General features: G+C 71.1%; 94 protein-coding genes, 1 tRNA gene and 1 pseudogene (1 of these 96 running past the window's edge). 53 read left to right on the plus strand and 43 right to left on the minus strand.

Annotation, left to right across the window (positions count from 1 at the left end; all coding sequences use genetic code 11):
- The 5 genes and pseudogenes from ABWV20_RS16435 to ABWV20_RS16455 form a co-directional block, all read left to right on the plus strand.
- Nucleotides 1-483 (plus strand): annotated as a pseudogene (locus ABWV20_RS16435) (hypothetical protein); the annotation flags it as partial.
- Nucleotides 480-854 carry a WhiB family transcriptional regulator gene (locus tag ABWV20_RS16440; protein WP_353357016.1) on the plus strand — a complete coding sequence of 125 codons (375 nt, stop codon included), beginning with the start codon at nt 480-482 and terminating at the stop codon, nt 852-854. The pseudogene ABWV20_RS16435 and the gene ABWV20_RS16440, both read left to right, overlap by 4 nt.
- Entirely contained in the window at nt 851-2,434 is a 1,584-nt protein-coding gene (locus tag ABWV20_RS16445; protein WP_353357018.1) for a replication initiator, read from the plus strand. Before ABWV20_RS16440 ends, ABWV20_RS16445 begins: the two co-directional genes overlap by 4 nt.
- A 27-nt stretch (nt 2,435-2,461) precedes the next feature.
- A complete protein-coding gene (locus ABWV20_RS16450) occupies nt 2,462-2,659 on the plus strand; it encodes a helix-turn-helix domain-containing protein (RefSeq protein ID WP_353357020.1) in 198 nt (65 codons plus the stop codon).
- 173 nt (nt 2,660-2,832) lie between these two features.
- The gene (locus tag ABWV20_RS16455) at nt 2,833-3,729 is read left to right on the plus strand and encodes a tyrosine-type recombinase/integrase (RefSeq protein ID WP_353357022.1); all 897 of its coding nucleotides are present in this window, start codon (nt 2,833-2,835) and stop codon (nt 3,727-3,729) included.
- 152 nt (nt 3,730-3,881) lie between these two features.
- On the opposite strand, the gene ABWV20_RS16460 is transcribed toward ABWV20_RS16455, so the two are convergent.
- From ABWV20_RS16460 to ABWV20_RS16475, 4 genes are all read right to left on the minus strand, one after another.
- Nucleotides 3,882-3,958, minus strand: a tRNA-Thr gene (locus ABWV20_RS16460).
- Nucleotides 3,959-4,104: 146 nt separating this feature from the next.
- A complete protein-coding gene (locus tag ABWV20_RS16465; RefSeq protein WP_353357024.1) occupies nt 4,105-5,754 on the minus strand; it encodes an alpha/beta hydrolase in 1,650 nt (549 codons plus the stop codon).
- On the minus strand, nt 5,748-7,484 hold the full coding sequence (locus ABWV20_RS16470; RefSeq protein WP_353357026.1) for an alpha/beta hydrolase: 1,737 nt from the start codon (nt 7,482-7,484) through the stop codon (nt 5,748-5,750). Before ABWV20_RS16470 ends, ABWV20_RS16465 begins: the two co-directional genes overlap by 7 nt.
- Complete coding sequence (locus ABWV20_RS16475) at nt 7,478-9,034, minus strand: alpha/beta hydrolase (protein ID WP_353357028.1); 1,557 nt, start codon at nt 9,032-9,034, stop codon at nt 7,478-7,480. The genes ABWV20_RS16470 and ABWV20_RS16475 overlap by 7 nt, the downstream gene beginning before the upstream one ends.
- 176 nt (nt 9,035-9,210) lie before the next feature.
- Between ABWV20_RS16475 and tmk the strand changes: the two genes are divergently transcribed.
- Entirely contained in the window at nt 9,211-9,837 is a 627-nt protein-coding gene (gene tmk / locus ABWV20_RS16480; protein WP_353357030.1) for a dTMP kinase, read from the plus strand.
- Complete coding sequence (locus ABWV20_RS16485) at nt 9,834-10,985, plus strand: DNA polymerase III subunit delta' (protein ID WP_353357032.1); 1,152 nt, start codon at nt 9,834-9,836, stop codon at nt 10,983-10,985. The genes tmk and ABWV20_RS16485 overlap by 4 nt, the downstream gene beginning before the upstream one ends.
- Nucleotides 10,986-11,173: 188 nt before the next feature.
- Here ABWV20_RS16485 and ABWV20_RS16490 read toward each other — a convergent pair whose 3' ends face one another.
- From ABWV20_RS16490 to ABWV20_RS16500, 3 genes are all read right to left on the minus strand, one after another.
- A complete protein-coding gene (locus ABWV20_RS16490) occupies nt 11,174-12,208 on the minus strand; it encodes an aspartate-semialdehyde dehydrogenase (RefSeq protein WP_353357034.1) in 1,035 nt (344 codons plus the stop codon).
- A 65-nt stretch (nt 12,209-12,273) separates the two neighbouring features.
- On the minus strand, nt 12,274-13,065 hold the full coding sequence (locus tag ABWV20_RS16495) for a MerR family transcriptional regulator (RefSeq protein ID WP_353357036.1): 792 nt from the start codon (nt 13,063-13,065) through the stop codon (nt 12,274-12,276).
- Between the two features lie 104 nt (nt 13,066-13,169).
- Complete coding sequence (locus ABWV20_RS16500) at nt 13,170-14,504, minus strand: phosphoribosyltransferase family protein (RefSeq protein WP_353357038.1); 1,335 nt, start codon at nt 14,502-14,504, stop codon at nt 13,170-13,172.
- A gap of 262 nt (nt 14,505-14,766) precedes the next feature.
- Between ABWV20_RS16500 and ABWV20_RS16505 the strand changes: the two genes are divergently transcribed.
- The 5 genes from ABWV20_RS16505 to ABWV20_RS16525 all read left to right on the plus strand — a co-directional run bounded on the left by ABWV20_RS16505 (nt 14,767) and on the right by ABWV20_RS16525 (nt 19,091).
- On the plus strand, nt 14,767-16,104 hold the full coding sequence (locus ABWV20_RS16505) for an NAD(P)/FAD-dependent oxidoreductase (protein ID WP_353357040.1): 1,338 nt from the start codon (nt 14,767-14,769) through the stop codon (nt 16,102-16,104).
- Nucleotides 16,105-16,268: 164 nt separating this feature from the next.
- Nucleotides 16,269-17,072, plus strand: a complete 804-nt coding sequence (locus tag ABWV20_RS16510) for a DUF4397 domain-containing protein (RefSeq protein WP_353357042.1) — start codon at nt 16,269-16,271, stop codon at nt 17,070-17,072.
- Nucleotides 17,073-17,112: 40 nt separating this feature from the next.
- Nucleotides 17,113-17,790, plus strand: coding sequence for a class F sortase (locus ABWV20_RS16515; RefSeq protein ID WP_353357044.1), 678 nt, complete (start codon nt 17,113-17,115; stop codon nt 17,788-17,790).
- 23 nt (nt 17,791-17,813) lie between these two features.
- Nucleotides 17,814-18,395, plus strand: coding sequence for an RNA polymerase sigma factor (locus ABWV20_RS16520; protein WP_353357046.1), 582 nt, complete (start codon nt 17,814-17,816; stop codon nt 18,393-18,395).
- A gap of 279 nt (nt 18,396-18,674) precedes the next feature.
- Entirely contained in the window at nt 18,675-19,091 is a 417-nt protein-coding gene (locus ABWV20_RS16525) for an anti-sigma factor domain-containing protein (protein ID WP_502901806.1), read from the plus strand.
- A 107-nt stretch (nt 19,092-19,198) separates the two neighbouring features.
- Here the strand turns inward: ABWV20_RS16525 and ABWV20_RS16530 are convergent, their stop codons facing one another.
- A complete protein-coding gene (locus ABWV20_RS16530; protein WP_353357050.1) occupies nt 19,199-22,609 on the minus strand; it encodes a M28 family peptidase in 3,411 nt (1,136 codons plus the stop codon).
- A gap of 90 nt (nt 22,610-22,699) precedes the next feature.
- Here ABWV20_RS16530 and ABWV20_RS16535 point away from each other — a divergent pair, with 90 nt between their 5' ends.
- A complete protein-coding gene (locus tag ABWV20_RS16535; RefSeq protein ID WP_353357052.1) occupies nt 22,700-23,659 on the plus strand; it encodes a LysR family transcriptional regulator in 960 nt (319 codons plus the stop codon).
- Nucleotides 23,660-23,677: 18 nt separating this feature from the next.
- Complete coding sequence (ddaH, locus tag ABWV20_RS16540) at nt 23,678-24,448, plus strand: dimethylargininase (protein WP_353357054.1); 771 nt, start codon at nt 23,678-23,680, stop codon at nt 24,446-24,448.
- A gap of 305 nt (nt 24,449-24,753) precedes the next feature.
- Here the strand turns inward: ddaH and ABWV20_RS16545 are convergent, their stop codons facing one another.
- Entirely contained in the window at nt 24,754-26,127 is a 1,374-nt protein-coding gene (locus tag ABWV20_RS16545) for a serine hydrolase domain-containing protein (RefSeq protein WP_353357056.1), read from the minus strand.
- A 191-nt stretch (nt 26,128-26,318) separates the two neighbouring features.
- On the opposite strand from ABWV20_RS16545, the gene ABWV20_RS16550 reads away from it, so the two are divergent.
- A complete protein-coding gene (locus ABWV20_RS16550) occupies nt 26,319-28,523 on the plus strand; it encodes an NADP-dependent isocitrate dehydrogenase (RefSeq protein ID WP_353357058.1) in 2,205 nt (734 codons plus the stop codon).
- Nucleotides 28,524-28,663: 140 nt separating this feature from the next.
- On the opposite strand, the gene ABWV20_RS16555 is transcribed toward ABWV20_RS16550, so the two are convergent.
- The 4 genes from ABWV20_RS16555 to topA form a co-directional block, all read right to left on the minus strand.
- Nucleotides 28,664-30,319 carry an AMP-binding protein gene (locus ABWV20_RS16555; protein WP_353357060.1) on the minus strand — a complete coding sequence of 552 codons (1,656 nt, stop codon included), beginning with the start codon at nt 30,317-30,319 and terminating at the stop codon, nt 28,664-28,666.
- Between the two features lie 49 nt (nt 30,320-30,368).
- A complete protein-coding gene (locus tag ABWV20_RS16560) occupies nt 30,369-30,836 on the minus strand; it encodes an SCP2 sterol-binding domain-containing protein (RefSeq protein ID WP_353357062.1) in 468 nt (155 codons plus the stop codon).
- Between the two features lie 80 nt (nt 30,837-30,916).
- Nucleotides 30,917-31,726 (minus strand): PIG-L family deacetylase, encoded by an 810-nt coding sequence (locus ABWV20_RS16565; protein WP_353357064.1) that lies wholly within the window; start codon nt 31,724-31,726, stop codon nt 30,917-30,919.
- 77 nt (nt 31,727-31,803) lie between these two features.
- Nucleotides 31,804-34,587, minus strand: a complete 2,784-nt coding sequence (gene topA / locus ABWV20_RS16570; protein ID WP_353357066.1) for a type I DNA topoisomerase — start codon at nt 34,585-34,587, stop codon at nt 31,804-31,806.
- Between the two features lie 243 nt (nt 34,588-34,830).
- Between topA and ABWV20_RS16575 the strand changes: the two genes are divergently transcribed.
- The 13 genes from ABWV20_RS16575 to soxR all read left to right on the plus strand — a co-directional run bounded on the left by ABWV20_RS16575 (nt 34,831) and on the right by soxR (nt 50,284).
- Nucleotides 34,831-35,622, plus strand: a complete 792-nt coding sequence (locus ABWV20_RS16575) for a dioxygenase family protein (RefSeq protein WP_353357068.1) — start codon at nt 34,831-34,833, stop codon at nt 35,620-35,622.
- Nucleotides 35,623-35,991: 369 nt separating this feature from the next.
- On the plus strand, nt 35,992-37,263 hold the full coding sequence (locus ABWV20_RS16580) for a toxic anion resistance protein (protein WP_353357070.1): 1,272 nt from the start codon (nt 35,992-35,994) through the stop codon (nt 37,261-37,263).
- A 53-nt stretch (nt 37,264-37,316) separates the two neighbouring features.
- Nucleotides 37,317-37,940, plus strand: a complete 624-nt coding sequence (locus ABWV20_RS16585; protein ID WP_353357072.1) for a hypothetical protein — start codon at nt 37,317-37,319, stop codon at nt 37,938-37,940.
- 29 nt (nt 37,941-37,969) lie between these two features.
- Nucleotides 37,970-39,649 (plus strand): AAA family ATPase, encoded by a 1,680-nt coding sequence (locus tag ABWV20_RS16590; RefSeq protein WP_353357074.1) that lies wholly within the window; start codon nt 37,970-37,972, stop codon nt 39,647-39,649.
- Nucleotides 39,646-41,016: a GlnX family signal transduction membrane protein gene (locus tag ABWV20_RS16595; protein WP_353357076.1), complete on the plus strand. Its 1,371-nt coding sequence runs from the start codon at nt 39,646-39,648 to the stop codon at nt 41,014-41,016. The genes ABWV20_RS16590 and ABWV20_RS16595 overlap by 4 nt, the downstream gene beginning before the upstream one ends.
- A complete protein-coding gene (locus ABWV20_RS16600) occupies nt 41,013-42,041 on the plus strand; it encodes a glutamate ABC transporter substrate-binding protein (protein WP_353357078.1) in 1,029 nt (342 codons plus the stop codon). Before ABWV20_RS16595 ends, ABWV20_RS16600 begins: the two co-directional genes overlap by 4 nt.
- Nucleotides 42,042-42,157: 116 nt before the next feature.
- Nucleotides 42,158-43,309, plus strand: coding sequence for a hypothetical protein (locus ABWV20_RS16605; RefSeq protein WP_353357080.1), 1,152 nt, complete (start codon nt 42,158-42,160; stop codon nt 43,307-43,309).
- A 29-nt stretch (nt 43,310-43,338) separates the two neighbouring features.
- Complete coding sequence (locus ABWV20_RS16610; protein WP_353357422.1) at nt 43,339-45,732, plus strand: serine/threonine-protein kinase; 2,394 nt, start codon at nt 43,339-43,341, stop codon at nt 45,730-45,732.
- Nucleotides 45,729-47,015 (plus strand): PP2C family protein-serine/threonine phosphatase, encoded by a 1,287-nt coding sequence (locus ABWV20_RS16615; protein WP_353357082.1) that lies wholly within the window; start codon nt 45,729-45,731, stop codon nt 47,013-47,015. Before ABWV20_RS16610 ends, ABWV20_RS16615 begins: the two co-directional genes overlap by 4 nt.
- On the plus strand, nt 47,008-48,294 hold the full coding sequence (locus ABWV20_RS16620; RefSeq protein ID WP_353357084.1) for a VWA domain-containing protein: 1,287 nt from the start codon (nt 47,008-47,010) through the stop codon (nt 48,292-48,294). The genes ABWV20_RS16615 and ABWV20_RS16620 overlap by 8 nt, the downstream gene beginning before the upstream one ends.
- Nucleotides 48,291-49,139 carry a double zinc ribbon and FHA domain-containing protein gene (locus tag ABWV20_RS16625; protein WP_353357086.1) on the plus strand — a complete coding sequence of 283 codons (849 nt, stop codon included), beginning with the start codon at nt 48,291-48,293 and terminating at the stop codon, nt 49,137-49,139. Before ABWV20_RS16620 ends, ABWV20_RS16625 begins: the two co-directional genes overlap by 4 nt.
- Nucleotides 49,140-49,284: 145 nt before the next feature.
- Nucleotides 49,285-49,848, plus strand: a complete 564-nt coding sequence (locus ABWV20_RS16630; protein ID WP_353357088.1) for an AAA family ATPase — start codon at nt 49,285-49,287, stop codon at nt 49,846-49,848.
- Nucleotide 49,849: 1 nt separating this feature from the next.
- Nucleotides 49,850-50,284, plus strand: a complete 435-nt coding sequence (gene soxR / locus ABWV20_RS16635; RefSeq protein WP_353357090.1) for a redox-sensitive transcriptional activator SoxR — start codon at nt 49,850-49,852, stop codon at nt 50,282-50,284.
- 111 nt (nt 50,285-50,395) lie between these two features.
- On the opposite strand, the gene ABWV20_RS16640 is transcribed toward soxR, so the two are convergent.
- The 8 genes from ABWV20_RS16640 to ABWV20_RS16675 all read right to left on the minus strand — a co-directional run bounded on the left by ABWV20_RS16640 (nt 50,396) and on the right by ABWV20_RS16675 (nt 62,352).
- Nucleotides 50,396-51,400: a CorA family divalent cation transporter gene (locus ABWV20_RS16640; protein WP_353357092.1), complete on the minus strand. Its 1,005-nt coding sequence runs from the start codon at nt 51,398-51,400 to the stop codon at nt 50,396-50,398.
- A 64-nt stretch (nt 51,401-51,464) separates the two neighbouring features.
- The gene (locus tag ABWV20_RS16645) at nt 51,465-54,527 is read right to left on the minus strand and encodes a glycine--tRNA ligase (RefSeq protein ID WP_353357094.1); all 3,063 of its coding nucleotides are present in this window, start codon (nt 54,525-54,527) and stop codon (nt 51,465-51,467) included.
- Between the two features lie 167 nt (nt 54,528-54,694).
- Nucleotides 54,695-55,633, minus strand: a complete 939-nt coding sequence (locus ABWV20_RS16650; protein ID WP_353357096.1) for a hypothetical protein — start codon at nt 55,631-55,633, stop codon at nt 54,695-54,697.
- A gap of 165 nt (nt 55,634-55,798) precedes the next feature.
- Nucleotides 55,799-57,826 carry an ABC transporter ATP-binding protein gene (locus ABWV20_RS16655; protein WP_353357098.1) on the minus strand — a complete coding sequence of 676 codons (2,028 nt, stop codon included), beginning with the start codon at nt 57,824-57,826 and terminating at the stop codon, nt 55,799-55,801.
- Complete coding sequence (locus ABWV20_RS16660; protein WP_353357100.1) at nt 57,826-59,556, minus strand: ABC transporter ATP-binding protein; 1,731 nt, start codon at nt 59,554-59,556, stop codon at nt 57,826-57,828. The genes ABWV20_RS16655 and ABWV20_RS16660 overlap by 1 nt, the downstream gene beginning before the upstream one ends.
- 67 nt (nt 59,557-59,623) lie before the next feature.
- Nucleotides 59,624-60,265 (minus strand): TetR/AcrR family transcriptional regulator, encoded by a 642-nt coding sequence (locus tag ABWV20_RS16665; RefSeq protein WP_353357102.1) that lies wholly within the window; start codon nt 60,263-60,265, stop codon nt 59,624-59,626.
- Nucleotides 60,266-60,419: 154 nt separating this feature from the next.
- A complete protein-coding gene (locus ABWV20_RS16670) occupies nt 60,420-61,940 on the minus strand; it encodes a DUF7059 domain-containing protein (protein ID WP_353357104.1) in 1,521 nt (506 codons plus the stop codon).
- Nucleotides 61,941-61,968: 28 nt separating this feature from the next.
- Nucleotides 61,969-62,352, minus strand: a complete 384-nt coding sequence (locus tag ABWV20_RS16675) for an STAS domain-containing protein (protein ID WP_353357106.1) — start codon at nt 62,350-62,352, stop codon at nt 61,969-61,971.
- Nucleotides 62,353-62,473: 121 nt separating this feature from the next.
- Between ABWV20_RS16675 and ABWV20_RS16680 the strand changes: the two genes are divergently transcribed.
- From ABWV20_RS16680 to ABWV20_RS16715, 8 genes are all read left to right on the plus strand, one after another.
- On the plus strand, nt 62,474-64,852 hold the full coding sequence (locus ABWV20_RS16680) for a DEAD/DEAH box helicase (protein WP_353357108.1): 2,379 nt from the start codon (nt 62,474-62,476) through the stop codon (nt 64,850-64,852).
- A gap of 139 nt (nt 64,853-64,991) precedes the next feature.
- Nucleotides 64,992-67,997 (plus strand): S8 family peptidase, encoded by a 3,006-nt coding sequence (locus ABWV20_RS16685; protein ID WP_353357110.1) that lies wholly within the window; start codon nt 64,992-64,994, stop codon nt 67,995-67,997.
- Nucleotides 67,998-68,173: 176 nt separating this feature from the next.
- Nucleotides 68,174-68,413 (plus strand): hypothetical protein, encoded by a 240-nt coding sequence (locus ABWV20_RS16690; protein WP_353357112.1) that lies wholly within the window; start codon nt 68,174-68,176, stop codon nt 68,411-68,413.
- A gap of 350 nt (nt 68,414-68,763) precedes the next feature.
- Nucleotides 68,764-69,819 carry a sulfate ABC transporter substrate-binding protein gene (locus tag ABWV20_RS16695; RefSeq protein ID WP_353357114.1) on the plus strand — a complete coding sequence of 352 codons (1,056 nt, stop codon included), beginning with the start codon at nt 68,764-68,766 and terminating at the stop codon, nt 69,817-69,819.
- A gap of 7 nt (nt 69,820-69,826) precedes the next feature.
- Complete coding sequence (cysT, locus tag ABWV20_RS16700) at nt 69,827-70,726, plus strand: sulfate ABC transporter permease subunit CysT (protein WP_353357116.1); 900 nt, start codon at nt 69,827-69,829, stop codon at nt 70,724-70,726.
- Complete coding sequence (gene cysW / locus ABWV20_RS16705; protein ID WP_353357118.1) at nt 70,723-71,529, plus strand: sulfate ABC transporter permease subunit CysW; 807 nt, start codon at nt 70,723-70,725, stop codon at nt 71,527-71,529. The genes cysT and cysW overlap by 4 nt, the downstream gene beginning before the upstream one ends.
- A complete protein-coding gene (locus ABWV20_RS16710) occupies nt 71,526-72,536 on the plus strand; it encodes a sulfate/molybdate ABC transporter ATP-binding protein (protein ID WP_353357120.1) in 1,011 nt (336 codons plus the stop codon). Before cysW ends, ABWV20_RS16710 begins: the two co-directional genes overlap by 4 nt.
- A 194-nt stretch (nt 72,537-72,730) precedes the next feature.
- Entirely contained in the window at nt 72,731-73,195 is a 465-nt protein-coding gene (locus ABWV20_RS16715; protein WP_353357122.1) for an RrF2 family transcriptional regulator, read from the plus strand.
- Nucleotides 73,196-73,264: 69 nt separating this feature from the next.
- Here the strand turns inward: ABWV20_RS16715 and ABWV20_RS16720 are convergent, their stop codons facing one another.
- From ABWV20_RS16720 to ABWV20_RS16755, 8 genes are all read right to left on the minus strand, one after another.
- A complete protein-coding gene (locus tag ABWV20_RS16720; RefSeq protein WP_353357124.1) occupies nt 73,265-73,639 on the minus strand; it encodes an Rv3654c family TadE-like protein in 375 nt (124 codons plus the stop codon).
- A complete protein-coding gene (locus tag ABWV20_RS16725) occupies nt 73,636-73,995 on the minus strand; it encodes a TadE family type IV pilus minor pilin (RefSeq protein WP_353357126.1) in 360 nt (119 codons plus the stop codon). The genes ABWV20_RS16720 and ABWV20_RS16725 overlap by 4 nt, the downstream gene beginning before the upstream one ends.
- Complete coding sequence (locus ABWV20_RS16730; protein WP_353357128.1) at nt 73,995-74,159, minus strand: DUF4244 domain-containing protein; 165 nt, start codon at nt 74,157-74,159, stop codon at nt 73,995-73,997. The genes ABWV20_RS16725 and ABWV20_RS16730 overlap by 1 nt, the downstream gene beginning before the upstream one ends.
- A gap of 82 nt (nt 74,160-74,241) precedes the next feature.
- Nucleotides 74,242-74,856, minus strand: a complete 615-nt coding sequence (locus ABWV20_RS16735) for a type II secretion system F family protein (protein WP_353357130.1) — start codon at nt 74,854-74,856, stop codon at nt 74,242-74,244.
- On the minus strand, nt 74,853-75,767 hold the full coding sequence (locus ABWV20_RS16740; RefSeq protein WP_353357132.1) for a type II secretion system F family protein: 915 nt from the start codon (nt 75,765-75,767) through the stop codon (nt 74,853-74,855). The genes ABWV20_RS16735 and ABWV20_RS16740 overlap by 4 nt, the downstream gene beginning before the upstream one ends.
- Nucleotides 75,764-76,930, minus strand: a complete 1,167-nt coding sequence (locus ABWV20_RS16745; RefSeq protein WP_502901804.1) for a TadA family conjugal transfer-associated ATPase — start codon at nt 76,928-76,930, stop codon at nt 75,764-75,766. The genes ABWV20_RS16740 and ABWV20_RS16745 overlap by 4 nt, the downstream gene beginning before the upstream one ends.
- Nucleotides 76,927-77,898: a CpaE-like family protein gene (locus ABWV20_RS16750; RefSeq protein WP_353357136.1), complete on the minus strand. Its 972-nt coding sequence runs from the start codon at nt 77,896-77,898 to the stop codon at nt 76,927-76,929. Before ABWV20_RS16750 ends, ABWV20_RS16745 begins: the two co-directional genes overlap by 4 nt.
- 605 nt (nt 77,899-78,503) lie before the next feature.
- Complete coding sequence (locus ABWV20_RS16755; protein WP_353357138.1) at nt 78,504-79,388, minus strand: Fic family protein; 885 nt, start codon at nt 79,386-79,388, stop codon at nt 78,504-78,506.
- A 93-nt stretch (nt 79,389-79,481) separates the two neighbouring features.
- On the opposite strand from ABWV20_RS16755, the gene ABWV20_RS16760 reads away from it, so the two are divergent.
- The 3 genes from ABWV20_RS16760 (at nt 79,482) to acs (ending at nt 84,007) form a co-directional block, all read left to right on the plus strand.
- On the plus strand, nt 79,482-80,450 hold the full coding sequence (locus ABWV20_RS16760; protein ID WP_353357140.1) for a hypothetical protein: 969 nt from the start codon (nt 79,482-79,484) through the stop codon (nt 80,448-80,450).
- A gap of 208 nt (nt 80,451-80,658) precedes the next feature.
- Nucleotides 80,659-81,789: a tryptophan--tRNA ligase gene (gene trpS, locus ABWV20_RS16765; RefSeq protein ID WP_353357142.1), complete on the plus strand. Its 1,131-nt coding sequence runs from the start codon at nt 80,659-80,661 to the stop codon at nt 81,787-81,789.
- A gap of 241 nt (nt 81,790-82,030) precedes the next feature.
- Nucleotides 82,031-84,007 (plus strand): acetate--CoA ligase, encoded by a 1,977-nt coding sequence (gene acs / locus ABWV20_RS16770; protein ID WP_353357144.1) that lies wholly within the window; start codon nt 82,031-82,033, stop codon nt 84,005-84,007.
- A gap of 164 nt (nt 84,008-84,171) precedes the next feature.
- Here the strand turns inward: acs and ABWV20_RS16775 are convergent, their stop codons facing one another.
- Complete coding sequence (locus tag ABWV20_RS16775) at nt 84,172-85,518, minus strand: HNH endonuclease signature motif containing protein (protein ID WP_353357146.1); 1,347 nt, start codon at nt 85,516-85,518, stop codon at nt 84,172-84,174.
- 132 nt (nt 85,519-85,650) lie between these two features.
- Here ABWV20_RS16775 and ABWV20_RS16780 point away from each other — a divergent pair, with 132 nt between their 5' ends.
- From ABWV20_RS16780 to ABWV20_RS16800, 5 genes are all read left to right on the plus strand, one after another.
- A complete protein-coding gene (locus tag ABWV20_RS16780; RefSeq protein ID WP_353357148.1) occupies nt 85,651-86,025 on the plus strand; it encodes an META domain-containing protein in 375 nt (124 codons plus the stop codon).
- A 68-nt stretch (nt 86,026-86,093) separates the two neighbouring features.
- A complete protein-coding gene (locus ABWV20_RS16785) occupies nt 86,094-87,401 on the plus strand; it encodes a hemolysin family protein (RefSeq protein ID WP_353357150.1) in 1,308 nt (435 codons plus the stop codon).
- Nucleotides 87,402-87,579: 178 nt separating this feature from the next.
- Complete coding sequence (locus ABWV20_RS16790) at nt 87,580-88,026, plus strand: hypothetical protein (RefSeq protein ID WP_353357152.1); 447 nt, start codon at nt 87,580-87,582, stop codon at nt 88,024-88,026.
- A 55-nt stretch (nt 88,027-88,081) separates the two neighbouring features.
- Nucleotides 88,082-88,627: an NADPH-dependent FMN reductase gene (locus tag ABWV20_RS16795; RefSeq protein WP_353357154.1), complete on the plus strand. Its 546-nt coding sequence runs from the start codon at nt 88,082-88,084 to the stop codon at nt 88,625-88,627.
- A 103-nt stretch (nt 88,628-88,730) separates the two neighbouring features.
- Entirely contained in the window at nt 88,731-89,516 is a 786-nt protein-coding gene (locus ABWV20_RS16800) for an NYN domain-containing protein (RefSeq protein ID WP_353357156.1), read from the plus strand.
- Between the two features lie 69 nt (nt 89,517-89,585).
- Here ABWV20_RS16800 and ABWV20_RS16805 read toward each other — a convergent pair whose 3' ends face one another.
- Nucleotides 89,586-89,867, minus strand: coding sequence for a hypothetical protein (locus tag ABWV20_RS16805; RefSeq protein ID WP_353357158.1), 282 nt, complete (start codon nt 89,865-89,867; stop codon nt 89,586-89,588).
- Nucleotides 89,868-90,091: 224 nt separating this feature from the next.
- Between ABWV20_RS16805 and ABWV20_RS16810 the strand changes: the two genes are divergently transcribed.
- The 7 genes from ABWV20_RS16810 (at nt 90,092) to ABWV20_RS16840 (ending at nt 99,249) form a co-directional block, all read left to right on the plus strand.
- A complete protein-coding gene (locus ABWV20_RS16810) occupies nt 90,092-91,168 on the plus strand; it encodes a trypsin-like peptidase domain-containing protein (protein ID WP_353357160.1) in 1,077 nt (358 codons plus the stop codon).
- A gap of 1 nt (nt 91,169) precedes the next feature.
- On the plus strand, nt 91,170-92,300 hold the full coding sequence (locus ABWV20_RS16815; protein WP_353357162.1) for a hypothetical protein: 1,131 nt from the start codon (nt 91,170-91,172) through the stop codon (nt 92,298-92,300).
- Nucleotides 92,300-95,383 carry an AAA family ATPase gene (locus tag ABWV20_RS16820; protein ID WP_353357164.1) on the plus strand — a complete coding sequence of 1,028 codons (3,084 nt, stop codon included), beginning with the start codon at nt 92,300-92,302 and terminating at the stop codon, nt 95,381-95,383. The genes ABWV20_RS16815 and ABWV20_RS16820 overlap by 1 nt, the downstream gene beginning before the upstream one ends.
- Nucleotides 95,380-95,880: a hypothetical protein gene (locus ABWV20_RS16825; protein WP_353357166.1), complete on the plus strand. Its 501-nt coding sequence runs from the start codon at nt 95,380-95,382 to the stop codon at nt 95,878-95,880. Before ABWV20_RS16820 ends, ABWV20_RS16825 begins: the two co-directional genes overlap by 4 nt.
- Nucleotides 95,881-96,046: 166 nt before the next feature.
- Nucleotides 96,047-96,505 (plus strand): hypothetical protein, encoded by a 459-nt coding sequence (locus ABWV20_RS16830; RefSeq protein WP_353357168.1) that lies wholly within the window; start codon nt 96,047-96,049, stop codon nt 96,503-96,505.
- Nucleotides 96,506-97,741: a cupin domain-containing protein gene (locus ABWV20_RS16835; protein ID WP_353357170.1), complete on the plus strand. Its 1,236-nt coding sequence runs from the start codon at nt 96,506-96,508 to the stop codon at nt 97,739-97,741. It begins immediately after the preceding gene.
- A gap of 77 nt (nt 97,742-97,818) precedes the next feature.
- The gene (locus tag ABWV20_RS16840; RefSeq protein ID WP_353357172.1) at nt 97,819-99,249 is read left to right on the plus strand and encodes a hypothetical protein; all 1,431 of its coding nucleotides are present in this window, start codon (nt 97,819-97,821) and stop codon (nt 99,247-99,249) included.
- 6 nt (nt 99,250-99,255) lie between these two features.
- Here the strand turns inward: ABWV20_RS16840 and ABWV20_RS16845 are convergent, their stop codons facing one another.
- From ABWV20_RS16845 to ABWV20_RS16885, 9 genes are all read right to left on the minus strand, one after another.
- Complete coding sequence (locus ABWV20_RS16845) at nt 99,256-100,176, minus strand: type II secretion system F family protein (RefSeq protein WP_353357174.1); 921 nt, start codon at nt 100,174-100,176, stop codon at nt 99,256-99,258.
- A 1-nt stretch (nt 100,177) separates the two neighbouring features.
- Nucleotides 100,178-102,100, minus strand: a complete 1,923-nt coding sequence (locus ABWV20_RS16850; protein ID WP_353357424.1) for a type II secretion system F family protein — start codon at nt 102,098-102,100, stop codon at nt 100,178-100,180.
- 29 nt (nt 102,101-102,129) lie between these two features.
- Nucleotides 102,130-103,518, minus strand: coding sequence for a TadA family conjugal transfer-associated ATPase (locus ABWV20_RS16855; protein WP_353357176.1), 1,389 nt, complete (start codon nt 103,516-103,518; stop codon nt 102,130-102,132).
- On the minus strand, nt 103,515-104,681 hold the full coding sequence (locus ABWV20_RS16860) for a CpaE/TadZ family protein (protein WP_353357178.1): 1,167 nt from the start codon (nt 104,679-104,681) through the stop codon (nt 103,515-103,517). Before ABWV20_RS16860 ends, ABWV20_RS16855 begins: the two co-directional genes overlap by 4 nt.
- The gene (gene cpaB / locus ABWV20_RS16865) at nt 104,678-105,460 is read right to left on the minus strand and encodes a Flp pilus assembly protein CpaB (RefSeq protein ID WP_353357180.1); all 783 of its coding nucleotides are present in this window, start codon (nt 105,458-105,460) and stop codon (nt 104,678-104,680) included. The genes ABWV20_RS16860 and cpaB overlap by 4 nt, the downstream gene beginning before the upstream one ends.
- 45 nt (nt 105,461-105,505) lie before the next feature.
- Complete coding sequence (locus tag ABWV20_RS16870; protein WP_353357182.1) at nt 105,506-106,768, minus strand: pilus assembly protein TadG-related protein; 1,263 nt, start codon at nt 106,766-106,768, stop codon at nt 105,506-105,508.
- On the minus strand, nt 106,765-107,172 hold the full coding sequence (locus tag ABWV20_RS16875; RefSeq protein WP_353357184.1) for a TadE/TadG family type IV pilus assembly protein: 408 nt from the start codon (nt 107,170-107,172) through the stop codon (nt 106,765-106,767). The genes ABWV20_RS16870 and ABWV20_RS16875 overlap by 4 nt, the downstream gene beginning before the upstream one ends.
- A 43-nt stretch (nt 107,173-107,215) precedes the next feature.
- Nucleotides 107,216-107,380 (minus strand): Flp family type IVb pilin, encoded by a 165-nt coding sequence (locus ABWV20_RS16880; RefSeq protein WP_353357186.1) that lies wholly within the window; start codon nt 107,378-107,380, stop codon nt 107,216-107,218.
- Between the two features lie 71 nt (nt 107,381-107,451).
- Nucleotides 107,452-107,619: a Flp family type IVb pilin gene (locus ABWV20_RS16885; RefSeq protein ID WP_353357188.1), complete on the minus strand. Its 168-nt coding sequence runs from the start codon at nt 107,617-107,619 to the stop codon at nt 107,452-107,454.
- A 223-nt stretch (nt 107,620-107,842) separates the two neighbouring features.
- Between ABWV20_RS16885 and ABWV20_RS16890 the strand changes: the two genes are divergently transcribed.
- A complete protein-coding gene (locus tag ABWV20_RS16890; protein WP_353357190.1) occupies nt 107,843-109,285 on the plus strand; it encodes a hypothetical protein in 1,443 nt (480 codons plus the stop codon).
- Here the strand turns inward: ABWV20_RS16890 and ABWV20_RS16895 are convergent.
- The 3 genes from ABWV20_RS16895 to ABWV20_RS16905 all read right to left on the minus strand — a co-directional run bounded on the left by ABWV20_RS16895 (nt 109,275) and on the right by ABWV20_RS16905 (nt 114,017).
- A complete protein-coding gene (locus ABWV20_RS16895) occupies nt 109,275-110,369 on the minus strand; it encodes an acyltransferase family protein (protein ID WP_353357192.1) in 1,095 nt (364 codons plus the stop codon). The genes ABWV20_RS16890 and ABWV20_RS16895 overlap by 11 nt on opposite strands.
- Before the next feature lie 16 nt (nt 110,370-110,385).
- Nucleotides 110,386-112,419 carry a hypothetical protein gene (locus ABWV20_RS16900; protein ID WP_353357194.1) on the minus strand — a complete coding sequence of 678 codons (2,034 nt, stop codon included), beginning with the start codon at nt 112,417-112,419 and terminating at the stop codon, nt 110,386-110,388.
- Nucleotides 112,420-112,577: 158 nt separating this feature from the next.
- On the minus strand, nt 112,578-114,017 hold the full coding sequence (locus ABWV20_RS16905) for a hypothetical protein (protein WP_353357196.1): 1,440 nt from the start codon (nt 114,015-114,017) through the stop codon (nt 112,578-112,580).
- A gap of 313 nt (nt 114,018-114,330) precedes the next feature.
- On the opposite strand from ABWV20_RS16905, the gene nhaA reads away from it, so the two are divergent.
- Nucleotides 114,331-115,343 carry the 5' portion of a Na+/H+ antiporter NhaA gene (nhaA, locus tag ABWV20_RS16910; protein WP_353357198.1) on the plus strand. Its footprint extends 322 nt past the window's final position, so only the first 1,013 of its 1,335 coding nucleotides appear in the window; the start codon lies at nt 114,331-114,333; the stop codon falls past the right edge of the window.

Below are 115,343 nucleotides of genomic sequence, written 5' to 3' on the forward strand. Positions count from 1 at the left end.
ACCGGAAACGATGCGGCATCAAACCCGTGCCGGTTCAGGCTCCGCCTCAAGGACGCCTACGAGACCGAGATGGTCCTCGGCGACGGCCGGGCCCGGACCGCGCCCTGCCACCGGATCCCCACCAGCCACCCGGGCACCGGGTACGCGATCACCGAGGACGGGCACACCACCAAGGTCCGCGCCCACTACGCCACCGACGACCTCCTCCACGCCGTCACCCGCGCCTACCCCACCCCACACCGGCACGGCATCCCCGACCTGGCCCCCACCCCCAACCCGTTCACCCGACCCGGACACGCACCCGGACAGGCACCCGGACACGGCGCCCCGACCCCGCCGCGACCGGCGGACAGTGACCCCGGGCAGCCGGACAGCCCGCCGTACACCCCGCCGGCCATGAGGGCCTCGGCTCGTGGCCCCCGGAAGCCCCGGGCGCCCCGCCGGCCCCGCACCACGGGCACTGGCGGCGGAGACGCCGCATGACCGGCGACACCGTCACCGCCCGGGTGGACGGACAGTGGCAGGCCGGGGCTGCCTGTCGGGACCGGCTCGACCTGCCGTGGACCAGCGACGCCGTGGACGTGTCCGCGTGGGACGCGGACTCCATGCGTTCGGTGTGCAAGTCATGCCCAGTGCGGCTGGCGTGTGAGGCGGCGGCCCTCGCCCTCGGCGTGGTCGGGGGTTGGTGGGCCGGGTCGGATCGTGACCCGGACGCCCAAGAGCCGGCGCCGCCGTCGTGGGTGCCGGTCCGGGTCGGCCGGAAGGGCCGGGTGCTCGACGACGTCGCCCAGGGCGTCCTGCCCCTCGACGACCTCGAGGACGTCCTGTCCGGTCGGCTGGGTGGTGTGGCGTGACCGGTCCGGGTGCGACGCGTGACGCATCCTCGCTGTCCTCGACGGGCTTCGGCTCGTTTCCGGGGTTCGGTGAGGGTGCGCCGCTCGATGTGCCCGGCCTCGACCAGCCGCACATCGCCCGAGCCCTCGTCGGCAGGCTCCGCGACGGGTCGTGGCACGCGTTCGCCGAGACCGCGGCGTCGGTCGGGTACTGCTCCCAGCCGGTCCGGCTCATCGGCCACTCCGAGACCTACGACTGGAACACCGGGGAGCTGGTGTCGTCGTTCCGGTCGCAGGACACCCCGCTTGGGGTGCTGTACCGGCGCTGCGGGAACCGCAGGGCGCACGTCTGCCCGTCCTGCTCCCGGGTCTACGCCCGGGACACGTTCGAGCTGATCCGGGCCGGGGTCGCCGGCGGCAAGACCGTCCCTGAGACGGTGGCGGACAACCCGCTGCTGTTCGTGACCCTCACCGCGCCGTCGTTCGGGCTCGTGCACGGCACCCGCCACGGTGGCCGCGCCTGCCGACCCCGCAGGAAGGATGACCGGACCCGCTGCCCGCACGGACGGCCGACGTGGTGCCATGCCACCCACGACGAGGGCGACGAGGCGACCGGGCAGCCGCTCTGCGTCGAGTGCTACGACTACACCTCCCACGTGCTGTGGCAGTGGTGGGCTCCCGAGCTGTGGCGCCGGTTCACCATCGACGTCCGCCGCCGCCTCGCCCGCCTCCTCGGGGTCAAGGAGCACCGGCTCCCTGCGGTGGCGTCGCTGCAGTACGCCAAGGTCGCCGAACCCCAGCACCGCGGCGTCATGCACTTCCACGCCCTGGTCCGCCTCGACGGCCCCGCCAAGGACGGCGTCGGCTCCCCCGCCCCGGCATGCGTCGACGTCGACCACCTGACCGCGGTCCTCCGCGCCGCTGCGGCGCACGTCGAGTACCTCGCCCCTCCCGCGTACCCGGACGACCCGGGACACGTGCTCCGGTTCGGGGCCCAGGTCGACGCCCGCGCGGTGCACACCGGGAACCGGGTCGACGACCCGGCCGGGCCGGTCACCCCCGCCCAGGTCGCCGGGTACCTCGCGAAGTACGCCACCAAGGACGCGAGCAACGCCACCGGCGACACCCGCTGCGACACGGCACATCTGCGGGCGATCCGGGAGGCCTGCCGGACCCTGCACGGGCACGCCCGCGACCGGGCCGAGGAGGCCAGAGCGACCGGTCAGGCCTGCGAGAATGCCGAGCCGGACCCGTACCTCCTGCTCGGGAAGTGGACCCACATGCTCGGGTTCCGCGGCCACTTCTCCACCAAGTCCCGCCGCTACAGCATCACCCTGGGCGCCCTGCGGCGGGCGCGGCACCGATGGCAGATCCGCGCCGCCCAAGCGCAGCGCACCAGCCAGCCGCTCGACGTGGCCGACCTCGAGGCGCAGCTGCTGGCCGAGGACGAGGACGAGACCACCCTCGTCGTCGGCTCCTGGACCTACGACGGCACCGGCTGGGCCACCCCCGGCGACGCCGCCCTCGCAAACGCCGCCGCCGCCCGCGCCCGCGAGTACGACCAATGGCGGGCTGATCAGAGGCAAGGCCAGGGGAAGTGACAGGACAGACGATGGGGAGGACTTGTGATGGATCAGAGGGTGGAGTTTCCGCGGTTGCTGACCGTGGCCGACGTGGCCGCGATCTTGCATGTGCCGGTGTCGACAGTTCACCACTGGGCTCAGCGGGGAGACGGCCCGCCGTCGTTCAAGGTGGGCAAGCACCGGCGCTTTGACGCCGAGGTCGTCGCTCGGTGGCTCGATGACGTGAAGGCGGGTGCGGCGTGATCGAGCGCCGTGTCTCTCCGGCCGGGAAGGTCACGTGGCGGGTGCGGTACCGAACGCCGGATGCTCGGCAGCGGTCCCGGTCGTTTGCCCGGAAACGGGATGCGGAGGCGTTCGAGGACGAGGTTCGAGGTCGGCTGAGGGCCGGGGACTTCGTCGACCCGCAGCGGGGCCGGGTGACGCTGTCTGTCATGTGGTCCGAGTACCAGCGGGCGGGGATGACGCACCTTCGGGCGACGACGGCGCAGAACTACCGCCAGGCGTTCCGGCATGTCGAGGCGGCGTTTGGCCGGTGGCCGGTGGCGAAGATCGAGCACGCGGACGTGGCGGCGTGGGTGACCGCGCTGTCGACCGTCAAGGGGCCCGAGACGGTGCGGTACGCACATCGGGTGTTCTGCCTCGTCCTGGACTACGGGATGCGGACTCGGCGGCTGACGAACAATGCAGCTCGTGGCGTGCGGCTGCCGCGCCGGCCTCCGGCCCGGGAGCGGATCCTGACCATGGCTGAGGTCGAGGCGCTGGCCGATCGCATGGGGTCCGAGGGTGACTTGGTCCGGGTGCTGGCCTTCCTCGGCCTGCGGTGGTCTGAGGCGGTGGCCCTCCGCGTCTCTGACGTCGACCTGGACCGGCGCAGGGTCCGGGTGATCGAGCGGGCCACCGAGGCCGGTGGGCGTATGGACGTGTCCGCGCCGAAGACTCGGGCCGCTGTGCGTGAGATCGGCATTCCGGGGTTCCTCGTCGAGGTCCTGACCGGCCGGGTCGAGGGCAAGCCGCGGGATGCGTTGGTGTTCCCGTCGCCTGAGGGCGGCTACCTCCGCAATGGCAACTGGCGGACCCGGTCGGGCTTCAACGCGGCCGTCGCGGCGTTGGGGCTCGACGTCACACCGCACGACCTGCGCCGCTCATTCGGCAGCCTGGCCAGGGCAGCGGGTGCCGATCTTCGGTTCATCCAGAAGGCGATGGGTCATGAGTCGATCACGACGACGGCCCGCATCTACGCCCACCTCTACGACAACGAGCTCGACGTCGTCGCCCAGGCGCTCGGCACGCTGCGAGAGGACGGCCAGAAGTGACGCGCTGTGACCTGATGTGCCCAAAGTGTGCCCATTCGTGCCCAGCGGAGGCCTCTCCGCGGCTGGTGGTCGCGCTGGTCGTGGCCTTCAGGTTGTGGCTGCGCAGGCCTCTGAGCAGCAGAAACGCCCCCCGGTGGGCCGGAGGGCGTTGGTGGAGCCGCCTGTCGGAATCGAACCGACGACCTATTCATTACGAGTGAATCGCTCTGGCCGACTGAGCTAAGGCGGCATGTGCCGGAGCACGGTTGATGAGTATACGCATGGCCGCGGCGGGTCACGAAATCGGTCGATCGCCTCATCGGGAGATCCGGTTCAGGCCATTTCGGGAACCCACGGGTTGCCGAGCTGACCTCAACCGGGAGCGGACCCGGCACGTCAGTCGGCCGGGCACTCGAGTCCGTCACGGGGCGCCCGGGCGCGGGCGAGATAGTCCTCGACAACACGGTCGACGCACGCGTTGCCCATCGCGTAGGCGCCGTGCGCGGCGGCGTCGACCGTGACGAACCGCGACCCGACGAGCATGTCGGCGACGTACTCGGAGTCCGCGATGGGCGTGACCGGGTCATGCTCGTTGCCGACGACGAGGACGGGCGTGGCCGGCTCGGCGCCCAGGAGAAGGTTGCTCCGCAGCTCGCCCTTCCAGCCGGCGCACTCCGAGGGCAACGGCGGCTGGATCCGGCCGAAGAGCGGGTGCTCCTCGAGGACGGCACGGCTCGGGACGAGCTCCGCCCAGGTCCGGACCGGCCAGTCCGCACAGGTCACGGGGAGATGGCTCTTGCCGTAGGTGGAACCGGGGTAGCTGCCGTCGACGTCGCGGCCGACGGCGACCATGGCGAACCAGGCGAGCTCTGTGCCGTCGCCGTCGTCGATGGCGGCCTCGAGTGCGTCGACCAGGTAGGGCCACGAGGTGCGGTCGAGCAGTCCTTCGCCGATGGCGGTGACCGCCCACCCTTCGGTGACCTGGGGCAGTGACGGGAAGTCCGTGGGCAGCGGCACGGACTCGAGGGAGTCGAGCAGCTCGATGACTGCTGCGCTCGCCTTGTCGACGTCCTCGCCGAGAACGCAGTGGTCGCCGCACTCCTCGACGAAGTCGGCGAAGAGCGCGTCGAACTCGGCGCCCCAGTGCCGGGCGTTGGCGTCGACGTCGCGCTGCGTGACCGAGGGGGTGTCGAGGGCGTCGGGCGACACGGCCGAGTCGAGGACCATCAGCCCGACGCGGGAGGTGAACTGGTCGGCGTAGATCGCCCCGATGAGGGTGCCGTAGCTGACGCCGTAGTAGTTGAGCCGCTCGTCGCCGACGACCTCGCGCAGGATGTCGAGGTCGGCGGCGACCGCTTCGCTGCCCATGTTGGCGGCGAGCGCGCCACCCCGCTGCAGGCACTCCTCGGCCCGGGCGGCCGCGGCCTCGGCGAGGAGGTCGCGGCCTTCGGTCGTCGGAGGTGTGGGGTCCGCGGCGTACATCGCGTCCAGCTCCTCGTCGGTCAGGCAGTCGAAGCCGCTGGAGTCGCCGATGCCGCGCGGGTCGAAGCCGACGACGTTCCATGCGTCGCGCAGGTCGTCGCCGAAGAGGTCCGGCTCCTGCACGAAGTCGGTGCCCGACCCGCCGGGCCCGCCCGGGTTGACGAAGAGCGTCCCCCGGGGCCGGCTCGAGTAGGCGGGGAGGCGGCGTAGCGCGATGGCGATCGTGGCGCCGGACGGCTGCGCGTGGTCGATCGGCACGGTGACGCGCGCGCAGTCGAGGTCACGGTCGTCCGGGCACTGCGCCCAGCGGATCTCCTGCGTGTAGAAGCGCTCGAGCGAGGGCGGGTTGGGCTCGGGTGCGGAGGTGAAGCGGATCTCCCGCTCTGCCGCGGCGCTTCCCGTCGGCGTGGCCGACGCAGCGGGCGTCACCGCCGATGCCGTATGCCGCTGGGTCGGCACCGTGGTCGAGGCCCCACCGGGGTCGCCGGGCTTCATCGTCGCGAAGGTGACGAGGAGGACGAGGGAGCCGACGACCGCGGCCCCGCGGCGGAGCGCGGTCAGCACGCCCGGTCGGAGGAGGGCACGGTCCCCGTGATGAGGTAGCCGTCCACGATGGAGTCCACGCACGAGTTGCCAGCGTAGTAAGTCCCGTGGCCGTCGTGGTCGCTGGTCACGAGAACCGCGGAAGCGAGATCCGCGGCGAGCTGCTTGGTCCCGCCGATCGGGGTGGCGGGGTCGCGGAGGTTCCCGATGACGAGCACGGGTGCGGCGCCCCGGCCGAGGGTGCCACCCGAGGGCCGGCGGGGCTCGCCCGGCCAGGCCCCGCAGTTGTCGTAGAGCAGGCCGGCGAGCCGGGACCACAAGGGGTGCTCCGCGCGTCTCCGCCGCTGCGCGGCAGCCAGGGCGTCGTTGTCGCTCCTGGGCCAGTCGGCGCAGCGGACCGGGATCATCGCGTGCAGGTAGGACGAGTCGTCGTACTCCCCCGACGCGCTCCGGCCGACGATGTTCATCGCGTAGGCGAGCAGGACGTCGCCCTTGCCGGCGAAGGCTTCTGCGAGACCCTTGTTGAGGATCGGCCAGGACTGCTCGGAGTAGAGGCACATGAAGATCGCGAAGCCGAGCCAGCCCTCGCCGATCGAGTCGATGTCGCCGCGGGACGTCTTCAGGGGCTGCCGCTCCACCTCGTCGAGCAGGTCGACGACCCGGTCGCGCGCCCCGGCCGCGTCCGTCCCGAGGGCGCAGTCGTCGCGCTCGACGCACCATTCGATGAACGCGTCGATCGACGCCTCGAAGCCCTGGATGTCGTAGCCGAGCTTCTGCTCGTCGGTCTGGTTCGGTGAGACGGCCGAGTCGAGGACGAACCGCCCGACCCGCTCCGGGAAGAGGTCCGCGTAGAGGGCGCCGAGGACGGTGCCGTAGGAGACGCCGAAGTAGTTGAGCCGCTCGTCGCCGACGAGCGCCCGCATGACGTCCATGTCCCGGGCCACCTCGGTGGTGCCCATGTGCAGGGCCCTATCGCCGCCGTTGCGCGCGCACCGCTCGGTGACCGCCTCGGTGTCGCGGAGCAGCTTGGCCCGCTCGGCCGCGTCGTCCGGGGTCGGGTCGTTCTCGAAGAGGAGGTCCATGTCGTCGTCGGAGAGGCAGGCGACGGCGTCGGACTGCCCGATCCCGCGGGGGTCGAAGCCGACGATGTCGTAGGACTCGCGCAGCTGCTTGCTGAAGACGAAGCTCGAGAACTGGGCGTACTCGAGCCCCGACCCGCCGGGTCCCCCGGGGTTGATGACGAGGGTGCCGACCTTCTTCTCGGGCGTGAGCGCCGGCACCTTGCGCAGGGCGAGCTCGAAGGTGTCGCCGCCCGGCTCGGCGTAGTCCACGGGCACGTCGATGCGCGCGCACTGGTGGGCGGGGCTGCCGTCGCACGGCTGCCAGTCGACCCGCTGCGTGTAGAAGGCCGCGAGGGCTTCGGGGTGGTCGGCGGTCGCGCTCCGCGTCGGGGCCGGTGTCGCGCCCGTCGGGGTGGGCGAGGTGGGCGACGCGGTTGCGGTGGCCGTGGGAGCCGGTGCGGCTGCCGGCGGGAGGGGCCGGCTCGCCCGCCAGCCGAGCAGCCCGACCGCGGCGACGAGTGCCAGCGCGACGACGACCGCGACGACGGCCCGGCCGCCCCTCATCCTCCGCGACCCCGCGCCCGGGGGACGCGGCGGCTGAGCGGCAGCGAGCCCAGCGGCATACGGCTGCGGGGGTGACGCCTCGGCGTCGGGGAGGTCCTCAGGGCGGCGGGGATCGTCGCTCAGCACGTCAACCCGTCCTGCGGGACGGTTCCCTTGACGTAGTAGGCGTCGATGGCGTCGTCGATGCAGGTGCTGCCCCGGGTGTAGGCGGTGTGGCCGTCGCCGTCGAGGGAGACGAGGACGGCGTTGGACAGCTGGTCACGCAGCTGCTTGGACCACTCGTAGATCGTCGCCGGGTCGCGGGTCGTGCCGACGACGACGATGGGGTTGCTGCCCTCGGCGCTGATCCGGTGCGGTGCCTCGCCGCCCTTGACCGGCCAGACGCCGCAGGCGAGCGAGCCCCAGGCGAGGAACGGGCCCCACGTCGGTGCGACCTCGGCGAACTGCTTCTCGTAGCTCTCGTAGGTCGACAGGTCGGGGCTGTCGGGGCGGTCGAGGCAGTTGACCGCCCAGATCGCTTCCATCATGTTGCCCGAGTAGCCGCCGCCGGGTGCGCGGTCGGCGTAGGTGTTGGCGAGCGCCATGAGCGAGGCGCCGTTGCCTGCGCGGGCCTCCCGGATGGCGTCGGTGAGGATGCCCCACGCGCCCTGGTCGTACATCGCGACGGCGAGCCCGAGGGACCCCCACGCCTCCGTGAGCTCCGGCACGGCCGGGTCGCCGCTCGGGATCGGGTTGCGGTCGAGCGCGGCGAGGAAGTCCCGGATCCAGCGCATGCCCTCGTCGACCGAGCGGCCCAGCGGGCAGTCGCCCTCGCTGACGCAGTCCTCGACATAGGCCCGGGTGGCCAGCTCGAAGCCGCGCGCCTGCCCCTCCGCCAGCTGGGCGCTCGTCAGGTCGGGCGGCACGACGCCGTCGAGGACGAACCGGCCGACCCGCGCGGGGAAGAGGTCGGCGTAGGTCGCGCCGAGGAAGGTGCCGTAGGACTTGCCGAGGTAGTTCAGGTGGTCGTCGCCGAGTGCGGCGCGCAGGACGTCCATGTCCTTCGCGGCGTCCGCGGTGGAGACGTGGGCGACCAGCTCGGGGTTGTTGCGTTGGCAGCCCTCGGCCAGCGTGGTGGCCGCCTCGAGGAGCCTCCGTTCCTCGGCGTCGTCGTCCGGGGTCGGGTCCGTCCCGAGGAACTCGTCGAGGTGGTCGTCGTCCAGGCAGTCGATCGGCGCCGACCTGCCGACGCCCCGCGGGTCGAAGCCGACGACGTCGAAGGAGGTGCGCACCGCGGGGCCGACGATCTGGTCGGCCGCCGTCGCATAGTCGACCCCCGAGGCACCGGGGCCGCCGGGGTTGACCACGAGCGAGCCGAGTCGCCTGCCCTGGTTGCGGGCGGGGACGCGGAGCACCTTGATCGCGATGTCGCCGTCGCCGGGCCGGGCGTAGTCGATGGGCACCGTGAGGTCGGCGCACTGGAACTCGTCACACCGCGTCCAGTCGAGCGACTGGTCGTAATAGGCCTGGAGGGCGGGGGCCGGAGCCGCGGTCCCCGCCTTCGCCGGCCCGGTCACCGGGACCCCTTCGGGCTGGGGTGTCGTGCACGCCGCCACCGTCACGAGCGCGGCCACGGCAGCCGTGAGGCGCAGGGCCGTCCGTCGAGCGCGTGAAGGGGCGGAGGGGCGCGACGTCATGCCCGAAACCGTAACCTGCCCGGCTGGGATCGACGGTGTCCGTATGCCGCTGGGCTCGCTCCCTGGGATGCCAGCCCGGCCGCTCCTCCCGCCCGACCGCGGGTGTCGCCCCGGTCGCATAGGCTCGCCTCGTGACCCGGAGCCCCGACGCGCCACCGCTGCCTCGTGCAGGTGGGGTGAGCACCGCCCCGGGCGTGTTCGTGTGCTTCGAGGGAGGCGACGGGGCGGGCAAGTCGACGCAGGTCCGGCTGCTCGCCGAGGCTCTGGAGCGGGCGGGCCGGGAGGTCCTGGTCACGCGGCAGCCGGGCGGCACCCCGCTCGGTGCGCGCATCCGCGAGCTCGTGCTGCACGGCGACCACGTGTCGCCGCGCGCCGAGGCGCTGCTCTTCGCCGCCGACAAGGCGCACCACGTCGACGAGCTGATCCGGCCGGGCCTGGCGCAGGGGCGCGTCGTCATCACGGACCGCTACACCGACAGCTCCATCGCCTACCAGGGGGCGGGGCGGGACCTCGGCGCCGACGAGATCCGGCAGCTGCAGCACTGGGCGGTCGGCGGCCTCTTCCCTGACCTGACCGTGCTCCTGGACGTGCGCCCGGACGTGGGCCGCAGCCGGCGGGGCGATGTCCACGACCGCCTCGAGTCGGAGGCCGACGAGTTCCACGCCGCCGTCCGCCAGGGTTTCCTCGACCTCGCGGCCCGCGAGCCGGAGCGCTACCTGGTCCTCGACGCGGGCGGGGCACCCGACGAGATCCACGCCCGCGTGCTCGCGCGGCTCGACGTGGTGCTGGGTGGGCGGCCATGACCGTCTGGCGTGACCTCGTCGGCCAGGACCCGACGGTCGAGGTGCTCTCGCGAGCCGTGCACGCGGAGGGGTCGATGACCCACGCGTGGCTGTTCACCGGGCCCCCCGGGTCGGGCCGGTCCACCGCTGCTCGTGCGTTCGCCGCAGCGCTGCAGTGCCCTCGGGGCGGCTGCGGGGAGTGCCGTGAGTGCCGCACGGCGCTCGACGGGTCCCACGCCGACGTCAAGGTCGTGGCCACCGAGGGCCTGTCGATCCAGGTGCGGGACACCCGGGACCTGGTGCAGGAGTCGGCGCTGCGACCGTCGGTCGGTCGGTGGCGGGTCATCATCATCGAGGATGCCGACAGACTCACCGAGCGCGCCGCGGACGCGCTGCTCAAGGCGTTGGAGGAGCCGACGCCGCGGACCGTCTGGATGCTCTGCGCCCCGAGCCTCGAGGACGTCACCATCACGATCCGTTCCCGCTCCCGGCACGTCCGGCTCCGGACGCCTCCGGTCCACGCGGTGGCCGAGCTGCTCGAGCGGCGCGACGGGGTGGATGCCCCGATGGCGCTCCACGCGGCCCGCGCGGCCCAGTCGCACATCGGCCTGGCGCGGCGGCTGGCCCGCGACGAGGGCGCCCGGATCCGCCGGCGCGACGTGATCTCGATGGCCACCAGGATCGTCAGCGTGGGCGACGCCGTCGACGCGGCGGCCGACCTCGCGCAGATCGCCGACGAGGAGTCCGCCGCCAGCACGGCCGAGCGCGACGCCGCCGAGCGGTCCAGGCTTCTGGAGACGCTCGGCGCGGACCCGACGGCCCGGACCCAGCCCCCGCACATCCGCGCCCAGCTCGCCGCGCTCGAGAAGGAGCAGAGGACCCGGGCGACCCGGCACGCGCGGGACATGGTCGACCGCTCGCTCGTCGACCTCATGTCGGTCTACCGGGACGCGCTCGTCCTCCGGCTCGGCTCCACCGTCGACCTCATCAACCCCGATGCCATGGACAAGGTCCGCGGGCTGGCCGCGGTCTTCTCCGCGGAGCAGCTGCTCGGCTGCCTCGACGCGATCACCGAGGCGCGCGACCGCATCAACGCGAACGTCCCACCGCTGCTCGCGCTCGAGGCCATGGCACTCCAGCTCCGGGTCCCCCGCGATCTGAGTCGCTGAGCAGCCCGCGCCCCGACAACTGCGCACTTCTCGCTCAGGTGCGCGATCCCCGCACGAGTACGCGCTGCAGCATGCACCGCTCCGCCGAGCCCGCACCGCAGACACAACTGCGCACTTCTCGGCCGGAGCCGGCGCCGCGCCTCCGGCAGGTGCGAGCCGGTGCCCGCCCAGCGGCCCACGGCCGGGCGTCAGCGGCGCTTGAGCAGCTCCTCGGCGATCTGGACCGCGTTGAGGGCGGCGCCCTTGCGGAGGTTGTCGCCGACGACGAACAGGACCAGCCCCTTGCCCTCCGGAGCCGCCTGGTCGGCGCGGACCCGGCCGACGAAGACCTCGTCGCGGCCGGCCGCCTCGAGCGGGTTGGGGACGTCGGTGACGATGACACCCGGGGCGTTCGTGAGCAGGTCGAGCGCCTCGTCCGGCGTGATGTCGCCGCTGAACTCGGCGTGGATCGCGAGGCTGTGCCCGGTGAAGACCGGCACCCGCACGCAGGTGCCGCTCACCCGCAGGTCGGGGATGTGCAGGATCTTGCGCGACTCGTTGCGCAGCTTCTGCTCCTCGTCGGTCTCCAGGGAGCCGTCGTCGACGAGCGAGCCGGCGAGGGGCACGACGTTGAAGCCGACGGGCACGGCGTAGACCTGGGCCTCCGGCACGTCCACCGCGCGCCCGTCGATGGCCAGGCCCGTCGGGTCGCCCGCGGCGTAGCCGCCGCGCAGCTGGCGGTCGAGCTCCTGGACGCCCTTGCCCCCGGAGCCGCTCACGGCCTGGTAGCTCGACACGTGCAGCCGCACGAGGCCGGCCTTCTCGTGGAGCGGCTTGAGCGCGGGCATGGCGGCCATCGTCGTGCAGTTAGGGTTCGCGACGATGCCCTTGGGGATGTCGTCGAGGTCGTCGGCGTTGACCTCGGAGACGACGAGCGGGACGTCGGGGTCCTTGCGCCACGCGCTCGAGTTGTCGATGACGGTCGCGCCGGCCGCGGCCACCTTGGGCGCCAGCTCGCGCGAGGCGGCGCCGCCGTTGGAGAAGAGGGCGATGTCGATGCCGGAGAAGTCGGCGGTCGCCGAGTCCTCGACGATGACGTCAGCACCCTTGAAGGGCAGCGTCGTGCCGGCTGACCGCGCCGACGCGAAGAACCGCACGTCGTCGAGCGGGAAGTCGCGCTCCTCGAGGAGGGTGCGCATGACCCCGCCGACCTGGCCCGTTGCTCCGAAGACACCAACTCGCATGCGCCAAGGCTACGCGCCGCTGCGCGGCGCTCCGGCGGCTCGTCCATCTGGTGACCGTTCCCGGGTCACCGGGTGTGCCGGTCCGCGTTGGCGTGGATCGCGTCCCGGACGTACTGGGCGAGCCCCTCCTCGAGGTCCTCGTAGGTCTTCCGGAACCGCGGGTCCGAGACGTACATGTCGCCGAGCGCCCGGTGGAAGCCGTGCGTCAGCTCGTAGAAGCGCTCGTGGATGTGCAGGCGCGCCTGCTCGGCGGCGTCCATCGCCTCGGCGGAGTCGGCCGGCAGCCCGCGTCGCTTGGCGTCGACGAACGCCGTGGTGACGGCCTCCATCTCCGCCTTGACCGGGTGCCAGTCGTCCGTGCTGTAGCGCTTGGTCCGTTCGGCGGACTGTTTCCACGCGTCGGTGTCGCCCCAGCGCTCTTCCGCCTCGGCCTGGCGCTCGTCCGTGAACTCGTCGCCGAAGAGCTCCTTGAGCTCCTCCGGGGTGGCTGGTCGGTCGGTCATCTCTCTCTCCAGTGCTCGGTCGATGGCCGTGACAAGCTCGCTCAGCTCGTCCAGCCGGTTCAGGACCGCCTCTCGCTGGCGTCGCAGGTGCGTCGCCGCGTCCTCGCCGCCGGTCAGCAGGGACCCGATCTCGTCGAGCGGCAGCTCGAGCCGCCGGTAGACGACGATCTGCTGCAGCCGGGTGAGGTCGGCGTCGGTGTAGAGCCGGTAGCCCGCCCGCGAGCGCTCGCTCGGGGTGAGCAGGCCGATCTCGTCATAGTGGTGCAGGGTGCGCACCGTCACCCCGAGGAGGTCGGCCACCTGTCCCACCGTCCACGTCGTCATCTCGTGCTGCCTTCGTCCCGTGGTGGTCATGTCGTCGAGCGTGGGGCCTGACGTCGGGTGAGGGTCAAGTGCCTTCCCGGCCGTATGCCGCTGGGCTCGTCCCAGCCGGACGCTCGCTCTCGGCCCTCCCGATGTCACGCCGGTGCGTCCTCGTCGCGGTGGAGCAGGTGACGGACGAACCAGTCCCGGGCCCGGGCCGCGGCCTCGGCGAGGGCGCCGGGCTCCTCGAAGAGGTGGGTGGCGCCCTCGACGAGGACGAGCCGGTTCTCGCACTGGGTCAGCAGGGCCTGGGCCTGCCGGTTGAGGCCGATGACGACGTCGTCCCGCCCGCCGACGATGAGCAGGGTCGGGGCGCGGACCGATCCGAGCCTCGCCGCGGCGAGGTCCGGCCGTCCCCCGCGGGACACCACCGCCGCGACCGGTGAGCCGGGCTCGGCGGCAGCCCACAGGGCCGCGCCGGCTCCCGTGCTCGCGCCGAAGTAGCCGTAGCGGAGGGAGGCCGTGTCGGGTCGCTCGGAGAGCCAGCGGGTGGCGGCGGTCAGGCGACCGGCCAGCAGCTCGATGTCGAAGACGTTGCCCCGGTCGAGCTCCTCCTCGGGTGTCAGCAGGTCGATGAGCAGGGTGCCGAGCCCGGCGTCCTCGAGGACCTCGGCGACGTACCGGTTGCGCGGGCTGTGGCGACTGCTCCCGCTGCCGTGGGCGAAGACGACGACGCCGGTCGCCCCGGCCGGGACGTCGAGGTGGCCCTCGATGGAGGCCGCACCGACCGGAATGACGACGTCCTCGTCGGCGTCGGCCGTCGATGGTGCCACGGTGGCCGGCTCGCGGCGGCGCGCCTGCTCGAGGAGGGCGGCGACGTCGTCGTCGGTCGTGGGGGTGAAGTCGCGGTAGTGAGCGCCCACGGCATAGAAGGACGTCGGGGCGGACACGTGGACGACCTGGTCCGCCACGCCACCGGTCGACATCTCGTGGACCGACTCTGCCGCTGCGACCGGCACGGCCAGCACGACCCGGGCCGCGCCCAGGTGACGGGCGACCCGGCAGGCGACACGAGCGGTGGCACCCGTCGCGATGCCGTCATCGACGACGATCGCCACCTTGCCAGTCAGGTCGAGCCGGGGCCTGCCCCCGCGGAAGCGGGCGACCCGGGCCTCGAGCACGGCGCGCTCCCGGCGCTCGACCGCGTCGACCTCCGCGGGGCTGATCCTCCCGCGCTCGACCAACGCCGTGTTGAGGAAGCGCACGCCGTCCTCCCCGATGGCCCCCATGGCGAGCTCCGGCTGGAACGGAACCCCCAGCTTGCGGACGACGATGACATCGAGCGGCAGGCACAGCGCCTTGGCGACCTCGGCGGCGACGGGGACGCCGCCACGGGGCAGCCCGAGGACGACCGCGTCCTGACCGCGCAGCGACTCCAGCCGCTGGGCGAGCTGGGCACCGGCATCGACCCGGTCGGTGAACTCGATCATGACGGCCTCCTTGCCTGCCCCGTGCGACGGGCGTCGCTGCGTCGACGTCTCTCTCCTCCCAGCATCGACCCCTTCGCGTCCGAGTGCGAGGGCGAGGGTCTGCGCGGGCAGGCCCCCGGGGTCCGTGACCGATCGAGCGGTTGCCGGTCGGCTGCGACGGGTACGGCGCAGGCATGGCATCGCGCTCCCGCTCCGTGGCCGTCACCGCAGCGACGTCCTGCTCCGCCGCCCCCCGCTCCGGGACAGGGCGAGCGTGAGCGCCGTGGACACCGAGGTCGTGGTCGTCGGAGCCGGGCTGGCGGGGCTGCGCTGCGCGCTGCGCCTGAGCGAGCTCGGCCACGAGGTGATCGTGCTCGAGGCGGAGGACGAGGTCGGCGGTCGGGTCCGCACCGACGTGGTCGACGGGTTCCGCTGCGACCGTGGCTTCCAGGTCCTCAACCCGGCCTACCCGGCCGTCCGAAGGTGGGTCGACCTCGCGGCTCTCGACCTGCACAGCTTCCGCGCCGGGGTCCTCGTGCGCACCACCGACCGGCTCGTCACCCTGGCCGACCCGGTGCGAGAGCCGGGCCTCCTCCCGGCGACGCTCCGCAGCGGTCTGGTCGGCCCCCTCGAGCTGGCTGCCCTGGCGCGGTGGACGGCGCGGGTGCTCGTCGACCCGCAGGCGGTCCTGCGGGGTCCCGACACCGACCTGACCGACTCGCTCGACGCCGTCGGCGCCCGCGGACCGATCCGTCGCCAGGTCCTCGAGCCCTTCCTCGCCGGGGTCCTGGCCGACAGCCACGGAACGTCCTCGGCAGCCTTCACGAAGCTGCTCGTGCGGATGTTCGCCCTCGGCCGACCGGGGCTGCCGGCTGCGGGCATGACGGCGCTCCCCCGGCAGCTGGCCCAGTCGCTCGGAGACCGGGTCCGCCTCGGCGACCGGGTCCTCGAGGTCACGACCGGCGACGGCGCCGGCGCTGTCACCGGGGCTGTCGCCGGAGCTGTCACCGGGGCTGTCACCGGGGCTGTCACCGGCGCTGTCACGGTCCGGTCCGACGCCGGCACCACCCGCGCCCGGGCCGTCGTCGTGGCCACCGACCCGGTCACCGCCGGGACGCTGACCCCGATCCCGGCCCCGGAGACCAAGGGCCTGGTGACCTGGTGGTTCGAGGCGCCCGAGGCTCCGGTGCACGAGGCGCTGCTCGCAATCGATGGTCGGGAGCGGTCGGCCGGCTTCCGGACGAGTCCCGGGCCGGTCTGGAACACCGCCGTCGTCAGCAACGCGGCGCCCACGTATGCCCCGCCCGGGCGGCACCTCGTCCAGGCCACCACCCTCCTCGACCGACCGGACGGGGACGCCCCTGAGGACGCGGTCCTGAGCCACGTGGGCGAGATCCTCGGCTGCGACACGCAGCGCTGGGAGGTCGTCACCCGGCACCGGATCGAGTCCGCCCTGCCCGCCGTGCCGCCGCCGCTCCGGCTCCACTCCGAGGTCTCGCTCGGCAACGGGCTGTTCGTCTGCGGCGACCACCGCGACACCGCCTCGATCCAGGGCGCCCTCGTCTCCGGGAACCGCACCGCTGAGGCCGTGGCCCGCCATCTCGGAACGGCACGTCGGTAGCGGGGCCGAGCCCGGCGGCATACGGCTGATTAGAAATGTTTGAAGAATCTTTGTCCAAGGTGCATCCAACCTTGGGACTGCGGCGGAAGTAGGGGCAAGGACGGTCACGACGAACCCGTCCTCTCCGAGAAACACCGCCCATGCCGTCCCGGAAGGACACCACCATGAAGATCCTGCGCACCTCCGCCGTCATCACCCTGGCCCTCGCCCCCGCCGCGTTCGCCGTACCGGCCTTCGCCGCCGAAGAGGCGTCCGTGTCGATCCTGCACGGCGTCCCGGGAGCAACCGTCGACGTCTACGCCAACGGGGACGCGTTGCTCACCGACTTCGAGCCGGGCACCCTGACCGACCCGGTGATGCTCCCGGCCGGCGAGTACGACCTCAAGGTCACCGCGGCCGGAGCCGGCGCGGACGGCGACGCCGTCATCGAGGCCAACGACGTCGCCGTGCCCGCCGGCGCCAACATCACCGTCGTCGCGCACCTCGACGAGTCCGGCGATCCGGTCCTGACGCCGTTCGTCAACGACACCTCCGCCATCGACGCCGGCGAGGCCCGGATCACCGTCCGCCACACCGCCGCCGCGCCCGCCGTCGACGTCCGCGCGAACGGCGACGTCGCCTTCGAGGGCCTGACCAACCCCGACGAGGTCAAGACGGACCTGCCGGCCGGCACCATCTCGGCCGACGTCGTCCTCGCCGGCACCGACACCGTGGCCATCGGCCCCGCCGACGTCGAGCTGAAGGAAGGGACGAACACCATCGTCTACGCCTGGGGCAGCGCGAACAGCGACAACCTCGACCTCGCCGTACAGACCGTCAGCGGCATGCACTCCTCCCCGAAGGGCGTGCCCGCCGGCGGTGGCACGAGCACCGACGACGCCGGGCGCTACGCCCTGATCGCGGCCTCCGCCGCCCTCGCCGGTGGCGTCGTCCTGATGACGCGTCGTCGGGCCACCTCGCGCGCCTGAGATGACCGCGTCCCGCTCGAGAGGAAGGGTGGCGGCCGCGATGGCCGCCGCCCTCCTCGCGGGAACCGCCGTCACATGGGCGACCCACCCTGCCGACGAGTGGTCGCAGCCTTCCGGGAGGTCCGCGCCGGTGACGGGCTCGCCGCTGCTCGCCCCCGACGACCCAGCTCCGACGTCGCGTCCCGCCCCGCCACCGTCCGGCGGGCGGTCCCAGCCCCTCGTGCAGACGCCGGCGCGGGACGCCCGGCTCGGCGCCGCTCAGGCCCGGGCACTGACCGCGCCGACCCGCTTCGCGATCGAGGAGCTGGGGATCTCGATGCCGGTGCGGCCCGTGGGCGTCGCCACGGACGGGCAGATGGCGCTGCCACCGAGCCCGGCCGTGATGGGGTGGTACCAGCACGGCCCGCGACCCGGGGACCAGGCCGGCGCCACCGTCCTCGCCGCCCACCGGGACCTGCCGGAGTTCGGCACCGGGCCCGCGGCCCGGCTCGAAGGGCTGGAGCGGGGCGACGTCGTCACCGTCCGCTCCGGCAGCACGGTCAGGCGCTACCGCGTCACCCAGGTCACCCGGCTCGAGAAGCAGTCGCTCGACCTGGCGGCCCTCTTCGCCAGGTCCGGGCCGGCTCGCCTTCACGTCGTCACGTGCAGCGGCCGGTTCGATCCCCGGAGCCGCACCTACGAGGAGAACCTCGTCGTCGTCGGGGTGCCGCTCGGATGATCACCGCTGGATATGGTGACGTCGTGCACGTGCACGACGAGACCGGAGCCCAGACCGGAGGCGAGACCGGCCCGCTGGCCAGGGCTCTCGTCGGCGGCTCCACCGACGCGCTCGCCGAGATCTACCGCCGGTGGTCGAGCCTCGTGCACACGATCGTCCTGCGGTCACTCGGCGACGCAGCCGACGCGGAGGACGTCACCCAGCAGGTCTTCGTCTCCGCGTGGAACAGCCGGCACACCTTCCGGCCCGAGCAGGGCAGCATCCAGGCCTGGCTCGTCGGGATCACCCGGCACCGGGTCGCCGACCTGCGCACACAGCGCTACCGCAACCACCGCAACCTGCAAGCGGTCGCGCTCGAGTCGGCGGCGACCCCGACGGTCACCGACGACGCCGAGTGGGCCCAGCGACTGCTCCTCGTCCGCGAGCTCGAGATGATGGGAGACCCCCGGGCCGCGGTGATCCGGATGGCCTTCCTCGAGGACCGCTCCCACGACGACATCGCCGAGACCCTCGGCCTGCCGCTCGGCACGGTCAAGAGCCACATCCGGCGAGGGCTGCTGCACCTACGACAGAGACTCCAGGAGGTGGAACGTGTCTCACCCTGATGACGAGATCCTCGCCGACGCCGCTCTCGGGGTCGACGAGCTGGCACCCGAGGCACGTCAGCACCTCGAGCGCTGCAGCACGTGTGCGAGCGCCGTCGCCGAGCTCCGCCGCACGAGGGTCCTGCTGGCACAGGGCTCGACCGCTGTCCCTTCGCCCGCTGCGTGGCAGTCACCACCGTCCCGTGTCTGGCAGCAGGTCGCCGCGGCGACAGCCGGGACGCCTTCGGGCGAGGTGACCCGCGTCGACTTCACGACGACCCGGCAACGCCGCACGTGGCCGTGGGCGGCCGGCATGGCCGCAGCCGGTCTCGCCCTCGGCCTCCTCACCGGGCGAGCGCTGTGGAACGAGCCCCTGCGTCGACCACCACGGTCGCCCAGGCCGAGCTGGACACCCTCGACACGAGGGAGCGACTCGGTGAGGCAGCCGTGGTGCGCACCGACTCCGGCATCGACCTCCGAGTGGCCACCACGACCACCCTGGATCCCGGCGACGGCTACCTCGAGGTCTGGCTGATCAACCGCGACGGCAAGCGGATGGTGTCCGTCGGGGTCCTCGACGCCGGCGCCGGCACCTTCCCGATCAGCCAGAGCCTGCTCGACCAGGGCTACCTCGTCGTCGACATCTCCCGGGAGCCCTTCGACGAGGAGCCCGAGCACTCGGGCGACAGTCTCGTCCGCGGCACGCTGCCCGCCTGAGCCGCGGCTGCGAGCGCAACCCGGCCCAGCGGCATACGACCGGCTGGTGGTGGGACGCCAGCGCGCCGCCGGGCGGGGCCCGGCGGCGCGCCGACGGAGGTGACGGGTCAGCCGCTGAGGCCGGTGGTGAAGCTGCCGGACCCCGAGTACGCCTTCACGGCGAGTCGGTAGTAGCCGGCGGTGTTGGAGTAGGACAGCGTCTCGTCGGGCCCCGACGAGGTGGCGCTCGCGACGATCGACCACGACGAGCCGTTCCACTTCTGCAGGTAGAGGTCGAAGTCGACGCCGGTCGGCCCGTCGAGACAGGCGGTCATCAGCCCGGCCGTCGAGTCGTAGACGTACGGCAGGTAGGTGGTAGCGCCCGATGACACCGTGCCGCTCTGGACGACGTCGTAGCCACTGCAGCCGGACCCCGTCGACGTGACGGTGAGCCCATAGCTGGCCGAGTGCGACGTTCCGCCTCCTGTCCCCGTGACGGACACGTTGGTGGTGCCTGCCGAGGTGCTCGACGACGCGGTGATCGTCATGGTCGAGCTGCCACCTGCCGTGACCGTCGCCGGGGAGAACGAGGCCGTCACCCCGGCCGGCAGGCCGGAGGCGCTCAGCGTGACGCTGACCGCGGACCCCGAGGTCACGGCGGTGCGGACCGTTGCCGTGGTGGACGAGCCCGCCGCGACCGAGCCGGTGGTCGGCGACACCGACACCGAGAAGTCATCGCCAGGCTGGGTGTCCGTGCCCACAGCCTGGGTCCAGGCGGTGTGGGCGATGCCGTCCGCGGCGCGGTTCAGCCCCGTCGTGTTGACGTTGCTCGGGTACGTGTCGCACGACGAGTGGTAGCACGAGTCGTAGGCCGCCCCCGCGGTCCCGCCCCACTTGACCGCCTGGGCGCTCGTCTTGCGGGCACTGGCACCCATGGCGTAGCCCGACGTCGGGATGCCGTAGGCCTCGAAGGAGTAGTCATCGGAGCGACCAGCGCCCTCGGTGTTCTCCTCCGGTGCGAGACCGAGCCCGTCCCAGTAGGCCTTCATCGGCGCCGCCGCGGCAGACGTCAGGTGGTTGATGAAGTAGCCGCCGTTCGTGGAGGCCACCATGTCGAAGTTGTAGTACGCCTTGATCTGGCTGCGCTGGGTCGCGGTCAGGTTGCGGGCGTAGAACTCCGAGCCGTTGAGCCCCTGCTCCTCGTCGGTCCACCAGGCGAACCGCAGGTGACCGGCCATCGTCGGGTTCCGCTGGGCGATCGCCAGGGCGGTCTCGAGGATCGCCGCCGAGCCGGAGGCGTTGTCATTCATGCCCGCACCGGCGGACACGCTGTCGAGGTGCGCGCCGAAGAGGTAGGTGTTGCCGGGGTCGCCGCCGGGCCAGTCGGCGATGATGGTGTCGGACGGGTAGGTGCACGTCGTGCAGCGCTGCAGGGTCACGGTGAAGCCCGCGGCCGTCAGCTTGTCCTTCACGTAGGTGACCGACGCGGTGTAGCCCGCAGAGCCGGCGCGGCGGTTGCCGCCGTTGCTCGTTGCGATCGACTGGAGCGCGGACAGGTGGGCCTTGACCTTCTCGACGTCGACGTCGGGGACCGTCGGCGTGGGGGTGCCGCCGGTGACCGTGAGCGTGTAGGTAACGGTGCGGTCGATCGCTGCGCCGTCACCGAGCACCGTGACGGTGTAGGTGCCCGCTGGCGTGGACGACGCCGTGGAGATCGACATGGTCGCGCTCGCGCCGGAGGTGACGGTCGTCGGGGAGAAGGCGGCCGTCGCACCGGTGGGCAGGCCGGTCGCGGAGAAGGTCACCGACTGGGCCGAGCCGGACGTCGTCGTCGTCCCGACGGTTGCGGTGGCGCTCGACCCGGGCGCGACGCTGCCCGAGGTCGGCGAGAGGGTCATCGCGAAGTCCTGCGAGCTGGCCGTGCACGTCGGCTCGCTGCTCTGCGGCCCGACGGCGACCGCCAGCCACGCGCTCTTGACCGTGTTGAACTCGGTGCAGGACCCCGGGTAGAGGTCCTTGGCCGCCTGCAGCGTCGCGACTCGCGCCTTCGCGTGGGTCCACGGGGAGGTCTTGCGCTGGAGCCCGTTGAGGAAGATGTTCGTCGCCTTCTGGATGCCGATCCCGGTGACCGAGCTGGGACCGCCGGCGCAGATCGGGCTGGACGGCTTGCCGCCTCCCGGGTTGCTGCCCTCAGCGAGGAGGTAGAACCAGTGGTTCTGGGGTCCGGCAGCCGCGTGGACCTCGGTGTTGGGGATGTCGGACGAGTAGCAGCTCGGGTCGCCGAGGGCCGCCGGGTCGTACATGTTGCGGATCGGCCCCTGACCGACGAGGTCGACCTCCTCGCCGACGAGGTAGTCCCCCGGGTCGCTCGCGTTGTTCGCGTAGAACTCGGTGGCAGCGCCGAGGACGTCTCCGGTCGACTCGTTGAGCCCGCCCGCCTCGTTGCCGGACCCCCCGCTGCCCCCGGAGAACTGGAAGACCCCGTGGCCGAACTCGTGGGCCACGACGTCCATCGGGGTGGCCTGCTTGGTGCCCGCCTGGTTGTGGCCGAAGTTCGCGTACGAGCCGTTCCAGTAGGCGTTGACGTCGGCGAGCCCGACCCGCGCCGGGTAGTTGCCTCCTGAGCCGTTGACACCGTTGCGGCCCGCCCAGGCAGCGAGCATGAGCTCCTCCTGCTCGCCCCCGTACTGGGCGTCGACGCAGGCGGTCGGCAGGTCCGTGCCCGACCCGTTGCCCCAGACGTTGTCCGCGTCGGTGTAGGTGGTGCCGCTCTGGTTCTGGCACTTGAGGCCCGGCGCCGAGGTGCTCGTCATGGAGTAGGACGAGCCGGAGCCGGTGGTCGTGATCGAGACGGTGCCGTTGTGGTGGCCGTGCCCGGTCGCCTCACGGACGAGGTCCTCGGCCGAGATCACCTTGCCCGTGCGCGCGTCCACGTGGACCTCGAGCACGGCGGGCATTCCCGTGGCGCGCTCACCCTCCACCCGGACGTGCCAGGCCAACCGCGGCGCCCTGCCGTCCGCCATGTAGATGACGAGGTCCGGACCATCGACGTGGTCCACGGTGTCGACCAGGGCCCTGGCGGCGTCCGCTCCCCGGCTGGCGCCGACGGTCGGGCGGATCGACGCGACCGCAGGCACGCGGTCGGTCGCTCGCGTGATGTCGCGGACCGCCCCGGTCTCGTCGGCCGTCACGATGGCGTCCGCCCCGATCACGGGCAGGCCCTTCCAGCTGCGCTGGTAGAGGACGTAGTAGCGGCCGCCGGGTCCGGCACTGGCGGCCTGTCGGATGAAGGCTTCGTCGGCGGACGCGGCGACGGCACCCAGGCTGCGGCGGATCGCCGCGTCGGCGGCGGCGATCGCCTTGTCCTTCGACGGGGTCCCGGCGAGTGCGGAGCTGACCGTGGCCGGGGGCGGGCTCGCGGCCTGAGCCGGCGCTGCCGCGGTGGCCATCGGTGCCTGCAGGGCGAACGGCGTGGCGAGCCCGGCGAGGGAACCGAGTGCCACGAGCCGCCCGAGCCGGCGAGGTATTGGTCTCGTCATTGAGATCAACCTTTCCGTGAGTAGGGTGCTCACGAGGGTCGCGGTCCCTTCGAGATGCCGGTAATCCCACTTGGCCATAACCTCGGCGTTGTGGAGCTCGACGTACGCCATCTGCGCGTGCTGCTGACCGTCGCTGACGCCGGGAGCGTCAGCTCGGCCGCCGCCCGGCTCGGCGTCTCCCAACCGTCGCTCAGTGCGCAGCTCACTCGCATCGAGCAGGCCCTCGGCGGAGCGCTGTTCGCGCGGAGCCGCGAGGGCGTCCGACCCACCCCGGTCGGCGACCTCGTCATCGACCGGGCTCGCGAGATCGTCGACGGACTCGACGGCCTGCTGCGGGAGGCGCGGCGCCAGACCTCCGAGGCCGGCCCGCTGCGGGTGGGCTGCAACACCTCGCGCTACTTCTCCGCCTTCCTGCTCGAGCTCGACCAGCTCGGGTTCACCCGGGACGTCCGTCCCTGCGTCGACACCTCGAGTGCCGTCATCACCGAGTACCTCCTCTGCGGCGAGGTCGACGTGGCGTTCGCCGGGGTCCATGTGGGCTTCGACGACGTCTGCCCCGCTGGTCTGCGACAGGCCGTCGTCGTCCGGCACGAGCCGTTCTTCGTCGCCCTCGCCGCTTCCCATCCGCTGGCCGGCGCGGGCGAGGTCAACCTCTCGGAGCTCGGGGAGGACGAGTGGCTCCTGCCACCGGGCAAACCTGACGGGACCTACGCCGCCCTCATGGAGGCCTTCCGTGCAGCCGCCATCGCGCCCGCCTCACCGCTCGGCCGGCAGAGCCTGCCCGACTTCTGGCCCTACATCGCCGCCGGGCGCGCGGTCGCTCTCGCCATGCCGAGCGACGTGCCCCCGGAGGGCGTGGTGCTCCGCCCCCTGGCACGGCACCCCGTCGTCGGCACGCGCGTGGTGCGCTGGAACCCGGCCCGGGTCACCGAGGGTGAGGCCGAGGTGTGTGTCCGGGCAGCACAGTCGACCTTCCTCCGCGAGCTCGAGGAGACCGCGATGCTCCAGCCGTGGTGGGAGCGGTTCCCCCAGCACCGGCCCACGGTCTGACCCCGTAGGCTCACGCGGGTGCACCGTCGCCTCGCCCTGGTCCGCCGGCCCTCGCCGCGTCTCGCCGACGGCATCGTCACCCACATCGCGCGCTCGCCGTTCGTCGACCCCGACCTCGCGTTGCGCCAGTGGGAGGAGTACTGCGCCGCCCTCCGGCGCCGCGGTTGGGACCTCGTCGAGGCCCCGCCCGTCGACGACTGCCCGGACGGGGTGTTCATCGAGGACCAGGTCGTCGTCTTCGGCGACCTCGCCGTGCTGTGCCGGTCCGGCTCCCCGGAGCGTCGGGCCGAGCAGGTCGGGCTGCGCGAGACGCTCGAGCAGGTGGGATACCGCTGCATCGAGATCGAGGAGCCGGGCACGCTCGACGGCGGCGATGTGCTCAAGTGGGGCCGCACCGTCTGGGTCGGTTCAGGTGGGCGGTCCAACGACGAGGGGATCGCCCAGCTCGCGCAGGCCCTGTCGGGCTTCGCCGTCACCGTGTCGCCGGTTCCCGTGACCCGGGCCCTGCACCTCAAGTCGGCGGTCACGGCCCTTCCCTCGGGCACGATCATCGGCCACGAGCCGACGGTCGACGACCCGGCGCAGTGGGCCGACTTCCTGCCCGTGCCCGAGGAGGCCGGAGCGCACGTCGTGCTCCTCGGCGGCATGTCGGTGCTCATGTCGGCCGCGGCCCCGCGCACCGCGCACCTGCTGCAGGGCCGGGGGCACGACGTCGTCCCGGTCGACATCTCGGAGTTCGAGAAGCTCGAGGGTTGCGTCACCTGTCTCTCGGTTCGCCTGCGAGGCTGACCCGCTCCCGCGACCCCTCACTCGAGTGGCCCCCGTGTGCACAGGCTCGCCGGGCTCCCGGTGTGGATCATGGGGCCACTCGAGCGGGGTCCGGTTCGGACGCGCCCACACCGACCCGCTCGCGCGCCCGCTGACCGCGCGCCCGGCGCGGAGCCGGCCCCGCGGCATACGACTCCAGCCGTATGCCGCTCAGCTCGCTTCCCCTTGCGGCGCCCCACGGGCACGTGGCTGGGGACACCGGCGACGCACCCGTCGGTGCCGTGGTGGAACGGCTCCTCCCCGTCAGCCTCCCTGAGCTGCGCCGGTCACGCCCAGCCCGCGTCGGCGACGCCGCCCGGCACATCCGCCTCCGGGTCGTACGGGGTCCGGGTCAGCCGGAACGACTGGAGGTCGAGGTGGGAGACCGTCCCGTCGGGCCGGCGGATCACCCGGAGCGGCTCGCCGAGGTGGTAGCCGTCCAGGCCACGCCACTCGTCGGGCGCCACCCGCTCGAAGCGCGATCCGCGCCCCTGGCCGGGCTCACCGAGGACGAGGTGCTCGCCGACGCCCGTGGCCATCGTCACCGTCGGGCCCCAGTGCCACAGGCCGACGAGGTCGAGCACACCCACGTCACCCGCGGCGTGCCACGGCTCGGGCTGCTTCGGCTCCCGCTCCCGGAACTCGGTGAGCAGGACGCCCACCTGCGGCCCGAACGGTCCGCCGGTGGAGTTGGTGAAGGACACCAGGCCGTCACCGGACTTGACGTCGACCCGCAGGCCGGCGAGGAAGCCGGGCATCGAGCCACCGTGCCCGATGGCCCGGCGGCCCTCGACGTTCCAGACCTGCCAGCCCAGGCCGTGGGCCACCGTCCACGGCTGTCCCGGGTTGTCGCCGACGACGTGCGGCTCGGCCATCTCGCTCAGGGTGTCCGGGTCGAGCACGTCCCCCGTGTCCCCCGCTGCGAAGACGGCCCACTTCGCGAGGTCCTCGACGGTGGTCCACAGCTGACCGGCCGGAGCCATCGCGCCGGCATCGTGCTCGGGCTCGGGCAGCAGCACGTCGGCGAAGGGATGGACGGCCCAGCCCGGAGCAGCCCTGCCCTCGGGTCGCGTCGTCGTCCGCCGCATCTCCAGCGGCTCGAGCAGCTCTCGGCGCACGACGTCGAACCAGCTCTCACCGTGCGCCCGGGCCAGCAGCTCCCCGAGCGCCGCATAGCCGACGTTGGAGTAGTGGAACCGACGACCCGGGCGAAACCGCTGCACGACAGGCGAGTCGGCCAGCTCGGCCCACGGCCCGCCCGGGGTGCGCTCCCACCACGGGCCGTTGGTCTCGGCCTGGACCCCGCCCGCGTGGGACAGCAGCTGCGCGACCGTCGCACCGCCGAGGCGGGACCCGGGGACGTGGGCCTCGAGGCGGTCCTCCAGGTCCAGTCGACCTGCGTCGCGCAGCCGCAGCACCGCCACCGCGACGAAGGTCTTGGTGATCGAGCCCATCCGGTACTGGGTGTCGAGGTCGGCGGGCTCGCCGGTCGCCCGGCCGTCGAGGGTCCCGAGGGCCTTCGCCCAGACGATCCCGCCATCGCGCACGATGCCCGCGGCGACGGACGGCAGCCGCGAGTCCCGCTGGAGGGCCGCGAGGAGACGGTCGAGGTGGCGACCCGTCGCGGGGTCGAGAAGGCCGGTCCGGGCGTCGCTGGTCACCCCCACCACCCTAGTGAGGCAACGACCGACCGGGGGCGAGCCCAGCGGCATACGGCGTCCCCTCACACCCGAGCGACCCTGTGGCGTGGCGCACGGCACCCCGGCAGGATGGGAGGGCGTCTCCACGCCGGCGACGCATCCGATATCTTGATATCAAGATTTTTATCGGAACCCCTCGGAATGGAGCACAGGTGACGGACTCGAAGATCATCTACACGTACACCGACGAGGCCCCCGCGCTCGCCACGGCGTCGCTGCTGCCGATCGTGCAGGCGTTCGCGTCGAAGGCCGGGGTCGCCGTGGAGACCCGCGACATCTCGCTCGCCGGCCGCATCCTCGCCTCGTTCGGCCTCGCCGACGACGCCCTCGGCGAGCTCGGCGCGCTGGCCAAGCGCCCCGAGGCCAACATCGTCAAGCTGCCCAACGTCTCCGCCTCGATCCCCCAGCTCAAGGCCGCGGTCAAGGAGCTGCAAGACCAGGGCTTCGCCGTCCCCGACTACCCCGACAACCCCACGACCGACGAGGAGAGGGCGGCCCGGGCTGCCTACGACAAGGTCAAGGGCTCGGCCGTCAACCCGGTCCTGCGGGAGGGCAACTCCGACCGCCGTGCCCCCGCGTCGGTCAAGAGCTACGCGCGCAAGCACCCCCACTCGATGGGCGCCTGGAGCTCGGACAGCAGGACGAACGTCGCCACCATGGACGCGAACGACTTCGCCCACAACGAGAAGTCGGTCGTCCTGCCGAAGGACGACACCCTGCGCATCGAGCACGTCGCCGGTGACGGCACGACGACAGTCCTCAAGGAGTCGCTTCCGGTCCTCGCCGGGGAGGTGGTCGACGCGACGTTCATGAGCGCCGCCGCGCTTCGCGAGTTCATCACCGCCCAGATCCAGCGCGCCAAGGACGAGGGCGTCCTCTTCTCGGTCCACCTCAAGGCGACGATGATGAAGGTCTCCGACCCGATCATCTTCGGGCACGCCGTCCGCGCCTTCTTCCCCGACGTCTTCGAGACGTATGCCGCTGAGCTCGCTTCCGTGGGCGCCTCCCCCAACGACGGGCTGGGTGCCGTCCTCACATCGCTCGAGAGCCTGCCCGAGGACAAGCGCGCCGAGATCGAGGCCGCGATCGCGAAGGGCTTCGAGCAGGGACCTGCGATCGCGATGGTCAACTCGGACAAGGGGATCAGCAACCTGCACGTCCCCAGCGATGTCATCGTCGACGCCTCGATGCCGGCCATGATCCGCACCTCGGGGCACATGTGGAACGCCGCCGGCGACGAGCAGGACACGCTGGCCGTCCTGCCCGACAGCTCCTACTCGGGGATCTACCAGGTCGTCATCGACGACTGCCGGGCCAACGGCGCCTTCGACCCGGCGACGATGGGGTCGGTCTCGAACGTCGGCCTGATGGCCCAGGCGGCCGAGGAGTACGGCAGCCACGACAAGACGTTCGAGATCGCCGCCGACGGTGTCGTCCGCGTCGTCGACAGCTCGGGCGCGGCCCTGCTCGAGCACCCCGTGGCCGCCGGTGACATCTGGCGGGCCTGCCAGACCAAGGACGTGCCGATCCGCGACTGGGTCAAGCTCGCCGTCACGAGGGCACGGGCCACCGGGGTCCCCGCCGTGTTCTGGCTGGACGAGGGCCGCGCACACGACGCCAACCTCATCGCCAAGGTCAACGAGTACCTCGGCGACCACGACACGGAGGGTCTCGACATCCGGATCCTCAAGCCCACAGAGGCGATCGCCTTCTCCCTCGAGCGGATTCGTCGGGGCGAGGACACGATCTCCGTGACCGGCAACGTCCTGCGCGACTACCTCACCGACCTGTTCCCCATCCTCGAGCTGGGCACCTCGGCGAAGATGCTCTCGGTCGTGCCGCTCATCAACGGTGGCGGCCTGTTCGAGACCGGCGCCGGCGGATCTGCGCCCAAGCACGTCCAGCAGCTGGTCAAGGAGAACTACCTGCGTTGGGACAGCCTGGGTGAGTTCCTCGCCCTCGCAGTGTCGTTCGAGCACCTGGCCGGCGTGACGGGCAACGCCAAGGCCCAGGTCCTCGCGGACACCCTCGACCGGGCGACCGGGAAGGTGCTCGACGAGAACAAGTCCCCGGCGCGCCGGGTCGGCCAGATCGACAACCGCGGCAGCCACTTCTGGCTCGCGGTGTACTGGGCCCAGGAGCTCGCGTCCCAGACCGAGGACGCCGAGCTGGCGAGCGCCTTCACGGACGTCGCGGCCCAGCTCGCCGAGAAGGCGGAGGCCATCGACGCCGAGCTGATCGCCGTCCAGGGGCAGCCGGCCGACATCGGCGGCTACTACCGGCCCGACGCGGAGAAGGTCGCCGCGGTGATGCGCCCGTCGACGTCGTTCAACGACATCCTCGCCGCCCTGGGCTGAGCAGCCGGCATCACCTGCTCGAGTGGCCCCGCCATCCACCTGTGGATCGCGGGGCCACTCGAGCTTGTGCTGCACGCGGGCTGCCGAGCCCTCGGCTCCTGGCGGCCGGAGGCCTCGGCGGCTCCTGCCGGCCGCCGCGGTCACTGGTCGGGGTGGGTCTCCCGGAGCTCACGGACGAGGATCTTCCCGGTGGCGTCGCGCGGAAGGTGGTCGACGACGACCACCTCGCGGGGCAGCGCGTGCCTCGCGACCCGGGCCCTCACGCGCTCGACGACCTCTTCGGGAGTGAGGGACAGTCCGGGGCGGCAGACGACGTAGGCGACGAGGCGCTGCCCGAACTCCCGGTCCGCCACCCCGAAGACGGCTGCCTCACGGAGCTCTGGAAGCTCGGCCAGCGCGGACTCCAGCTCACGCGGGTAGACGTTCTCGCCACCGGAGACGACGAGGTCGTCCTCGCGGCCGAGGACCTGGAGGCGGCCGTCGACCCACCGCCCGAGGTCTCCGGTCGGGACCATGCCTCCGGACGCCGGCGGCCGGGTCCCGTCGGAGTAGCCGTCGAAGAGCAGGTCGTTGTCGACGAGGATCCGACCGACCGCCCCGTCGGGGACGTCCGTCGCTGTCGGCGCCTCGCCCTCGACGATGGCAATCCTCGTGCCGCGTGGGGGCCGACCCGCGCAGTCCGGGTCCACGGCGAGCTCCGCCGGGGTCGCGACGGAGACCCAGGAGACCTCCGTGGAGCCGTAGAGGTTGTAGAGGACCGGGCCGTAGTCGGTCATGAACCGCTGGGCGAGGCCGGACGGCAGCCGCGAGCCGCTCACCGCGACGATCCGCAGCCGGTCCCCGCCGAGGCGCCCCGGTCGCGCGCCCCCGGCCTCCGGCCCCGAAGCCGGGTGGGCGGTAGAGAGGTCGGCGTCGGGCAGCTCGACGAGCCGCTGCAGCATGACCGGCACGGCGATCATCGCGTCGCACCGGTTGCGCCTCAGCGCGCCGCGAGCCGCCTCGGGGTCGAAGCGCCGCTGGAGCACCATGGTCGACCGCAGGGCGAGGCACAGCTGGACGCCGGCGAGCCCCCACGTGTGGAAGATGGGCGCCGACAACAGCACCGTGCCGCCAACCCCGACGGGGATCCGGTCGAGGATCGACGCCAGCGCCGAAAAGCCCCGCGGGTGCGGCCGGCGCGCCCCTCTGGGAGTGCCGGTCGTGCCGGAGGTGAGCACGATGGTGCGGCCGTGCCGGTGCGGCGGGGACACGCCGGGGTCGGCGTGCGTCAGCGACCGGGCCCGGGCGACCAGCTCGCCCTCCAGAACCAACGGGCAGCCGGCGCCGCGCGCGGTCTCGGTGAGGTCAGCGTCGTGCACGAGCAGCGACAGCCCGTGCTGCCGCGCGACCGCACCCGCCTGGGACGGGGACAGCCCGGTGTTGAGCAGGACGACGTCCAGGCCGAGCGAGGAGGCGCCGATCATCACCTCGAGGAGCGCGAGGTGGTTGCGGCACAGCACGCCGACCCGCACTGAGCCGGGGTGCCAGTCCTCGGCAGCGGTGCCGCCCAGCATGCCGCGCAGCACCGCAGCCGTGCGATCCGACCCTTCCAGGAGCTGGGCGAACGTCACCGCGCCACGGTGCTCGTCGATGACGGCGACCCGGTGGGGCGAGCGGGCTGCCGCCTGCCGCGCCTCGCCGGCCAGCCCGTAGCCCCACTGGTGCAGGGAGGCCAGCTGGCGGGCGACGCGATCGGGCCGTCCCGGCAGGAGCACGCCCCGGCGCGCGAGTGTCGCGAGCTGCTCGATGAGGTTCATGCTGGTCGCTCCGGGTCACCCGCCGGGCACGCCGCCGCCCCCGGCGGGATCAGGACTGGGGGGTGTCGAAGAAGCTGCCGAAGCTGGCCGCCAGGCTGAGGTCGCCCTTGGCCTTGATCTTGCCGGTCATGAACATCATGACCGGGTTGCCCTTCTTGGTGATCAGCTTGGTGAAGGGCTCGGGGCCCATCGTCAGGCTGAGCGTCGGGTCGCCCTCGTGGCCAGGGACCGAGGTGCACTGGCCGTCAGCGATCCGGATCGTCCAGTCGTCCGAGCCTCCGTCGGCGCGCTCCGTGATGCTCCAGTGCGCCGTCATCGCGACGCCGGCCGCCTTGTCGGCGCGGAACAGCTCTGGCATCGCCCGGAAGACGGCGGCGACGACGTCGCTGCGGGTCTCGCTCGTGAGCAGCGCGTGCAGCTCACTGTCGGGCATCGCGACGAGGCCGGACACGAGGTCGCGCGCGGGCAGGTCCTGGAGCTGCTGGGGGGTCGCGCTGCTGAGGTCGGTGGGGGTCATGGCGTTGGCTCTCCTGAGATCGACAAGTTCTTACCAACGGTAACTTAACGGTTGGCCACCACCCGCGCGAAGCGGCCCCCTCAGGCGCTTCGGGCGACGCCGGACTCGTCGAGGAACCAGCCCCGCACCAGGCCCTCGGGTCGGGCCGGCTCGAGGTAGTGCTCGACGCCGAGCACCGCCGTGAAGAGCGGCTCGGGCATCGCCAGGAGCTCGCGTGCATCGGACTGGCTCGCGTGCGCCTCGAGGGCGGACCGCTTGACCTCCATCCACTCGCCCACGTCACAGGCCCAGTGCAGCTCGTCCTCGGGGGTGCCGATCGGGTTGCCGTCGTCCATCGGGTCGTCCGCCCCCCAGCCCGGATCGACCCCGGCGGCCCGGACCGCCTCGACCGCACGGCGCACCGCGTCGCGGTTCATCGAGCCCTCGAGGTAGCGAGGCGTGCCGGCCAGCTCGGCCGCGCGCTTCGTCACGGCGTGGACCTTGACATGGTCGGGATGGCCGTAGCCGCCGTGCCAGTCGTAGCCGATGACGACCTCCGCCGACTCCTCGCGGAGCACCGCCGCGACCCGCCCGGCCGCCTCCTCGAGGTCGGCCCGGAAGAAGCTCTCGGCGTGGTCGTTCTGGTCCCAGCCGGTCATGCCGGAGTCGGCGTAGCCGAGCCACACGATGCGGTGCGTGCCGATCGCTGCGGCGGACGCCGCCATCTCGGCACGCCTGCGGGCGACGACGGTCTCCCCATCGGCCAGGTCATCCGGCGCGTCCCCGTGGTCGCCGTTGGTCGCGACGACGAGGACGACGCGGTGGCCCTCGCTCACGGCGCGGGCCATCGTGCCGGCCGTCTGGGAGGCCTCGTCGTCGGGGTGGGCATGGACGAAGACCAGGGTTGCCATCTGCCCACCCTCACCCGGGCCCAACCACCCCGTCAAAGTCTTTCGGAAATTGCCGGTGTCGTTCGGGAGCCAGCCGCTCAGGCCTTCTTCGTGGTGGCCTTCGTGGTGGCCTTCTTGGCGGCCCGCTTCGCCGGGGCCTTGCGGGTCGTCTTCTTCGCTGCTCGCTTCCGCGTCGTCGGACCCTTGGCGCGCTTCTCGGCGAGGAGCTCGAAGCCCCGCTCGGGGGTGATCGTCTCCGGGTCGTCGCCCTTGCGCAGGGTCGCGTTGGTCTCCCCGTCGGTGACATAGGGGCCGAAGCGGCCGTCCTTGACGACGACCGGTTTGCCGCTGACGGGATCCGCGCCGAGCTCCTTCAGCGGGGGCGCGGCGGCCGCGCGACCGCGCTGCTTCGGCTGGGCGTAGATGGCCAGGGCCTCCTCGAGCGTGATGTCGAAGAGCTGCTGCTCGGTCTGGAGCGAGCGCGAGTCGGTGCCGCGCTTGAGGTAGGGCCCGTAGCGGCCGTTCTGCGCGGTGATCTCCACGCCCTCCTGGTCGACGCCGACGACGCGCGGGAGACTGAGCAGCTTGAGCGCCGTCTCCAGGTCGATCGTCGCGAGGTCCATGTCGGTGAAGAGGGACGCGGTGCGCGGCTTCGGCTTGGCGGCCTTCCGGCCCCGGCCGGTCGTCGGCGCAGCGGTCTCGTCGTCGTCGATGACCTCGGTGACGTAGGGGCCGTAGCGACCCGCCTTGGCGACGATCTCGCGCCCGGTCTCGGGGTCACGCCCGAGCACCTTGCCGTCGTCGGCGGCGGCCTCGAGCAGCTCACGCGCCATGGCCGGCGTCATCTCGTCGGGTGGGATGTCGTCGTTGATCGTCGCCCGCCGCGGCGCGACGGGGACGGCTGCACCCTCGGCGACCTCGCCCGTCTCGAGATCGACCCCGGCGGGGACGACCTCCTCGACGTAGGGGCCGTAGCGGCCGACACGCACGACCATGCCGTCACCGAGCGGGATCGTCGAGATCTCCCTGGCGTCGATCTCGCCCAGGTCGTCGACGAGCTCCTTGAGCCCCTCGGCCGTGGTCGCACGGTCGCCGAAGTAGAACTTCTGGAGCCACTCGACGCGCCCGAGCTCGCCGTTCGCGATCCGGTCGAGGTCCTCCTCCATCGAGGCGGTGAACTCGTAGTCCACGAGCTCGGTGAAGTGCTCCTCGAGCAGGCGCGTCACGGCGAACGCGAGCCAGGTGGGGACCAGCGCCTGCCCCTTGGTGTAGACGTAGCCGCGGTCCTGGATCGTCCCGATCGTCGAGGCGTACGTGGAGGGCCGGCCGATGCCCTTCTCCTCCATCGCCTTGACGAGCGTCGCCTCGGTGTAGCGGGCCGGCGGTGACGTCTCGTGCCCGTCCGCCTCGGCCCGGACCACCTCGAGGGTGACCCCGGTGGACAGCTTGGGGAGCCGGCGCTCCTCGGCGGCCGCGTCCGCGCGGGCCTGGGTCTCGTCGTCGCGCCCCTCCTCGTAGGCCGCGAGGAACCCCTTGAACGTGATGACCGTGCCGGACGCGCTGAACTCCACGCGATGCGCCCCCTCGAGGGCGGTGTCGACCGTGAGCTTGACGGTGGCGGTGGAGCCGCGAGCGTCGGCCATCTGGGAGGCGACGGTGCGCTTCCAGATCAGCTCGTAGAGCGCATAGTCCTCGCCGCGCAGCTCGCCGGCGACCATTGCCGGGGTGCGGAAACGGTCACCGGCGGGGCGGATCGCCTCGTGCGCCTCCTGGGCGTTCTTGACCTTCTTCTCGTAGCGACGGGGCGCGTCGGGGACGTACTCGGCGCCGTAGAGGTCGCGCGCCTGGCTGCGCGCCGCGGTGAGGGCCGCGTCGGAGAGCGTCGTCGAGTCGGTGCGCATGTAGGTGATGTAGCCGCCCTCGTAGAGGCGTTGCGCGACGCGCATCGAGTTCTTCGACGACATCCGCAGCTTGCGGGAGGCCTCCTGCTGCAGCGTGGAGGTGGTGAACGGAGCCGAGGGGCGCCGGGTGTAGGGCTTCTCCTGGACGTCCGTGACGCGGGTGGACCCCTCGCCCACGGCGAGGCAGGCCTCGGCAATGCGTCTGGCGAGGGCCTCGTCGAGGTGGATGACGTTGCGACCCGTGAGCCGGCCGTCGTCGGCGAAGTCGCGCCCGGTCGCCACCCGTGACCCGTCGACCGCGGACAGGCGGGCGCTGAACTGCTGGGCCGCACCGTCCGGTGTGAAGTCGCCCTCGACGTCCCAGTAGGACGCCCTGACGAAGGCCATCCGCTCGCGCTCGCGCTCGACGACCATGCGGGTCGCGACGGACTGGACGCGGCCGGCCGAGAGCCCCTGACGGACCTTGCGCCACAGCACCGGGCTGACCTCGTAGCCGTAGAGCCGGTCGAGGATCCGGCGCGTCTCCTGTGCGTCGACGAGGTCCTGGTCGAGCTCTCGCGTGTCGCTGACGGCGCGCTGGATCGCCTCGCGGGTGATCTCGTGGAAGACCATGCGCCTGACGGGAACCCGCGGCTGGAGGGCCTGGAGCAGGTGCCACGCGATGGCCTCGCCCTCGCGGTCCTCGTCGGTGGCGAGGTAGAGCTCGCTCGCGTCCTTCAGCTTGCGCTTGAGCTCCGCGACCTTCTTCCTCTTGTCGGCGTCGACGACGTAGTAGGGCTCGAAGTCGTGATCGACGTCCACGGCGAACTTGCCGAAGGGCCCCTTCTTCATGTCGGCCGGGAGCTCGGACGGGTTGGGCAGGTCCCTGATGTGTCCGATCGAGGCCTCGACCTCGTAGTCCCCACCGAGGTATGAGGCGATCGACTTCACCTTGCCCGGGGACTCGACGATGACGAGCTTGCGACCCTTGCCGGCGGCCATGGTTCACCTGTGTCTTCCTGCAGCTCCAACGGCAGCGGATTCGTCGCTGCGTGGTCGTGGACGCGCCCCGACGGTAACAGAACGACCCCTGCGGCTCGCGCCCTCATCCTCGGACCCGGCCGAGAACCGACCGCACCGGCCGCGGGAGGGACTCAGCGGCATACGCCCTGTGGAACAACGGCGTGCATCGGGCCGTTGACCATGATAGTTTACTAATCAACAATCTCTTCGAGGAGCACCCGAATGACCACTCCCCTGATCTACCTCAGCCACGGCGCGCCGCCGCTCGCCGACGACGCCCGCTGGACGGCAGAGCTCGCCCAGTGGTCCGCCGACCTGCCGAAGCCGAAGAACGTCCTCATGGTGTCGGCTCACTGGGAGGACGCCCCGACGACCCTCGGCTCGACGACCGGAGCGCCGCTCGTCTACGACTTCTGGGGCTTCCCGCAGAAGTACTACGAGGTCACCTACGACGCGCCCGCAGCCCCCGACCTGGCCGACGACGTCACCAAGCTGCTCACCGCGCCCGGCCAGGCCAGCTCCACGCCGGTCCACCGCGACGAGTCGCGCGGCCTCGACCACGGCGCCTACGTCCCGCTCAAGGAGATGTTCCCCGAGGCCGACGTGCCGGTCCTGCAGATGTCGATGCCGACGCTCGACCCCCGTGGCCTCTTCGAGATCGGCCGCAAGCTGGCGCCGCTCCGCGACCAGGGCACCCTCATCGTCGGGTCGGGCTTCACGACGCACAACCTGCGCTGGTTCAACCCCCGCGCCGGGGCGGATGCCGCGCCGCCGATGGCGAGTGCCGAGTTCGACCACTGGGCCCAGGAGGCGATGCAGGCCAAGGACATCGACAGCATCCTCGACTTCCTCGCCAAGGCTCCCGCGGCGCGTGAGGCACACCCGCGCACGGAGCACTTCGCCCCCCTCTTCGTCACGCTGGGTGCGGCCCACGCGTCGGGGCGCCTCGACAACCAGAGCGTCATCGACGGCTTCTGGTTCGGCCTGTCGAAGCGGTCCTGGCAGTTCAACTGACCTTCTCGGGCGGGGAACCGCTCCGGCCCCCACCTTCGTTGAGAGAGTGTGGGTGCCCCACGCACGCGGCCGCAGCACGGAACCTCCCCTGACTCCAGCGCTGCGGCCGCCCCTTGTCCCCCCAGCCACCCCCCAGCCACCCCGGAGCCGACCCGGGATCGGTCGGGGTCCGGTCGGGGTCCGGTCGGGGTCCGGTCGGGGTCCGGCCGGGGTCCGGCCCGGGGCGGAACCGGGGAAATCCCCCGCCCGTCCCATGCGGGCGCCACGTAGAGTGGCTAACGCCCTTCCAGCCGTATGCCGCTGGGCGGGCTCAGGGACCACGGCCACGCCTCGACGGGGCCGGGACAAAGGGGAAGGACCCGTTCGACGATGAGTGACCAGCCCGCTGCCCAGCAGGCGCCTGCCGCTGCCCAGGTGGCCCCAGCGCCGCTCGAGCCTCCGGTCACGGAGACGCACCTGACCCTCACCCCGCCGCCCCCCGTCACTGCCGTGGCCGAGACGTCAGCGCCGAGGATGGCCCCCGCCGTGCCGGAGGCCGCCCTTCCCGGCCTCGACACCAAGGTCGACACCTACCTCGACTCCCTGCTCAAGGCAACGACGAAGTCGCCCGAGTGGGAGGCCCGCGCCGCCGACGTGCGAAGCATGGGCACCGACGAGATCCGGTTCGCCGCCGAGTCGTCCAACCGGATGCTGCAGATGCCCGTCAAGGCGCTCAACGAGGGCTCGCTCTCCCAGGGCTCCAAGGTCGGCCAGACCCTGCTCGACCTGCGCCGCACCGTCGAGGACCTCGACCCCTCACAGGCCACCGGCGCGAAGAAGTTCCTCGGCATGATCCCGTTCGGCGACCGGGTCACCGACTACTTCCGCAAATACCAGTCGGCGCAGTCGCACCTCAACGGCATCCTCCACTCGCTCCAGTCCGGCCAGGACGAGCTGCAGAAGGACAACGTCGCCCTCAACCTCGAGAAGAAGTCCCTCTGGGACTCGATGGGCCGGCTCAACCAGTACGTCTACGTCGCGGAGCGGCTCGACGCGCGGCTGGCCGCCCAGGTCGCCACGCTCGAGACGACCGACCCCGAGAAGGCCAAGGCGCTGCGCGAGGACGTCCTGTTCTACGTGCGACAGAAGCACCAGGACCTGCTCACCCAGCTCGCCGTGTCGATCCAGAACTACCTGGCGATCGACATCATCATCAAGAACAACATCGAGCTCATCAAGGGCGTCGACCGCGCGACGACCACGACCGTCTCCGCGCTGCGCACCGCGGTGATCGTCGCCCAGGCCCTCAACAACCAGCAGCTCGTCCTCGACCAGATCACCGCCCTCAACACGACGACCTCCGGCCTGATCGAGCGGACCTCCGAGCTGCTGAAGACCAACTCGGCCCGCATCCAGGAGCAGTCCGCCAGCTCGACACTCAGCATCGAGTCGCTGCAGAAGGCCTTCGCCAACATCTACGAGACGATGGACACCATCGACCAGTTCAAGGTGCGCGCCCTGGACAACATGGCTGCGACGATCGGTGCCCTCGAGACCGAGGTGGCGAAGTCACGCAGCTACCTCGACCGCGTCGCCTCCCAGGACGCGCGGCGCGCGGCCGGAGCCGCTCCGGGTGCCCTCGACCTCGGGCCGGGCATCTGACGCAACCCGACCGACGAGTGCGATGAGGCAGACCAACGAAGGGGACATGAGACGTGGGGATCCGATCGTGGCTCGGGTTCGACCGACCCGACGCAGCGGACTCACCCACGGCCGGGCCACCGGGACCGCCGACGACCGAGCAGCTCCTCGGTGCCCTCGATGCCGTTGAGACCCAGGCCCGGGAGGGCCGGGTCCCGGGCGTCGTCCTCTCGCGTCTGCTGCGGGTGACCCGGGTCGTGCGCGAGTCGATCCCCCGCCTCGAGCGGCTCGGCATCGGCAGCGCCCAGGGCTACAGCGTCATGGCGACCGCGACCGACTACCTCCCGGTGGCGATCGGCAACTACCTGCGCCTGCCGCGCGACTGGGCCGACACCCGCCCGATCGCGGCGGGCAAGAGCTCCGTCATGCTGCTCGTCGACCAGCTCGACCTGCTCGGGGCGACGATGGACAAGGTGGCCGACGCCATCAACCGGTCCGACGCCGAGGCCATCATCGTCCACGGCGCCTTCCTCGAGGAGAAGTTCGGCCACGCGTCCACCGGCGGGTCGCTCGGCCTCGGCGCTCCCGACCCGACGCCTGACCCGACGCCTGGTCCGGCTCCCGATCCGACTCCTGCTCAGACTCCCGGCGCGGTGCCTCCGCCCAACCACCCCCAAGCCCTCACTCCACCCGAGTGACCAGCGCCTCCCAACACCCAAGGGCCCCCATGACCACAGCTGAGTCCGCGCTCGCCGAGAGCCTCGACGCGCTCGTCGACGTCGCCCGGCTGGCCGGGATCGACCCGGGCGCCGCCCGCGACGAAGGGCTGCGCGTCGCCGCTGCCCTCGCCGAGTCGGTGCCCGGCGCCGCGCGCGAGTGGGCCGCGGTCGCCCTGCCCGCGGTGACCGACCCCGCCACCATCAACGAGGCCTTCTTCGACGCCGCCTCCAAGGGGCGCCGGTGGCGGAAGCACCCCACCGACCTGCTCGTCTCGCTCGCCGCGTCGCGTCACGTCCTGGCGGCCGACTACGCCCAGGCCCTGACCGAGATCGCCTCTGACGCGGTCATGCTGGGCACCGCACCGATCTGGGTCATCGCCAACGCGACGGCGGCGAGCGCCACCTACCTCGGGGCGGCCGACCGCGCCGCTCGGCCCGTCGACCCGCGCTCGACCCTCGGGGGCTCCTCGACCGGCCTCCCGCCGCTCCCGCCGGGCGTCGGCACGGATGCCGTCCTGCGCGACTGGGGCTACGTTCGGTCACCCGGGCCGGCCGGGACCGGGGCGCCGAGCGGGAGCGAGCCCAGCGGCATACGACCAGCCGGCGACCCTGCTGCGGCGGACGTGGACGCCGCGGCGCCTCCAACCGCGCCCGAGGCGCCGGCCGAGCCGGAGCGGTCCGTCGAGGAGCTGCTCGCCGACCTGGACGTGATGATCGGCCTCGAGCGGGTCAAGAAGGAGATCCATCGGCAGGTGGCCCTGCTCAAGGTCGAGAAGATGCGGGTCGAGGCCGGGCTCAAGGCGCCCCGGATGAGCCGGCACCTGATCTTCGTCGGCAACCCGGGCACCGGCAAGACCACCGTCGCTCGTCTCGTCGGAGCCATCTACAAGGCGCTGGGCCTGCTCCCCCAGGGCCAGCTGGTCGAGGTCGACCGGTCGGAGCTCGTCGCCGGCTACGTCGGTCAGACCGCGATGAAGACCGCGGAGGTGTGCGCCAAGGCGGTCGGCGGGGTCCTCTTCATCGACGAGGCCTACGCCCTGACCGGCGACCAGTTCGCGCAGGAGGCCGTCAACACGCTCGTCAAGGAGATGGAGGACCACCGCGAGGACCTCGTCGTCATCGTCGCCGGCTACCCCGAGCCGATGGTGCACTTCATCGCCCAGAACCCCGGCCTGGCCAGTCGCTTCACGACGACGATCGAGTTCGACGACTACAGCGACGACGAGCTGGTCGCGATCCTCGACTCGATCGCCGCCAGGGCCGAGTACGAGCTGACCGACGAAGCCCGACGACGCGTGCGCCACACCCTCGAGGCGACGGCCAGGACGCCCGCGTTCGGCAACGGCCGGTTCGTCCGCAACCTGTTCGAGCACGCGGTCGGTCGGCACGCCTGGCGGCTCCAGGACGCCGTGGAGCCGACTCGGGACGACCTGCGTCTCCTGACCGCGGACGACGTCGTCGAGCAACCGGACGAGCAGCCGGACGAGCAACCGGCCGAGCAACCGGACGAGCCGGCCGACGAGGCACCGGACGCGCGCGGTGGCGACGTTCGGGTGCCGGTCAGGGAGGACCCCGATGGTCCGCCCACGGGTGGTCGGGCAGGCTCCGAGGAGGACCCGTCCCCCGATGAGAGTGCTGACGCCGCGCGAGAGGTGGCCGACGTGGAGCCCGACGAGGAGCCCAGATGACGAGCGCACCGAAGACGAACATCCCGGTCGCGGCGCCGGCCGGCTCCGCTGCGCCGCTCCCTCCGCCCCCGGCAGCCGCCCAGGGCCGGCCGGCACCGCCCGCGCCGACAGCGACCCCCGGCACCATCCGGGGCTCGGGCGCGACCATCCAGTCCGCTGTCCGGGGCCTGCTGCGCGGCACGCCGGGTCGCATGCGGCTCGTCGGCATCCTCGGGGTCATCGCCGCCCTCCTGCTCGGCGGCGCCGCGACCAACGCCATCCTCGCGTCGGAGGCGGCCGCAGAGCGCGCCGCGAACAACACGCAGCAGGTGGTGCGGATGCAGTCCATCCACGTCGACCTGCTCCGTGCGGACGCGCTCGCCACCAACGCCTTCCTCGTGGGCGGCCTCGAGACGGCCGACGCACGCGCCCAGTACGACGCCGCCATGGCCGCCGTCGTGCGCAACATCGCCGCCGGGGCGGCCGCCCAGCCCGCGGATGCCAAGGCACTCGGCGTCCTCGCCGAGCAGGTCCAGACCTACGCGGCGCTCGTCGAGCAGGCGCGGTCCAACAACCGGCTCGGGCTGCCCGTGGGCGCTCGCTACCTCACCGAGGCGAGCGCGTCCCTGCGGGCGTCGGCCATCCCCGTGGTGGCCCAGGTCGTCGCGGCCAACGAGACGAGGGCGCAGAAGGAGTTCGACCGCACCAACTCGAGTGTGCAGCTCCTGCTCGGAGTCGGCGCCCTCGTGCTCCTGGTCCTCATGGCGATCTGGCTCGCCCGCCGGACCCACCGCTACCTCAACCCCTCGTTCGCCCTCGGCGTCGCGATCCTGCTCGTCGGCCTCTTCGTCGCCTCCTCGACGATCGGCGGCATCGGCACGACGGCCTCCCAGGTGGCCGCGGGCGACTACCGGCGAGCGGTCGACCTCGCGCAGATCCGGACCGCCGCCAACGACGCCCGCGCCAACGAGAGCCTCACCCTCATCCAGCGAGGGAGCGGAGACCGCTACGAGGCAGCGTGGGTCGCCAACGACACGACGATCCGCGCGGCCGTGCAGCGCGTCAACGGGAGCTCCGCGTTGGCCGACGCGTGGGCCGCCTACGCCTCGGCCCACGAGCAGATCCGCAGCCTCGACGACAGCGGCCGCTGGGACGACGCGGTCGACCTGGCCACGGGCCGGCAGGGCGTCGGCTCGACCGTCACCTTCACCGCGTTCGACGATCAGGTGACCGCCCAGCGGGACACCGCCAGCCGGTCCGCGATCGGTCAGCTCGGCTCGCTGGGCGGAGGCGGCACCATCTGGGCCGCGCTCGTCGCGCTGCTGTCCCTTCTCGCCTCGTGGCTCATCGTCCGAGGTGTCGGCGAGCGGATCAAGGAGTACCGATGACCACGCCCACTCCTCACCCCCCCGGGTCCGCTGGCGGCACCCGCACGCGCAGCCGTCGCGGCCCCGTCGTCGGTCTCGCGACCGTGGCCGCGCTCCTGCTCTCGGCGTGCACGGGTGTCACCTACGGCGAGACCCAGCTGCCCGCACCGAAGGTCACCTCGTCGACCCCCGCGGCCCCGGCGACACCCGTGACCTGCACCAGCCCGACGCAGTCCTACGACCCGCTCCCGTCCCTGCCTGCGTCGAGCGACATCACCGACCGCACCGTCCGCACCATCCTCCAGCGTGGTCACCTCGTCGTCGGCGTCTCCGCCGACACCTACCTCTTCGGCGCGAGGGACCCGTTCACGAGCCGGATCGAGGGCTTCGACATCGACATCGCCAGAGCGGTGGCCGCCAGCCTCCTCGGCGACGCGTCGAAGGTCCAGTTCCGCGTCATCACCGCGGCCGACCGGATCGATGTCCTCAAGAACCGCGAGGTCGACATGGTCGCCCGCAACATGACGATGACGTGCTCCCGCTGGCAGGAGATCGCGTTCTCCGCGGAGTACTACCACTCGGGCCAGAAGCTCCTCGTCGCCAAGGACCCGAGCGGCAAGGTGCCGAGCACGACACTCGAGGACCTGGCGGGCAAGAAGGTCTGCGCGCCGCGCGGGACGTCGACGCTCGAGAAGCTCCGCTCGGTGCAGGGGGTCGAGGCCGTCCCTGCGGCTGACCACACGGGCTGCCTCGTGCTCTTCCAGCAGGGCAAGGCCGACGCGATCACGGGGGACGACACCGTGCTCGCCGGCCTCGCTGCCCAGGACCCCTACACCGTCGTCACCTCCGCGCCTCCCATGACCGACGAGCCCTACGGCCTCGGCTTCCACCGCGACGACGTCTACCTCGTGCGCTACGTCAACCGCGTGCTCGCCGACCTCAAGGCCGACGGCCGGTGGAAGGCGATCTACAACCGCTGGCTCGCCGACACGCTCGGGCCGGCGCCTGCCCCGCCGGTCGGTGTCCACGGGAGAGCCGCCCGATGACGTTGTCCGGGGCCGTTCCCCCACCTCCGGCCTCCTCGCCGCCCCCACCGGCGCGCCGTGGCAGCGCCCCTGGCGGCATCGCGGCTCCCGCAGCGCCGGGCAGCCTCGGTGTGCCGGTGCAGGCCACGGAGGCCCAGACCTACCTCGCCGCCCTACGGCAGTGGGTGGGGCAGCGTCGAGCCGACCTCGGTGAGGTCGACACCGCGATCCTGCGTCTCTCCCCGGGCGAGCAGACCGCCATCACGACCGACCTCACGGTCGCGCTCACCTTCTGGAAGGCCATCAACGACCGGCTCACCCTGCTCGAGACGACCTTCGACGGCGGTCGGGTCGGCCCCAAGGAGGCCGAGCGCCTGTCCACGCTCATCCACGGACGGCTCGACTCCAACACCTCCGAGCACCTGTCCCTGCCGGCGAGCGGCTCCCTCGCGGTGAGCCTGCCCGAGGCCTGCCGACTCCTCGACTCGCTCACCCGCACGCTGCAGGCCCGGGCCTCCCTCGCACCGGGTGCTGCGGAGGCCGCCCAGCGCATCACCGTCCTGCGGGCCGGCGCCGAGCGGGTGCGCGACCAGCTGCCCCTCGTGCCGGCCGGCCCCGAGCGGGACGGGGCAGCCGAGCAGCTGGCCCGCCTCGACCGCAGAGTCGCCGACCTCGTCGAGCGAGCCCGGCGCGGAGCGGATGTGGGCGGCATCATCGGCCCGATCGAGATCGACCTCGCGGTGCTCGAGCGGGACCTCATCGTCGCCGCCGCCGAGCGGGCCAACGCGGCACAGGACCGCGCCGACACGAAGCAGCAGGTCGAGGAGCTCGACGCGCGGGCCGCCGCGATCCGGGCCCTCGAGCGTCAGTGCATCGCCGCGGTGACACCGGCCCCCCACCTCGCCATCCCCAACGTCCGCGCCCTCGGCCCGGTGCCAGCGGGCGCCGCCGAGCTCGCCGGCTACCGGCAGCGGCTGGAGCGCGTCTCCCGCGCGCTCGACCTCGCCCATGAGACGTATGCCGCCGCGCTGGCCGAGCGGGACGAGGTCGTCGGGCTCGCCGGGGCAGTCGGCGCCATGCTCGACGCCATGCTCGACGCTATGGTCGCGGCCCAGCGACCCGGCGAGGACGTGGCCGGCGACCTCGCCGCGCTCCGGTCGCGCCTCGACGCGGTCCTGGCCCAGCGCCCGATGCCCACGGTCCGGGCCCGGGCCCTTGCGTCCGCGTACCAGTCCTATGTCGAAGCCGTGACGCGCCCGCCGTCCAGACCAGGAAGGGCCCACCCGTGACCACGAGCCCCCCGCCCACGCCCACCGGACTGCGGTGCGGGCAGCCCGGCTGCACCGGAACGATCGTCGACGGCTACTGCGACGTCTGCGGGATGGCGCCCACCCCCACCGCACCCCCGACCGCACCCCCCACCGCACCCCCCACCGCACCCGCGACGGCGCCCACCGAGCCCGACGCGGCCCTGACGACCGTGCCCGACGGCACGCCGTGCGCCCAACCCGGCTGCACCGGCAGGATCGACGACGGCTACTGCGACGTGTGCGGCACTCCGGCCCACCAGGACGACGTCGTCCAGGTCGTCGACTCGGCCGTCACCCGTCCCGCCGGGGTCGGCCCCGAGCTCTCCACGAGGTCAGCCGCCTCGAGCATGCTGGCCTCCGCGGCCCTCGGGTCCAAGCGCGCCAGACAGAGCGGGTCCGTGGTGACGCGCCGCACCGGCGGGTCGCAGCGCCTGCGCAGCGCCCGCCTCGGTGGCGGCATCACCACGGTCCGCCCCGCGCCGACGATCGACGCCGAGAAGGCGCTGCTGACGGACCCGGTCGTCCCTGAGTCAAAACGCTTCTGCCCCAAGTGCGGCGAGCCCGTGGGCCGAGGCCGCGACGGTCGACCCGGCCGCACCACCGGCTTCTGCGCCAACTGCCGGCACCCCTTCTCGTTCGACCCGAAGCTTCGCGCGGGTGACCTCGTCGCCGGACAGTACGAGGTCGCCGGGTGCCTGGCCCACGGCGGCCTCGGGTGGATCTACCTGGCGAGGGACAAGAACGTCTCCGACCGGTGGGTCGTCCTCAAGGGCCTGCTCAACTCGGCCGACCCGGACGCCCTGGCCGCAGCCATCGCCGAGCAGCGGTTCCTCGCGCAGGTGTCCCACCCCAACATCGTCGAGATCTACAACTTCGTCACCCACGACGACGCCGGCTACATCGTCATGGAGTACGTCGGGGGCACGTCGCTCAAGTCGATCCTCAAACAGCGGATGCAGAGGGCCGGCTTCTACGACCCGCTGCCCGTGGACCAGGCCCTCGCCTACCTCCTCGAGATCCTGCCCGCCTTCCAGTACCTCCACGACCTCGGCCTCGTCTACTGCGACTTCAAGCCGGACAACATCATCCAGGTCGGGGACGAGGTCAAGCTGATCGACCTCGGCGGTGTGCGGCGGGTCGACGACGAGGACTCAGCGATCTTCGGGACCGTCGGCTACCAGGCACCCGAGGTGGCCGAGCTCGGCACCTCCGTCGCGTCGGACATCTACACCATCGGCCGCACCCTCGTCGTGCTGACGATGGAGTTCCGGGGCTACCAGTCGACCTACCTCAACATCCTCCCGCCGCAGGACTCGAGCCCCGTCTTCCAGAAGTACGACTCGTTCTACCGGCTCGTCTCGAAGGCCTGCGCCCCCAACCGGGACGACCGCTTCGTCTCCGCCGACGAGCTGCGCTCGCAGATGGTCGGGGTGCTCCGGGAGGTCGTCGCCATCGACCGCGGGTCGGGCGCGGCGACGACGACCGTCGGGTCCCTCCTCTTCGACGCGCCGACACCGGGCGACGAGGCCGACGACTGGCGCAGCCTTCCCGCGCTGCGGCGTGACCCCCACGACGCGCAGACGAACTGGCTGCACACCCTCACCGGCAGCCCGGAGCAGCGCCTGGCGATCCTCCGGGAGGCCCCGGCACGGACCGCCGAGGTCCTCCTCGACCTCGCCCGAACCGCCCTCAGCGTCGGCCGCCGCGACGTCGCCGAGGCGTCGGCGACCGAGCTGCTCTCCCACGACCCGTGGGAGTGGCGGGCCGTCTGGATCCAGGGACTCGCGGCGCTGGAGCGCGGCGACGCCCGGTCGGCCCAGGCGGCGTTCAACGCCGTCTACGGCCAGGTCCCCGGCGAGCTCGCCCCCAAGCTGGCCCTGGCCCATGCCAGCGAGAAGGCCGGCGACGACGCGGTCGCCGAGAACCTCTACATCGCGTGCGCCCGGACCGACTCCACCTACGTGCCGATGGCGGCCTTCGGGCTGGCCCGGATCCGCGCCGGCCGAGGTGACGTCGACGGCGCCGTGGCCGCCTACCGGCTCGTCCCGACCCACTCCAGCGCCTACCGGACGGCACGCGCCGCCCTCGCCGAGCTGCTCGCCCGGTCCAACCGCGGGCTCCCCGACCTCGCCGAGGCGCTCCGGACCCTCACCGACACCTCCTTGACGGCCCGGCGCCGCGCCGAGGTGTCGACCCACATCTACCGCGAGGCGCTCGCCACCGTGCGCAAGGACGGGCCCCAGCCCGATCTGCACCTCGGCACCCACCGAGCCACCGAGCCGGGGCTGCGCGTCGGGCTCGAGCAGGCCCTGCGCGAGCTGGCCAGCCGCACCCCGGAGACCGCCGAGCGCGTCGCGCTCGTCGACGAAGCCAACGCCGTCCGACCCTGGAGCCTCTGGTGACCGACGCCCCGCCACCCCGCCTGCCGCAGGCCACCGAGCTGCCCCAGGCCGCCGGGCCGGAGCCCGCGTGCCCCTCCTGCGGGACCCCCAACCCCGGGGACGCCAGCTTCTGCGAGGCCTGCGGAGCCGACCTGGCAGCCGGGACGCGGGCAGCGGGAGCGAGCCCAGCGGCATACGGCACCGTGGTCTCCCCAGCCACCCCGCAGACGGCACCGGTGGGCGAGGAGTCGCCGCTCGACGTCGGCTGGACCGGTGCGGTCGCCTCGGCTCCGGCCTCCTCGTCGACTCGGCCGGCCGAGACGGTGGAGCCCAGCGCGGAGCCCTGCCGGACGTGCGGGGAGGGCCACTACGTCGACGGCTACTGCGACCACTGCGGCTCGCCCCCACCCGACCCGCGCAACCACTTCGCCGAGTCCCCGGCAACGTGGGTCGGCGGGGTCTGCGACATCGGTCAGCGGCACGCCCGCAACGAGGACGCCATGGCGCTCAGCGCCGCCGAGCCGCCCGGCAGCCGCGCCGTCCTCGTCGTCTGTGACGGGGTGTCGATGGCGACGGACTCCCACATCGCCTCGCTCGCCGCAGCGCGCGCCGCCCGCTCGGTCCTCGACCAGCCGCTCCCGCGAGGAGCCGGCACGCCGGACGCGTGGGCGTCAGCCGCCGGGAAGGCGCTCGGCACCGCCGTCGCCACCGCGAACGACGCCGTCCGGGTCGCCGTCGAGGGCGAGTCGGACAACCCACCCTCCTGCACCATCGCCGCCGCCGTCATCGAGGACGGCGTCGTCGTCACCGGCAACGTCGGGGACAGCCGCGTCTACTGGCTGCCCGACCGCACGGACCTGCCGGCGCGCCAGCTCGGCCAGGACGACTCGTACGCCCACGAGCAGATGCTCACGGGGGTCCCCCGCGAGGCGGCGGAGAACGGCCCCCACGCCCACTCGATCACCCGCTGGCTCGGCACCGACGCCCCCGAGGACCTGGCACCCCACCTGACGACGCTGTCCGCCGAGGAGGCCGGCTCGGGATGGCTGCTCGTCTGCTCCGACGGCCTGTGGAACTACTGCTCCGCCGCCGCCGACATGCGCCTGCTCGTGCGCAACATGGCCGCGGAGGTCGGCGCCGACGCGAGCCCCACGGCCCTCGCCCAGGCGCTCGTCGACTTCGCCAACGAGCAGGGCGGGCGCGACAACATCACGGTTGCCCTTGCTCGACTGGGTGGGCAAGGATCACAGCAGACGACAGGCGCGCTGGCCGCGCCAGAGGAAGGTGACCCCATCGATGGCTGACTTCACCGCCGAGGTGTTCCAGAACGAGTTCCTCCCCGACGGCGGGACCGACGTCCACGCGATCGTGCGCATCACCTCCAGCGGCGCGTCCGCCGCGACGTCGGCCGGTGTCGTCGACCCGGGCTCCGCGGCCGAGGTCATCCTCATCGACACGTCCGGCTCGATGGGCCGGCGCGGTGTCATGGAGGCGGGCCACGCCGCCAAGGCCGCCCTCAACGAGATCGTCGACGGCACGCTCTTCGCCGTCGTCTCGGGCAACGGCACCGCACAGATCGTCTACCCCTACGCCCACCAGGGCGCCCTGGCCGTCATGTCGTCGCACACCCGCGCCGAGGCCCGCCGAGCCGTCGAGGGCCTCCGCGCCCAGGGGGGCACGGCGATGGGCACCTGGCTCACCCTGGCCCGGCAGATCTTCGAGACGGTGCCGCACGTGCAGAAGCGGCACGCCATCCTGCTCACCGACGGCGTCAACGAGGGCGAGACCCCGGCGTCGCTGCAGGCGGCGGTCCAGTCGTGCATCGGCGTCTTCCAGTGCGACGCCCGTGGGGTCGGTGACCAGTGGCGCGTCGACGAGGTCCGCGCCATCGCCTCGGCGCTGCTCGGGACCGTGGGGCTGGTGCCGGAGCCGGAGGAGCTGGCCACCGAGTTCCAGGCGATGATGCGCGCGTCGATGTCGCGCGGCGTCGCCAACGCCGAGCTGCGCGTCTGGGTGCCGCAGGGCGCCGAGCTGCTCTTCGTCCGGCAGGTCTCGCCGACCCTCGAGGACCTCACCGGCCGGCGCACCACGGTCAACCCGTTGACGGGGGCCTACCCGACGGGCGCGTGGTCCGACGAGAGCCGCGACTACCACGTCGCCGTGCGGCTGCCCGCGCGCACCCTCGGGCAGGAGCAGCTGGCCGCCCGGGTGTCGCTGGCACTCGGCGACCAGCCCGTCTGCCAAGGGCTGGTCAAGGCCAGGTGGAGCAGCGACGACGCGCTGACGACGCGGATCGACCCGGCCGTCGCGGCCTACACCGGCCAGGCCGAGCTGGCCCAGGTGATCCAGGAGGGACTCGCCGCCAAGGCGTCCGGGCACGACGACGTGGCCACGGCCAAGCTCGGCCGCGCCGTCCAGCTCGCCGGCCAGACCGGCAACGACGAGATGACGACCCGCCTGAAGAAGGTCGTCGAGATCGACGACGCCGACACCGGCACCGTGCGGCTCAAGAAGAGCGTCTCCAAGCTCGACGAGATGTCCCTCGACACCGCGTCCACGAAGACGAGTCGGGTGCGCCGATGACGGTGACCTGCCCCAACGGCCACCAGTCCCAGGCGGACGACTACTGCGACGTCTGCGGGTCGCCGATCGAGGCAGCCGGGTCGGGCGCGGAGGCGTCCTCGCCCGGGTCGCCCGGCTCCACCGGGTCCTATGCCGCTGGGCCCGCTCCCGCTGCTGGCCCCGGGCCCGCTCCGGCTGAGGCGCCGTCGAGCCCGGCCGGTGACTCGCTGGAGTGCCCCAACTGCTCGGCACCGAACCCTGCGAGCGCGCTCTTCTGCGAGGCGTGCGGCTACGACTTCACCACCGGGGCCATGCCCCGCTCGTCGGGGCTGCTCGACCTGGCGGGTGCGCCGACCGAGGAGCCCGCCCCCACCCCGTCGAGTGTGCAGTCCGAGCCCACCCCCACCCCGTCGAGTGTGCAGAACGTGCCGGCTGCCGAGCGCTTCGACTGGCTCGCCGAGGTGTGGGTCGACCCGGACTGGTACCAGACGCAGGAGGTCGATGACCCCTGTCCGTCACCGGGGCTGCCGATCATCGTGCCGATCCGCTCACGCAGTGTCCTGCTCGGGCGGGTCAGCCAGAGCCGCAACACGCACCCCGAGATCGACCTGTCCTCCGACCCGGGGGTGAGCCGCCGGCACGCCCAGCTGACGACCGACGGGACCCGGTGGTTCGTCGAGGACCTCGGCAGCTCCAACGGCACCTTCGTGGGGCCGGCGTCCGGGCCGCTGCCCGACGACCCGATCGCCGTCGGTCCGCGGACCGAGCTCGACGACGACGACCGGCTCTACGTCGGCGCCTGGAGCCGCGTCGTCGTGCGCAGGGCCACCCCTGAAGAGGTCGAGGCCTACGGCGGACCCGGCTGACCCGGCTGACCCGGCTGACCCGGAGTCCGCCGCCCTGCGGGACCGGCCGTTCCCGGGTCGCCGGGAATGCGGCATCCTGCAGGCAACTTGAACTTTTCGTGAACCAGCGCGCCACGTCGCCGTCGGTCGCCCTAAGGTGTGCCCTGTGACGGATCGGCTTCCCCTCCCGGCCTCCGTCGACACGCCGCAGACCATCGTCGTGACGGGCGTCATGGCCGCCGGCAAGTCGACTGTCTCCCAGTTGCTCGCCGAGCGCTTCAGCAGGGCGGTGCACCTGCGCGGCGACGAGTTCCGGCGCGTCGTCGTCAGCGGCCGCGTCGACATGAGCCCGCACGGCGACCCGGAGGCCGAGCGCCAGCTCGCGCTGCGGCATCGGCTCGCCGCGCACACGGCGAACATCTACGCCGAGGCGGGCTTCACCGTCGTCGTCCAGGACCTCTTCGTCGGCGCCAGCCTCGAGCCGTTCCTCGCCCAGCTCAACCAACCAGTCAGCCTCGTCATGCTGGCCCCGGACGTCTCCACCGTGATGCGTCGAGAGTCGGAGCGGACCAAGACCGGGTATGCCGATCTGTGGTCGATCCGCGACTTCGACCTCAAGGTCCGCACCGAGACACCGAAGATCGGCCTCTGGCTCGACAGCTCGCAGCAGACACCCGACGAGACCGTCACCGAGATCCTCCGCAGGCTGCCGGAGGCGAGGATCCGCTGACATGAGTCTGCAGCTGACCATCGGGCAGATCTCGGAACGCACCGGCGTCGCGACCTCGGCACTGCGCTACTGGGAGGCCCTCGGGCTGATCAGGTCGGTCCGCACCACGGGCAACCAGCGTCGCTACGACCGCCCGACGATCCGGCGCGTGTCCTTCATCCGAGCCGCCCAGCGCGTCGGTCTGTCGCTGGAGGAGATCAAGGACGCGCTCGCGACGCTGCCCGACGGGCGGACGCCGACGGCGCACGACTGGGCCAGACTCTCGACGGCGTGGCGCTCGCGACTGGACGAGCAGATCCGGCGGATCGAGCTGCTCCGCGACCGGCTCGACGGCTGCATCGGGTGCGGGTGCCTCAGCCTGACGACCTGCGCGCTGAACAACCCGGGCGACGAGCTCGCCACGCTCGGTCCCGGACCGCATCGTCTCGACCCCTGATCGAGAGAGCACTTCGCGACAGCGCCTGGCCAACCCCATCCCATCGAAAGAGCAGTTCGCGACACGGCTTCGTGTCGCGAACTGCTCTTTCGATGGGGCGGGGGCGCGGCGTCAGTCGGAGTGGCCCTCGCGGTCGCGGAGCAACAGGCCCCAGAGGACCACCAGCGGCAGGATGAGACCTCCGATGCCGAGGACGAGGAACCGGCCGAAGCCATCGAGGTGCTCGACGAGCCACGGGAAGTTCTGGCCGAAGAAGCCCGTGACGAAGGTCAGGGGGAGGAAGACCGTCGCGAGGATCGTCAGTCGCTCGATCGTCCGGCCCTGGCGGATCCCGAGCCGGGTCTGCTCGACCGAGATGACCGCCATGTTCGCCTCGAGGATCGTGGCGAGCAGGTCCCGCTGGGCCGCCACCTCGTCGCTGATGAGCCGCAGGTAGTCGTGCACGTCATGGAAGTACGGCGCGAGCGGGCCGTCCCGGTGGGCCCGCTCGATCGTCGTGAGGACCGTGAGCAGCGGGTGGACCGCACGATGGAAGTTCGTCACCTCGCGGCGCAGGAAGTAGATCCGCTCCGTGGGCGCCGCCTCCCCCGCGAAGACCGTGCTCTCCACCTGCTCGATGTCGCGCTCGAGCTCGGCGACGACCGGGCCATAGCTCTTGATGACCTGGTCGAGGATCGCCCACAGCACTGCCGGTGTGCCCTCGGCGAGGAGCTCGGGCCGCGCCTCGAGGTTGGTGCGGGCGGAGTGGAGCTCGCTCGCCACCCCCTGCCGGACCGTGATGACGAAGGTCGGCGCGAGGAACACGCTGATCTCGCCGAAGTCCACCTCCTCCCGGTCGTCGTCGTAGCGTGCGGTGCGCAGGATGACCAGCTCGGTGCCGTGGTCGTACTGCTCCATCTTGGGCCGCAGGTGGAAGGTCTGGACGTCCTCCACCGCGAGCTCGTGCAGCCCGAAGCTGTCCCGGATGCTCGCCAGCTCGTCGGGCGCCGGCTCGAACGTGCCGAGCCAGGCGAAGCCCTCGCTGCCGTCGCGGTGGAGCGCAGCGGCCTGGTCGAGGGTCAGCGCGGTCTCCTGCTGACGACGGCCGTCGCGGTACAGGGCACAGTCGATGATCATGGCGCCTCCAGACGTGGTTGAGCCCAGTCTGGCGGCCCGCCGGGCGACACGCCCGGCTCGTCGATCAGCCCGCCAGCGCCGAGTGCAGGGCTCGCCAGTCGATCCCGTGGGGAGCGCGCGCGACGAAGGTCTGCAGCAGCCCGAGCCGGGCGGCGCGCAGGTCGGCGTCCTCGGCCATGACGAGGACCTCGTCGAAGAACCGCTCGAGCGCCGGCACCACGCGCTCGGCGGCGTCCGCCCACGCCGGCAGCGCTGCACCGGACAGGTCTGGGATCGTCTCGACGGCGACGCTCAGCTCACGCTCGGCGTCCTCGCGCAACACCGACGAGTCGTATGCCGCTGGGCTGCCTTCCGGGACGATGCGGGTGATGCGCTGGGTGGCCTCCACGAGCTTGGCGAACCCCTCCCGACCGCGCACCGCAGCGATGTCCCGCAGCGCCGCCTCCGCCTTGCCGGGGGTGCCGGCGAGGGGCTGCACGGTCGCGGCGAGCGTCGACGGCACGCCCTCTTCGCGCAGCTGCTGGCCGAAGCGGCCGGTGACGAACTCGTGCGCGTCGGCGATCGACTCGGCACTCACCTCGAGGCCCTGCTGCCGCAGCTGGTCGGCAGCCGCGCGCAGACCCTGCTCGACGGTCAGCCCGGCGAGCGTCGGCTGGGAGCGGAGGATGCCGATGACCCCGAGGGCGGCGCGGCGCAGCGCGAACGGGTCCGAGGACCCGGTCGGCTTGGCCCCTAGGGCGAACATCGCCATGAGCAGGTCGAAACGGTCGGCCAGGGCGAGGAGCGCGCCCGGACGTGACGCCGGCAGCGGTCCCCCGGCGGTCCGCGGCTGCTCCATCTCGTAGAGCGCCGCCGCCACCTCGGGCGTCTCGCCGGCCTTGAGGGCGTACTCCCGCGCCATGAAGCCGGCGAGGCTGGACAGCTCGACGACCATCTGCGAGGCGAGGTCGAACTTCGCGAGCTGCCCGGCCCGGGCCAGCGTGGTGCCTTCCGACGCATCGAGCCCGACGAGCTCGGCCAGCGCGGCTGCGACGTCGCGGATCCGGTCGGCCCGGTCGGCCATCGAGCCGATGCGCTCCTCGAAGGTCAGCTTGGCCACGTCGGCGCGCAGCTCCTCGAGCGGCACCTTGAGGTCGGCTGCGTAGAAGAACGCCGCGTCCTCGTAGCGGGCGCGCAGGACGTTCTCGTTGCCGCGGCGCACGAGGTCGTCGTCGCAGTCACCGTTGGCCATGGTCACGAAGTGCGGCAGCAGGGCGCCGGCCGTGGACCGGACCGGCAGGTAGCGCTGGTGCTTGCGCATGACGGTCGTGAGGATCTGCTCCGGCAGCTCGAGGTAGCGGTCCTCGAAGGACCCGAGGATGCCGTGCGGGGCCTCGACGAGGTTGGTGATCTCGTCCACCAACGCGGCCTCCCCCTCGACGTCGACGACCCCGCCGACCGAGGCGGCCAGCGACGTCGCCTGGGAGACGACACTCTCGCGTCGCACCGCGGGGTCGAGGAGGAAGTCTCGCTCCGCCAGCTTGGGCAGCAGCACGTCGGCGTTCTCGATCTCGATGAGCGGCCCGGCCTCGGTCCGCTCGCCGTAGGTCGTGCGCCCGGACCGCAGCCCCGACACCTCGACCGGGACGACCGTGTCGCCCCACAGCGCGACGATCCACCGGATCGGCCGGCTGTAGGCCAGCTGGGGATCGCTCCAGCGCATGTTCTTGTCGGCCCGGAGCCCGCTGACGACGTCGGCGACGATCGACCCGAGGACCTCGAGCACCCCGCGCCCGGCCTCGTGGACCCGCACCGCGACGTGCTCGACGCCGTCGAACTCGGCCCGCACGAGCTCGGACACGTCGACCTTCTGACCGCGGGCGAAACCCTCGGCCGCCTTCGTCGGCGCGCCGTCGGGACCGAACGCCGCAGCGACCTTCGGGCCCTTGCGCAGCGTCTCGGCGTCCGGCTCGTGCGCCGCGACCGCGTCGACGAGCGCCACGATCCGGCGCGGCGTGCCGTGGACCACGACCGAGCCGTGCGGCAGGCGGGTGGCACCGAGCCGCTGGGTCAGCCCCGAGCGCACCTGCTCGATCGCCTCCGGGACGACGTGCGGGGGCAGCTCCTCGACGCCGATCTCGAGAGCCAGCCGACGCGTGACGTCAGGGGCGAGGGAAGCGAGCTCAGCGGCATACGACTCCCGGTCGACCTCCACCCCGTGCGAGGGTGGCCGGACCGCGCGACCCTCGATCGGGGGCAGCTGGGCGTTGAGCAGCGGGAAGCCGAGCTCCTCACGCCGCTCGACCCACAGGCGGGACACCTCACGGGCGAGGCGGCGCATCGTGCCGAAGGCCTTGGCGCGCTCCGTCGTCGAGATGGCGCCGCGGGAGTCGAGCACGTTGAAGGCGTGCGAGCTCTTGAGCACGTAGGTGTGGGCCGGCACGGGCAGCCGCGCGTCGATCATCCGCTGCGCCTCGGCGCTGTAGCGGTCGAAGAGGTCGCGGTTGGTCTGGATGTCGGCGTCGTCGAGGTAGTAGCGCGACATCTCGTACTCGCTCTGCCCGAACGCCTCGCCGTAGCTGATGCCCGGCGCGTAGCGCATGTCCTTGAAGTGCGTGACGCCCTGGAGGGCCATCACGATGCGCTCGATGCCGTAGGTCAGCTCGACGGCGACGGGGTCGAGGTTCTGCCCGCCGACCTGCTGGAAGTAGGTGAACTGGGTGATCTCCATGCCGTCGAGCCAGACCTCCCAGCCCAGGCCCCACGCGCCGATGGCCGGCTGCGCCCAGTTGTCCTCGACGAAGCGGATGTCGTGCGCACGGATGTCGATGCCGATCGCCTCGAGCGACTCCAGGTAGAGCTCCTGGGGGTTGCCGGGGTCGGGCTTGAGGATGACCTGGAACTGGGTGTGCGTCTGGAGGCGGTTGGGGTTCTCGCCGTAGCGGGAGTCGTCCGGACGCACGCTCGGCTCGACGTAGGCCACGCGCCACGGCTCCGGCCCCAGCACGCGCAGGATGGTGGCGGGGTTCATCGTCCCGGCGCCGACCTCGGTGTTGAAGGGCTGGACGACCATGCATCCTCGGTCGGTCCAGAACTTCTGCAGGGTCAGCAGGGCGTCTTGGACGGTGAGCGTGGTGGTGTCGGGCACCGGACAAGGCTACCGGCGGGCGGGGGTGCCCCTCACACCGCCGATCNNCGTATGCCGCTGAGCTCGCTCCCGCACGCCCCTGACCTCCCAGCCCTCCCGCCCATCGGAGGCGGCCCGCCAGCGATCGGCAGAACACACCAGGTGCGGTGCTCTCGCGGTGTGCGTGCTCAGCCGACCGCCGCCGCCGGGACTTGTGGTGTCCTTCCGTTCGGCGCCAGCCAGATCGCGCCGTGCCCGGGCGGGCGGGCGCCGGGGTCGACGAGCCGGGTCATGACCCACCGGACCCAGTCCTGCTCGAACATCGCCTGCTCCCAGCTGAACCGGAGGACGCGCCACCCTGCGAGCCCCAGCTCGGCATAGCGCCAGCAGTCGGCAACGAGCTGGCTCCGCTTGGTGTGGAACTCGTGGCTGTCGGCCTCGATGACGATGCGCCGCGGCCGATCGACGAGGTCGGGCACGACGATCACGCCGTCGGCCACCTCGATGCGCGCCTGGGGCTGCAGGTCCAGGCCGGGCACGTCGAGGCTGAGGGCCCGCAGGACGGACTCGAAGGGGTTGGCCGCCTTGCCGGACGCGTGACGCAGCACCCTGAGGACGCGGGGCCGCCCGGGTCCAGCGACCTCGGCGGCCCGTGCGGCGAGGTCGCGGGGCCGGACCGTCCCGGAGCGCAGCGCGGAGTCCGCCACGGACAGTGCCTCGTCGAACGGCAGGGCTCGGGCGCAGGCCAGCACGGTCGCGAGGGGCGCGGTGACCCCGTCGGCGCGCTCCTGACGGGTCAGCACACCGGTCCGGATCACGGCTGCCTGCCTGGCGCCTTGCGTCAGCTTGCGACCGCGGGGCACCGTCAGCTCGGGCAGCTCAGGTGCCGTCTTGACCTTCCATCCGTGGGCCAGCGCGGCGGACCGGTGCGACACGACACCGGACAGCTCGTGCGCGACTCGCCTGGCGTGCTCGGCGCCGGGCGCGACGTAGCGTCCGCGTCGGGGCCGCAGCACCGTCCCGGCGAGGACGGCGGCGCGCAGCTCGCGCGGGGTGACCACGTGGAGCAGCTCGGCCCGAGTGGCCACGCCGCCCAGCCGGCTGAGAGCGTCCTCGACTGCACGCATGGACCGATCGTGGCGGCACCGGGCGTGGGCGCGCGGACGTTGTGCACAGGGTCGAGGCGGGAGGCGTTTCGTCGGACACAGCATTCCGCTGCCCGGGCCCCGGCTCGTGCTCGAGCCGGGGCGGGTCGTCGGACGGTGTTGTGTTCTTCCGAGCGGGGCGGTGCGTCAGCCCACCGGCGGGCCGGTGACCTCAGCCACGTCGTCGACGTCAGCGGCGGCACCTGCGAACTGGGCGGCATACAGCGTGGCGTAGGCGCCGTCACGCGCGAGCAGCTCGGCGTGCGTGCCCTGCTCGACGATCCGCCCGTTCTCCATGACGAGGATGAGGTCGGCATCGCGGATCGTGGAGAGCCGGTGCGCGATGACGAAGCTCGTCCGGTCGGACCGCAGCGCCCGCATCGCCTGCTGGACGAGCAGCTCGGTGCGGGTGTCGACCGAGCTGGTGGCCTCGTCGAGGATGAGCAGGGCCGGGTCGGAGAGGAACGCCCGGGCGATGGTGATCAGCTGCTTCTCGCCGGCGGAGATGTTCGATCCCTCGTCGTCGAGGACGGTGTCGTAGCCGTCGGGCAGCGAGTGGACGAACCGGTCGACGTAGGTGGCGCGGGCCGCGGCGAGCACCTCGTCCTCGGTCGCGTCGGGACGCCCGTAGGCGATGTTGTCGCGAATCGTGCCGGCGAAGAGCCACGTGTCCTGGAGCACCATGCCGATCCGGGAGCGCAGGCCGTGCCGGGTCAGGTCGCGGATGTCGACGCCGTCGAGGGTGATCCGTCCGCCGTCGAGCTCGTAGAACCGCATGATGAGGTTGACCAGCGTCGTCTTGCCCGCGCCGGTCGGCCCGACGATGGCCACGGTCTGCCCGGGCCGCACGACGAGGTCGAGGTCCTCGATGAGGGGCTGGTCCGGTGTGTAGGAGAAGGACACCCCTTCGAAGGCGACCTCCCCGCGCGGCTCGTCGATGACGTCGGGGACCGTCACCTCGGGCTCCTGCTCCTCGGCGTCGAGGACGTCGAAGACCCGCTCAGCGGAGGCCACCCCGGACTGGAGCAGGTTGGCCATCGACGCCACCTGGGTGAGCGGCTGGGTGAACTGCCGGGAGTACTGGATGAACGCCTGGACGTCACCGAGGGACATCGTGCCCGACGCCACCCTGAGACCTCCGACGACGGCGACGACGACGTAGTTGAGGTTCCCGATGAACATCATGACGGGCATGATGATGCCGCTGACGAACTGCGCCCCGAACGCGGCCCCGAAGAGCTCGTCGTTCTTCTCGCGGAAGTGGGCCTCGGTCTCCTTCTGCCGCCCGTAGACCTTGACGAGGCCGTGGCCGGTGTAGGTCTCCTCGATGATGCCGTTGAGTTCGCCGGTGTTGCGCCACTGCTGGACGAAGAGCTTCTGGGAGCGCTTGGCGATGAGCCCGGTGACGGCGATCGAGATGGGGATCGTGACGAGGGCGATGAGGGCGAGGACCCAGGAGATCCAGAACATCATCGCGAGCACCGCGATGACGGTGAGGAGCGAGTTGAGCAGCTGCGACAGCGTCTGCTGGAGCGACATGCTGACGTTGTCGATGTCGTTGGTGACCCGGCTGAGGATCTCGCCGCGCGGCTGCTTGTCGAAGTAGGGCAGCGGCAGCCGGTTGAGCTTGGCCTCGACGTCCTGGCGCAGCCGGTACATCGTCCGGGCGAGGACGCCCTGGAGGATCCAGCCCTGGATCCAGAGCAGCAGCGACGAGGCGACGTAGAGACCGGTCACGAGGAGGAGCACGTCGGCGACCGCGCCGAAGTCGATGCCCTGCCCGATGACGACGCCGGCCCGCTGGAGCATGTCGGCGAGGTTCTCCTCGCCGCGGGCCCGCAGCCCCGCGATGACCTGGTCGGTCGTCGTCCCCGCCGGCACCTGCCGGGCGAGCTGGCGTCCGAGCAGGCCGCCGAAGATCAGGTCGGTGGCGCGGCCGAGGATCTTGGGCCCGATCGCGCTGAGGAAGACGCTGACGACCACGAGCGTCACGACGGCGACGACCTTGCCGCGTTCGGGCCGGAGCAGGCCGAGCAGCCGCTTGGCCGAGGGCCCGAAGTTGAGCGACTTCTCGCCGGGCTGCCCGATCATCATGTGCGGTGGTCCGCCCCGGCGGGCCGGCCCGCGTCGGGCCTCGGCGGCCTTCTCCTCGGCGGTCTTGACTCCTTCAGCCATCAGGCCACCTCCTCCGCCGCGCGCTGGGACAGGGCGATCTCCTGGTAGGTCTCGCACGTCTGGAGGAGCTCGTCGTGCGTCCCCTGTCCGACGATGCGCCCGTCGTCGAGGACGACGATGTGGTCGGCGTCGATGATCGTGGAGACGCGCTGGGCGACGATGATGACCGTCGCGTCGCGGGTGACCGGCCGCAGCGCCGCCCGCAGCCTGGCGTCGGTCGACAGGTCGAGGGCGGAGAACGAGTCGTCGAAGAGGTAGATGTCGGGGCGTTTGACGACCGCGCGCGCGATGGCGAGCCGCTGCCGCTGCCCACCGGAGACGTTGGTGCCCCCCTGGACGATGGGGGCGTCCAGGCCGCCGAGCTGGGCGACGAAGTCCGCGGCCTGGCTGATGCGCAGCGCGTCCCACAGCTCCTCGTCGGTCGCGTCGGGGTTGCCGTAGCGCAGGTTGCTCGCCACGGTGCCGGTGAAGAGGTAGGGCTTCTGCGGGACGAGACCGATGCGCGCCCACAGCGCGTCGAGCTCGAGGTCGCGCACGTCGACGCCGCCGACCTTGACGCGGCCGGACCGGACGTCGAACAGCCGCGGGACCAGCCCGAGCAGCGTGGTCTTGCCGGCGCCGGTCGAGCCGATGATGGCCGTCATCCGACCGGGGGTGGCCTCGAAGGTGATGTCGTGGAGCACGGCGTGCTCGGCGCCCGGGTAGCGGAACTCGACGTCGACGAGCTCGACGCCGACCCGTGGTGCCCGGATCGGGATGGGCTGTACCGACTGGGCGACGGACGAGGTCGTGTCGAGCACCTCGGCGATGCGCCCGGCGGACACCGAGGCGCGGGGGATCATCGTCGCCATGAAGGTGGCCATCATGACCGCCATGAGGATCTGGACGAGGTAGGCGAGGAACGCGGTCAGCGAGCCGACCTCCATCGCGCCGCTGTCGACGCGGTAGGCGCCGAACCAGAGCACGGCCACGGTCGACATGCTGAAGATGAGCATGACGACGGGGAAGACGAGGGCCATCAGCCGGCCGACGCGGAGCCCGGCCTCGGTGAGGTCGGCGTTGGACCGGCCGAACCGCGCCTCCTCGTGCTCCTCCCGGACGAAGGCCCGGACGACCCTGATCCCGGTGATCTGCTCGCGCAGGACGCGGTTGACCCCGTCGAGGGAGGTCTGCATGCGGGTGAACCACGGCATCATGCGCCAGATGACCAGGGCGACGACGAGGCCGAGCAGTGGCACGGCGACGGCGACGAGCCAGGAGAGCCCGACGTCCTCGCGGAGGGCCATGATGATGCCCCCGAACATCATGATCGGCGTGGAGACGAGGATGGCGAAGCCCATGAAGAGGACCGTCTGCACCTGGGTGACGTCGTTGGTGTTGCGCGAGATGAGGGTGGGGGCCCCGAACCGCGCCACCTCCTGCGCCGAGTAGTCGATGACGGTGTCGAAGACGGAGGCCCGCAGGTCCCGCCCGATGCCCATGGCGACCCGGGCGGCGAGGAAGGTGGCCGCGACGGCGGTGGCGATCTGGACGACGCTCACCCCGAGCATGAGCGCGCCGTGGCTGACGATGAAGTCGGTGTCCCCCTTGGCGACGCCGTCGTCGATGATCTCGCCGTTGAGGCTGGGCAGGTAGAGCGAGGCGATGGTGCTGGCCAGCTGGAGCAGCACGATGAGCGCGATCTCGCGCTGGTAGGCCAGCAGGTGGCTCCGAAGCAGTCGGAGGAGCATCGGGTGCCTTTCGGTTCGGGTGGGCCGTCGCGCCGGCTCGACGCTAGGGGCTGACGTCGGGTGCGGGTCAATCGCTTTTCGGCCCGGGCCGGGCAGCGACGCCGTAGAGGACGGTGTCGACGACCTCCTCGGGCGTGAGCAGCTCGCCGTGGGCGATCCCCGGGTGGCTCCCCGAGAAGCTGAGGAGGCGGATGCGGTGGAGGAGCTGGTGGGGGGTCACCGTGATCTCCTCCGAGGGGACGAGGTCGGTCACGGCCTCGTAGAGGTCGACGTGGAGCGCCCGGCACCCGTCGCTCGGCTCGGAGGGCACGTGTCGCCCCGTCTCGAGGCAGGCGGCGTGCTGGTGGACGGGCGGCGGTTGGCTCAGACCGAGGGCACCCATGAGGTCGAGGACGTCGCGGATGCGCCGCTGGAGGGCGGCCGCGAAGTCCACGAGCCGGTCGCGCACCGGCTGCGACCGGTCGATGGCGAGGAACTCCCGGCGAGCCCCGGCCGGGCAGAAGGCGGCCTCGACCGCCGCGGTCTGGAGCGCCTCCTTGCTCGGGAAGGCCCGGAAGATCGTCCCCTCGGCGACCCCGGCGGCTGCGGCGATCTCGCTCGTCGTCGGGACCCGACCGTGTCGCCTGGCCAGCTCCAGAAAGGCCTCGACGAGTGACTCGCGCCGCTCGGCGGGTGAGAGGGGCGCGGCGCGTCCGGTGGTGGTGGCCATGAGGTCGAGTATGAGTGAGTGCTCACTCACTGACAAGTTCCCTGCTCAGCGGCCGTATGCCGCTGGGCTCGCTCCCAGCCCACTCACCCTCGGGCGCGGGGCCGGGGACTGGCGCGGCCCGCATGCGGATGCGCTGCGTCCGGGACCGGGACTGCTACACGAGCAGGCCGTCCGCGACGAGGTCGCGGATCTGGGGGACCACCTCGGCCCGGACCGCTGCGGGATCCAGCCCGAGGAGGGTGGCGATGGCGTCGAGCGCCGCGTCGGCGGCCAGCTCGCCGTCGGCCACGCCGAGGTAGGCGGCGAGCAGGGTCCCGGCTCGCACGACGCGGCGCAGCCCGCCACCTTGCCGGATGAGGATGACGGACGGGTCCTCAGCGCCGGGACGGCCGTGGCGCTCCTCGGTGACGTCGGGGGCGCACGACCACGCGACGCTGAGGAGGTCGTCGTCGTCGTGCTCGGCGAGCCACGTGCGTGCCTCGAGACCGGCCTCGATGACGGGACCCATCGGTGCAGCAACCGGGCCGGGTGCCTCGTCGAGCGACCGCCAGGGCACGCGATCGGTCAGCGGCCGCTGGAGCGTGACGACGCCGAACCCGATCGCCTCGACATCCCGGGAGGCGAAGTCGCGGAGCCAGGCGGCGCCGAGACGTTCGTGCTCGCTCGATCCGGGCACCAGGCCGCCGTCCCGGCTCCACAGCGCGGCGTACTCAGCCGGGTCCTGGACCTCTCGCTGGACGACCCAGGCGTCGAGCTCGACGCCGTCGAGCCAGCCGGCCCAGACGTCGCGCCAGGTGCGCCCTCGCGGGACCTCCCAGTTGCCGAGGAGCTGGGCGACGCCACCCGGCTCGAGCACGGCCGCGACCGTGCGCACGAGGGACTGGACGACGGCGTCCCCCGACCGGCCGCCGTCACGGTACTCGAAGACCGGGACGTCCTCCGCGCGCGGCGTGATGACGAACGGTGGGTTGGAGATGACGAGGGAGAACCGCTCCCCCACAACGGGATCCAGCAGGTCACCGCGGCGCAGGTCGACGTCGAGCCCGTTGAGCGCGGCGTTGAACCGGGCGAAGTCGAGGGCCCGCTCGGAGATGTCGGTGGCGACGATCGAGTCGGCGTGGGTGGCCAGGTGCAGCGCCTGCACCCCGCAGCCGGTGCCCAGGTCGAGCGCCCGTCCGACGCGGCGGCGGATCGCCCACATGGCGAGCGTCGTGGAGGCGCCCCCGATCCCGAGGACGTGGTCGGGCCGCAGGGGCTCACGGGTGGCGAGCTCGGACAGGTCGGAGGCGACCCACCAGTCGTGGGTGTCGTCGGCGTAGGGCCGCAGGTCGCACGTCGCCACGACGTCGTCTCCGTCGAACCGGACCAGCCGCAGGGCGGCGGCGCCATCGACGCGGAGCGTCGGCAGGGCGGCCTCGAGATCCGCTCGGGCGACGGGCCGCCCCAGGGTGAAGAGACGGACCAGGGCGGCAACGGGGTCGAGCGGAGCAGCCGTCGCGAGCAGGGCGGGCAAGGGCTGCTCGCGGCGGAGCGCTGCCGAGGCGACGGGACCGAGCCGCGCGGCGACGCCGTCGACGGTGAAGCCCGCCGCGGCGAGGTCGGCCCGCAGCCGGGCCAGGTGGGGCGGGTCGGCGACCGGTGTGGGGGGTGACGCGGACGCGGGCGGGTCGACCACGGGGTGGTCCTGGGTCAGGGCGGGCCCGTCAGTGATGGGAGCTCGAGGTGGGCGGCATCGGCGCCTCGCCGTGCTCGACGGCAGCGAGCGCCGACTCGAGGTCGGGATGGATGTCGAAGACCTTGTCGAGACCGGTGATGGCGAAGACGCGGAGCACCCGCTCGGAGGTCCCGACGAGCCGCAGCGACCCACCGCGGGTCCGGGCGAACTTGAGCCGGCCGACGAGAACCCCCAGCCCCGTCGAGTCGAGGAACGTGACCTCGCTCAGGTCGACGATGAGATCAGCGCGTCCGGCGTGAATCTGCTCATCAAGCTTCTCCCTGACGAACGGTGCCGTGTAGACATCGATCTCGCCACCGAGGTGCACCACGGTGCGGTCACCGTGGTCGGCCCGGGTGATCGACAGATCCACCTGTGGCCCCTTCCCGTTTGTTCTGCCGTTGCCCCGGCAACGAACCCGTATCTCCCTGACCTCGGGAGTAACATGCCCGGGTCGCCCGTAACGGTACCCCGGCGACGTACCGTTGCTCCACATGAACGGGTCTGACGCGCTGGGGCACGCTCCCGCGACGTCCTCGGGCGCCCGGGCGCAGGAGCCGCACGCCCTCGACCCGCGGGCCCTGCTCGACCGTCTCGTCGGGGAGCACCCCGAGCGGCTCCTCCACGTCCACGAGGTCCCCGCCCGCCCGGCCCGCTTCGGGCAGTGGCCGGACTGGCTCGACCCGACGCTCCTCGGTGCGCTCACGGGGTCGGGGATCGCGCAGCCGTGGCGACACCAGGTCGACGTCGCCGAGGCCGCCCACGCGGGGGAGCACGTCGTCGTCTCGACGGGCACCGCGTCCGGCAAGAGCCTCGGCTACCTCATGCCGCTGCTCACCGACATCATGAGCGGTGCCCGCGCCCCGAACGGCCGGGGAGCCACGGCCCTCTACCTCGCGCCGACGAAGGCGCTCGCCGCGGACCAGCTCGACCGCATCACGCGGCTGGCCCTGCCGACGGTCCGAGCGGCCACCTACGACGGAGACACCCCGGCGGACGAGCGGCGCTGGATCCGCGACCACGCCAACCTCGTCCTGACGAACCCCGACCTCGTCCACCACTCGCTGCTCCCCGGCCACGACCGCTGGGCCTCCTTCCTCCGGGCGCTGCGATACGTCGTCGTGGACGAGTGCCACGTCTACAAGGGCGTCTTCGGCTCCCACCTCGCCGCAGTGGTCCGGCGGCTGCGGCGCGTCGCCGCGCGCTACCGCGCGAACCCGACCTTCGTCTTCGCGTCGGCGACCGTGGCCGACCCAGCGGTCCACGCGTCACGACTTCTCGGTATGCCGCTGGGCTCGGTCACCGAGGACGGCTCTCCACGGGCGCCGATGACCTTCGCCCTCTGGGAGCCGCCGCTCCTCGTCGACGAGCAGGGCCGGCCCAGACGGGTGAGCACGCTCACCGAGACGGGTGACCTGCTGGCACAGTGCGTGGAGGAGGACGTGCAGACCGTGGCCTTCGCGCGGTCCCGGGCCGGTGTGGAGGTGGTGGCCAACGTCGCCCGCGACCGGGTGAGCGCGACCCGCGAAGCCGGCATCGCGGCATACCGCGGCGGGTACCTCCCCGAGGAGCGGAGGGAGCTCGAGCGCGGCCTGCGGGAGCGTCGCCTCGTCGGCATCGCCGCGACCAACGCGTTGGAGCTGGGGGTCGACGTCACCGGCCTCGACGCCGTCCTGCTCGCCGGCTGGCCCGGGACGCTCGCCTCGCTGTGGCAGCAGGCGGGTCGCGCCGGGCGGACCGGCCATCGGTCCCTCGCGGTCCTCGTCGCCGCCGACGACCCCCTCGACACCTTCGTCGTGCACCACCCCGAGAGCATCTTCGGCCGCGGCGTCGAGGCCACGGTCGTCGACCCGGACAACCCCCACGTGCTCGGCCCGCACCTCGCCGCAGCCGCCGCGGAGCTGCCCGTGACGGACGCCGACGTCGACCTGTTCGGGCCGCAGACCCGCCCCCTCCTCGACGCGCTCGTGGCCAGGGGCATCCTCAGGAAGCGGCCGCGCGGGTGGTTCTGGGCCCGCGACGACCGGCCCACCGAGCACCTGTCGCTGCGCGGCACCGGCGAGCCGGTCCGCATCGTCGAGACCCGGACGGGCCGTGTCGTCGGGACCGTCGACGAGGCCTCCGCCCACGCCCAGGTCCACACCGGGGCCGTGCACCTCCACCAGGGACAGACCTGGGTCGTCACCGAGCTCGACCTCGACGACAACGCCGCCTTCGCCGTGCGCGGCGACCCGGGCTGGACGACGCAGGCCCAGTCGGTGAGCGAGTTCTCCATCGTCCGTGAGCTCGAGGCCGCCCGCTGGGGACCGCTCCGGTGCTCCTTCGGACACGTCACCGTCACCCACCAGGTCGTCTCGTTCCTGCGCCGACTCCCCGGCGGCGAGGTCCTCGGCGAGCATCCGCTGGACCTGCCCCCGCGCTCCCTCGCGACGAAGGCGATGTGGTGGACGCTGCCGGTCGACGAGCTCGCGAGGGCCGGTGTCGACGAGGCCGACATCCCGGGCGCGGCCCATGCTGCCGAGCACGCCGCGATCGGGATGCTGCCCCTATTCGCCACGGCGGACCGGTGGGACATCGGCGGCGTGTCGACCGCCCTGCACCCCGACACCGGTCAGCCGACGATCCTCATCTACGACGGCCACCCGGGTGGGGCCGGCTTCGCCGAGCGCGGCTTCCGTCGGGTCCGGGAGTGGCTGACGGCGACCCGGGACGCCATCGCGGGCTGCGAGTGTGCCGGCGGCTGCCCCTCCTGCATCCAGTCGCCGAAGTGCGGCAGCGGGAACGACCCGCTCGACAAGGCGGCGGCCATCGCCCTGCTCGACCTGACCCTGGCCCAGGCCGGCCCACGGGCCCCACTGCTCACCCAGCCGTAGAGCCCGGTGGGACAAGCGCCCCGAAGCGCACAAAGTCGCTGATACCCCTCCCCTTTGTCGGCGTTCGCGGTTATCGTTCCCGCCAGCGGCGTAGAGCCCTCGTGCGCCGTAGTTCAGGGGACACCCCGACAGGAGAGAAATGAAGCGAAGGTTGCTGGGCGCGGTCACGGCCGTGCCAGTTGCGCTCGCGTTGGCCGGGACGGGGGCTGCCGACGCGGCAGTCACGCAGTCCGAGTCACCGAGCACGGACGGGACGTACATCGTGCAGATGGCGGACCTCCCGGTTGTCGCCTACGACGGGACGATCCCCGGCTTTGCGGCAACGAGCCCGGCGAAGGGCAAGAAGGTCGACCCGCAGTCGGCCGCCGTCCAGAGGTACGTCGCCCACCTCGAGACCAAGCACGACTCCGCTCTGACGCGCGTCGGCGCGTCCCGGGCAAAGCTCTACGACTACGCGTTCTCGTTCAACGGCTTCGCCGCCAAGCTGACCGCCGCGCAGGCGCAGCAGCTCGCCAAGGCGCCCGGCGTCGTCGCGGTGAACCCCGAGCAGACCTACACGATCGACACCTCGACCACCCCCGACTTCCTCGGCCTGACGGCCAAGGGCGGGCTCTGGGAGCAGCTCGGCGGCACCAAGAGCGCCGGCGAGAACGTCGTCATCGGCACCATCGACTCCGGCATCTGGCCCGAGCACCTCTCGTTCGCCGACCGGGTCGACGCCACCGGCACGCCTTCCTTCGCGCCGGGTGCGAAGCGCGCCTACCAGAAGATGCCCAGCGGCTTCCACGGCAAGTGCGCCGAGGCCGAGCAGTGGGACGGCAGCGACTGCAACCAGAAGCTCGTGTCCGCCCGCTACTTCAACCAGAGCTGGGGCGGCGACGCGGGGATCGACAAGGAGCGGCCGTGGGAGTTCAACTCCGCCCGTGACTACAACGGTCACGGCACGCACACCGCCGGCACCTCCGGCGGCAACTACAACGTGCCGGTTCCCGGCATCGCGAGCGCGCTGGCTCCGAAGGGCATCAGCGGCATCGCCCCGCGGGCCCGCGTCGCCGCCTACAAGGCGCTCTGGTCCACCGAGACCGGTGACACCGCGAGCGGCCGAGGCGGAGACCTCGTCGCCGCCATCGACCAGGCGGTGGCCGACGGTGTCGACGTGATCAACTACTCGATCAGCGGCTCGCAGACGAACTTCGCCGACGGCGCCGAGATCGCGTTCCTCTTCGCAGCCAGGGCCGGCGTCTTCGTCGCCGCCTCTGCCGGCAACAGCGGCCCGGCGGCCTCGACCGTGGCGCACCCGTCGCCGTGGATCACGACCGTCGCGGCGGGCACGCACAACCGCGCCAGCCACGGCTCGGTGACCCTCGGCAACGGCCAGACCTACCAAGGCGCCTCGCTCGCCGCCCAGTCGGTCACGGCGCCCTTCATCGACTCGACGACCGCGGGCCTGCCGGGTGCGGACCCGACCAAGGTGGCGCTCTGCTACTCGAGCGCCGACGGCGGCAACGTCCTCGACCCGGCCAAGGTGGCCGGCAAGATCGTCCTCTGCGACCGCGGCACGACCGCCCGGACGAACAAGAGCCTGGCCGTCAAGGAGGCCGGTGGCGTGGGCATGGTCCTCACCAACACCGCCCCGATCGGCATCAACGCCGACCTGCACACCATCCCCACGGTCCACCTCGAGTCGACCGAGCGGGCTGCCGTGAAGGCGTACGCAGCGACGACGGGCGCGACGGCTACGATCAACGTCGCCGAGCTCGACCTCAACGCCCCCGCGCCGTTCACCGCAGGGTTCTCCTCGCGCGGCCCGCTGCTGGCGGGAAGTGGTGACCTCCTCAAGCCGGACGTCATCGCGCCCGGCCAGGACATCCTCGCCGCCTACACCCCGGTGACCAACGGCGGCTACGCCTACAACGCCATCTCCGGCACGTCGATGTCGAGCCCGCACGTCGCAGGACTCGCTGCGCTGCTGCGCGACCTCGAGCCGGGTTGGTCGCCGATGGCGATCAAGAGCGCCCTGATGACGACGGGTTATGACGTCAAGGACGACGTGGGCACGGCTGTCAAGGTGTTCCGCCAGGGCGCCGGGCACGTCAACCCCAACGCCGCCGCGCGGCCGGGCCTCGTCTACGACAGTGGCTGGAACGACTGGCTCGCCTTCCTCTGCGGCACGACGTCGGCGGTCGGCTCCAGCACGTGCAGCACGCTGGTGGGCCGCGGCTACTCAACCGACCCGAGCCAGTTCAACGCCGCCTCGTTGGCGATCGGGGCCCTGGCCGGCTCCGAGACCCTCACGCGGAAGGTGACGAACGTCGGCGACGGGTCGGCGACCTACCAGGCCTCGGTCTCGCTGCCCGGGTTCGACGTCCAGGTCTCGCCGAGCACCCTGACGCTCGCGCCCGGACAGACCCAGCCGTTCACGGTCAAGATCACCCGCACCGACGCTGCGCTCAACCAGTACACGGGCGGGCACCTCACCTGGACCGACGGCGAGACGAGCGTTCGGTCCCCGATCGTCGTCAAGCCCGTCGCGCTGGCTGCGCCGGGTGAGGTCAAGGCCGACCCGGCCGGGGCCAGCTTCGACGTCACCTTCGGCTACACCGGCGAGTTCACTGCGACGGCTCGGGGCCTCGTCCCGGCGGCTGTGACGGCGGGGACGGTGGCGGACGACCCGAGCGACGGCTCCTGCTCGCTCACCGCGCCCAACGCTCAGCTCATCCCGGTGAACGTCGAGGCCGGCACCACCTACGCCCGCTTCGCGCTCTTCGACGCTGACGTCAACGCCGGCACCGACCTCGACCTCTGCGTCTTCGGCTCGGACAAGAAGCTCAAGGGTTCGAGCGGCTCCTCCACCTCGGCGGAGCAGGTCAGCCTGGTCAACCCGGCGGCGGGCACCTACACCGTCGTCGTCCAGGGCTGGGGCGTCGTCGGCACGTCCCCGTTCAAGCTGCACACGTGGCTGCTCGGCTCGACGGCGGCCGGCAACATGACGGTCACGGCTCCCACCGCCGCGACGATGGGCCAGACGGGCCAGATCTCGTTGGCCCTCTCCGGGCTGACGAGCGGCAAGTGGCTCGGCTCGGTCGCCTACTCGGGCGCGGACGGCATGCCGAGCCCGACCGTCGTGCGGGTCGACGTCCCGTAAGGGATGACGAGCACCATCGCATGACACGCAGGAAGCGGGGAGGTCCCGGCCACGGCCGGGGCCTCCCCGCTCCGCGTCTCCGGGCACCATCGCCGTCGCCTCCTCCGGGACCGGTCCCCGAGGACCTCCTCGGAGCGGACGAGCTGCGCGACCACCTGCGGCGGTCGGTGGCGGACGTGAAGCATTCCTTCGACGTGACGGCCACCGGGACCCTGTCCCGAGCCGAGGCGGAGACGCAGCCCCTCGTCCTGACCACTGACACCGGAGCGACATGGGAGCTGGTGCTCCCACCGGGCTGGGTCGTCGACGTCGACCCGGGCGCGCGCCTCACCGTGCGTGGTGACGTCATCGACGAGCCCTCGTCGACCCAGGTGGGACCCCGCCTGCGCGTGCGGTCACTGTCCCGGGCGGACTGAGCCCACCGGCATACGGCACCGAGCCCTCCGCCCCGGCTCACTCGAGTGGCCCCGATATCCCCACCCCGACCACCTCGAGTGGCCCCGATGTCCCCACCCCGACCACCTCGAGTGGCCCCGATGTCCCCACCCGCACGCACCTTCGCCTGTGGAGGACGGGGCCACTCGAGTGAGCCGTGGGGCGGAAGCGAGCACAGCGGCATCCGAGGTCTCGGTGAGCCGGCTCACCCTGCCGAGCGCCACACTCTGAGACATAAGCAATAGTTTCTTGACCGATAACTTGAACCTATTGAAAACTCCCACTCACGGACTAGGAGTGCGCGCGAGCGCCGATCGTGAAGGAGTTGGTGATGTCCCGCCCCCGCCGCACCGCGTCGGCCCCGCCTGTCATGTCGATCGTGACGCTCGTGTCGATCCTGGGTCTTGCGGCATGCACGGGCGCAGGCCCCAGTGACGTCGTCGACCAGCCGGGCTCCACGCACGCCGCGGCCGGGACCAAGGGAACGGTCGACCTCTTCGCCTATGCGGTCTCCAAGGTGGCCTTCGACGAGGTGATCCCGGCCTTCCAGCGGACCGCGGCGGGAACGGGGGTCGGGTTCCAGCAGAGCTACGGAGCCTCCGGCGACCAGAGCCGCAAGGTCGCCGCCGGGGCGGAGGCCGACCTCGTCACGTTCTCCGTCGAGCCTGACGTCACCCGACTCGTCGACGCGGGCCTCGTCGACCCTCACTGGAATGCAGGGGAGCACGCTGGCGTCCCCTTCGGCTCGGTGGTCACCTTCGTCGTCCGGGACGGCAACCCCAAGGGCATCACGGACTGGGACGACCTGCTGCGCCCCGGCGTCGAGGTGGTCACCCCCAACCCGTTCTCGTCGGGGTCCGCCAAGTGGAACCTCCTCGCGCCGTACGCGGCCACGAGCCAGGGCGGCACCGACCCAGCCGCGGGTCTCGACTACGTCGGACGCCTCATCCGAGAGCACGTCAGGATCCAGCCCAAGTCCGGCCGGGAGGCCACCGAGGCCTTCCTCCAGGGCCGCGGCGACGTCCTGCTCAGCTACGAGAACGAGGCCCTCTTCATCGAGGCCAACGGCGACCCGGTCGAGCACGTCACGCCGCCTCAGACGGTCAGGATCGAGAACCCGGCCGCCGTGCTCAAGACCAGCCGCAACCCCCGCCTGGCCCAGGCCTTCAACGACTACCTCTACACCCCCGCGGCTCAGCGGCTCCTCGCCGGAGCCGGCTTCCGTCCGGTCGACGCGGGCGTCGCGGCCGAGTTCGCCTCACGGTTCCCCACGCCCGAAAAGCTGTGGACCGTCGCGGACCTCGGCGGGTGGCCGTCAGTGGACCACAGCCTGTTCGACCGGGAGTCCGGGGCCATCGCCGCCATCTACGAGGCCATGACGCAGTGAGGACGCCGTGACGACCCCCTCCAGGACCCTCGAACGCAGCGCTGCCATCCCGGCGGACCCGGCGTCATTGCGGGATCCGGCCCCACCGGGCCCGACCCGGCGCCGGAACCGCCGCGCCGGTGCGGCGCAGCCCCTCGGCGTCGGAGTGGTGACGCTCTGGCTCAGCGTCATCGTCCTGCTGCCGTTGGCAGCTCTCACCGTGGCCTCGTTCGAGGAGGGGATCGGCGGGTTCTGGGACGCGGTGACCGCGCCGGGAGCCCTCGCGTCGCTGCGCGTCACCGTCACCGTGTCGGCCATCGTGGCCGCCGTTAACGCCGTCATGGGGACCCTCATCGCCTGGGTCCTCGTCCGGGACGCGTTCCCCGGCCAGGGCATCGTCAACGCCCTCATCGACCTGCCCTTCGCGCTGCCCACCATCGTCGCCAGCATCGTGCTGCTCTCGCTCTACGGTCCCGGCAGTCCCATCGGCCTGCAGCTCAACGCGACGACCTGGGGGCTCGTCGTCGCCCTCGCCTTCGTCACCCTGCCTTTCGTCGTCCGGTCGGTGCAGCCGGTGCTCCTCGAGGCGGACCGCGAGGTCGAGGAGGCCGCCGCCTCGCTCGGCGCGTCCACCTGGACCACCTTCCGCAGGATCGTCCTGCCCACCCTCGCCCCAGCCGTCTTCAGCGGCACCGGCCTCGCCTTCGCCCGGGCCATCGGCGAGTACGGCTCCGTCGTGCTCATCGGCGGCAACATCCCTCGCGAGACACAGGTCGCCTCGCAGTACATCCAGCAGCAGATCGAGATCGACCGTCCCGTCAACGCGGCCGCGGTGTCCGTCGCCCTGCTCCTCACCGCGTTCGCGACCCTGCTCGTGCTCCGGGTGCTCTCCAGCCGCACCCAGCGGCGAGAGGAGCGCGCGCCATGAGGACCAGCCGCACGACAACGGTCATGCTGCGCACGGTTGCCCTCGGCTACCTTCTCGCGCTCCTCGCGGTCCCGATCGCCGTCATCCTCTGGCGCGCCCTCTCGCCAGGCATCGACACCTTCGTCGCCTCGGTGTCCACCCCGGCGGCACAGGCCGCGGTCAACCTCTCCCTGCTCATCGTGGCCATCGTCGTGCCCCTCAACGTCGCCTTCGGGATCGTCACCGCCCTCGCCCTCGTCCGCGGCCGCTTCCGGGGACGCCGGCTCCTCCAGGCCGTCGTCGACCTCCCCTTCGCGGTCTCGCCCATCGTGGTCGGCGTCGCGCTGATCCTGCTCTGGGGCGCCGGTGGGTGGTTCGGCGCCCTCGACCGGGCCGGGCTGACGGTGATCTTCGGGGTGCCGGGCATGGTGATCGCGACGATCTTCGTCACCCTGCCCTTCGTCGTCCGTGAGGTCGAGCCGGTCCTCCACGAGATCGGCACGGAGCAGGAGCAGGCCGCCGCGACGCTCGGTGCCTCCCGCTGGCAGACCTTCTGGCGCATCACCCTGCCCGCCATCAGATGGGGCCTCACCTACGGCGTCGTGCTGACCGTCGCGCGGGCCCTGGGCGAGTTCGGCGCCGTGATCATGGTGTCCTCCGGGTTCCCCGGGGTGTCGCAGACGCTGACCCTGCTCGTCCACGCGCGCTACATCGACGACCACAACACCTACGGCGCCTACGCCGCGGCCACCCTCCTCATGGGCATCGCGCTCGTGGTGCTCCTGCTCATGACCGTCCTCGACCGCAAGAGGAGCGAACGATGATCACCGTCACCGACGCCCGCAAGCAGTTCGGCACCTTCACCGCCCTCGACGACGTCAGCCTCGACATCCCGAGCGGCTCCCTCACCGCCCTGCTCGGCCCGAGCGGCAGCGGCAAGTCGACCCTGCTGCGCGCCATCGCAGGGCTGGAGTCGCTCGACTCCGGGGCGGTGACCATCGCCGGCCGGGACGTCACCGACGAACCTCCCCAGCGGCGCGGCATCGGCTTCGTCTTCCAGCACTACGCGGCGTTCAAGCACCTGACGGTCCGGGACAACGTCGCGTTCGGACTGACCATCCGCAAACGCCCCAAGGCCGAGACCACTGCCAAGGTCGACGAGCTGCTGGCCGTCGTGGGGCTCGAGGGGTTCGCGCACCGCTACCCGGCCCAGCTGTCCGGTGGGCAGCGTCAGCGGATGGCGCTCGCCCGGGCGCTCGCCGTCGACCCGAAGGTCCTCCTCCTCGACGAGCCCTTCGGGGCCCTCGACGCGAAGGTCCGCACCGACCTGCGCACCTGGCTGCGCCGCCTCCACGACGAGGTCCACGTGACAACCGTGCTCGTGACCCACGACCAGGAGGAGGCGCTCGACGTCGCAGACCGGATCGCCGTGCTCAACCACGGACGGATCGAGCAGGTCGGCGACCCCGTCTCCCTCTACGACCGGCCGGCGAACGACTTCGTCATGTCCTTCCTCGGTTCCGTCGCCCGGCTCGGCGAACAGCTCGTCCGGCCCCATGACATCGTGCTCGAGCGCGACCACGCCCTGGCGCTCGCCGAGGACGCGAAGGTGGCCGGCTCCCCGGGAGTCATCCGGGCCGTCGTCGAGCGGGTGGTCCGGCTCGGCTTCGAGGTGCGCGTCGATCTGCGGGCCGACTCGGGCGAGCGCTTCGCGGCGCAGATCACCCGGAGGGACGCCGACGGACTCGACCTTCGCGAGGGCGAGTCGGTGAGCGCCCGGGCGGCCCATCGCTCCAGCGTCGTCGACCACGACCCGGCACTCGCCATCTGAACCGGGGCGATGCACATGTGGCGACATGATCGGGCTGGCCGGATCCAGCAGGCGGGCGTTACGGTAGCCGCCGACGGCACGCCGAGGCGTCCCGTCGGGCCCGGTGGCGACGCCACGGGCCCCGGGGTGGCGAGGGGACGACACCTCGTCACCCCGGGTCGCCGGGCCGTCGACCCGTCCGGAAGCAACGGCTGATGGACATCTCCGCTCGCGTCGACTACGCGGTCCGGGCCATGCTCATCCTCGCCGACGCCTCGGCGGCCGGCTCCGGCCCGGTGAGTATCGACGCGCTCGCCACACAGCAGGACCTGCCACGCAAGTTCCTCGAGGCGATCTTCGCCGACCTGCGCCGGGCCGGGCTCGTCCTCAGCCGACGCGGTGCCCTCGGTGGCTACTCGCTGGCCCGGCACCGCAGCGAGATCAGCGTCGGTGAGGTTTTCCGAGCCGTCGACGGGCCGCTCGCCGAGGTGCGCGGGCTCCGACCGCACGAGATGTCGTACGGCGGTGTCGCCGAGCACCTGCCCAGCCTGTGGGTCGCTGTCCGCGCGAGCCTCCGGGAAGTCCTCGACGGCACCTCACTGGAGGCGTTGCGCACGGGCGACCTGCCGGAGCCGGTCCGACGGTTGGTGACGGCCCCGGACGCCTGGCGCAACCGCTGACCGCAACCGCTGACCGCGACCGGAGGCGCGCGAGCGGTGCGGCGCAACCCCGCCGTGGCCCCGGTCGGCTCAGTCCGCGGATGGTGGCCCCGCCTTGGAGCGCGCGCGGGCCGGCTCGGGCCAGCCGGGGGCCGGAACCGTCACCACGACGGCGAGCGCCAGGCCCTCCGCCCGGCAGGCGACCAGCGCCCCGCCGTTGGCCGCGGCGACCCGGGCCGCCCGCGAGCAGGACCCTTCGACCGTCCCAGCATCTCGTAGCAGCGTGGCACCAGCCAGCGCCGCCAGATCGGCAGCCAGCCGGGCCCGGTGGCTGGCGACCACCGCACCCGCCACGAGCAGCCCTCCGAGGGTCGCCGCCATCAGGGCGACGATGACCCCGATGACGAGAACCGTCGCGGCCCCGCGCTCTCCCCCCGCCCGCCGAGAGGTCGCTGCGCACCTCACCGGCCAGCCTGTTCGACCGGCGTCCGGCCGGCTGCTGTGACGGTCCACGTCGGCACCACCCCGCCCCATCCGCCGGCTCGGGCGCGCACGGTCACAAGCGCGTCGCCGCCCCGCCTGGAGACGGAGATGACGGCGCCCTCCGGAGCTGCGCGCTGCGCCAGCTGGTGCACCTCAGCGAGCGGGTCGCCTCGGGCGGCGGCGCGGCTTCCGGCTCTGGCCGCATCCACACACCTCACCTGGTCGATGGCAGCACTGAGGCCGGCAAGGCAGATGAGCAGCACGAACACGACGACCGGGATGGCGACGGCCAGCTCGGCCGTCACCATCCCGGCGTCACGCCGCGCCTCTGTGCTCATCAACCCGCGAGGCCGAGGGCACTCTGGACGATGCCGGTCAGCGCGTTGCGGACCGCGTCGGACCGCACCACGCCCAGCAGCACCAGGGCGAACGTGCAGGCGGCCATGATCCCCACGGCGTACTCCGAGGTCGACATCCCGCTCTCCCCGAGCAGCTTCCGCATGCTGTTGATCATCCGTTGCCTCATGGAACTTCCCTTCTTATCAATGAAACTCGCGACGAAGATCGCGAGGACTGGATCGCCGTCAGCCGGTCAGCAGCCGCGCGCCGAGCGCCACGACGAGGGGGACCACCGTGGTCAGGCAGAAGGCCGGCAGCAGCACGAGGCCCAGGGGGGCGACGAGCTGGACACCGACCCGGGCAGCGGCCAGCTCGACGCGCTCGAGCGACGCCTTGCGGAGCTCGTCCGCCGATGACAGCAGCAGCGGGCCCGGAGGAATCCCCGCACGGTGCGCGATCGCCACGGCTCGCCCCGCGCCGGACCAGACCGCGCCGACGGAGGCCCACGCTTCCTCGTCGGTAGCGCCCCAGCGCAGGGCGGCAGCGACCTGCCGCAGGTCGCGGGCCACCGTGGAGCCGTCCGGCCCCTCGGGTCGGGCGAGGACCTCCGCGACCGCACCCAGGACCTCCCAGGTGGGCAGCCCTGACCGGTACCCCAGGGCCAGGAGCACGAGGGCCGAGGTGACGTCGTCGGTCCTCGGCGTCGCAGCCCGCTCCGGCGGCCCGCTCACCCGACCCGTGCGTTCTGTCGCTGCCGCCAGATCAGCAGGAGGACTCGGCATGCGCAGGTGACCCGGTGCGCTGGGTGCCACGAGGACGGCTAGCGCCACGAGGAAACCCGCCAGGACCGCCGCGGTCACGTCCGGCTCCCGTGGTCGACAGACGTCCCTCGGCCTGCCGCGGCCGCGCCGTCGACGAGACGACGGCACCAGCGGCGACCGACCCAGATGAGCCCGAGGCCGGCGAGCGCGGCACCGGTGCTGATCGGGCTGTCCAGATAGAGATCGGACGGCGTGACACCGCAGGCCAGCCCGAACAGTGGTCCGGTCAGGGGCAGCACCGTCAGCACCAGGACCGTCGCCCTGGGACCAGCCACCGCGACGTGCACCCGACGCGCACGCTCCCGGGCCTGGTGCAGCGCGGCGACAGCCCGATGAACCGCGTCGGCGAGTGGCGCGCCGGTCACCTCCGACAGCTGCCACGCCGCGGCGACGAACCCCAGCTCAGCCGACTCACTCTCAGCGGCCCAGGAGCGCCACACCGATGCGATCGGGCCGCCCTGGTCGCACGCCTCCGCCAGCTGCGCGACCCAGCGGGCCGTGCCTGAGTCGGTCGTCGACCCGAGAGACGCTCCGGACAGTCGGACCGCCACCGCAGGCGGCAGGCCGGCCTCCAGGGCCGGTGCGACACCCTCGAGCAGCGCCAGGGCGCCGGACAGGGAGGACGAGGACCGGCGCCGGGCGCGCCACTGGCGGAACACCTCGACCGGGTCAGCACGCCACAGCTCGCGCAGAGCCGCTGCCGAGCTCCACCTGCGCGCATCCACGGGGACGCCCATCCCGCGCGCGTCCTCGGGGATGCCCAGCCGCCGCGCATCCGGCACGCCCGCCTCCAGCCGACCTGCACCTGCGTCCTCCGCGCCCGGAAGCCCCGGCGGGCCGGGCGCCGCCGGTGTGGACAGGACACGGCGAACCTCTGCGGCGCGGTCCGCCACCGGCCAGCTCACGACGGCGACAGCGAGGAGCAGGCCGGTCGCGACGGCGGCAGTCACGCGGCGCCGCCCAGCCCGCCGACCGAGCGCGGGTCCAGTCCGAGGCGATGCGCGAGCGCCGGCCAGGCCGGGCCCGCCCGACCACCCGCGCGGGCATCGTCCCAGGCCAGGGCGGTCTCCACGACCGGCTCACCGTCGCGCCGGAAGAGCGCCGAGATCGTCTCGACCCGCCGCAGACCACCACGCCGCACCACGTGGATGACGACGTCGACGGCTGCGGCGAGCTGTGCCCGCACCGCTGCCGGCCCCAGCCCGGCCAGCGCACCCAGGGCCTCGAACCGGGCGATGACGTCCTCGGGCGCATTGGCGTGCACCGTGCCGCACCCGCCCTCATGACCGGTGTTGAGGGCTGCCAAGAGCTCTCGCACCTCGGCGCCTCGGACCTCACCGACGACGATGCGGTCCGGGCGCATCCGGAGCGACTGCCGCACCAGGGTCGTCAGCGTCACCTCGCCCACGCCTTCGACGTTCGGCGGCCGCGCCTCGAGCCGGACCACGTGGGGGTGCTCGACGTGCAACTCGCGCACGTCCTCCACGACGAGCAGCCGGTCACCCGGGTCGACGAGCCCGAGGAGCGCGGCGAGCAGCGTCGTCTTGCCGGCCCCCGTGCCGCCCGAGACCACGAAGGCGAGCCGTCGCGCCACGATCTGCCGCAACACGGCACCCCACTCCGAAGGAACCATGGCCCCGGACTCCAGCAAGGCGAAGGAGAGGTGGTCGCGGGCCGGCACGCGGATCGTGATGTGCGGACCGTCGGCGACGAGGGGCGGGAGGACGGCGTGCAGACGCGCCCCGGACGGCAGCTGACCGTCCACCCACGGGCTCGCCTCGTCGAGACGTCGACCGGCGCCCGCCGCGAGGCGCACGGCCAGCCCCCGCGCGTCCTCGGCCGACACGACGCCTCCGGTCCACTCCATGCCCGCGCCGCGGTCCACCCACACCTTGCCATCGCCGTTGACGGCGAGGTCCGTGACGGCCGGGTCGTCGAGCCAGGCCTCCAGCGGCCCCGCTCCCAGGACCCGGGCCGTCAGGGCGTCCCGTGACTCGGCGACCCTCGTGGCGCCGAGCGCACCGGTCTCCTCCAGGGCGACGTCGGCGACCAGGGCGGCATCCGGGGCGCGCCCCTGCCGCACCCGCTGCCACATCGCCGGGCTGAGCGTCACGCAGACCACCGCCAGGGCTCGTCACCCGGCGGGATCACCGAGGGCCGCGTCGGCCCACAGGACTCAGCGGACTCCGAGCGGTCGGAGGACTGCAACTCGGGGGACGGGCCGCCGACTCCTGGGGGCGCCGGTCTCAGCGAGAGGTCGACGGGTGGCCGGGACACGAGCCGCAGCAGCAGCTCGTCTGCTGCCTCGACGGCCGCTCCCCTCCCGCGGGTGCCGGGAGCGACCCCGCAGGTGACGTCGCCGACCAGGCGCAGGTCGTCCCGCACCCGCGCGACGACCGGGATGTCGAGGTGGTCGCACACGGCGTCGGCGACGTCGTCCTCGATGCGGGCGCCGCGCAGCACCACCCAGGGCTCGCACGGGCGGCGGAGGACGCCAGCCCCCAACGGGCGACCGCCCCGCGCGCAGGCGGCGTCGACGTGACGTCGCAGGAGCGGGACCGACACCGCAGCCGACGCGAGCTGCGGAACACCCGTGCCGACGACCGCCACCCAGGCGTCGACGAACGGGGCGGCCGCCTCGACCGTGGCACCGTCACGGCCGAGGTCGAGCACGGTGACGCCATGGGCCGCTGCCAGCCCGCCGACGACATCGGGGACCACGTCCAGCCACCGGCGCTCCCCCTCGCCCGGCCCCCTCGGCCCGGGCACCGACGGTGGTCGCGAAGGTCGCGCGGCAGCCCCGACCCCTGCTCCCGACAGGACCGGCAAGGCACCCACCCGCGGCAGCTCACGCGCCAGTCCGGCGCCGTCGACGACTCCGGCCACTGCGCCCAGGTGGTCCCAGCGCCAGCCCTCCTCCTGCTCGACGCCGAGGACGACGTCGAGGCGCCCACCGAAACGGTCGAGGTCGACCGCGACCACCGGCTGCCCCGACTCCGCAGCCCGGACGGCGAGCACCGCAGCGAACGTGGTTGCCCCGACTCCACCCGAGGCCGGCATGACGGCGATGACGTGTCCCATGCCCCCACCGTCGCCGACGCGCGGGACCGAGCCCAGCGGCATACGGCTCGCTGTGGACAGCACCGCGACCGCGCGGGGGATGTGGACGACGGCGTGGGCCCGCGGAGAGCGATGGCCCCCGTCCGGGGGAAGACGGGGGCCACCTCACGAGGCTGGCTACCGGGGGGGAGTGCCAGACCCGCGGCGCTCGACCCTGAGGGGAGCGCGCCACCATGGTGGGCTTTTCATCCGTCCAATGCAAACCAAACGGCGAGCGACGCGCCGACGAACTTCACCTCGCCCGCCAGGCCGGGGACGCCACGCGCCAGCACACAGGGACGAGGCCCCCAGACCAGGTCGGGGGCCTCGTGAGAACGAGTTGGGCTACCAAGCGTGCATTTCTGAATGTCGCCTCGGTGTGGACCCGAGGGTGGACTGTTCGAAGTGAACTGCCGTCGCGTGGGTACCTCTCGCTCTCGCTTTGTATTGCCTTCTGGATCCGGCCTACGCCTCTCGGCGATGCGGTGGTTCCTGCATCCTTTGTACCTCAGCCCGATCAGGAGCAACAGTCTTGACACGGCCCGAAAACACGTTCTGTCCATCACAGTGGACACGTCGGACAGCCGTCAGCTGAGCCGCCCGGCGCGCACGGCGTCACAGATCCGTTCACCCTCGGCGACGCCCTTGAGGAGAGCGTCCGCCGTCTGCCCGAGCCACAGGCCCACACCCGCCGCGGTTCCCTTCCCGTATGCCGCTGAGCTGCCTGTGTAGGTCACCGCACCGTTGGCGACGTGGCCGGCTTCGGGGACCGCGACACCGGTCGGATCGAGCCCGAGCGCCTGGACGAGGGACCGCTCCAGCGCTCGGGCGACGAGGCCGTTCCCGTGGACGAAGGGTCGGATGGAGATGACCTCTCCGTGGACGATCGACGAGATCACCACGGCGGGAATGCGGTTGGTCGCGGTCGACGCCGCGACGAGGAGGTCGGAGAGCTGGGCCAGCCGCCGCGACACCTCAGCAGCGTCCGGCGCCGGTCCGAGGTCGACGAACTCGGTGCAGCCCTCGCCCGCGACCCGCGGCCGGCCGAGCGCGTCCGACCGCCCCGTCGGGACGAGCGGTGATGCCGCGGCCACATGGAGGCGGGCGAGCGCCTGCAGCGGCGCGGTCCGGACGATGGACACGACCCGCTCGCTCTCGGCCGTTGCCGCGATGGCGCCCTTGAGGGTGGCCAGGTCAGGGGTGAGCTCGTCCGGCCATGGACGAGCGCCCGTCGTCAGCTCACGGACGAGGTCCACGGGGTAGTCGGCGCCGTCGAGGGCTGCCGACGCACGGGCGCCCCGGACGCGCGACTCGGCCGAGGCCTCGGGGATGCGTCGGCGCAGCGCCTCGTGGAAGCGGAGGCGGGTGCACGCCTCGCGGACCGCGTCGGCCTTCTCGCGGACGCCGGGCAGGTCGGCGAGGGCAGCCAGCTGGTCGACGATGGCGTCGCGGGCAGGATGGGGGTCGGGCACCGGTCCAGCCTAGGAGTGCCTCGGGGCACCGATTCCCCAGGCCGGCGACCCGGGCGCGTGAGATGCGTCGCGCCGCCCTGTCACCATGGTCAGGTGGCAGATGCCGAGGTGATCGTCTGGCTGCTCGCGGGCGACGTCGCGGTGGCCCATCAGACCCGGCGCGACCTGCTCGGCGTCGACGATCCGGGTCTGCAGGGCCGGATCGCGCACGAGGGCGACGGTGCGCGGCTGCTGGCCGCCCGTCGACCGGACGGCCACTGGGGTCGCGGCTTCTACCAGCCGAAGTGGACCTCGAGCCACTACACGCTGCTCGAGCTGCGCGACCTGGGGCTGCCGCGGGACCACCCGCAGGCGCGGGAGTCGGTGGCGCTCATCCTGGCGACGTACCGCGCCGAGGACGGCGGCCTCGACCCGCGGCCGGGCATCCGTTCGAGCGACGCGTGCATCAACGGCATGGCCCTGAACTACTCGAGCTGGTTCGGGGCTCCTGAGCACGACCTGAGGAGCATCGTCGACCGCCTGCTCGCCGGGCTGGTCCCCGACGGCGGCTTCAACTGCGAGCACCGGCCGGGGCACGAGGTGCGCCACTCCTCGATGCACACGACGGTCTCGGTCCTCGAGGGCATCGAGGCGTATCGCGCTGCGGGCCACGGCCACCGGCTCGCCGAGCTGGAGAGGGCCGTGGACAGCGCGGTCGAGTTCCTCCTCCGGCACGAGCTGTTCAGGAGCGAGCGGACCGGTGCGGTGATTCGCCCTGACTTCACCCGGCTCCACCACCCGCCGCGGTGGCACTTCGACATCCTGCGGGGTCTCGACTGCTTGGCGACGTTGGGGCGGCCGCACGACTCGCGCATGGATGCGGCCCTCGACGTCCTTCGGTCGCGGCGCCGTGCCGACGGCCGCTGGTCGGCACGGAGCTGGCCCGGCGAGACGCACGTGCCGCGGCCGTCCGGCCGAGAGCCGTCACCCTGGGCGACCCTGCGAGCCCTCCGGGTGCTCCACCATTTCGGGGTGCCGGACGAGGCCGCAGGGTCCACACTGGACGATGTCGGGACCCCCTGACTCGACCGGTTCGTGCTTTCGAGTCGGGGCGTGGTCCCGTCCGCTAACCTCGATGCATGAGTTCGTTCGCGTCGACCAACCGCGCGTGGTGGCTGCCCAGCTGAGGCGGCCATCCTGACGAACCACTTTTCCGAGCCGCCCGCGGGCGGCTCTCTGCATGCCACTGGCAGGTCGCGTCTCCCGTGGGTCCCCACCCGAGGAGCACACCGTGACCACGACCACGACCATCCCCAGCACGGACGTCCGGGAGACCCCCGAGGTCCATGCCGACGAACGCGCCACCTACGCCGCCGCCCGTGAGCGCAGCGCCGTGCTCGACCAGCTGATCGACGAGCAGGCGGCGCGCGACCCGGCTCGGTTCCGGGTGCTCAGCGGTGACCGTCCGACCGGCCCCCTGCACGTCGGCCACTACGTGGCCAGCCTCCGGAACCGGGTCAGGTTGCAGGACAAAGGAGTCGACACCTTTGTCCTGATCGCCGACTACCAGGTGATCACTGACCGGGACGTTGTCGGCGAGATCGGCGACCACGTCCGGGAGCTCGTCATCGACTACCTCGCGGCCGGTCTCGACCCCGAGCGCTCGACGATCTTCGCCCATTCGGCCGTCCCCGCCCTGAACCAGCTGATGCTGCCCTTCCTGTCGCTGACGACCGAGGCCGAGCTGCGCCGCAACCCGACCGTCAAGGAGGAGCTCGCACTCTCCGACGGTCGACCGCTCTCGGGGCTGCTCCTCACCTATCCGGTGCACCAGGCCGCCGACATCCTCTTCTGCCACGCACGGGTCGTCCCGGTGGGCCGGGACCAGCTGCCTCATCTGGAGCAGACCCGGGCGATCGCGCGCCGCTTCAACCAGAGGTATGCCGCTGGGCACAGTGTGTTCGCCGAGCCTGAGGCGCTGCTCAGCGACGTCCCGCTCCTCCTCGGCACGGATGGCGCGAAGATGAGCAAGAGCCGGGGCAACGTCATCAACCTCAGGGACTCAGCGGACGAGACGGCTGCCCGGGTCCGTGGCGCGAGGACCGACTCGCACCGACGGATCACCTTCGACCCTGCCACCCGTCCCGAGGTGGCCAACCTCCTCATCCTCGCCGGGCTGTTCCTCGGCGAGGCTCCGGAGTGCATCGCGGAGCGGATCGGTGACGGCGGCGCCCGGGCCCTGAAGGCGGTCGTCACCGAGGCGGTGAACGAGGGCCTGCGCGAGCACCGGGCTCGGCGGGCCGAGCTGGAGCGGGACCCGGGCCACGTCGACCAGGTGCTGCGGCAGGGCAATGCCCGGGCCAACGAGATGGCCGAGCGCACCCTCGCCACGGTCCGCGCCGTCATGGGGATGGCGTACTGATCCCCTGCCGCGACCTCCCTGGTTTGAGGTGAACGCGCCGCGAGGTCGCCGGCGCGTTTACCTCAAACCGGTCGAGCCGGTCCTGACCGCTCATCGGCGGGGGCCGACCGCTCGGCGGGCTACTGGCCAGTAGCAGTGAGATGAACCGGAGCCCCTATTGATACGGGGGCGAACCGTGCGTTTGAGTTGGCAGGAGGGAGTCCGCGACTCCAGCACCAATGTCGATGCGAAAGGTGAGCCGATGAGCGAAACGCTCGAGAACCTCCTCCAGGAGACTCGGACCTTCCCACCCCCTCCTGAGTTCGCTTCCCGGGCCAACGGCACGGCTGAGCTGTACGCCAAGGCGGAGGCCGACCACGAGGGATTCTGGGCCGAGCAGGCCGGCAAGTACGTCACGTGGAGCAAGGACTTCACGCAGACCCTGCAGTGGGACACCCCGTTCGCCAAGTGGTTCGCCGACGGCGAGCTCAACGCCTGCTACAACGCCGTGGACCGCCACGTCGAGGCGGGCAACGGCGACCGCGTGGCGATCCACTGGGTCGGTGAGCCGGAGGGCGAGACCCGCGACATCACCTACGCCGACCTGCATGCGGAGGTGCAGCGCGCCGCCAACGCCCTGCACGAGCTCGGTGTCCGCAAGGGCGACACCGTCGCCATCTACCTGCCGATGATCCCGGAAGCGGCCGTCGCGATGCTCGCCTGCGCCCGGATCGGCGCCCCGCACTCGGTCGTCTTCGGCGGGTTCTCGGCGGAGGCGCTCCACTCGCGCATCGACGACGCCGGAGCCAAGGTCGTCATCACGTCGGACGGCGGCTACCGGCGCGGCAGCGCCTCCCCGCTCAAGCCGGCCGTCGACGCGGCTCTGGACCACGGCGACACGTCGGTCGAGAAGGTCCTCGTCGTCAAGCGGACCGGCCAGGACACCCCGTGGACCGAGGGCAGGGACGTCTGGTGGCACGAGGTGCTCGAGGCGGCGGCCCCGACCCACGAGGCCCCGGCGCACGAGGCGGAGCACCCGCTGTTCATCCTCTACACCTCCGGCACGACGGGGAAGCCGAAGGGCATCTTCCACACGACCGGCGGCTACCTGACCCAGTGCGCCTACACCAACGCCGTCGTCCACGACGTCCACCCGGAGAGCGACGTCTACTGGTGCACCGCCGACATCGGCTGGGTGACCGGGCACTCCTACATCGTCTACGGCCCGCTGACGCTGGGGGCGACGCAGGTGATGTACGAAGGCACCCCCGACACCCCGCACCAGGGCCGCTTCTGGGAGATCGTCGAGCAGAAGAAGGTGACGATCCTCTACACGGCGCCGACCGCGATCCGGACCTTCATGAAGTGGGGCGAGGACATCCCCGCCAAGTTCGACATGAGCTCGCTGCGGCTGCTCGGCTCGGTCGGTGAGCCGATCAACCCGGAGGCGTGGATGTGGTACCGCCGGGTCATCGGTGGGGACCGCTGCCCGATCGTCGACACGTGGTGGCAGACCGAGACCGGCGCGATCATGGTCAGCCCCCTGCCCGGCGTCACCGCCACCAAGCCGGGCTCAGCGCAGCGGGCCATCCCGGGCATCGGAGCCGAGGTCGTCGACGACATGGCGCAGCCGGTGCCCAACGGCCATGGCGGCTACCTCGTGCTGACCAAGCCGTGGCCGGCCATGCTCCGCGGCATCTGGGGCGACCCGGAGCGCTACAAGGAGACGTACTGGAGCCGGTTCGAGGGCCTCTACTTCGCCGGTGACGGCGCGAAGAAGGACGAGGACGGCGACATCTGGCTGCTCGGCCGGGTCGATGACGTCATGAACGTCTCCGGCCACCGGCTCTCGACGACGGAGATCGAGTCGGCCCTGGTGTCGCACCCGAAGGTCGCCGAGGCCGCGGTCGTCGGGGCGACCGACGAGACGACGGGTCAAGCGGTCGTCGCGTTCGTCATCCTGCGCTCCGAGGCGGTCGCGGAGGCGGACGAGCCGGGCGAGGGCGCCGACATCGTGGCCGAGCTGCGCAACCACGTCGCCAAGGAGATCGGCCCGATCGCGAAGCCGCGCTCGATCATGATCGTGCCCGAGCTGCCGAAGACCCGCTCCGGCAAGATCATGCGTCGACTCCTGCGCGACGTCGCCGAGAACCGCCAGGTGGGTGACGTGACGACGCTGGCCGACAGCTCGGTCATGGAGCTGATCAAGACGGGCCTGAGCCACGGCAGCGGCGAGTAGCCAGCCGGGTCCAGACTGACCAGGGCACGGCGAGGGGTGCCGGAGGACGACCGTCCCCGGCACCTCTCGCCGTTCCCGGACGCTGGGCCTCCGACGCCCTGAGCCGCCGTATGCCGCTGGGCTCGCCCGCGCACAGGCCCTGCCCTTCCCGCGTGGCCGGGACCTCACGCCCCGAGTGGCAGTTCCTCTGGCGCGCAGCGAGGGTCTGGCGCTCTGGGGTCTGGCGCGCTGGGGTCGGGCGCTCTGGGGTCGGGCGCTCTGGGCCCGATGGTGACGGGCAGGTCGCCGAGCAACCACGTGACCCCGTCGGCGCGCACGGCCGCCGTCAGTCCCCGCTCGTGGACGATCGTGTGGTGCCGGCCGCAGAGCAGGGCGCCGTTGGCCAGGTCGGTCGGGCCGCCACGGGACCAGGGCACCACATGGTGCGCCTCACACCACTGGGGCGGGATCGTGCACCCGGGGAAGGAGCAGCCCCCGTCCCGTCTCGCCAAAGCCAGCCGCTGGGCGGACGTGAAGTAGCGCTGGCTGAAACCCACGTCGAGCACCTGGGACGGGCCGCCGAGCACCGTGGGGATGATCTGCGCCTCGCACGCGAGCCGCCGGACCGTGCCCGGGGACAGGACCGCGTCGTTGTCGGCAACCCCGGCCCCGCGGACCTGCTCGAGCAGGGCCTCGAGGCTCATCGTCACGACGAGCCGGGTCCGTGGCGTGCGGGTCACGCCCTGCGGTGCGGCGACCGCGCGGCCGATGAGCTCGAGCAGGGCATCGGCGCGCCGGGCCGCCGGGGTGCGGGGGTCCTCCTTGGTCTCGCCGCTCCAGCCGACGTCGGGCCGGGGGCGCGCGAGGGGGTCGATGGCAGCATCGAGCACAGCGGACCCCTCGGGATCGAGACGAAGCCGGTACTCCGTGTAGCCGGCCGTCGACCCGATCCTGCTCAGCGCCCGCCCGAGGCGACGACCGGCATCCTCCCGCTCCAGCTCGCTCGGTGGTTTGAGAGCCGCCCGGGCCTGCGCGGCGACCCGGCCCAGCTCCTTGACGCTCAGGTGCTCGATGTTGTCGACGATGACGTCGATGATCGCGTCGAGCTGCTCGCGGTCGGCGATGCGCACCACGTCCTTGTGCAGTCGCAGCACGACAGCCGCCGCAGCGACGGTGACCTGGCCGGTCTGGACCTTCTCGGACAGCGGTGCCCAGCGCGGCTCGTTCATCGCTGCTCCGAGGAGGGCGAGCGCGGCGCCACCCTCGAGGGTCGGGGCCTGCGCCTTGAGCCAGTCGACCCGCGACAGGCCGTGCTCCGCCCCCAGCGAGCGCGAGTCGGCCTCCCTGGCCAGCACGGCGGTGAGCGTCTGGCTCACCTGGCTCAGTCGCTGGGCAGCGGCCACACCGGCACTGACGTCGGCCTCCGGGAGCGACCACGTGGGGAACCCCGATGCCAGCCGTTGCACCAGGTCGGCGGCGAGGTCGAGCGCTCCGACGAGGCCCTCTGCCTCGATCAGCTGCTCTGCCTGCACCGGTCACCCCTGACCTCATCGGGCGTCCCGCACGGCTCGCCCGGCCTCCCTGTCCAGACCATTCAAGCACGTTTCTTCGAACTCCTGTTCGACGTTTCCACAGGCCTGTCGAGGCCGTGTTTGACTGCCCTCATGAGCAGTGAGCCTGCCGGTCAGCCGGCGACCAGGGCGACCAGGGCGACCAGGGGCTGGACCGTCGAGTCGATCGCCGGCCTGCCGACCACCGACCCGAAGCCGGAGATCGCCCTGACGGAGGACGGCCGCGTCGAGGGCACCACCGGCGTCAACCGGATCACGGGGACCTACGAGGCGCACGACGAGACGGTGCGAGTCGAGGGCGTCGGCATGACGCGCCGGGCCGGTTCGCCGGAAGCCATGGACCAGGAGCGCCGCTTCCTCCAGGCGCTCGAGGGCTGGAACGCGTTCCACGTCCGGGACGGCCGTCTCGAGCTCGGCGCACCAGGGACCGGCCTGGTCTGCAGCATGCCGCCACCGCCCGAGGCCTGACGTCAGCACTCCAGCCCCCGCCCTCGGCGCACCGCTGCCTACGATGGACACCCGCAACGAAAGGCTCGGTGCCAGACCAGGTGTCCGGTTATTGGCTCAACATCACTCTTGTCGGCTTCCTCGTCCTGCTCAACGCCGCCTTCGCCGGCAGCGAGATGGCCCTGATCTCCCTCCGTGAGGGCCAGCTGAAGCAGCTCGAGAAGGAGGGCACCGCGAGGGCTCGGCGCCTCGTCCGCCTCGCCCGGGACCCCAACCGCTTCCTCGCGACGATCCAGATCGGCATCACCCTGGCCGGCTTCCTCGCCTCGGCGACAGCCGCGGTCGCCCTCGCGGAGCCCCTCGTGCCCGCGCTCGGCTTCCTCGGCGGAGCGGCCGAGGCCGTCGCCGTCGCCGGGGTGACGCTCGTCCTGACCTTCTTCACGCTCGTGCTCGGCGAGCTCGCCCCCAAGCGCCTCGCCATGCAGATGGCGATGCCCTGGGCCAAGGCCGTCGCCCGCCCACTCGACCTCCTGTCGACGCTGTCCCGCCCTGCGGTGTGGACCCTCGGCATCGCGACCAACGCGGTGGTGCGCCTGCTCGGCGGGCGGGCCGAGGCCGCGAGCGAGGAGCTCACTCCGGACGAGCTGCGCGAGATCGTGTCCACCCACCAGGGCCTCGGGCCGGAGCAGCGCGAGATCATCGCCGGCGCCTTCGACATCCAGGAGCGGGTCCTGCGCGAGGTGCTCGTCCCGCGCAGCCAGACCCTCTTCCTGCGGCACTCGATGTCGGTCGCGGAGGCCCGTGCACTCCTCGCGGAGGAGGGCCACTCCCGCGCGCCCGTCATCCGGGGCAACAACCGCGACGACGTCATCGGCGTGGCGCACTGGGCCCTGCTCCTCGACGACGAGCACCGCTCCGTCGGAGAGGTCGCCACCCCGGCGCTCGTCCTGCCGGACACGGCGAGGGTCTCGGCGGCGCTGCGACGCTTCAAGGTCGAGCGCCAGCAGCTCGCGGTCGTCATCGACGAGCACGGCTCCGTCGACGGGATCGTCACCCTCGAGGACCTGCTCGAGGAGGTCGTCGGCGAGATCTACGACGAGACGGATGACGACACGCTCGACATCGAGCGGGCACCCGATGGCTCCATCGCCCTGCCCGGGACGTTCCCGGTGCACGACCTCGAGGATGTCGGGGTCAACGCCGGGCTGGTCCGGCACGGTGAGTACACGACCGTGGCCGGGCTCGTCCTCCAGCGGCTCGGGCGGATCCCGACCGCCCCCGGCGACGTCGTCGAGATCGACGGCTGGTCGATCGAGGTGACCGGCGTCGGTCATCACGCGATCACGGGGGTCCGGCTCGTGCCCCGCCCGAGCAGCGATCCGAGGACCGAGGACTGACCCTCCGGCCGACCCCCTCCGGCCGACCCCCACCAGTCACACCCCCGACCCGTCACACCCCCCGACCCGACCGGAGCGGGAGCGCGCCCGGGAGCGGGAGCGAGCCCAGCGGCATACGGCCATGGCGTTTGGACGTCGAGGGAGCGGGCACGCGAGGGATGTGAACGTTAACGAGGCAGTGCAGCGATACGGCAGCGCCAAGCGACCGGACGCCCCGGCCCGGACGAGGCCCGACGGGGTGGGCGACGCCACCGTCGAGGCTCTGGGCAAGCTGTCCGAGGCGCTGGAGGTCGTCGAGCACGCGCGAGGGCTGCTCTACGGCTTCCACCGGCTGACCGGCCGGGCTGACGCGAGCCTCCAGGAGGCGGTCCACCTGCTGCGCGAGGCCGGGCTCGACTCGGCAGCCGACGTCGTCGAGGAGTGTGTCGTCGGGCGGAACGTCCTGCCGGGGATGTGGACCTTCCAGATCGTCGAGGCGTTCGACGAGGGCTACTGGACGGTCTTCCGTGACGTCGTCGACGAGGTGCGGGCCGAGGCCGGCGACCCCGAGCGGCACCGCTACGAGGCGGAGATGAAGGCGCGCGAGCAGCAGCCCCGAGCGGCCGCAGCCGACGACCGGTTGTGACGTGGCCCACAGACCCTCCCGGAATGGACCAACGCCCCCAGAAGTTAGTTGAACTGTGAAACAACTGCGCATCATCGTCTCCAGCACCCGCCCCGGCCGGATCGGGCCCAAGGTCGCCGACTGGGTCGCGGCCCAGGCCCCCGCAGGCGCGTGGGAGGTCAAGGTGCTCGACCCGAGCGGTCTGCCCTTCCTCGACGAGGAGGAGCACCCGAAGTCCGGCAAGTACGCCCTGCCGCACACGCAGCAGTGGGCCAGCGAGATCTTCGAGTCCGACGCCATCGTCGTCGTGACGCCGCAGTACAACCGCAGCTTCCCGGCGCCGATCAAGAACGCCGTCGACATGCTCTTCGCGGAGTGGGACAGCAAGCCGATCGCGATCGTCGGCTACGGCTGGAGCGGCGGGACCGACGCGGCCGCCGACCTCGCCAAGGTCCTCACCCACGTCAAGGCGGACGTCGTCGGGACGACGGGGCTCACTTTCATGCAGGACCTGTCGCCGGAGGGCGAGGTCACCGCGACCGACGAGCGCCGCGGCGAGCTCGCCGCCCTGCTCGAGGCACTGTCCTCACGCGTCGACGACCGCGAGTCCGTCTCCGCCTGAACGCCTGCCGCTCTGCGTCGGGTTGACCTCGACGCCTCCCCTTGAGGCGACGCAGCCAGGTCAACCCGACGCATCCAGATCCCCAGCCCGGCAGGATGGGGGCATGACGACACTGCCGAACGGCAACGCCCACCTCGCCGTCCTCATCGACGCCGACAACGCGGACGCCTCGATCATCGAGCCGCTGCTCGCGGAGATCTCCAAGTTCGGGGTCGCCAGCGTCAAGCGCATCTACGGGGACTGGACGACGCCGCAGCTCGGCAGCTGGAAGAGCGTGCTGCTCACCCACTCGATCCAGCCGATCCAGCAGTTCGCCTACACGGCGCGCAAGAACTCCACCGACAGCGCCATGATCATCGATGCGATGGACCTGCTCCACACCGGCACCTTCGACGGCTTCTGCATCGTGTCGAGCGACAGCGACTTCACGCGGCTCGCGTCGCGACTGCGCGAGTCGGGCAAGCGGGTCGTCGGCTTCGGTGAGGAGAAGACGCCGGAGCCCTTCGTCCAGGCGTGCGACCAGTTCGTCTACACCGAGATCTTCCGCAACCGCACCGCCGTCGATGGTGAGGCGCCCCCCACCACACGGAAGTCCACCAACGACCTGCGACAGGACGCGCGGCTCGTCGGCCTGTTCCGCTCGGCCATCGACGCGGCCTCCGGGGAGAGCGGGTGGGCCGGGCTGAGTGCGGTGGGCAACCTCATCGTCAAGCAGGCGCCCGACTTCGACCCGCGGCGCTACGGCTACAGCAAGCTCAGCGACCTCGCCGAGGCCATCGGGCTGTTCACCCTCGACCGCGAGCGCGGCTCGGTGCACATCGCCGACTCGCGCACGCTCCCGAAGAAGAAGGCCACCGTGAAGCGTGCCGCCAAGAAGGTTGCTCGCTGACCGACGAGGCCGTATGCCGCTGGGCTCGCTCCCGCGCGCGGGTGACCTGAGGGAGGGGTGCGGCGCTGCTCAGGCAGCCATGCGGACGACGACGGCCGCGGCGAGGATCGCGGTCGTCACGAGCACGGCGAACGGCGCGCCGGCCAGCAGGGGCGAGATCGCGTCGCGTCGCGGCCGGATGTCGGCGCGCGTCTCCACGGCGGCAGCGCGCTGCGCGGCGGCTCGCCCGGGCAGCTCGCCCGTGGTGATCCGGACGGGGGCCTTCTCGGACATGCGGCTCTCGATGTGTTGCATCAGGGCGAGGAGGCCGACCATGACGACGAGCGGGGTGGTGACAACGAGGACGTCCATGGCTCGCTTCCTCGGATCGGAGTGACGGGGGAGGCGGGTGGCCGCCCCCGGCTACGGGGGTCAGCGGGAGCGGCCACTGCCTTGTAGACGAACGAGTACCCATTTCATGACGGGCTCACCCGACGAGTTTCTGGGGACCGGTTCCGCAAAAGCGACGGTGCACCCGCTGCGGCGGTGTTTCACTGGGAGCAACAGCCGTGTCCCACCAACGGGGGGTGGATCACATGACCCAGGGGGAAGCAGGCCGCGGTCCGGGTGAGGCGATCGTCCATGTCCTCGACACGTACCCGCTCGACTTCAGCCAGCCCGCCGTGCAACAGCTGCGCAGCACGCTGCTCGACACGTTCGACTCGCCCGGCGCGGTCAGCGCCCTGATGAAGTCCTCGGGCATCAAGACCGGGTTCGTCGACATGTCCGGACCGATGCACCTCGTCTGGACGGCGGTGCTCGACACCGCCCGGAAGCAGGACCGCCTGAGGGTGCTGCTCAGCACCGCGGCCCAGGACCCCAACGCCGCGGCCATCCGCCCCGTGCTCGACGCCCTGCTGGCCGAGACCCCCGCCGCCTCGTCCGACCCGACGAACTCGATCGACGCCATCGCCTGGAAGGTCGACGTCGAGGATCTGCCGGGCCTCGAACGGACCATCGAGGCCCAGTCGACGCTGCTCGACATCTCCTTCCTCGAGCGCGGCCTCGAGCTCAGCCCGTCGGTCGCCAAGCTGCTCGTCACGCTCAACGACGGCAAGCGCTACTACGGCACGGCGTTCCGGATCGGTCCCGACCTGCTGCTGACCAACCACCACGTGCTCTTCGACGAGGTGGGGCGGGCCACTGCGGTCGAGGCGTGGTTCGGCTTCGAGGTCGCCTTCGGCGGTGCACCGCGGGAGTACACCGTGGTGGCGTGCATGCCGGAGTCGATCGTCGGCAGGGCGGACCACGACTGGGCGGTGGTGCGGACCGCGACCACCATGCCCGAGTCGGCCCGGATCCTCCCGCTCACGGGGGCGGTCGCGCCGAAGCCGCACGACCGGGTCTACATCATCCAGCACCCCCAGGGTCGCGAGAAGAAGATCGGGATGATCCACAACGTCGTGGTCGGGGTCACGGACGACGTGATCCAGTACCGGACCGACACCGACGCCGGCTCGTCCGGGTCCCCGGTCTTCAACGAGCAGTGGGAGGTCGTCGGGCTCCACCACCGCTGGGGCAGCACGGTCAAGGGCGGGCGCACCGAGTACTTCAACCAGGGACGGCGCATCGAGCGGGTCGCCGCCGCGCTGACCGCGGAGGGGCTGATGTGACATGGGCCTGCTCGACCGAAATCCCTTCGAGGCGTCGCACACCGACGCCCTGGCCCTGGTCACCTTTCTCTACCAGACGTTCTCGACGCGCGACGAGGTCGTGTACCTGACCACCCAGGCGGGGGTCGACCTCACGCACGTCTATCTCGAGCAGCCGGTCGCGCTGGTCTGGCAGACGGTCGCCGTCCAGGCCAACAAGCAGGGCAGGCTCCGGGTCCTGCTCGAACGCGTCAGGGACGATCCCAACAGCACCCAGGGTCGGGCGCTCATCGACCGGCTGCTGGCCGAGCCCATCGGGGATGCCGTCGGCGACCCCGGCGGTGGGAACGGCGATGGGAACGGCGGCGGGACCGAAGAGCCCCCGCCCCCTCCCCCACCGATACCGGACGCCGTCTTCGAGACCGCCCTCGTCGGGGAGGACCTGCCCTTCATCGACCGGACCCACCTGCGCAGCAGCCTCCAGACGATGCTGACCGGCCAGGCGCGTCGCGCGCTGCTCGTCATGGGTGAGGCCGGGACCGGGAAGACCTACACCCGCCAGTTCATCCACTACCTCGGCGAGAACGGTGGGCCGAAGCCGGTCAAGGTCATCGACATGTCCTTCCGCGCGGGGGCGCCGATCGACGTGCGCGAGCTGTGCACCCTCATCGCAGCGCGGCTCGTGCCGACCAAGGAGACGCCGACCTTCGACCCGACGGCCCAGCCGGAGACCGTCGTCAGCCGCTTCGTGCCGTGGCTCGCCGACGAGATCTCCGAGAAGCCGGGTGCGGTGTGGCTCGTCCTCGACGGCTTCACACCGGCGACGGCGACGGGCGGCGCTCTCCAGCTCATCGACGCCGTGGCACGGGCTGCCGCGAACCGCGACCTCGGACCCCTGCGGGTCGTCGTCCTCGGCTACTCGGGCAACCCCGCATCGGCCGGGCTGGCCCTGCAGGAGCCGATCGGGAGCCCCAGCCGTGAGGACGTCAAGGCGTTCTTCCGGCGGGCCGCCCTCACCCTCCAGGGCGCCGACCCCGGCGACGAGGCCCTCGAGGCGATCGTCGACGCGCTCGAGCCGATCGACGGCCGCCCCATGGCCGACCTCGGCCCGAGTGCGATGAGCCGGGCCCTGCAGGTCTTCGGGGTGGCGTGATGGCCGAGCCGAGGCGGACACCCGTCGTCACCGCAGCGCAGGTGCGGGAGCGCCTGGCCGCGGCCCCGCCTCCGGCCGCGGCCACCACCGGTCCTGCGCACGAGCCGGTCCAACCGCCAGTGAGCGACTACCGGCGGCGCTGCCGCAACCGGGTCGCGCTCCTCGACTACTTCGACCTGGGACTGCTGCAGTCCCGGCGCCCCCCGAAGCCCTCCGGCCAGCCCGGCCAGCCCGGCGCGAAATCGGTGCGGGGCGGGCGGGCCTCGCTGAGGGCGTTGCTCCGGTCCGTCTTCGGCCGCGACGAGAGGGAGGGAGAGGCCGCGCCACACGTGAGCGCGACCACCGGGAAAGGGAACCCGTCCGACATCCCCGCCGACCTCACCGCTGAGCTGAGCGAGCTCGACACCTTCGTCCTGCACGACTGTGAGCTCGTCACGACCCAGCACGGCCCACAGTGGCGGCTGCGTCTGCCCGTCCGGCACGAGGTCGTCCAGGAGCTCGGAGCCACCGGGCTCGTGGACGAGCTGGCCCGACCCGGCGCGATCCGACCGGGCGACGACGACGTCACCCACCACATGGCTCGCCGCCTCCTCGAGGGCGAGCGCGAGCTCAGCGGTCTGGCCGCGAGCGAGCTCAGCGGCATACTGCGCGCTCGTCAGTGGCTGGCCCCGCTGGGACTCGACCTGCCGACCGAGCCCGCCATCCGGGCCGCCCTCGACCTGGCCAACGTCCTCGCTCCGCTGCGGGCCGTGGCGGGTCCGGACTTCGTCGGCCGCGAGCGCGAGCTCGCACTGCTCGAGGAGCACCTCCGCGGCGACGCGCCCGACGGGGTGGCCGCGCTCGCGCTCCACGGGCCGGGCGGGGTCGGGAAGTCGACCCTGCTCGCGCGCTTCGTCCTCGACCACGTCGGCCCCGGCATACCCGAGCAGGCCGAGCAGGCCGAGCACCCGCTGCTCTTCAGCTATCTCAGCTTCGACCGGGCGGAGCTGGACCCGCGGTTCCCACTGACCCTGCTCAGCGAGGCCGCGCGACAGCTGTCGCTCCAGGCGGCCCAGCTCGTCGAGCCGCTCACCCACGTGCGTCGGCAGATCGACGAGCTGCTCGTCGTCCAGACCGCCCTGCGCAGCGAGGAGACGACGCTGCGCGGGAGCTCGACCCGGGACGTCGGTCGGCAGCTCGCCGACGCGGCGATCGTCGCCTCGTCCTTTGCGGACGCGGTCGGCTCGGTGAGCGGCGACACGCCCGTCCTGCTCGTCCTCGACACCTTCGAGATGGCGCAGCGTCGGAGCCGCTCCTTCCTGCGCCAGCTCGACGAGGCGCTGCAGCGGATGCAGCGGCGCCTGCCCCACCTGCGGGTCGTCGTCGCCGGCCGGGCACCGGTCGAGGAGCTGACGGTCCGCAACCTGGCGCTCGGCGGTCTCGACGAGGCGCAGGCGGAGACGCTCCTCACCCGTGCCTTGCGGGGGCAGCGGGTCGACCGGAAGCTCGTGCGGCTCATCGTCGAGCGCGTCTCCGGCAATCCGCTGAGCCTCCGGCTCGCGGCGGACCTCGCCATCCGGACCGGCCCAGGCGCCCTCTCCACCGGGCGCGGCCGGCGCCGGCTGCTCTACGACCTGCGGGCCGAGCAGGTGCAGGGCGTCCTCTACCGGCGGATCCTCGACCACGTGGCCAAGCCGGTGCGTCCCCTCGCCAGCCCCGGCCTCGTGGTCCGCCAGATCACGCCGGAGGTGATCCGCGTCGTGCTCGCAGAGCCGTGCGGTCTCGGCGCGGTGACGCCTGCTCGCGCGGCGGAGCTCTTCGCGAGTCTGCGCCACGAGGTCGCCCTCGTCACCGAGGCCCGCCCGGGGGTCCTCACCCACCGGGCCGACGTGCGGCGGGAGATGCTGCCCCTGCTCGAGGCGGAGGACGCCGACCGGGTCCGCGAGATCCACGAGCGAGCCGTCGACTTCTATGCGGCGCGCAGCGAGATCGACGACCACGTCGAGCACCTCTACCACCGGCTCATGCTCGGGCAGCCGAGCTCCACGCTCGACGCGGTGTGGCAGCCTGCGGCAGGCAGCTTCCTCGAGGACGCGTGGGACGAGCTCCCACCGGAGTCGCGGGTCTATCTCGCCGGTCGCCTCGGGAGAGAAGCCGACCCGGGTGACCTTGCCGCCGCGGACCGGATCGCCTGGATCCGGCAGGCGACGACCCAGGCCCGTGCCCTGCTCGACGCCGGCCAGCCTCGCCAGGCTCTCCGCATCCTCCAGGCGCGCGACCTCGTGCCCCGCAACCTCGCCGTCACCCGCCTCGTCGTCGAGGCGCTCGCCGCGGAGAACCGCGAGGGTGAGGCGCTCGCGGAGGCTCGCGCCGCCATCACTGAGGCGGACGAGCGGGGGCTCGGCATCGAGTTCGTCCAGCTCAACCTGCTCGCGGCCCGGATCGCCGAGGACTGCGCGGCGGGTCCGGACGAGACCGTCGGCTTCGAGGACGCGCGGCTGCTCTACCAGGAGGCTCGACAGAGCGCGCTCGACTTCGGTGCGCGGATCGAGGCGATGACGGCCGGAGTCGCCGTGCTGCGGGTCATCCGCCGGTCCGGGGTGCTGAGGCGGGACCCCCACGGGTCCCGGCTGCGCGACGAGCTGCTCGAGGAGGCGGGGACCCTGACCGACCGGGAGAGGTCGATGCACCCGGGCCTGCTCCGCGACCTCGCGGCCGAGCTCGGCGACGACCTGCCCGACCTGCTCGTCGACGCGGCGCGCAGCGTTGGGGTCGAGGCGCAGGGCCGGTCGGCGCGCCGCCTGCCGGAGGTGGCCCAGCGCCGGTTGCGCGGTGCCGCCTCGTCGCGGGGTGGGGCCTCGTCGCGGGGTGTGGCCTCGCCGCCTGCTGCGGCCCCCTCGCGTGAGGTCCCGATGGCTCCGCTGCCCCCGCCGGTCCTCGAGCAACCGGTGACATCCACGGTGTCAGGCCGCAGCGTCGCCGAGGCGCTGACGAGCAGTCCCGGCGACGAGGAGCTCAAGGAGTCGCTGAAGGGCTACTGGCAGTCGGAGGCCGACCGACCGTCCTTCGACTACAACGAAGAGGGGAAGGCTGATCGCGAGTGACTCGCAACAAGGCAAACGGTGTGCCCTGGGTCCTGCTCTTCCTCGCGGCAGCGGCCATCGCCCTCATCTACATCGTCTTCGCCGCCATCGCCTTCACCCGCGCCGGTGACAGCACGCTCGCCGAGAGCACTTGGCTGCGCACGGTGTTCGTCATCCAGGGGTTCGAGGCGATGGCGTTCACGGCGATCGGCTGGCTCTTCGGCCGGGAGGTCCACCGCGGCACCGCCGAGGCGGCCACGGAGCAGGCCCAGGAGGCGAGGCAGGAGGCGGCCGTCGCGACGGACCGGGCCGTCGGGGCGGAGCGCGACGGCTGGCGGCTCGCCGAAGCCGTACGGGCCCGCGCCGAGCTGGCCGAGCCGGGCCTCGGGGCGGGCGGCGGGCCGGGCGGCGGGCCGGGCGGCGACGAGCGGGCCCCCGAGGGCGGTGGCCTGGTCGCATCCGAGGGCAGCTTGTTCACCCTGAAGGCGTTGGCGGACAACCTGTTTCCCGCTCGCTGACGCTCCCCCGATGATGCCGTATGCCGCTGGGGTCGCCTCTCGTCCACGGCTCCTCTTCTTGGGGTCGGGTTGACAGCCCGGGTGGCGGGGTAACGCGGGTCCTCCGTGGGTACTGCTCCCCGTGATGGGCACGACGACGTGCCTCTCGACGAGAGGAGCTCCACCGATGAGTGACACGAACGACATGAGCACTGGTGCGCCCGACGAGACCACGGGCTTGGGCAGCCGCGCGGACACGGGCATGGACTCCGGCATGGATTCGGGGACTGACTCGGGGATGGACTCCGGCCGCATGGAAGGCTCCGACCTGAGCAACCCAGCCGGCGGGTCGATGTCCGAGCAGGGCGAGGGCCCGGCTGACGGCGGCGCGAACCCATCCGCCGTCGACGGTGGGGCCGACGGCGGTGCCGGTGGCTCCGAGGGGCCGGCTGACGGCGGCGCGGACACGAGCTCCCACGACGGCGGCGCGGACGGCAGCGCTGACGGGGGGGCCGACGGTGGCGCCGGTGGAGCCGGCGGTGCCGGTGGCCCCGGTGGCGCTGAGGGGCCGGCTGACGGCGGCGCGGACACGAGCTCCCACGACGGCGGGGCCGACGTCGGCGCGGACCAGGGCCTCGGACGCTGAATGTCGCTCACCACGCAGAGCCGAGGGTTGGCGGACACCCGCCGTCCCTCGGCCCTGCCGCGCCTCGTCTCGGTCGACCTCGACGAGTTCGCTTCTGACTACTGGGGTCGACAACCGCTCGTCTCGACGGCGGCCGAGTTGCCCCAGGGCTTCGACGACCTGTTCTCGCTCGACGCGGTCGACGAGCTCGTGTCGCGACGAGGCCTGCGGACCCCCTTCGTCCGAGTGGCCAAGAACGGCCAGACCCTGCCCGACTCAGCCTTCACGTCCGGAGGTGGCGCCGGCGCCGGGATCTCCGACCAGGTCAGCGACGACAAGCTGCTCCGACTCTTCGCGGACGGCGCGACGATCGTCCTCCAGGGCCTGCACCGCACCTGGCCGGCCATCAGCGACTTCGTCTCCGCGCTCGGGGATGAGCTCGGCCATCCCGTGCAGGCCAACGCGTATGTGACGCCGCGGCACAGCCAGGGCTTCACCGACCACTACGACGTCCACGACGTCTTCGTCCTGCAGGTGGCCGGCGAGAAGCAGTGGCGTATCCGGCCTCCCGTGTACCGGTGGCCCACCCGCGACCAGCCGTGGACCGACTACCGGGGCCTGGTCGAGGCCGCAGCTGCGGAGCCTCCGCTGCTCGACGTGACGCTCAAGGCGGGCGACTGTCTGTATCTGCCCCGCGGATTCCTTCACTCCGCCACGGCCACCGAGGACGTCAGCGCCCACCTCACGCTCGGGGTGCACACGTGGACGCGAGTGCACCTTGCGGAGGCCTTGGTCGGCGAGGCGATGAAAGCCTTGGCGGCGGCTGAGACACAGCGGGCACCTCTGGGCCTCGGTGTCGACGTGGGTGAGGCCGCTGAACTCTCGGACGAGGTGGAGCGGTTGCGAGGGGTGCTCGCCGGGCTGGTCGAGCAGGTCGACGCGGCTCAGGTCGCCGAGCGGCTCGGACGACAGGCCCGCAGTGCGACACGACCCGCTCCCATCTCGCCGGTCGCGCAGGCGCGTCGGGCTCTCACCTTGGGCGAGGATGACGTGATCCGGGTGCGGCCGTTCGTCAAGGCTTCGCTCGTGGACCGTCCGGAGGGGACGGCCATGCTGCAGAGCCGAGCCGGCACGGTGACCGTGACTGGTGCCGAGCGTCCCGCCGTCGAGGCCCTCCTTTTGCAGGGCGAGGCCTCGGTCTCCAACCTCGGCCTCGAACTGGCCCGCCGTCTCCTCACCGCTGGCTTGGTTACGTAACCGGGCCCAGCGGCATACGGCCTGAGGTTATCGGCGATCTGCGGACGCGTCGCCCCTCGTGGGGAAGAATCGCGTGGGTGCGCACCCAAGCCGAGGAGCCGAGCACGGCGCAAGACCAGCGCAGTGGGCTGCCGCCTTGGCTGCTACTCGTGCTGCCGGGGCTGCTCCTGTCCTTCCTCTCCCTCCGAGTCGTCGCCCCGGTCACCGACCCTGACACGTACTGGCACATCGCCAGCGGCGACCACCTCCGGCGGACATGGGACTTCGTGCTCGACGACCCCTTCGGCGCCGCGGCTGAGAAGCCCTGGATCCTCAACCAGTGGCTGCCGCAGCTGGCCATGAGCGTCGCCGATGAGGTGGCTGGGCTGCCAGGCGTCGTCTGGCTGACCGTGCTCGGGACGCTCGCCGTCATGGCCACCTACTACGTCGCCTGTCGGCGGCGATCGTCGGCCCTGGTCGCGACGTTGATCGTCGCGGTGGCGTTCCTTGCCACGAGTGGAAGCATCGCACCACGCCCGCAGCTGGTGACGTTCGCCCTGACGGCGGTGGTCACTGATGCGTGGTTGCGTACCACGGTGGACCACAAGCCCCGCTGGTGGCTCATGCCGCTCACCTGGTTGTGGGCGTGCAGCCACGGCATGTGGTTCATGGGCATCGTCGTGGGAGGCGCGACGCTGTTGGGTTTGGCCGCGTCGCGACGGGTGGACTTGCGGGCGGCCTTCCGGTTGGCGCTGATTCCGCTGGCCTCGCTCGTGGCTGCTGCGGTGACCCCGGTCGGTCCGGTGCTGCTCACATCGCCGTTCCAGGTGTCTGGCGTGACGGCCTACATCACTGAGTGGCAGCCACCGAGCGCGAATGATCCTGCTTTCCTTGCCGCGCTCGGCCTCATCCTCATCGTCGTCGTCGATGCGGCGCGGAACCGCCAAGGCCGAGCTTCGTATGTGGTGCTGCTGACCGTTCTGGCCTTCGTGCTGGCCGTGGCGTACGCGCGAACTGCCGGGGTTGCTGCCGCGATCGTGGCGCCGCTGAGCGCCGCGGGGCTTACTCGGCTGGCACGACAGCCCGCGCCAACCGTTTCTCACCGTGAGAATCAAGTGACCGCTGGCTTTGGGATCGTGGCTCTTGCCGTGGCCGCTGTCATGGTGCCGACCGTTGCGGCGCGGCCTGGGCTGGGCGCGAACGAACTGGATGCCGAGATCGCCGCCCTCCCCGTCGGGACGGTCGTGTGCAACGACTGGCTGGACGGCGGCTGGCTCATCTGGAAGCACCCGAATGTGCGTGTCACCATGGACTCGAGGGTGGAGATCTACTCGGTGGATCACATCCGGGGCTACAGCGCGTTCGTCAATGCCGGGAAGGGCTGGGAAGCCTACCTAGCGGAGAACAGCTGCACAGTTGCGCTCCTACGGACGGACTCCGCCATCGCTCATGTGCTTGTTGCACACGCCGGCGAGGGCGGCGCCACGACGCGGGGCGGCCACGTTCTCTTGAGGGGCTTAGGGGACTGACGCTCGTCAGAAGACGTTGCCACCAAAGAGGGTGGTAATCATCCGGATGACCCCGGGGCCCAGAATGACGATGAACATCGCCGGGAAGATGCACAGAAGAAGCGGGAAGAGGATCTTGACCGTGACCTTCTGGGCCTTCTCCTCGGCACGTTGGCGACGCGAAAGCCGCATGGCCGCGGTCTGCTCGCGGAGCACCGAGGCGATCGGGATTCCCAGCTTGTCCGCCTGGATGATGGCCGAGACGAAGTTCTTCACGTCGGCCAGCGAAACCCGGTCCCCCAGAGCAGCAAACGCCTCGGACCGCGACTTACCGATCTGGACTTCTGAGAGGACCCTGGCAAACTCCCCGGAGATCGGTCCATCGGTCGAGCGGGCCACCTGAACGAGGGCCGCATCGAAGCCCTGGCCCGCCTCGACACAGACCGTGAGCATGTCGAGCGCCTCGGCTAGGCCCCTGGCGACCTGCTCCTGACGGCGCAGCGCTGCGTTGTAGACGAGGAGATTGGGCAGCCAGAAGGCGGCACCCCCAAACACGATGGCGAACAAGACGCCTCGCAACGAGAAGCCGCCGTACGCCACGCCGAGGAGCAACCCAATGAGCAGAGCGACGCCCTTTGCTCCCATGACGCGCTCGGCAGTCCATGGCTCCGGATTGCCGGCTCGCTCAAGGCCACGGGCAAGTCGCTCGCTCGTCCCGCTCGGGGACAGCACCGTGGCTATGCGGCGGGCACGGTCGAACAGCGGCTCGACCAGGCGGTCTTTCGCATCGAGCTCCGTCTTGACTACCGAGCGTTGGGTGACGACCCCCTCAATCAAGGCGAGGGACTTGGCGACTCCGGTGGGCCCCGTGGAGCCGAGCCCCAAGATGAGCACGACGGCGAAAAGAGCGATGCCGATGAGTCCGATGCCGATGTACAGACTCGTCATGTCAGACCTCGATCTTCACGACTTGGCGCATCCAGAAGACGCCTCCAATGAGCAGGACGATTCCTCCCACGAGCATCATCAGTCCGAGTGGGTGGGTCCACAGGAGCGAGATGTACTCGTAGTTGACCCACATCATGTAGAAGAAGAGACCGATGGGAAGAGCGATGAGGATGTAGGCAGAGAGCCTGCCCTCTGCGGAGAGGGCACGGACCTGCCGGTGAAGGGACTCCCGCTCACGGAGGGTGCGTGCGGTGGTTTCCAGGGTCTCGGCAAGGTTGCCACCAACCTCCCGCTGGATTCTGATCGCCATGACCGCCATCGACATTGACTTGCTCCCCATTCGGGTTGCCATGCGCTCCAGCGCGTCGGCGATGTCAGTGCCGATCCTCGTCTCGGCCAGGGCCCTCGAGAACTCCTTGGCAACCGGCTCGGCAGCGTCTTTGGCGATGGAGTCGAGGGCCTGGGGCAGCCCGAAACCGCTCCTGAGGCTCGTAGAGACCAGCATCAGCGACTGGGGCAGCAGGCGCTCGAACGCCGCCGCCCGGCGGCCCGCGAGGAAGCGCAGCGCGACGGCCGGGAGCACCAGCCCCAGGAGGCCCCCCAGCACGCCGCCGAGCCAGGTCGATCCGCTGAACAACAGCATTCCAAGTGCGATGCCAGCGAGCACAGCTGCGACGCGGAGCACCCACCACTCGCCCGGACGAAGCGGAAGATCAGCTCGGTTGATCAGGAGCATCGTCTGAGCCGTGGAGGAGCGATCCTTCATGGCCCGCTCGCCGAAACTGACGAGTTGCTCGGCAATCGGAGCTGAATGGTGCTTCCCCTCAGACCGGGAGGCGACCCTCACCTGCCCGATATAGCTCTCCAGCGACGCCAAGCGCCGCTCGCGCCTCGTCTGGAAGCTGGGCGTGAGCACGCCGACCGCGAGAAGGAGGATGGCCAGCCCGATAGTGGTCGCCGCGATCCACGGCATCATCGAGGGCTGCATGGTGAAGTTGCGCAAGGCCGGTGGGGCCGCGTTTGCCGGGACGGCGGGTGAAGGAGGGATGGTGGGAGTCGACGCTATTGCGCCGAAGTCCACAGACTGCGTCGCTTTGAACGGCTCACTGCCAGCGGTTCCTGAAATGGTGATGGTGTGCTTTCCCTGCAGCGGCGAACTGGGCTTCAATGTGAACTGGGCCTGCGACTGGAGTGCACGCGCTGCTGACTGGAAGGCAGCGCCGACCTCGCGGGCATTCGTGGCCGGGATGACCGAGCCTCCGCTGGCACTCGCGAAGCCGCGCAACGCGACGACTGCGTCCGGATCATCCGTGTTGAACCGGACGACATCAACCCGCACCCCCCGCTGCTTGAGATCCCGGTTCACCTGGGCGAGGTCTCCCTGGCGATCCTGGCTGACGGTGTCCGCGCCGTCACTGAGCAGGACCATGCTCCGGTCACCGTCAACCGGAAGCGCGCGCACCGCAGCTCGGACCGCGGCGTAGAGGCTTGTGTCGCCCCGCGAGTCAAGCCCGTTGACGACGCGCTGGACGGCCGACCGATCGGCAGTGGGCTTGAGGTCCACGCCTGCTGTGTTCGCGAAGGTCACCACGCCGATGAGCACATCGGCGGGCGCCTCGTTCAGGTAGGCCCTGGTGGCCGCCCTGACCGTCGTCATGCCACTGGCGCCCATGGAACCACTCGTGTCAATGACGAGCATGGCGGTTCGTTTGATGTGGGTGGTCTTTGAGACTTCAGCCTCAACAGCCTCGCCATCGACGGTTGCAGTCAGGCTCCCGTCATCGATCTGCACGGCGTTGGCGCTGCGGAAAGTGAGGACGCCCGTGACGCCTGCCGCCGTTGACGTCACGTCACTGACGACCGCGTCTACGGCGGCCGCGGCGGGCTGGGCAGCGAGCGACAGCAGTGCAACCAACCCGACCACGCTCAGCGAGAGACGGCGCGGCGACGACCTCACAGTCCGAGCCTCGCGAAGAGGTGGTTCGGAAGGTCAACTCCTAGGTCGGCCAGGTCCGTGGTGAACTTGGGCCGGATTCCGGTGGGCACGAGCTGCCCCCGGTAACGCCCTGACTCGTCTCGGCCCGCGGAGTAGTCGAAGGTGTAGATGTCCTGGAGCGTGACGACGTCCGACTCCATACCCACTACCTCGGTGATCGCCACGATGCGCCGCGATCCGTCCTTGAGCCGGCTCTGCTGGACGATGAGATCGATCGCGCTGGCCACCTGTTCCCTGATCGCTCGCACGGGGAGCTCCACGCCGGCCATGAGGACCATCGTCTCCAGTCTGGAGAGGCTGTCACGCGGACTGTTGGCGTGAACTGTCGTGAGCGAGCCGTCATGGCCGGTGTTCATCGCCTGGAGCATGTCGAGAGCAGCGCCGTCGCGGACCTCTCCGACGATGATCCGGTCGGGCCGCATACGTAGCGAGTTGCGCACCAGCTCCCGAATCGCGATCGCGCCCCGGCCCTCGATGTTCGGGGGCCGGGACTCCAGCCTGAGCACATGGTCTTGGTGCAGTTGCAGCTCGGCAGCGTCCTCGATTGTGATGATCCGCTCGTCACCGGGCAGGAAGGAGCTCAGGACGTTGAGGGTCGTCGTCTTACCCGAGCCCGTACCGCCGGATATGACGATGTTGCGGCGGCCGCGAACGCAGGCCTCGAGGAAGTCACGAACCGGCGGAGACATCGTGCCGAAGGAGATGAGATCGCGGTCGGTGAACGGGTCCGCGGCGAACTTACGGATTGTCAGGAGCGATCCGTCAAGTGCGATGGGCGGCAGGACGGCGTTGACGCGGGACCCATCGGGAAGGCGCGCATCGACCATCGGGCTCGACTCATCCACACGCCGGCCGACACGGGACACGATCTTGTCGATGGTGCGGCGCAGGTGCGCGTCGTCGGAGAAGCGGGCATCGACGGGGAAGATCTTGCCCTCCCGCTCGATGAAGATGTCGTCAGGGCCGTTGACCATGATCTCGGTGACGTCCTGGTCGCGCAGGAAGGGCTCCAGCGGGCCGTGGCCGAGGATGTCGTCCGAGACGTCCTGAGCGATTCTCGTGCGATCGGCGAGTGAGAGAGGTGTCTGCTCCGAGTCGATGACGTCCTGAAGGGTCAGCCTTACCTGGGACGCGAGCTCAGCCTCTGATAAGTGGGGGTCGTAGAGGCGGGGTCCCAACGAGTCGACGAGCGCTTGGTGGACACGGTCCTTGACACCGGCGAAGGGGTCAACGCCGCGCCGCGTCCGGCGTTGCGCTCGCTCCGACTCGAACGTGGGTCCCTGTTCGTGGACGGTATAGACCTGGGCTCGACGGGCGGCTTCCAGTCGGTCGGCGAGACTGCTCATTTGCGGCTCCTCAACAATCCAAGTCCGCGCTTCGACCCGTTCGCGATCTGCTCTCCAAAGCGCGCCCGTATCTCGCGATCCGCGATCTCGCGAATGGCGACGGAGACCGGAGACCGTGGCTCATCGAGCACGAGCGCCACGCCTCGATTGACTGACGATGGCACCGATTGGCTGCTCGGCACCTGCGCCTTGATCTCGTGCTTGAGTGCGACCTCGACATCGTCGGCTTTGAGGCCGACCTTGGCGTCGGATCGGTTCAGCACGATGACGCGGCCGTCCTTGGAGGCGCCCAGGGTATCCAACGCGTTCATGGCCACGCGGAGGTTCTTGACGGCCGGGATGTCCAGCGTCGCCACCAACATTGTGAGGTCGCTGAGATCGCACGCGGTCAGGACGTGCTCCGTGAGATTGGGTGGGGTATCGACGATCACATAGGCGAACATCCCCCGTGCGACCCGGAGGAGTTCTTCGACCACAGCAGCGGGCACCCTGTCAGCGACCTCGGGATCCGACGGAGCTGCGATCACGGCCAAGCCGCTGTCCTCGTGCCTACTCACGACGGAGTGCACGCCCTGCTCATCCAGGTGTCCGCGCATGCTGATGAGGTCACCGATGTCGTGCGCAGGAACCACTTGGAGACTGATGGCGACGTCCCCGAACATCAGGTCGAGGTCCACCAGCAACGTCTCCGCTCCCGTGGAGGCGAGGTAGCTGGCCAGGTTGGTGGCGAGAGTGGTCTTACCGACTCCACCCTTCGCCGAGAAGACAGTGATGATTCTGCCGCCCCCCGAACCGCTGTGTGCGTGCCCCGAGAGCTGCGCCGTCAATTCCAGGCTTCGTTTGATGGCATCGCTCAGCGCCGTCTGATCTCCGGTCTGCACCACCTCCCTGACCCCGCTGCGCAGTGCCTGGGCGAGTGTGGTGACGTCAACCCGGTGTCGGAGCAGGATGACACCTAGTTCAGGTCGGTCAATCCGCTCCAGCTCGGCAAGCGAGCACGCCGCCTCAAGAGCGATGTCCGGACCGATGACCACCAAGGGATGGCTGCCTTCTTGCAGTGCCTTGCCGACTTGGCCAGCAGCATGCATCTGCAAGGTGTCCGGGCCGAGCGCGAAACCGTAGGTTTGCGATGCCCGCGGGTCGAGGTCCCACAGGATGGTCACTGGCGCACCTGCCTGAGCAGCGCACTCATGTCGTAGTCGAAGATCTGAAGGTCGTCCGTGTGGCCATCGGGCTCGACCTTGACGTCTGGGCCACGAAGCCCCGCATAGAGCGTGTACTCGCTAATACCGTGGGCCAACCTAAGGGACTGCTCCGGCGTCACTGCGACGGTGACGAGGAAGCTGGGCGCCTGCTGCGCGGCCTCCTCACCCTCCACCTTCTTCGGCGCAGCGAGGGGCGTGTTGCCCATGGCGATGACTTGAACGTCGTCGAGCAGCACGGTGGTGCCCTTGAGGCTGAGCTCGTTGAACGCCTTGGTGGCGTCATCCTCCCCAATCAGCTTCATGCCGTGCGTCGCGTAGATGGCGATGTCGCTCCCAGGTGTGACGAACTTGCCGATTCTGGCTGGATCGGAGAGCTCAACCGACATTGCCAGCATGCCCGCCGGCACCTCGATGGCCTTTTCGCCCACCGGGCGGGTGCCAAAGCGGGCGGCCATGACGAACTCGCCAGGCTGGATGTCGGACAGGGCGAGGAGCGAGTTGTTCTCCGGCGTGATGTCCTGGAGCGCTCCTTGGGGCAGGGCATCGGTCGCGACACGGGTCTCCGCTATCAGTTCCGTGCGTTGCGCGTCCTTCAGCGTGGTCCCGGCCGGGATGACCTGCGCGGCCACATATACCTTCGCGGGCTGCTGATCAGCGATCGCCCGAGCGTCCGCGCCTCGGACATAGTTGATCACCAGCGCTGCACCAGCGATGGCGAGCAAGGTCGCAATGACCACGGCAACAAAACGACGATTCATGTGAACGCTGATCCCTTTACTTTGTCAGCCGGCCGGGACGACCATGTACGAACCGAAGTCGCCTGAACCGCCCGGGGAGCCGATGGTGCCGCCCGGAGCTCCACTGAGGGCGCCTTCGACAAACCAACCTGAAATGCAGGCGCTCGGATTGGAGCAGGGCACCACACCCGAGAGATAGCTCGCTTCACTCATGGACGGCATGTTGTACCCGCTCACAAAGAACTGCGCCCACCCCTTGATGTGGTAATAGGTCTTCGCGCCGCCGGCGCCGTCCGGACTGCACGCATAGTTGCTTATTGGCCCAGACGGTTCGGCGGAGGGATCCTTGACCATACAGTCGAATACGGGGATGGCGACGACGGAGCCGCGCAGGCCTTCGAGAATTGTCTTGCAGGGATTGGCCGGAGCCTTACCTGTGCTGATCTGGACCCATCCGTCGGTCGTGACCGTGGCCTGGCAGTCGTCCGATTGGACCCAGCCGAACCCTCCCGCTGTGTCCTTATTTAGGTAGTCACAATTAGTAGCATCCGCGCCATCGAAGATGTACATGACTTGTTCCCGGTTCGCGTCGGGCCACGGAGGCTGGCCGCTACCACCGTAGCCAGGCTTCACCCCATCGGCCGGCTTGATGTGGTAGCCCAGATCGCTGTCGTTGACCTGTCCGTCACCGTTGGTGTCCATGAAGCCCTGCCATTCGCAGGCGGACAAGACGAACGGAATGGTGCCGGTATAACTGGTTGGGGGCCCCCACGTGGCACGCGCACATGCCTCGACGGAGACGTCGTCGCCAGGACCGCCGAGTAGCAGCTGAGAGAAGAATTTGGGCAGAATGGTGGTATTTCCATCAGCCGATCTCGTCCGCGATACGGTCTCTACATACGGGAAGTCAGGGGTGAGCCAGTCCGGCGTCGGCGTGCACAACGTGAGTTGTTCGTAGGCACCCTCAGGGCACGTGGGCCCGGCGAATGAGAAACTCCCGCCAGACCGATAGCAGACTTTGACATCCGAACGCCCATCATCGGCATTTCTGCCCGCCAGCGGGGTCAGGCTGGCGACTGGGTTGGTGGTGCATTCCTGTTCGCGACCGGCGGCGCAGTCTGAGGCCAACGCCAGAGCGGTGGCGTCAGCGCCATTCTGCAGTTGCCGCCGCTCGGACCAAGCGTTACCCACATCTACGGTAAGAGCCAGCATCCCCATAACGACGCCGCCCATGAGGAGGACGGCAAAGATGGTGGAGACGGCACCCCGCTCACCACTGCGCAGCCGAGTCAGGAAACTCCGCCTCATCCTCCGCACCTCATCGCTGCTTTCCCCCCAACGGTGGCCGGGAGCGCTGCACCCGCCCCAACTATATTCATTGCCGGTTTGAGAACCATCCAGTCGAACGAAGCCGAAACGGAGACCGTAACCGTCGCCGTGGATCCGGCAGTGGAGCAAATGGGAGCGATCGCAATCGAAGGCGCCGGAACACCAGGTAGGGCCGCCAGTACTCGGTCCGTCGGACCGGGCGTTGGCGTACCAGTGGTGACCACAGCGGCGCGCGCGCCCTCTCGGGCGGCGTTCGTCAGCTCGATCTTCGCGAAGAAGAACCGACCGAAGTCCACGATGCCACCGATGATGAGCAGTACCACCGGCAGCAGTATCGCGAACTCCACTGCTGCCGCCCCACGCTCAGCGATTCTGCGTCTCATGTACCCGCAGCCTCCAGTTCGGCAAGTCGACGGGCACACACTCTCAGACACTCGATGCCGTGTCGGCAACGAATGTGTTGAGGTTCCCGCCGAGAACAGAGACGGCCGTGATGATGGCTAGCGCGATGAGCAAGACCATCAGTCCATACTCAACGCTGGTGGCTCCCCCCTCGCGGCAGGATTGCAGCGGCCTTCGACAGGATTGCACGGGATTCGATCCTCACGACTTGGTCCGGTGTGGGGTCTGCGGCGCCACGCCGCCGCAGACCCGTCTCTGCATCAGACGCTGGTGGCGACCTTGTTGAAGATCCCGCTCAGGTTCGTTCCGAGCAGTGCAACCGCGACAATGATCACGACCGCGATCAGCGCGACCATGAGGCCGTACTCGACCGCGGTCGCACCTTTGTCGTTCCGCAGGGTCTGGAGCTTGGCAGCAAGCTTGGTCATTTTTGTTCCTCCCAAGAGTGGCGTTCCGGGAGCCGCGCCGGTTGCGTCCCCCGCGAGCAGGCTAGGTCGTTCTGAGGGCCCGCGTCCGCGGATTCAAGAAATCTGCTTGGCCGAGTCTCGCGATCTGGGTCACGCCGTCGATGGCCAGCATGCCCAGCCGAGCTGGCGGGCCCGCTTCCGAATACCTGCCACCCCTCCATGCCTGTCGTGGCACGATCCCCACGTGATCCGGAAGCCCAGCAACAGGGGAGCTGCAGCACCCTCGCCCGAGAGTTGCGGTGAACCCCTCGGCGCCCAGAACCCCGCGCGGACAACTGCGCCCACGCGTCCCACGGCAGAGTGGGTCGCGTTCGTGGCCGGCTTGGGCATCGCGTTTCTGTCCCAGACCATCGCTGTCGGTGCAGACACCATGTGGCTCGTCGCTCTCGGCCGGGCGGTGCTGTCTGAGCGGCACGTGCCTGATGGGATCCCGTTCATTGCTACGGACACGAGTGGCTGGGCCAACGTCCCCGTCTTGGGCCAAGTTCTCATGGCGCTGATCGACAGCCTTGGCCCGGCGGGCCTCTTGGTAGCACAGCTCACCGCCGTGGCTCTCGCTCTCCTTGGCTTGGTGGCATCCTCGCGAAGGCTCGGAGCGCCGGACTTCGCGATCTCGTTGGCGCTCATCGTGCTCTTGGTCGGCCAACTGCCGTCGCTGGGAGTCGTCCGAGCGCAACTGTGGTCGATCCCCCTCTTCGTCCTCTTAGCGCATCTGCTTCGCCGGGAGTCTGAGGCGCCAAGCCGCAGGATCTGGCTCGTGCCACCTCTCATCGTGCTGTGGGGAAACCTCCACGGCGCCGTGCTCGTAGGTCTTGCCGTGACAGGCGCCTATCTGGCCCTGAATCGCCTGCGGCAGGAACCCCTCCCATCGCTTGTTGTTGCAGTCTTTGCTCTCTTGGGCCTCTGGGCGACTCCGGCTGGCTTGGCCTCTCACGAGTACTACCTGGGCGTCCTGAGCAACGAGGCGGCACGGCGCGGCGAGGGCCTTTGGGCGCCCCTCGACCTCGGCTCCGGTTTCGGCTGGCTGATGCTCCTGTCCACAGTGGCGCTCCTCGTCGCTGCTCTGCGCCGCCCTGCCCCGCTATGGGAGTACGCAGTGACCGCGGGTCTCGGATTCATGACCATCCAGGCTGCCCGCAATGGCATCTGGCTAGCGCTGTGGCTGGTCCCGCGAGCGTCAATCAGTCTCGGCGCGAGGAAGAGATTGCATAGCTTCCCTGTTCTCCCGGCTCGGAGAATTCTCCGGACCGTTGCCGGCCTCGTACTCCTCGGGCTGGCCACCGCCGGGCTGATGCAACGCTCGCAAGTAGTCACCTCGGACCGCGCGGCAGCCAGGCAGCTCGCGGGATTGATCGGCAGCAACCGTTCCACGCTTGCCATTTCGCCGATGTCCGAGTTGCTCGCCGTCGAAGGTGTACTGCTCTGGGCGGGCAATCCGATAGATGCCCTGCCGCCGGATCGACAAGTGGCATTTCTGGACTTCTTGTCAGGGCGCCTCGACTCGACGACGCACGCGGTGATCCCACCCGAAAGGCTCGTGATGCGGGATGGCGACTCGGCTCCCGGAGGGTACAAAGCTGTGGCCGGCCGGGCTGGCTATTCGGTCTACCAACGCGCTAGCCCGTGATGCGTTCGTGGGCACCTCGCACGTCGGGTTCCACGCCATGGTCGGACGCGCGTGACCTCAGACGAAGTGCTGGCCGCTCTATGAACCGCCGAGATACCTCGGCAAGAACAACAGCGGCCAAGATGCCTGCTGAGCGCGAAGCGAGGCCGGACCCGAGCCAGACAGCGGCGGTCAGGACGCAGGTGGAGTTGAAGAGATAGAGACCGTAGCTTCGGTCGCCGAGCCACTGAATCGGCGCCATCCTGAGAAGCCCATGGTAGGTGTCCGGGGGATGTAGGACCGCACGACCGATCAGGCACACTGTCGCCGCTGTGAGGATGGGAACACCCAGAACGTATGTGGTCGAACTGAGGAAGGCGCCCGGGTGCAGCGAGACCGCGGTGATCGTGAGTATGGAAAGCGAGGTCGGAAGGGCCGAGACCCACCGCGGCTGTCTCAGTGAACTGCTCCTTGAAACAGTCCACGTAGCCAACAGCGCCCCAGCCATGAAGCAGTCGAGCCAGGTCGTGGGGAGGGCGTAGAAGAACCATCCGAACTCTTGAGACAGGAGAATGGTGACAAGCCGCGCGAGGACTCCGGCAGCCAAGAGCCATACGATCCAACGAATCTGCTTGTCACCTCGAGACCGCGCCACCCGGAGTATGAGAACGAGCACCACAGGCCAAGCCACGTAGAACTGCTCCTCCACGGCAAGTGTCCAGAGGTGCGCCAACTCGGGAGCGAATTCTTGGTCGAGGCCAACGGCGAAGTTGGTCGCATAGAGGCCCGCCTGCAGGGCCCCGCGGAGCGCAACGGTTGTGTCCGAAACGCCCACACCGAGGAGGGCCAGAGCCAGGACGAGCGCCACCAGAAAGGCGAGCGCGGGCAAGAGCCTGAGGGCCCGACGCATGTAGAAGACTCGAAAGTCGACGCGACTCCGCTCAACGTGCTCGCGGATGAGGATGCTCGTGATGAGGTAGCCGGACAAGACGAAGAAGATCAGTACACCGACGAGGCCCGCGCCATTGAGTCCAATCAGATGGGCGGTGAGGACAAGCAGAATCGCGATGCCCCGTAGGCCGTCGAGTTCGGGTACGCGAGTCACGTGTGCTTCGTTTCGGTCACGGCACCACAACCCCCGCTGCGACTTGGCTTTGCAGGCTTACGACCCGCATGTCAGATGGACCTTCGACCTCGAGCGCCGAGACCTCACCGAAGACACTCCGTCGCGAGTCGCGCAGCTGCGTCGGTTCTCCCGAGAGCCGGAGCTCGACCTCACTCGTACCAGGACGTGCCAGCATGGCGAAACGGAGGGTGCGTTCTTCCGCGTCATGCGTGGTGAAGCTCTCGAGGATCTGACCGTGCTCTCCAGTGAGGGCTACCTGCCGGGGGCCCTCCCCCAAGCTCCGGTACCGCATCGTGAGGGTCACGCGGGCGTTGCGGCTGCTCAGGTTCACAGCACGGATTGTCGCGCGCGGACCGACCCATTGTTGGGGAATGCCCTCAACCACACGGATCTCGTGGGCGGCAAGGGAGACGACCACGGCATCGAGGATGTTGCGGTTGAAGGCGGGCGACTCTGGCAGTCGGTAGGCGAGCAGCGCACCATCCGCGCCCTGCGCAACGGGGGACCCAAGCTCGGCTTCAAGTGCCCAACGGGGGTCGCGACCTTCCGCGAAACCGTTCAAATTGACCTCAACGGCGCAGAACCCAGCGGCCCGAAGATCCGATGTCCATTTGTCGACGTCATTCAAGTCGGCGGCCAACTGCCATTCGGAATCTGACGTGCCTCGCATGGCTCCGGAGCTCCATTTCAGCCCGCGCGAGGCCAGATAGGGGATCAGCTGGTCATAGCCATTCATCCGGGGAGTCCCAGCGGACTCGGGGAAGCTAACGACCGGGAGCTGGAAGACCCCGCACTCCTCACCCACGGCACCCTGAATCGACGAGGCGTACGTGCGCGCTTCCTGTAGTTCGGCGGCGAGCCGGTGATGATCAGGAGCGCGCGATGAGTTCGTCTGGTCGAGCACGCCGACCATCAGCACTGCCAAGCACACGAGCACTCCTACGTAGGGGCGGGCATTACGTAGGAGGCGCGTGAGGCCCCACCCCACAGCCAACAATGCGAACAGCAGGATGTAGAGCGACAGCCGGGACCAAGTGCGAACCTGTGGCGTGAAAAAGATCGCAACGAAGGATCCAAGCCCACCGATCGTGTAGAACGCAAATGAAGCGCCGGCCAATAGCACCCACCGGCGCACTTGTGTTGGGGGCAGTCGGAGAGTGGCCAGAGCTTGGAAAGCCACCACGAGCAAGACGACGCAGCCAGCCACAGACACGACTCCCAAGGCAGCGGTCTCGACCGTGCTCGGCTGTACTGCCTTGTAAGCAGAAGTGAGGTAGGAAAGGAACTCGATTCGGTGCCCTTCCCAAGGAAGGAGGAGGTCCATGGCTTTTCCTGCAAAGAGCTCGGACTCTGCAGGGGAGCGCATAGTTGCTGGCGCTCCCGTCATTGCTGAGGAACGCGATCCAACACGGGCCACCACCAGCGGAACCAAAGCCGTGACCGTCACGAGCCCCATGACGGCGATTCCCGGTAGCCAGTCTTTGGCCGCTCCTGAGAGGCGCCGCACTACGGTGGCCAACACGAGCAGGATCAGCGTGAAGGCCACGTAGTAGACGCCGCTCAGGCCTACGGTCACGGCGGCCAGTCCCATGAGCGCAGCGTCTCGGTCAACGACGCGTTGGCCGGGTGATTTCACCGCCATTTTTCGTGTCGATCCCATGATGCGCAGGACTAGCCAGATCCCTAACGGCACCGTCCAGTACGCGGCGAGCCACAGCTGGCCGAATCGCTCCTGATGGCCCGGTGCTGCAGCAAACAGGATTCCCACCACCATCGCCGCAGATCGGGCAATGCCCTGAGAACGAGCGAGCGCAAACATCGCGGCAGCTGCGAGGGGAAACCCCGCCACGAAGTAGACAACACCGGGGGTGTACGGATCGCCGAAGAAGAGACCCAGCACCTTCACGAGGGCCATGTGGAGTACGTTCAGCTCGGGGAAGAGCGAACCATTCTGGCCGAACGGGAATCCGAGATCGTCATTCTGCCAGTACCAGCCATGGTCGTGGAGATCTCGCAGTTGCATGGCCACGAAGGTGCCATCTCCCTCAAGGCTCAACGGTGTGCCGGGAGTCCACTGGAAAAGGTCGAGCACCCAGACCGCGACGGCTAGCGAAATCGCAGCTGATCCGATTGCCCACACGGCGTCGGCAGGACATCGCTCGAAACGGGGTGTCCCTAGCCTCAGGCTCATACTGTCGCCGCCCCCGTCCAGGTGGCATCGACCCAGAGTTCGTAGTCGTTGCCTACGGCGACGCGGCGCAGCGCGCTTTCGGGCAGTGCACGAGCCAGCGGGTCAGCCGAACGCACCAACACGACGTGAACGTCAAGCGCTGCCAGCCTTCGCTCCCAACCAACGTCTGCGGACCAGATGTGTTCAAAGGTATCGACGGCGGTCGCGGAGTAGACCTCCGCGCGCAAGTCCCGCAGCGGACGCAACTCAGGTTGGTGAAACAGGACCCACCCGGAGACATCCGGCTGGACGGCTATCTTGGTTCCGGCGGGAAGCCGGTCGATATGCGAGCGAAGTGACGCGTCGGTGATCTCTGGCTCTGGAGAACCCCAGATCAGTCCCCCTAACACGATGACCGTTGTAGTGATGGGCCACAGCCAGTTTTCAGGGTGGCTTCGCGCGCCGGGGGCAGCCTTGCCAACGAACAGAGCCGCAGCCAGCGCACTCCCCATCAGGACCGCCCCGAAAGCGATTGTTCGTACCGAGTACACGGCGAGGCCTGCGCCCAGAGCCAGCAGCGCAACACTTGCCCAAGTCAAGACTCGCCGTCTGACCAAGGCAAGGATCGAGATAAGTCCCATGGCTACGACAACCAGAAGCAGCGGATTCGTCAGGGAAGGCGGCTGCCATTCGTTGACCGACTGGCGAGCGGCGGTACTCACGCTCAGAGGTTCAAGGAGAAGCGCGGGACCCAAGGGAGTTGATCCCACGGCCACCATGGACGCCAGCGTCACCATCAATAGGCGCGTCCTTCGGGGTCGGTGCCTTCTGTCCAGCGCGATCGCCACCGTCATCACCAGCCCGGTGGCGATGCCGACCGCCCAAGTTCCGTGTATGCAGGCCCACAACCACGTGATGGGCACGATCAGCCATGGGACGGTTCCATCGCGCCAAGCGCGAAGCCAGATCAGGAGTGCGAGGGCATGCAGTCCCAGGCCCACGAGCTGCGGCCGCTCCGCCCAGGCCGCTGACGTCGCGAAGAGCGCCGGAAGGGTCACCACGGCGGCCTTTACGGGGGGGATCAAGCTCCGCGACGTGCTGTAGATCGCCACGGCCACGAGCGATACAGCAACGAGCCTCAGCACGTGTATACCTGCGAGGCCCGTCAAGTCATAGGAAATGCTGGCGATTACCTCCGCCAGCCACTGACTCGGAACGTAAGGCCGATCAGCCAAGACGGTCAGCGGGTCGGCGCCGCCAAATCGCTCACCGTCTCGGATTTCGTCGCCGATGCGTAGGTGTAGCCAGAGGTCGTCATCGACAGTCCTACGGAAGCTCAACAGCATGAGCACTACCGCCACCACCGTGCCCAGAAGGATCACCAGGTTCAACGTTTCGGCCCGACGCCGCCGACCCTCATCGGCTGCCTTGGCGATCGTCGCCTCGTCAAGGATCACGGGTGCGAGGATGCCATGGGAGTCGTAGACGCTGGGGCAGAACGGACCAAATGGCATCTGGCTCAGGGTTCGCCTCCGCGTCGGTGTCCCCATCCACCGAGCGACGTCCGACCGCAGAGTGGGAGGGCATTGGTGCCCGGTTCATTGTGCCTATCCGCCCCTGCAGGCTCCTTTGGACCTGCGCCGTGAACACGGGACGGGCTCACGCAGTCCCCCGCCGCTAGAATGACTGCGGCTTCCGACGATGCGTGAGCCGCTGGTGTGCCGGGAAGTCTGGTCGGCGTCCGATGACCCATCTGCCCCAGAGGACGACATGACACTTCCGCCCCGCCCCACCGGCCGGATCCTTGCACGTGGATCCTGGCGTGAGAGCCGTTACGTTGCAGACATCCTCCGCCAGGAGACGGTCGGAGGCACGCTCCTGCTCATCGCTGCGGTGGCCGCGATCGTCTGGGCGAACTCGCCATGGCGGGATGCCTACTCGACGTTGCGGGACACGACCGTCGGCCCGCACTCGCTGCACCTTGACCTCTCGTTGGGTCAGTGGGCGGCCGACGGGCTCCTCGCGGTCTTCTTCCTCGTCGCGGGCATTGAGCTGAAGCGCGAGTTCGTCGCGGGAGATCTCGCGGACCGCCGCAAGGCGGCGCTGCCCATCGTCGCCGCAGCCGCCGGTGTCGCAGTACCCGCGATCTTGTTCGTCATCACGGCCACGCTGATGGCGAGCGGTGACGACGCGACCCAGCTCAGCGGCATACTCCGTGGTTGGGCGATCCCGACCGCCACGGACATCGCGTTCGCCCTCGCCGTCCTGGCTGTCATCGGCACCCACCTGCCCAGCGCCCTCCGGTCCTTCCTGCTGACGTTGGCGGTCGTCGACGACCTCATCGCGATCACGATCATCGCGATCTTCTACACGCAGTCGCTCAATCTCCTGTGGCTCGCCGCAGCGATCGTCCCGCTCGCCGCCTGGCGGTTCCTGCTGCAGCGCAAGATCACCAACCCGTTCGTCCTCGCCGTCCCGGGTCTTCTCGCGTGGGGTTTCGTGCATGCCAGCGGCATTCACGCGACCGTCGCCGGTGTGCTGCTCGGTCTCCTCGTGCCGGTGAACCGGGCGATCGAGGACGACCCAGACCAGCACTCGCTCGCCGAGCGGATCGAGCACAAGATCCGCCCGTTCTCCGCCGGGTTCGCGGTGCCCATCTTTGCGTTCTTCGCGGCCGGCGTCACCGTCATCGGCGGCGGTTTCTCCGCGGCGCTGTCCGACCCCGCGGCCCTCGGCGTCATCGTAGGGCTCGTGCTCGGCAAGCCGATCGGCATCTTCGGCAG

This window comes from Intrasporangium sp. DVR (assembly GCF_040365325.1).
GTDB lineage: Bacteria > Actinomycetota > Actinomycetes > Actinomycetales > Dermatophilaceae > Intrasporangium.

Excerpts from the sequence above, each read along its gene's own strand:
- ABWV20_RS16560 (WP_353357062.1), bottom strand. The coding sequence starts at position 30,836 with ATGACCCCCACCGACCTCAGCAGCGCGACCCCCCAGCAGCTCCAGGAC.
- soxR (WP_353357090.1), top strand. The coding sequence starts at position 49,850 with ATGAGTCTGCAGCTGACCATCGGGCAGATCTCGGAACGCACCGGCGTC.
- ABWV20_RS16485 (WP_353357032.1), top strand. The coding sequence starts at position 9,834 with ATGACCGTCTGGCGTGACCTCGTCGGCCAGGACCCGACGGTCGAGGTG.
- ABWV20_RS16495 (WP_353357036.1), bottom strand. The coding sequence starts at position 13,065 with ATGACCACCACGGGACGAAGGCAGCACGAGATGACGACGTGGACGGTG.
- ABWV20_RS16530 (WP_353357050.1), bottom strand. The coding sequence starts at position 22,609 with ATGACGAGACCAATACCTCGCCGGCTCGGGCGGCTCGTGGCACTCGGT.
- ABWV20_RS16655 (WP_353357098.1), bottom strand. The coding sequence starts at position 57,826 with ATGGCTGAAGGAGTCAAGACCGCCGAGGAGAAGGCCGCCGAGGCCCGA.
- ABWV20_RS16600 (WP_353357078.1), top strand. The coding sequence starts at position 41,013 with ATGACCACGCCCACTCCTCACCCCCCCGGGTCCGCTGGCGGCACCCGC.
- topA (WP_353357066.1), bottom strand. The coding sequence starts at position 34,587 with ATGGCCGCCGGCAAGGGTCGCAAGCTCGTCATCGTCGAGTCCCCGGGC.
- ABWV20_RS16475 (WP_353357028.1), bottom strand. The coding sequence starts at position 9,034 with ATGACGTCGCGCCCCTCCGCCCCTTCACGCGCTCGACGGACGGCCCTG.
- ABWV20_RS16805 (WP_353357158.1), bottom strand. The coding sequence starts at position 89,867 with ATGGACGTCCTCGTTGTCACCACCCCGCTCGTCGTCATGGTCGGCCTC.
- ABWV20_RS16715 (WP_353357122.1), top strand. The coding sequence starts at position 72,731 with ATGGACATCTCCGCTCGCGTCGACTACGCGGTCCGGGCCATGCTCATC.
- ABWV20_RS16565 (WP_353357064.1), bottom strand. The coding sequence starts at position 31,726 with ATGGCAACCCTGGTCTTCGTCCATGCCCACCCCGACGACGAGGCCTCC.
- ABWV20_RS16725 (WP_353357126.1), bottom strand. The coding sequence starts at position 73,995 with ATGAGCACAGAGGCGCGGCGTGACGCCGGGATGGTGACGGCCGAGCTG.
- ABWV20_RS16750 (WP_353357136.1), bottom strand. The coding sequence starts at position 77,898 with ATGGGACACGTCATCGCCGTCATGCCGGCCTCGGGTGGAGTCGGGGCA.
- ABWV20_RS16685 (WP_353357110.1), top strand. The coding sequence starts at position 64,992 with ATGAAGCGAAGGTTGCTGGGCGCGGTCACGGCCGTGCCAGTTGCGCTC.
- ABWV20_RS16730 (WP_353357128.1), bottom strand. The coding sequence starts at position 74,159 with ATGCGGAAGCTGCTCGGGGAGAGCGGGATGTCGACCTCGGAGTACGCC.
- ABWV20_RS16815 (WP_353357162.1), top strand. The coding sequence starts at position 91,170 with ATGGGCCTGCTCGACCGAAATCCCTTCGAGGCGTCGCACACCGACGCC.
- ABWV20_RS16490 (WP_353357034.1), bottom strand. The coding sequence starts at position 12,208 with ATGCGAGTTGGTGTCTTCGGAGCAACGGGCCAGGTCGGCGGGGTCATG.
- ABWV20_RS16810 (WP_353357160.1), top strand. The coding sequence starts at position 90,092 with ATGACCCAGGGGGAAGCAGGCCGCGGTCCGGGTGAGGCGATCGTCCAT.
- ABWV20_RS16640 (WP_353357092.1), bottom strand. The coding sequence starts at position 51,400 with ATGATCATCGACTGTGCCCTGTACCGCGACGGCCGTCGTCAGCAGGAG.
- ABWV20_RS16820 (WP_353357164.1), top strand. The coding sequence starts at position 92,300 with ATGGCCGAGCCGAGGCGGACACCCGTCGTCACCGCAGCGCAGGTGCGG.
- ABWV20_RS16780 (WP_353357148.1), top strand. The coding sequence starts at position 85,651 with ATGAGCAGTGAGCCTGCCGGTCAGCCGGCGACCAGGGCGACCAGGGCG.
- ABWV20_RS16830 (WP_353357168.1), top strand. The coding sequence starts at position 96,047 with ATGAGTGACACGAACGACATGAGCACTGGTGCGCCCGACGAGACCACG.
- ABWV20_RS16595 (WP_353357076.1), top strand. The coding sequence starts at position 39,646 with ATGACGAGCGCACCGAAGACGAACATCCCGGTCGCGGCGCCGGCCGGC.
- ABWV20_RS16440 (WP_353357016.1), top strand. The coding sequence starts at position 480 with ATGACCGGCGACACCGTCACCGCCCGGGTGGACGGACAGTGGCAGGCC.
- ABWV20_RS16575 (WP_353357068.1), top strand. The coding sequence starts at position 34,831 with ATGACCACTCCCCTGATCTACCTCAGCCACGGCGCGCCGCCGCTCGCC.
- cysW (WP_353357118.1), top strand. The coding sequence starts at position 70,723 with ATGAGGACCAGCCGCACGACAACGGTCATGCTGCGCACGGTTGCCCTC.
- ABWV20_RS16665 (WP_353357102.1), bottom strand. The coding sequence starts at position 60,265 with ATGGCCACCACCACCGGACGCGCCGCGCCCCTCTCACCCGCCGAGCGG.
- ABWV20_RS16620 (WP_353357084.1), top strand. The coding sequence starts at position 47,008 with ATGGCTGACTTCACCGCCGAGGTGTTCCAGAACGAGTTCCTCCCCGAC.
- ABWV20_RS16650 (WP_353357096.1), bottom strand. The coding sequence starts at position 55,633 with ATGCGTGCAGTCGAGGACGCTCTCAGCCGGCTGGGCGGCGTGGCCACT.
- ABWV20_RS16510 (WP_353357042.1), top strand. The coding sequence starts at position 16,269 with ATGAAGATCCTGCGCACCTCCGCCGTCATCACCCTGGCCCTCGCCCCC.
- ABWV20_RS16660 (WP_353357100.1), bottom strand. The coding sequence starts at position 59,556 with ATGCTCCTCCGACTGCTTCGGAGCCACCTGCTGGCCTACCAGCGCGAG.
- ABWV20_RS16695 (WP_353357114.1), top strand. The coding sequence starts at position 68,764 with ATGTCCCGCCCCCGCCGCACCGCGTCGGCCCCGCCTGTCATGTCGATC.
- ABWV20_RS16590 (WP_353357074.1), top strand. The coding sequence starts at position 37,970 with ATGACCACAGCTGAGTCCGCGCTCGCCGAGAGCCTCGACGCGCTCGTC.
- ABWV20_RS16450 (WP_353357020.1), top strand. The coding sequence starts at position 2,462 with ATGGATCAGAGGGTGGAGTTTCCGCGGTTGCTGACCGTGGCCGACGTG.
- ABWV20_RS16800 (WP_353357156.1), top strand. The coding sequence starts at position 88,731 with ATGACGACACTGCCGAACGGCAACGCCCACCTCGCCGTCCTCATCGAC.
- ABWV20_RS16500 (WP_353357038.1), bottom strand. The coding sequence starts at position 14,504 with ATGATCGAGTTCACCGACCGGGTCGATGCCGGTGCCCAGCTCGCCCAG.
- ABWV20_RS16710 (WP_353357120.1), top strand. The coding sequence starts at position 71,526 with ATGATCACCGTCACCGACGCCCGCAAGCAGTTCGGCACCTTCACCGCC.
- ABWV20_RS16845 (WP_353357174.1), bottom strand. The coding sequence starts at position 100,176 with ATGACGAGTCTGTACATCGGCATCGGACTCATCGGCATCGCTCTTTTC.
- ABWV20_RS16855 (WP_353357176.1), bottom strand. The coding sequence starts at position 103,518 with ATGAGCAGTCTCGCCGACCGACTGGAAGCCGCCCGTCGAGCCCAGGTC.
- ABWV20_RS16515 (WP_353357044.1), top strand. The coding sequence starts at position 17,113 with ATGGCCGCCGCCCTCCTCGCGGGAACCGCCGTCACATGGGCGACCCAC.
- ABWV20_RS16555 (WP_353357060.1), bottom strand. The coding sequence starts at position 30,319 with ATGAACCTCATCGAGCAGCTCGCGACACTCGCGCGCCGGGGCGTGCTC.
- ABWV20_RS16625 (WP_353357086.1), top strand. The coding sequence starts at position 48,291 with ATGACGGTGACCTGCCCCAACGGCCACCAGTCCCAGGCGGACGACTAC.
- ABWV20_RS16580 (WP_353357070.1), top strand. The coding sequence starts at position 35,992 with ATGAGTGACCAGCCCGCTGCCCAGCAGGCGCCTGCCGCTGCCCAGGTG.
- ABWV20_RS16680 (WP_353357108.1), top strand. The coding sequence starts at position 62,474 with ATGAACGGGTCTGACGCGCTGGGGCACGCTCCCGCGACGTCCTCGGGC.
- ABWV20_RS16875 (WP_353357184.1), bottom strand. The coding sequence starts at position 107,172 with ATGAGACGCAGAATCGCTGAGCGTGGGGCGGCAGCAGTGGAGTTCGCG.
- ABWV20_RS16835 (WP_353357170.1), top strand. The coding sequence starts at position 96,506 with ATGTCGCTCACCACGCAGAGCCGAGGGTTGGCGGACACCCGCCGTCCC.
- ABWV20_RS16870 (WP_353357182.1), bottom strand. The coding sequence starts at position 106,768 with ATGAGGCGGAGTTTCCTGACTCGGCTGCGCAGTGGTGAGCGGGGTGCC.
- acs (WP_353357144.1), top strand. The coding sequence starts at position 82,031 with ATGAGCGAAACGCTCGAGAACCTCCTCCAGGAGACTCGGACCTTCCCA.
- ABWV20_RS16885 (WP_353357188.1), bottom strand. The coding sequence starts at position 107,619 with ATGACCAAGCTTGCTGCCAAGCTCCAGACCCTGCGGAACGACAAAGGT.